Source organism: Acidovorax sp. FHTAMBA, from assembly GCF_038958875.1.
Taxonomy (GTDB): Bacteria; Pseudomonadota; Gammaproteobacteria; order Burkholderiales; family Burkholderiaceae_C; genus Acidovorax.
In genome coordinates, this window is record NZ_CP152407.1 from 4188353 (window position 1) to 4302501 (window position 114149).

The window sequence follows — 114149 nt, forward strand, 5'->3', positions numbered from 1 at the left end:
CTGTCACCATGGTCCAACCGTTTCATCCCCGGCAACAGGTAAAGGCACAGCACGGGCGTAACCGTCATTGAGACCAGCATCGATGCCAGCACCGACACGATGTAGGCGATGCCCAGGGGCGTGAACAGGCGACCCTCGATGCCCGGCAGCGCAAACAGCGGCACAAACACCAGCACCACGATGGCGGTGGCGTAGACGATGCCCGAGCGGACTTCCACGCTCGCCCGGCGCACGACCTCCAGCATGGACAGTGGATTGCCCTGGGCACGGTTTTGCTTCAGCCTGCGCAGGATGTTCTCCACATCCACCACCGCGTCGTCCACCAGCTCGCCGATAGCAATGGCCAGGCCGCCCAGGGTCATGACGTTGATGGACTGGTCCAGCAGCCGGAACACCATGGCTGTCACGGCCAGCGACAGGGGTATCGCCACGAGCGAGATCAAAGTGGTTCGCGCGGACAACAGGAAGGCGAACAACACGATGGCCACCATGATGGCACCGTCCCGCAAAGCCTCGGTCACGTTGCCGATGGACGCCTCGATGAAGTCCGCCTGACGAAACAACACCTTCGGAGCAGCCAAGCCCACGGGCAGCCCCTGTTTGAGATCCCCCAATGCCGCTTCGATGGCGTGGGTGAGCTTGACGGTATCGGCCGCAGGCTGCTTTTGCACACTGACGATGACGGCAGGCACGCCGCTGTATCCGGCGTCACCGCGCTTCATGGCGGCAGCGAACCGGACATTGGCCACCTGTTCCAGCAAGATGGCTCGGCCATCCTTCCAGGCCACCGCCACGCCCTGCAGGTCCTCGACACGGCTGGTACGGCCGATGTGGCGGATGAGGAATTCACGGCTGTTGAGGTCGATGAAGCCACCTCCCGCATTCCCCGCAAAGCCTCGAAGGGCCTGCTCGATCTGCGTCAATGTCACCCCGAACTGTGCCATGCGTGCCGTGTCCGGCTCCACCCGCAACTGGCGCACTTCGCCGCCGATGGGGATGACCTGTGAAACCCCTGGAATCGACAGCAGTCTTGGGCGCAGCACGAAGTCCGCGTACTCACGGGCCTGCATGGGTGTCGCTGCGGCGGCCTTACCATCGCCTGCTGCCAACGGCAGTGCGATGAGCATGACTTCGCCCATGATGGAAGACACTGGCCCCATGACGGGCGTGATGCCCCCGGGGAGTTGCTCCCGCACCAGTGCCAGGCGCTCCGCCACGAGCTGGCGGTTGCGGTAGATATCGGTCCCCCAATCGAACTCGGCATAGAGAATGGACAGGCCAACCCCAGATGTAGAGCGAACCCGCGTGACCCCCGGCATGCCGTTGAGCGCGGTCTCCAGAGGGAAGGTCACCAGCTGCTCGACTTCTTCGGGCGCCATACCTCCTGCTTCCGTCAAGACGGTGACCAGGGGTTTGTTGAGGTCGGGAAACACATCGACTGGCGTGCGCCATGCGGTGATGGCCCCGTAGACCATCAGCAGCGCCGCGACCGCCAGGACGAACAGGCGGTTGTGAAGGCTGTTCCTTACGATCCAATTGAACATTGCGTGGGCTCCGTTCAGCGGATCTGTGCGATGAGCGGTGCACCTTGCACCACGACGCGGTTGTCAGCGCCCAGGCCCTGCGTGACGACCACCGTGGCGGCGTCCAGGGACCGGTACTGCACCGGCTGGGGAATGTAGCGCTCTGCACCGGACTTGATCCAGACCACCGGTTCGTTGGCACTGTTGCGCACAACGGCCTGCGCAGGCAGGACGAAGCCCTTCACCTGCTCGTTCAGCGAGGCCACGACGGTGACGGGCTGTCCGACCGCCAGCGGCAAGGCTGTGCCCGATTGCTCCGGGACGGCCCTGAAAGTCATCGGGAGGACGCCATCACGCAGGCTGCGCGCAGCGCCGATCAGCTGCAGCTTGACGCCAAGCACCCCCTGCAAGTGGGCTGTACCCGTGCGTGCGGGCAAGCCAGGATCTGCCGTAGTGGCCTCCACCAACACTCGTGCAGGGTCAATCACCTCGAACAACACTTCGCGGGCCTCAACCACCTGGCCTTTGGTTGCGTCGGCTCTGGCAATCACGCCGGAGACGGGAGCCAGCAAGGCCTCTCGGGCAGCCAGGCTCGCTCCAATGCTTTTCTCGCGCGCGGTGAGGCTCTGTAGCTCAGCACGTGCGGCCTCGATCTCCTTGCGCGGCACCGTGCCTTCGAGGGACTGCAGCCGCTGCACCCGCTGTGCAGCCAGCTCCCGGCCGCTGCGCAACTCCGCCAGTTGGGCCTGTTGATTTGCCAGCGCATAGGGCTCTGCATGGTGGGCCACATAGGCCAGTACCTCCCCCTGGCGCACGGTCTGGCCGGCGATCGGTAGGCCGCGAGGGCCCGCTTCGATCCGGCCCCCATGGATTGCCTGAACGCGGCCGCTCGCATTAGGGTCCATCACCACCCGCGCTGACAATTCGATGGTGGCTGCAGCCTGGGTTTCCAGGGTCAGCTGCGTGAGGATGCCCAGGCGCCGTTGGGCGAGCATCGGAACGTTGACACTGCCGTCTGGCAACCGCATCAAACCGGATGCGCTGACCGCCGTGGGGGCATCTAGATGCTCACCGTTCGGCCCATGGGCACCTGGCGCTGCGACGGCAACAGGTGGGAACATCGCCGCGATGCACGTGATGACACTCAAGCCGAAAACATGAAACATGCTGGTTGCCTTGGTTTTTTTCATCGATGGGTTCACAGCGCACCTCCTCTGGAGGAGGTACCTGCAGCCTTGGGCGTGCGGCCAAAGAACCAACCGACCGCCGCCAGGACGACCAGGGCCAGAGCCAGCCAGACCGTTCGGGAGGGCCCATGGGCGTGCCCGTCGTCGTGGGAGTGGCCATGGTCGTCGAGCACGGCGCCCGCGACCGTGAGGGTGCCGTCCAGCAGGTCGGAGTCATTGCCCGCCAGTACGGTGACCACCATGGGATGGTCACCGGGTGCCGCCAGAGCCTTGAGCATGTTGGCATCGTCGATGGCGTAGTCGCCCATATCTGCATGGAACTTGGCAGGCGCCTTGAGGTCGCCAGTCTCCACTTCCACTGTGGCATTGAGCACAGGTTCATTGGTGGCAAAACGGTTGATCAGGATGGACAACTCTCCGCCCTGCAGTCGGCCCACCAACTCGAAGGCTTCCGAGCGCGCTTCAAAACTAGGCACGGGGCCGCTGTTGGCACCAGCTTGAGCGGGGGCATCCAAGTGCTCGCCATTAGGACCGTGCGCTCCTGGCGCGGCATAGCTGGGTGTTCCGGCAAGCACCAGCAAGGCCAAGCCTGCTCCCAGCAATGAGAGGCGGTAACGAGAGGGGAATAGATTCAAGAGATTCATGGAAGGATTCCGAGAGATTGCTGGAAGCGGGCGCGGGCCAGGCCCAGGGCCACTTGCTGGCGTGCGAAGCTGGTGTCGGCCTGGGTAGCTGCAGCGAGCGCGCGCAACAACTCCGGCAGCGGTGTTTCTCCAGCTTTGAAAGACCGATCAATGAGCGTGGCACGCTCCCGCAGGAGTGCCGAGCGCTGGCGCTCCGCTTCCAGTTGCTGCTCTGCCGTGTGCACCGCAGACTGCGCCATCGCGGCGTCAGCAGCCAGCCGCTCCTCGGTTCGCTGTTTCGCGGTCAGCGCTACATCCAGCTCACTCAGTGCGGCAGCTTGCAGAGGTTGGTTGCGGCTCGCTGTGCCCAGGGGAATGCGCACGCCGACGCCGATGCTGTTTTGAGCCGACTCACCCCGCCCGGGGGTGTCTTGTCGGATACGCAACAAGAGCTCTGGAGGGTCGCGCCGCGTGGCGGCCACCACGTCCAGCCGCTTGCGAGCGCGCTCAACCGTCAGCGCAGCGACACGCGCATCGGGGTGGGTTTCAACGGTGAAGTGCGCCCCGCCCGATGAAACTCCGGCCCCATCAACAACCGGGGCAGACGTGAGATCAGGCGCCAGGGCTTTGCCCGTCAGGGTCATCCATTGCGACTGGCTGGCGCTCAAGCGCTGGCGTGCAGCCAACTGTGCAGATTGCGCAGCGAGCGCTTCGGATTGAGCGGCAAGCGCATCCGCCTGGGCCAGATCACCCGCTTTGACGCGGCGACGCACGTCATCGGAGATCTCCTGCAAGGACCTCCACTGGGCGTCCGCCAGGTCGGACTCGGCCTTTTGCGCGGCAATGCCCCAGGCGGCTTCACGTACCAGCCCAGCAAAATGCAGGCGCCCCGCTTGAACGGCAGCATGGGACAGCTCTACGTCGGCATCCACAGCAGCGCCGCGTGCATTGCGCTGCCCAGGCAACCACAGCGGCCACGCCAGGCCGGCCTCGGCTTCCCGACGTCCAGCCGACGTTTGCCAGCGGTCGTCCCGGTAGGAAAACTCCACTGCGGGGGGGGCCGCCCACAGGCTGGAGATCGCCACCCGATCCGCAGCAGCCCGCTGTGTCTGACCTTCGGCTTCTCTCGCCTGTGTGGCGCGCTGCCACGCAGCCTCGACAGCTTGTGCCAGTGTTGGAGCCATGGGCGATGCCGTGGCATAAAGCGATGGGGCGGCATGGGACTGCGCAACCGCAGCGCCAACGAGGACGCAGCTCAAAGCACAGCCTGCGGCACAACGCACCGCAAGCCCGGAAATAACAAAACGCACGTGATTCCTGACCGATCAAAGGCGGTAAACCAGGATCGTTGACGCAGCAGCGCCTGATCAAAGCAGTACCGCACCGATGAACAACCCCGCTTTCGTGTGGAAAGCGCGGCGCTAAGGGTGGATCAGGAAATCAGTCGGGGAGGTCGTCTTAAACCGTCCAGATGAGGGGGCGGGCTGACGGATTCGGCGGTCACGGCCGGTGCGGGCGAGCGGTCGAGAGGAAGCGACAGCTGGGGGAAGTGTAAAAGTGCTGCGGTCCCTGGCCCTGCGTCCGCAAACATGTGCTGGAGGGACTCCAGAGAGTCGTCCAGGTGCATTACTCCGTGTTGGTCATGGAGAGACACCGTCCATATGCATCTCCGCATGAACCGCCTCAAACGCGCCTGCGTGGTCGAGTACCACTGTCTGGCGGGCCGTTGCGAGGGCCTGGCAGAAGAAGGAGAGCAACAGGATGACTGCGAGCAGTCGGCGCATGAAATTGGGAGCGTGCAATTGAGAACTGGTCGCAATCATAGCGATACTGGAATGCTCGCGCCCCAAATCCATGTCAACGGACAGGTTTCCCTTATTCGACTAATGTTTTGGACTTTTTAAACAATTTTTATGGACTTTTTTGGTGATTCCCTCAGAATGGACGCGTGCATTGGAAACCAGACCCCCTCCTCTACCCCAGCCATTTAAGAGCACGCGTCAAGAGGGGACGAGGCCTGCTCCAGGGCGCCGAGTACCTGCCTTGGCTTTACATACGCGACGTTCCTTCACGCGGCACTTCGTTGGGTGGGCATGGCATCGTTACGGGTCGCCCGCATCAAGGTCTTTCCGATCTGGAGGCCACCTATCTGTACCTTATGGAACGTCGTGAGAGTGTGGTGGACATTCGAGAGCAATGGCCTATCTTGGATTTGGATAGGACTCTAGAGCTCTGTACGGAACTTGAGGTTCGACACATATATAAGAGAGGGTTGCCGGAGCCCTTCACGATCGACTTTCTGATCACGGAACTGACGGCGGACGGAAAGAGCTACCGTGCAGCGAGCGTTAAGACTTCTGAAGATGCGGCCGATCCGTCAAAGAGATTGCGTTTAGAGGTGGAGCACAGATGGTGTCAAGAACGAGGCATACCTTGGACGTTGGTAGATACGTCGCGCTTCAATAAGACACTACTTGAAATCCTGCGCTTCATGCGTGGGTGGTTTCGCCATCGTTTCAATCCGGAAACACAACTTGATCCACGCTTCTTACTTGCTTTCGAGAGCTTCTACAAAAGCAACGAGTTGCTCAGTGAGTTAGTGGCAAGGCTCACCAAGACTCTTCGACTCCCCAATTCGCAGGTGCTGGACATGTTTCGGTACTGTGCTTGGTCAGGTCAAATAGATATCTCGCTTGGTCATCCGTTGGCGCTCAATCGACCACTGTTTTTGAATCAGAAGAAGCGATGACTGATTTTCGTGCGCTACCCAATCAGCCAACCCTTCATGTAGGCTTGGCACTGCATGACTCCGAACGACCAGGTCGGTATCTTCGCCTAACTCATATTTTTGAGGATGGGGTATATGCGATGTGGGTGGGCACACCCGAAGAAGCCAGGTATGCCAAACGACCGATTTTCTATTCTTGGAATCAACTTAGCGCGCTCACCTCACCTACATCGAAATGGGGTCGCATAGTACTTCCACAACAGCTCTCCGTGCCAGCCGAAAGCGGTAGTTCTCAGGCAGGAAAAATTCAATCAGCATGGGTCCAGATCGCGCCTGTAATACAAGCATTTGAAAATAGGACGAACCTATCGAGACATCACTTTACCGCCTTAATTCGAGAGAGAGCTTTAAGCATAGACGTTGCGGAAAAGACGCTGCACCGTCTCATCCTTCGTTACTACTACTTCGGCAGCACAAAAATAGCACTGGTTGCACTGCCTCGCGGCCCCAAGCGCACCACGAGGGGTCGTGAAGAGTCAGGTGAAAAAGACCATGCAAATGGCGAAATTCCGGATAAGGCCAATAATCGCCGCGGCCGGAAAACTATTCTGAGCGATGAACTAGGTCCTAATAATTTTGTTGTCACTCCGGATGATGTCGACGACATGCTCAGATGCTATAAGCAATTGCTCAGAAAGGGGCCAACAAATAAGACCACTGCGCACGAAACCTACTTAAGCACTTTTTTCCAGAAGAGCCACCCTGATACTTATCGCCAGTACATAAAAAAACAGATATCAGAGCCAGTAACCTATCGCCAGTTTTGCTACTACATAAATGGTGAGTTGCAGCTTACGGAAGACTTAGCACGAAATGAGCGCAGGCTTCGTCGTGACCCTGCCAACACCAACTCGCTAGTTTCGGCAGGTCCAGGTGAAATATATGAGATCGATTCTACCGGAGGGCGACTCTACCTAGTCTCCAGCGAAAAAAATCCTGTAGTGGTAGGCAAACCAACCATTTACTTCCTAATTGACCGGTGGAGTAGATTTGTCGTCTCAGCGTACATCTCTTTGCGCGCGCCTTCGTACGAGGAAGTTCGCAATACGCTCTTAATTGCATTTACCTCTCGCGAAAAACGCTTCTCGAGATTGGGCATAGAAGTTTCTGACAATCAATGGCCTATAGGCTGCATTCCAGCCGTTATCTGTCCTGATCGTGGATCCGACTTCATGAGTGGATCTATGTTGCAAAGCGTGGTCGATGATCTGCGCATCGACCTGACGCCACTCCCCCCTCTATGCCCAGACGGCAAAGCAATAGTAGAGAGGCTAATCCGCACTATCAAGCAGCGCATGGCGGCATCGGGGATGAAAGGTGTTTACGCAGACCGTCCCTTAGATCCTCAATCAAGAAGGGCCGCACGTAAGGCTGAAGCTGCTGCAGTGCACACACTTGCGGATGCGTACCGAGCGTTAATCGAAATTGTGAAGGACTACAACAACCGTCCCCATCAAGCCCTCAAGCGTCGAAAAATCCTTACACAACACGGCATCGAACCTACGCCGAAAAATGCGTATGTTTGGGGACTCGAAAACATAACGGGACTTCGGTCTGCACCGTACACGGAAGAAGACTATTACCGACTGTTACTCAGTTCAGATAAAGCGAGTATTTCAGGAGGTGTTCTTCGCTACAAGACTCGTGCATATCATCCCTCTAACGAGGCCGCAATCGACTACATCAGGCGATCGCCCAGAAACAGGCCTTCTCTGGACATCCGACTCGACAAGACGCAGCCAGCGGTAATCATGATAGCGAGCAGACACGGCGAATGGCCGTGTTTCGTGATGGGCGCTGGTGACGCAAGGGACAGCGAAGGAATTTCAATTGACGAGGAGGAGGCCTTCGCGGCTGTCAATGCACGCCTTTGGGCCCGCTCCGACCATGAAAGTCGACGCGTACGGGTTGCCGCAAAGGCGGCCAAGCCTGTCAACAACCGGCATAAGAGCGCCCCCGCCGAACGTTTACCTAATGTTGATATGCAACGAGCTAGGTATCAAGAAACCGCAAAACTCAAAAACAAGTTGCATGCCCAAACACACACAGAGTTCGAAGAGCACACGGCCAGTGCGTCCGTTGGGAAAAGCTGGAGTGAAGTGGAGCGAGAGGAGAAGGCTCGATTGGTAGAACTAGTGAAGCTAAACAGGAGCAAGCGATGAAGGATGTTGAGATATTCCCTGCGGTGTATCACGATACAGGAGTTTCTCGATTTGCAGGCAATCCGTTCATTGAGGCAATGCCGCCTCTGGAGCAAAGCAAAAGTGACTTTCTGACTAACCTCGCGCACTACCCAGCGAAGCCGTCGGCAACGCTTCGCAGGAGTAGCGAGGTCGTTCGACTGATGGAGCTGTCCACCATCAACGACATCGTCTACCCTTTCCCTGAATATCAAAAGGCTGGCTTCACCCTGGCCAAGATGGCCCGCGACACTTATGTAGCGCGCCACCCTTTGACTACGATGGACCGGCAGAGGAGGCACGCCATTGCCACCACCGGAACCAATGGTCTACCAATGCCCGCTGACTGGAAACCTTCGGCTAAAGGCTACTTCATGATGTCTGTTAGCGGGCAAGGCAAGACTACTTTCGCAGCTGCAGCTTTGCTGAGATACAAGCAGGTTATTTGCCACTCGAATTATCACGGAGCTGATCTGAAATGCCATCAGGTCGTATACGTTCTTCTCAGAGTGCCTCACGACGCAACACTCAAGTCGTTGTGCCTGCAATTCTTCAACGAGATCGACCGACTGCTAGGAACCGACTATTCGCGGAAGGCGGCAGCGCTACGCAATATTGCGCCCATGGTCGACTTGATGAACAAAGTCGCAACAGCTGTCTCCTTGGGCTTTATTGTCGTTGATGAAGTTCAGAATTTGCGCAGCGCGCGCGCCCAAAATGCGGAGCTTGTACTAAACCTATTCAGTGAAATCATTGAGCGGCTCGGCATTAGCTTGTTGGCGCTTGCAACACCAGCGGTCCAAGCTGTCGTAGAAGGAGCGGTACGAAACACCCGCAAACTCGCTTCCTTCGGGAGCTTGGTAATTGAGCCGATGGCAAGGAATAGCCCTCAGTGGGAAGAATTCTGCGATACGTATTGGGACTATACGTTTGTCAAGACAAAGACAAAGCTGACGAAAGAAATCCTTGATGCTTGGTACACGGCCTCAGCGGGAAATACGGCCTTCGCGGCGCTCGCGTTCACACTATCTCAGCACAATGAGATTGGCGGGCGCGAAATTATCGACGCTACTGCGTTTCAGCGAACCGCGGCGACTGACATGGCATTTCTTGGACCGGCAATTGCAGCCTTGCTCAGCAAGAACCCTGCAAAGCTTCGAATGTTTGACGATCTGCTGTTCAGTCCTAGGTACAAAGCTATGCGCGCCCTGCTTGGGGCAGAGGAGCCTGCTCGACCCAAAGGGGTAAAAAACGATGAGTTTGACGATGTACACGAAGAGAGCGTGCCCCCCAGTCCCGCTGCGACAAAGAACAAAAAAAGGGCCTCGCCTCGGCCGGTTGACCTCCCCTTAGAGGATCCGCTGGCCCGCTGAGACTACTTGCTGATTGACTGGAGTTAGCAAACGTGCACCGCGCTCGCCTCGCTTCAACAACTATCTGCTACACGCCTGAGCTGCTCCATGACGAACTGCTGTATTCATGGCTGTGCAGGTTAGCAATCTTGAATGCGTGGGGAACGGGCCGAGACGCAGTGAGGAAAATTTTTGGTGGCAGGACGGTTACACCCAGCCTTACCCTTCCCACTCACTTCGATGCCATGAACGAGCGATACGCGGGGGCGCTGCCACACGACTCTTTCGCCGCTCTTATGGAAGCCAGTACGCTGCTACCGTATCACAGGCCGTTCTTGGATCACGAGCGCTATGCACAACTAATGGAGGACTCGCGCTCAAGTAACTCCCTTGACTTGAAACTGCGGCTTGGTCTCGTTGCAAACCGGTTCGGAATCAACACGCCACACCGCTTTTGCCCCGCATGTGTAGCCGAAGATATTGAGATGAACGGCTGCCACTACTGGCATCGGCAGCACCATCTACCCGGAGTGAACTGCTGCGTCCGCCATTCTCTGCAGTTGCAACAACAAAGTGTCCCAAAGGAAGGCCTATTTGGCCAACCCCTAATGTATCCAGGCCTTCCTAGCGGCGAGGAATGCATAACCCCTGAATGTGGTTTTCAATTCCGATTTGCGCAACTATCAGCGGATCTCCTGCTGGCAGCACTACCGCCGATAAACAATGCCGATCGCTCCAACGTATATCGAAACCGCCTGTCGGCAAAAGGCTTTCAGTCGAGCCGTCGAAGCCTCGACTACCAATTAGTTGCAACTGAGGTGAGGCACTACTTTGCCGACTTCGCTAACTTTCAGCATCAATCACGACTGCTGCAGACCGCCAGAAGTCCTTTGCGCTGGATTGAAGATCTGGTTGAGCGTCCTGACCGCTCATTGCATCCGATATGCCACCTGCTGATGATTGATTTTTTATTTGGCTCCATAGCAGAGTTCAGCTTGGCAGTTGACGCAGAGCGGTCTTCACGCGAAGCGACACGAGGAAGTGCGCACGCGATTCCTCGTGGTGAGACAAAGAAATCCCTACAAGTACCAGGCCTTGAAATAGAACATCTCCTACGCAACCCGTCATTGTCCTGCCGTCAGATAGCTCAACAAACGGGCAAGAGTGTCGGCACCATCGTCAAGTATCGTAGACAGCGAAAAATCGAAGTGAAAGAGCGTCGTAAATTCGTCGGCGCCCAAACTCGAACTTCGATAGGGCACGACTTGTTGTCAGGTTTGGAATTGCAGTCTATTGCCCTTCGTAATGGGGTTTCCGTGCAAACTATATATCGGGAATTAGCGTACGAGAAGGGCACCAAACTGCACCGCCAACGTTCACTTTTCATGGCACAACGAACGTCTCGGCGTGACCGGTGGATGGGAGTGTTAAAAACGCCTGGCGTTGAGGGAATCTCCAAAGCAAGGTCTCTGGGCTTTTCTGACTATGCTTGGCTCTATCGACATGATCGCAGTTGGCTACTTACTTCCAATGCGCAATATCGCAAATCGGTGAGCACGCGTGGTACGGTGAATTGGCCGGCCCGAGATCAGGAGCTCTGCTCGAAAGTTCTCACTAGGATGATCTTGCTATTAAGGGCTGAACCACCCATGCGAATCTCAGTAGCTCGGCTTTGCTCAGGGCTGGGGCAATCCTCTCAATGGCGCCGCGACAAACTACCCCACTTTAAGGCGCTCTTATCACGTTTTTCGGAGACACCTGAGTCGTTCAGAATTCGGAGGGTTAACTTCGCAATCGATTTTTTAGTGCAACGAGAGTCCGACATTAAATTATGGAAAATTCAGCGTGCTGCAGGCCTTCGTATATGGCCTGCGGACCTTATCGCGTACGCTCAACGACGAATCAACGAGCACACCTAAAGGTCTTGGGCACCAACTAACTCTCTAAGCCCCTTCATGGTATTCCTGCCATACGTTCCCACCCCTTACCCAGACGAAGTTCTGTGCTCGGTTCTCACAAGATTTGTAGTTCACAATGGTGAGAGTGTTTTTCGAAAAATATCAAATTCTGTAGCCCACCTCAGTCCCAATCTTTCAATTTATCAGGCAAGCCCGCCTCATCCTGCAGTCGTAGCATTCATCACCGATCAAATGGGGCTACCAGGAAATGAAGTCACCGATAGGTTAACTACAAGTCAATTCTTTCGAGTATTCAACACGGCTCACAAGAGACCGCTGAACCTAGAGACAGCGGGGTATGGAACACGAAGTGGGAGACTTCGGTCCCTTGGATTCATTCCTTGCAATCACCAACCCGCTGTGCGTTTCTGTCCATCCTGTCTTGATGAGGACTTCAAAAAATACGGTGAGCCCTATCTTCATCGAATTCATCAGATGCAGCCCGCATTGACATGCACAGTTCATGAAGAATGGTTAAGAATTTCATGCCCCAAGTGCAAAATGCTTGTTGTGCCAATTAACAGAATGGTACTTCGACCTATGCCCATCGTCTGCGAATGCGGCGCGGATCTACGGTCATTGCCGGTCAGAAAATCGCCAGTAAGCAGTGCCTTCAAGCGATTGAGTAAATTTTGTGCGGATTCAATTTTTTCTAAAAATTCACTGTGGTCGCACGCTCAAGTCAAGTCCGCCGCCAGCGAAGCTCTTGGACTATCGCCGCATGACTTCTCCACAGGATATATCAAATCTCTTATCAAAGTTTACGGTAAGCCAATCAGCATTTCTCCTCACAAATTCGTTATCGCGCCGCCGAGCAGCGACTGCCATCTCAGACTCAATCTGGATTTGGGGAGGTTTAAAGCTGAGGACTTTGCATCCCTCTTCACTGCCGCTGGACTAACCTTCGACGAATCCGCACTATTAATTTCAAAAAATAGAACTGTCGGCATTCACATCAAGCAAAGGAGTCCGAAGTACGTCTACGGTTTGAAGCACGCCGAAGAAGTCCTCCTGAACTTTTCAAAAGCATACCCAGGCGAGGTGGCTACGAAATTCCAGAGATCTCACCCTCGACTCTACTGGCTCCTGAGGATCCATCATCCAGATTCGATTAAAAGATGGTGTCCAAAGTTGAAAACACTGCCGCCGATTGAGAGCGATAGAAAGAAGTTAGGTCGACTATTAAAAAAAAATGGAGATTTTAAAAAAATATTCGCCAGTGCATCGCGCCCCCTCTTTAGAGCAATTATAAGGGACCAGAACTGGCTGATAAGCACCGCAAAATTAAGCCCATCAGATTTTACAGCCCCCCCACTCAAACCGATCACCAAACTTACATCAGCAAAAATCCCTGCCTCCAAAAATTTGAGCACTCCCACCAACAGAAAAAAAGAACATAAAAATCCAAAAATAGATGACATTGAAAGAGACCTCGTATTCGCATTAATGAAGGCGATTCGCATAGAACGGCGCCCTCATAAGATCACCAGATCAAGACTTTCTCAACTATCATCAAGAGGAGTTTCTTCAATTACCAGAGCAACCCCACCCGGCAGTAGGCTGCACACGATGATAAGCAAAATCAACGCCGACAAAGATCGTAGATTGGCACTGTGGGCAGCACAAGCGTTAGCTCTTGCAGAGACAAATATGACGCCTACAACAGTTCTGCTAGCGGCAGGGCTCAACACGACTTCCCGTAACAGGGAACACGCGCGCTCTGCAATCGATTTGCTTTCAAGCGGATTAAGTCGTCAAGCAATTCGTGAATCTTTTAACACAGACCCAGAGCAGATAGCCCGATTACACCGCCTCAACCGAGTCGACTTAAAACCTCTGAATTAATACAAGCGACATCTTCTAGTCAAATATCGCGAATAATCATCTGACTAAAATCCTTCAACTGCTCTGCGGAGGCGGCTTGCCGCCGATGCTGATATTCCGCCCCCGACGAACCCGACCTCCTCAGCGCCTAGAACTTCGAGGGGGCCACGACGGCATTTACAGCACCATCAAACACATAAATTATGACGACAGGGCGTAATTCACTCGTCGGCTGAACCTAAAAAGTGAGACATCAATTAAGTGATGCAGCAAAAGTGACTAAATTGACGATTACCCACAGGACCAACCGTTTTAAAAGCAATTGTCTTAGTGGCCATACAGGAGGCATGTGACGGCAGAGGTATATTGCTGCGGAAGCTAGATGCACTTGACCACAAAGTACACTGCAAGGTGACCATGCGTTCCGTGTCTACTTGACCAGACCAGGGTATGGTGCCGGTTAAAGTTGCTGGGTATAAAAATGGTTCCTGTGCTCCGGCCAACATCAGATCTACCACGAGATGTGGCGTAAGCCTACTGGCGTTCGCTACGAGCATGCGGGAGATACTGGCGGACAATACGCCACGCAACTCGTGCCCACCCAATCACATGATTTCTAAGCCCCCAGAGTCCATGGAGCCTAAAACTAAGCTCAAGGCGCTCCTCCATAGGATTCATACCCAGGTTGACACAACGTTCTCTGGACTGGGGGTCATTGTGTGGGATGGCGTGTCTACGATACCAATCCTCCCTATGCGAAGTGAACAGCCAAGGGGCATCCATGACAAAACCACATTTGAAGTCTTGATGAATATCTCGCGGGAGGGGAGCCCTTTTCACGATGGATTTCACGTCGTTGACACAGCTCTTGCGCTCATCCAGGTGTCAGTCTATTTTTCACCCGCGATTTCCGCGCAAGTGGAGACTCCTGCGAACGGACTGAGGTTCGGTGGGCGCTACCTTGCAGCTGCCTTCGGGTCTTGCCTTGAGGGCGTGATTTGCACGGGAGTTGTGTCGAAGCAATATGGCCCGATAGTTTTTGAGCACGGAAAGGTGGCGTGATGTTTAGCCTTCTTCCGATGACAAAAGTGATTTCGATGCTAGCTGGACTGTATGCGCTGCTGGCTTTTCTTGTGGCGCTTGGAATGGAACGGCTAGGTATTGAGGTCAGCTTCCTTCGCGTGTTTAGCGGTGCGGTAGTGATCGATCTCGGACTACTGTTCTTCGTCTACGTTGGTTGGCGCTGGATATGGGAAAAAGTGCCCCGTCTCAATCAATGGCTCTATCCCGATCTCAACGGAACCTGGGCTGCATCCATTGACTGGGTAAAGGATGGAAAAACTGGTCTTGCACTGGGTACCGTGTCGATCAAACAGAATTTTTTCACGCTTTCTATTGAGATGGATGCCCCACGATCTGAGTCGCGCACCATAGCGCTTTCAGTCAAGAAAGATCCGGAATCCGCGCGGCCCTTGCTCCACTACATCTACGAGGTGAGGGAAAAGTATCAATCGCCCGGGCAGAACATGGTTTACCAGGGAGCCGCGTCTTTGGTCGTCGATGTCGCCACCTATGATCGCCTCAGCGGCAACTATTTCACCAGTCGTGAATCCGGCGGTCATTTCGAGTTCCGACGCACGCTGTAAAAACGATCACCAATATGGAGCCGTTTGGAGGGGGGCAATCTTTGATTGGTCGGCGATTTGAATTGAGGCCTACATGTCGGAGACGCATGTCAATTCTGCCCCCATACCGACTCCGCACCAGTTAGAAACTCGGCCGACGATCAAGAAGACCATCGGTTTAGAAACCCCCTGCGCGATGTCCTGCCAGTGCTTGAGGTCGACGCCTGATGGCAAGGGGGCGTCTTCAGGGTGCGTGTGCCATTCGCCGACGTAGTCTATTGTCTCGCCGCTTTCTTTCCAACGACGCCGCGACACCCGCTGGTGATGTGTGGCATGACGGAAGAATCCGAAACGCCGCTGAACATCTGCCGCCGTCGGGAAGGTAGCTTCTGTCACGTGGGTGTGGGGGCCGCGGCGGTAGCCCATCAGAATGCCGCCAGCCTCGGGTGCGGACGCCGTCAGCTGCCTGAGGCCCAATAGCCGCTCCAATAATTGCGGCTCAATGAGCAGCATCGCGCCATTACGGCCGAATGGCAGTGGCTTGAGCATCACGAGGCCCGCAAGCGGGGCAGGCAGCCAATCGAGAGACGTCCTGATTTTTGACGCCGTAGACGTTCGCATTGGCCATCGCGCTGGTTCGGAATCGCGGGCTTGCCCGTCCGTATTGAAGCCAGTCGACTACAACTTCCAAGCACAGCGCCGCCGCAGCCATCGGTGCGCTGACCGCGTACGGCGTGAAGCCATTGCAGCCCAGTTGTTTGCGCGTGGGCAGCTCTTTCAGGACCGGGAAGCGCTCCTGCCGATAGTGATTGTGCTCAGCCTGCAACAGGCATCGGAAGCATCCGAGGCGGCGCCCCTCTGCCCAGAAAGTCTGGACGCATTCCCCGTTCCCCCGGATCCGTACGTGGAGCACCGGTACTTCAGTGCCTTTGTCCAGGCGCATGGCGTTGATCATCTCGCTCACAATCTCCTCGCCAGTTGCATCAATCACCAGATCCGCATCGAAGAGGTCTGGGAGTCCCTTGACACTGCGGACGCGGGCCCGGATTTTTGCGAATGGGAACTGTCGCTTGAGCTCTTCGGCCAATGCTTCGGCTTTGCTCTTGAAGAGCGCAGGGTAGCCCAGCACATGCCGGCCAAGGTTCTCCGGCTTCATGTCATCGTAGTCCACAAGGTCCAGACATCCTGCACCCGTGCCGGCGCCCAGCCGCACGAGACCCGGTGCAACATGCGAGCCGATGGCACCGCAGCCGACTACGGTGATCTTCTTTCCTTTCAGGTCGGGGAACGTCAGATTGCGGCTGTGGACGAAGTCCGGGCCGAACTCGGTGATCGCCAGCCTACTGATCTTGCTCGTTCCCCCTCTCGTGTGGAGAAATTGGCGATAGAGCCTAGGCTTCCTGGCAGCGCCAAGCCGATGTAGCGGATCCAGATCAAAACCGAACCCTAGCCACCCCAGCGGTGTGTGGATGGCGAACGTTGCGATGGAGTACTTGAGATACTGTGTCTCGCGTTCGAGCACGCGTTGAAGTTGCTGGTACAGCCGGTGATCCCATGCCTGGAGCCACGCGAATAGCTCTTTGATGGTCGCCGGGATTGCTTTCGGTACCGCAGGCCGCGTCTGAGTTGCGAACAGCCAGCACGGACACTTCGTCTCTTTGGGAGGCTGGGCCCCTAACGCCAAGGCAAGCGCTTCGACTTCCTCCTTGTTGTCGGCGACAACGGCGTGCGAAGCACCTGCAATGTCCAAGAACCAGTAGTTCGACGACTGGGTCGTTCGGTCAACGTTCCCGATCAGCACCGAATAGACGGCGGAGGATTCGCCGTGCGACCAGTGCTGCAGGAATTCGTCCTGGATGTCGTCGTGCCTGAAATCAGGGTCATGCCGGATGCGATCCAGCACGAGTTGCGCCTGGTCCAGGCACTGCGCAATCGATTCTGCCGGATCGAACCGGTCCAACACCACTGCGCCAGAGGCAAAGTAGCACAGACCTCCCGATGCATACACGTGCGGCGATAGGGGCGGCAGGACATCGAGGTGATCGAGGATCCTGATCGAGGGGTAGGTCAGAAAGTCCCAGTCGGTGACGCTGAGCCTGACCTTGATCGGCCCGCCCTTACACGGAAGTGCTCCATCGAATGACCGCGTGCCTCGCCGATAGCCGCTGGGCGTGAAGCCGCGCGACCTCAGCAGCCGGAGCGCCTCGCCAAGGAGCGATGCCGCAGCCTCCGGCATTGCTCAGCCTGCGCTTGTCGAATTCACTACTGGGCGAGATACCCGATCTGCGCCGACCAGCCGGACGACGTCGTCGCCGCTGTCCGGCTCAACCAGGTCCGTCCGGTAGGGCACGCGGCTGCCCAACTGTGCTCGGAGGATATCGATCGCGTCACCGGCCAAGTGCGATGCTTTCATTCTGGCTGCCTGGATCTGGGAAGCCAGTGTTGCAGCAAGGGTCGATGCGTGTTGGCGGCCATTGGCATCCAGGCGCTTGTTGAAATCTTCCTTGCCTTCTGCGATAGCGGGCTCGTGCACGTTGCCCTTCAGCGCGATCGACAACGCCCGTGCGGATCTCTCAAGCGCCACGTCGTCGCGCCCACGCTTGGGTTCGAAGGCTTGCGCCACGGCGATCATGATGCACACTGAAGTGGGGCCGTCGCCGGCCTTCCAGTGCAGGTCACGCCAGGCCTTCAGGTAACGGCACACGCGCTGCAGTTGCTCGGTGTGCTCCTCGACACGGTCAAGGAACCACCGAGATACCTCTTCGGGGTCCGACGGTTTCCATTCGCCCGAGCGCGTCGCCATCATGATGTCGACCATGTCCTCCCACTGCTGCAGGGTGAAATCCTCTTCTGCAAATTCTGCGGCGAGCGCTTCACGTGCGTCCGATTTCGCGGCCGCATCGAACACGCGTTTCTCGACGATTTGCGCAAACTGTGCTTCCGGCGCCGCGTACAACGGGATATCGATATGCGCCCAGGCATTTATCTGCACCCGAATGCATGTGTCCTTGCCGCTGTACAGCTTCCAGCCCTTTTCTTTGCAAAGATCCTTCAAGAGGCCTTCGACCAGTTTGAAGTAGAGCTGGGCCATGGCGTGCGGAGGCCCACTTTCCTCCCACACAGACACTGGCAGGTAGACACCGAAGTCCCAGTCCATTTCCTGGGGCGGATGCCAGGCTGGCTGCACGCAGGTTTGGTACGACCACGAGCCTTGTGTCCGGAAACGCGGGGTGACGGCCTTGTCCATGCCCAGCGCCTTGATCGTCGCTTCTCGGATTCGTGGCCTCAAGTGATCGCGGATCTCGTTCTTGGCTTCAACCAGCACCCGGCGCTGGTCCTTGGTAGGTTCGATACTGTTGATGAACACTTCTTCGGCAGTAGCGAAGAGCAGGCGGTTGAGTTTGAGCATGTTTCTTGGGCCTCAGGTGCGTGCGTTCTCGCCGTGGAAGAAGATCGGTTTGGAGGGCGAATGCTCCAAAAAGGTTTGGAATTCCGGCTTGCTGATGCAAACTTTGGAGCGTTGGGTAGCTGCGCTCAGCAGAACTTCGCGGGCGTTTTTGTCTGCAATGTCCAATGCAACAGCACGGGCACGTTCGTCGTGAAGTTCGTCGTCTACATGGCAGTAGTGTTTTCCCAGGCGGTGCGTCAGCATGAAATCGCTCAAGACCTCCTGCGCCGAAATGGAGAGGCCGAAGAGACGCCGGGACATCTTGATCGGCCACCCGCCGCCCCAGTCTCGGACCCCACCTTGCCGGTCTTGTCTGGGGTCCACAGTGAAGCGCGACGACATCGTGCCGACCGCCATCAGGCGGACGTTGTCGATGTCCTGGCCGAAGAACTTGTGGGCCTCATGCAAACCAAGGAGCCCGGGGGCATTGGCGTATAAGCCGCCATCGACATACTGGCTGTTGTTGAAGCAGTGTCTTGGGAAGTACGCCGGGGCTGCGCTGGTGGCCATCGCGACGTCTACGATGGTGAAATGGCGATCCCGCTTGAAATCGACATGATGCGGCGTCTTGAAAACTACCGGTTCACCGGTAGAGTAATTCAGACTCGGGATGATGACAGGGTGTTTGCATGCACCCAAGAGCCGGTCGCCAAATAGCTTGGAGTCAGACAGTAGCTTCTTCAGCGGCTCCGGTGAATAAGGCGACCGCCAGAATCCGAAGAGTGACCAGCGCTTGTCGAAAATCTCCTCCCCGTGGTCGACAAACAGGTCTACGATATCTTGCGCCGGAATCTCAAGGGCAAGTGCCAACGCCAGGATCCCACCGATTGAAGTACCTGTGATCAGATCGAAACGCGATGCAAGCGGCGCTTCGATCTCTTTCTCGACATCCGCTATGACTTTTGCGGTGTACAGCCCTCGGAAGCCTCCACCAGAGAGGGCGAGAATCTGAAAGGGCTTGCGCACATTGTGGGGCATTGGGGATAACTGGTTGTTTCTAGCACTCCGCGATGGCGAGTGCTATGAAACACTATATATGGGTATCAACCAGTGTCAATACACTACCAGTAGCGCAGTATAAACATACAGCCTGCTTTTAAATACAGCTTAATTGCGCCTTGGCTGATCGCTTTCTGCCGCGCTGCGCCACTGGCGTCTACCCTCCCCAAGGTACACATCCAGCGCGCGGTATTTCATCGGCCCTCCTTCACTTCCGAATTCTGGTCACCCACGATTCCAATGGATGGCGCTCCCAGCTGCCGTTCCAGCGGACTCAGCAAGGTGCGCTCCCCCCCTTTGGATTCGAACGATGCAGCAGCCGTCTTGGGCATCAGAACCAGCTCAAGGCCCAGCTCGGACGCCAGCGCCATGGCATTGCTGATGCGCGGGGAGACTTTGCCATCGAGGATCTGCCGCACGGCCAGTGGCGTGAGCCCCGTGTTGGTTGCCAGCGCCGCCAGGGTCACCCCCTGCTCTTGCTTGGCGGCTGACAGTGCAGCAGCGAACTGACCAACGGTTTTCATAAGTAAACTAAAGAAAAAACAACGAATCTTTAGATAAGTATAGCCATCTATCGCTCGCGATGAATACTAGACTATAGAATGAGCCCTAAAAATTCAGTTAACTATAGATTCTGTAAAGCGATGCATTACGACGCCGTCCTCATCCCCATGGACAAGCCCCGTATCCAGCTCCTGGAGCCTTGTATTGCAACGCCCGAGCCTTGAATGGAATCCAGCCCAGGCTGTACTTGCTGGACTGAGGTTGCCCCTGAAAACTGGAGTTTTTACCTCAGCCCGATGCAGTACGAGCAGCGCTGGTACGAGGCACAGCGTAAAAAGGCCGCGTGAACCGTGGGTTATTGACCAGGCCTTTGTGCATTTGAAATTATCTGTACCGCCCTCAACTCAGATTCATGCAAGCAACCGACATGAGATCGCTGAGCCGCGAAGCGCGGCACGAGCGCCGCGTGCAGGTCATCCGACTGCGTAAAGCCGGTAATACCTACGACGAGATTGCAGCGCTCACGGGTCTGAGCCGCACGGGCGTCTTCAACATCTGCAGGCGCCATGCGGCACACGGCGCCAAGGCTCTGCACGACACCATTGGCGGACGCAAGTTCGGAGAAAACCGCTTGCTCGATGCCGACCAGGAGGCCCTGGTGCGAAAGCTCATTGCCGACAAGACGCCAGATCAGCTCAAGATGCCCTATGCGCTGTGGACCCGCGCGGCAGTGGCCCAACTCATTGAGCAGCGCTTTGGCATCCGGCTGCAAGTGCGCACCATGGGCAAGTACCTGGCCCGCTGGGGCTTCACACCACAAAAGCCTATGAAGAAGGCTTACGAGCAGTCGCCAGCGGCGGTCAAGAAATGGCTCGATGAGGACTACCCGGTCATCGCCGCACGCGCCAAGGCTGAAGGAGCCGAGATTCACTGGGGCGACGAGAGCGGGCTGCGCAGCGACGACGTGCGCGGCAGGAGCTTCGCGCCCAAGGGCCAGACACCGGTGGTGCGGGTCAACAACAAGCGCCATGGCCTGTCGGTGATCTCCACCGTGACCAACAAGGGCCAGATGCGCTGGAGCAGCTTTGACGGGGCGCTCAACACCACGATTCTGATCGACTTCCTGCGCCGACTGATCAAGGGCCAGAGCAGGAAGCTGTTCCTGATCCTGGACAACCTGCGGGTGCACCACGCCAAGCCGGTCAAGGCCAGGCTGGCAGAGCACGCTGACGCCATCGAGGTGTTCTACCTACCGAGCTACAGCCCGGAGTTGAACCCCGATGAGATGGCCAATGCAGACATCAAACAGGCGGTGACCAAGCTGGCCCCGGCGCGCACGAAGATGCAGTTGGTGAAGGCCACGGCCAAACACTTGCGCAGCGTGCAACGTCAGCCCGAGCGCATTCGAAAGTACTTCGACCACGCCCCGGTTCGCTACGCTGCTTGAGTCAAGTTCACAGGGGGCGGATCAATAAGAGCTACACGAAACAGGGGCAAGGTCAGTTCTGTCATGTGCGCCAGCCAGATCTCGCGAACAAGCGTCCAGGGAAGTAGTTGGATTCACCTGGTGACTGGTGCAGCCAGCTAGCAGTTGCTGATGGCCTTGATTTGGATCGCCGCAATCAGCCTGAAACTGAATAAGCAATTCTGGGTTAATTTTCACCGGCTATGGTTTGCGTGTAAATCAACAACTAGCCTGCCTGCTGGGTGCCAGCACCCCTTTTTCATCAAGCTTTGCACGCGCTGCCGATATCTCAATGAATCTGGCGCTTTCTCCTCACGTCCCCTGTGCCGACGGGAATTGCACCACCAGCAGGCGGCGACGATGTTGGGCGCTACATCGCGGCCTTGCTGTTGGCGCGCAGTGAGATGCTCTGCAGTGCACCGAAGGAACTTACGCCACCGTGTGGGCGCGCTTGATTGCGAAAGTTCAGGAAGCGTGGGCTCAATCATTTTTAGCCCGCAGTAAAAGCAGCAGCCCTGTTGGGCGATCGCGGACTGGATACGGAGTTTGGCCAGCTTGTTCATTTGGCAGCAGGGGTAGTGTTGAAGCTACTCCCGTTGCCGATATCCGGACAGGTCGGGCGCCGGGGCATCGCACCACTCGGCTATGCGCCAGGTAACCCGGACGCGGCCGGGTTCGCGTTAGCCCGGACAACCAATAATTTATATCGCTGCGTCCAGTCGGCGCAAGTACCGGCTGTTGCACGCATGCGTCATGCTGACTCAACAGGTAACTCGACTTGCTGCGCCGGATCCTTCGCCCTGTGCACAAACAGCTCCACCGGTGGCACCTTGATCAGCGACTCTGCCCGTTCGATGGTGCCGTGCAGCCAAGTGTCCCAGTCCCCCTTTTCCAGCGGAACCACCGTACGTTTGTCCTGCATGTCCGGCGCGCGCTTGGGGTCAGGCCTGTGCATCAGGTTGAGCACCGGCACTTCATCGCAGTTCTGCGAGATCATGGTTTCTCAACAGCAGTAACTGTTACCGGCACTTATCACCAGCGCGCTGCGACCACCAATTCGCAAACGCAAGAAGGTCGGCGTGATGCGAATCCGTGTGTACCAACAGGTCGCCCGCGTTGGGCGACCCGGTAATCCCACGCAAAATCAATGCGCGATGGATCGCGGCATCGACGCCCACGAAGTACGGCAAGTAGTCGTCGACGAAGGCGATCGGCTTTAGGGAGTTGAGCGTGTCGGCCTTAGGGCTCGCGGCCGTTGCCACGTTGTCGGTGGCGTGGACCAGGTGAATCGGGAATCCGTGCAGTCTCAGGTTGTGCTCGCGAGCTGCCCTGAATTCCGCAGGCAAGGCCGTGACGCATACCAGTTCGTAGCCCGCCGCGGCGAGCTTGTGGCACGCCTCAATCGCTCCTGGAACCGGCGGGATCGATGACCAGAACTCGTTGTCGAAGGCCCGCCGAAGCAGATCAAGCCTATCCCCTTCAACTCGCTCCACTTCCCATCTGTCGATGGGCCAGTAGGCGAGCGGATCGCGCTCGCCAGGGTACGTGCCGAACGCCTTCTGCCAAGCGCTGGCATAGGCCAAGCCGTAGTCCAGGAGGACTCCGTCAGCGTCAAGCGCGATGATTCCTTTGGTCATCAGGAAGTTTCGCACAGCAGAGCACGCCTGCACGCGCGGGTTGGGGGGCTCCCTTGTTGTCGGGACTGCTAAGCGGCAACAGTTACGTGTGCCTTCGAGAGGATGTGTTTGCCTCGCGGTGCCCCAGAACTGACGATGCAATGAGACCAACGGCGCCACCAACGATGGCCATGTTGGCGATGTTGAATGCCGGCCAGTGCCAGCCGTGCAGGTGGAAGTCCAGATAGTCAATCACGGACCCGCGCACAGCCCGGTCGAAGGCATTGCCCAGGGCGCCGCCCAGGATGAGGCTATAAGCCAAGCCCTCGAGGCTGCGCACCGGCTTGGCGAGCAGCCAAGCGAGCCAGGCCGACGCGCCCAGGGCGATGGCCAGGAAGAACCAGCGTTGCCATCCGCCGGTGCCGGCCAGGAAGCTGAAGGCCGCGCCGGGGTTCAGTACGTGGACCAGGCTGAAGAACGGTGCGACCTCGCGCGACCAGCCGAGCAGGGTGGTCAGATGAATCCAGGTCTTGGCAGTCTGGTCTGCGGCAAAGACTACAAGCGCAAGGCAATACCAGCGAGCTGGTCGGTTGACATACTTCATCGTTCTTGTTGGTTAGACCAGATCGCAGGGCCGTGGTTGGATTCAGCGCGTTGCCGCACCGTGCTCGGCCGTGAGTGCTATTGACGCGGACAGAATTTCAGCGAGTTCCGGTCTCACAGCATTGGCGCGAAGGCACTGACCGTGGCCCGGCCAGGGTTGCCAAGCGGCAGCCTGCCCGAGAGGTGGCCAAGCGGCACCAGCAGGATCCTAAACAGCTGGCCCGCGGCTTCCCGCACGTCACGCTCACGCGCGGCCAGGGCCAGCATGTACCAATGACTCCGCAGATGAAGCCAGAAGCGCTCTTGGCCAAGCACGTGCGCGGCCTCCAGGACCTTCCACCGGTCAGGTCCTCGGGATCTCGCCCGCTCCACGAGGTGAGCAAATGCTGCCCCGCGCTGCCGATCGTCTATGGCTGTCAGGTTCGTCATTTGAGACTCAGGATGCGCCGGGCACCGTTCAAGACGATCAGACCCACCACGGTGCCGATGACCAGATCAGGGTAGTTGGATCCGGTCATGGCCACCAGGAAGCCAGCCAGGATCACGCCCGCATTGGCGATCACGTCGTTGGCCGAGAAGATGTAGCTTGCCTTCATGTGCGCACCGGCATCCCGCTTCTTGGATATCAAGACCAGGCAGATGACGTTGGCGATCAGGGCCACCAGGCCCATCCCCATCATCAGGCCCGAGACAGGTTCGCTCCCGGCGATGAAGCGTCGAACGACCTCGCTGAGTGCCATGAGCGCAAGCGCCAGTTGCAACCAGCCCGCCGTGTGAGCCGCACGCGTCTTAAGGGCAGCTGCTCGGCCGACGGCAAACAGGGACAGCCCATACACCGCAGCGTCGGCGAACATGTCGAGCGAGTCGGCGATGAGCCCGGTCGATTGAGCGATGAAGCCCATCACGATCTCGATCACGAACATGGCCGCATTGATCGAGAGCAGTATCCATAGCAGCCTGGCCTCGGCCGCATTGTCAGGCGGGTCGATTTCATCGTCGTCACCCATGACCGCGTCCGATTCCAGCAGCTTGGCGCCCAGACCCAACGGCTCCAGGCGTTGCAGGACCTGCGCCACCGGAGCGCCATGCACTGCGGTCAGCTTGCGGTTGGCCAAGTCGAAGGACAGGGATTTCACCCCGGGAACGTCTTGCAGGGCCAACTTGATCATGTTCTCTTCCGATGGGCAATCCATCTTCGGGACATGGAAGGTGCTCTTGAAGCTGCCGGCGGCGCTATCGTCTACCGCGGCCGAATGCACCAGCTTCGCGCCCAAGCCCAGCGGTTCGAGACGCTGCAACACCTCGGCGACCGGCGCGCGATGCACGGCCACCAGCTTTCGGCCCGGCAGGTCGAAGGTGAGCGACTGCACGCCTTCGACGCTTTGCAAGGCCATCTTGATCATGTTCTCCTCGGACGGGCAATCCATCTTCGGAACGGCAAAGGTACTTTCGAATTTTGTGGTGGCGCTCATGGGTATTCCTCGGACTGCATAATTGGAAACCCTCTAGCAACTACAAAGTCAAGCCCGCTGCAAGGGCGGCTCATCCATGAAGATCGGCGACCTGGCCAAGGCCACCAATACGCTTCCCGAAACGGTCCGCTTCTACGAGCGCGAGGGACTGCTGCCGTCCCCCGCCCGGACCGAGGGGAACTACCGCAGCTACACGGCTGAGCACGCCCAGCGGCTCGCCTTCATTCGGCACTGCCGCAGCCTGGACATGACGCTGGCTGAGATCCGCACGCTGCTGCACTTCAAAGACGCTCCTTCCGAGAATTGCGGCGTCGTGGATGAGCTGATTGCAAGTCACATCGAGCAGGTCGTGGTCCGCATCCGGGAGCTGAAGGCGTTGGAAGCCGAATTGCGCTCACTGCACCGCAGCTGCTCGGTTGGCCGTGCCGCGGTCAACTGCGGCATCCTGGGTGGACTTGAGCGCGCGGCCAAGCAGAATTCAAAGAATGTGCGCTCGTTACCACTCGGTTCTTGACGCAGCGCGGCTGCGCGAATTCTTTCGAGCCATCCGCGACAGCGGCTTGGATGTTCTCGATCGAGATGTCTTTCCAGGACGCTTTGCGCCCATCGTGAGGCGCCCGCCCGAGCTCGAATCGGGCGACGAGGCGGTTCCTGAGCGCGAGGCCGTTGTCGCGCGGTTCGGCCTGATCCCTTTCTGGGCCACCGATATGCGCAAGGTGAAGCTGACGTACAACGCCCGCTCCGAAACAGTTGCCACCGCGAGGCCGTTCCAGGCCGCTTGGAAGAAGGCCCAGCACTGCATTGTCCCGGCTGAGGCCATCTACGAGCCAGACTGGCGCTCGAACGTGCACGTGCCCACACGTATCAGCGCGGCCGACGGCAGCCCCTTGGCGATCGCCGGGCTATGGAACACTTGGCATTCGCCTGCAGGAGAGCGCGTTCATACCTTCACGCTCATGACGGTCAACGCCGACTCCCATCCCGTCATGTGCAACTATCACCGCCCAGGCGAAGAGAAGCGTATGGTCGTCCTGCTGGACGAATCCCAGTACGACGCCTGGCTGGACGCGCCCGCCGAAGGCTCGATGGACTTCATGCAGGCTTGTCCGCCTGAGCGCCTGGCAGCCACCGGCGAGCCGGTCGAGCGAGCGCCGGCTAAGGCCGTTCCTCAAACAGCTTCCCTATTCGACTAGCGTGTCGGTGCCCCGGGCACGAAGCTCACGACCTTCGCGTGGCCGGTCGCATGCAGAATCCTGACCTCCTGCCGCAGCGCTTCGTTCACCGAGGCCATGGCCTGAAGCTGCTTGCGCAGGTCCAAGTTCTCGGCGCGCAAATCACGGGCAGTCTCCTGTTCGCGTTTGAGCGCCGCCTTGAGGCTGTCCTCGCTTGCGCCGGGCTCTCGGCCGCTCAGGCGGCGAACCTCCTTCGCGACATCCGGGTAGCGGTTGTGAATCAACGCTGGAGTGACGCCGACCTCGACCGCTAGGGCTGTGATCGTCGGAACGGCCTCGGCACGCTGCAGGCGTGCCAGAGCCTCCCACAGATCGGCGGTCGTTGTGTCTCGATTGCGCCCGCGAACCTCTTCGGGCGCCTGGCGTCGGTCCCATCTGGCTTTCATAGCGGTTCGATCCCCGGCCCCAGCTGCTTCAAGACGTCTTCGACCCGGTGGAGGTCTCGTTGCACGCGCTGGACCGCTGCCGGTCCCAACTCGCGGGCCTCCACTTGGAGCTCCAGTTGGTGGGCGTGTATTGCCTGCCACGCGATCCGCTGGGAACTGTCGATCACAGAGTCATTGCAGGCGCCGCACCGCCACGGCTCATACAGACCGGCCCCGCCACAGCCATCATCCTGGGCCAAGCAGTACGAATGGCCGGTGCTGCGGATATTGATCCAATCGGCCGTCTCCTCGATGAGAGTTTCGCGGCTAGGGAAGTCGTGGGCCCGCATGCTCACGATTCGCTGGCCGGCGCGCCCCGCCAGGGGCGTATCCGCGTGGAGCCAGCCTTCGATCAGCTCGACTTTTCGGGCACTGATCTCCGTGAACAGGTCTTCAAACAGCGCGTCATCTTGCATAGGGTTCGCCGCATACAGCTGCGTCATCTCGATGCTCGAGTGTTTGAACTGCTCCTTGAGGAAGAGGACATTTCCCAGGCGATGCCGCACGAAGGTCCAGGCGTACGCCCGGCGCAGTTGGTGAGGCGAGAGGCGCCAATCAACGCCGGCGTAGGCGGCAAAGCCTTTCATCCGGCCGGCCCAATGCAGGCCGGACACGGTCCGGATCTGCGGTGTCGGGCCTGAATTGCTCAGGAACGTTTGCCCAGTCGATGCGCTTGCTGCTGGGGGTCAGGTTCGACTGCTCGAAGTAGGGCCACAGCTCCCACACGTCGTCGCGGTAACGGCTCAGGACTTGGGTGGCGCCGGCCGGGCCCGGCGCAGAGCTGACGACCAGGTCAGCTGGCGCGCCGTCAGGGGCGGTTGCCGGGGCCATCGATGGTTGTGCGTGGCTAGGCAAGTGCGCCTCCCGAGATGCGGTACCGACTCCAGAATTTCAGAGGCTTGCTGCGGGCGGCCTCTCTGGACTGGGTCACCAGTTCCTCATCGAATTTGTCCATGGTGAACAGGTCAATTTGAGTGCGTATGAGCGTGAAGTATTCAGCCCATTCGCGGGACCTCGTGTTCCTGCTCTCGGCTTCCAGGAACCAGTAGAAGCTGAAGAGGCGGTGCAGGTCTTCACTGGTGCCGACCACGGTGTAGCTGCGACAGCTGAAGCAGCTCAAGAAATACGAGCAGCGCTGGTACGAGGCACAGCGTAAAAAGGCCGCGTGAATCGTGGGTTAAGAACTACACGAAACAGGGGCAAGGTCACTCGGGCCTGGACCGGTGCCTGCGCCGCCATGGGGCGGGCAACCTCAACGCCCTCAAGCCCCAGGAGCCACAGCCTGTGCACAAGGCGTTCAAGAGCTACGAGCCTGGCTATGTGCACATGGACGTGAAGTACCTGCCCCAGATGCAGGACGAATCGCAACGGCGCTACCTGTTTGTGGCCATCGACCGGGCCACGCGATGGGTGTTCGTACAACTCAAGGCCAACAAGACAGCCGCCAGTGCACGGGCCTTTCTGAGGGCATTGCACAAGGCCTGTCCGATCAGGATCACCAAGCTGCTGACCGACAACGGCAAGGAGTTCACGGACCGCCTGTTTGCCAGCAGGGAGCGCGAGCCCAGCGGCAACCATGAGTTCGACCAGTTGTGCCAAGAACTGAGTATCGAACACCGGTTGACCAAGCCCAGAACACCGAGAACCAATGGCATGGTCGAACGATTCAATGGCCGCATTGCCGATGTGCTCAAGACCCACCGGTTCAACAGCCGCGAGGACATGGAGCAGACCTTGCTGCGCTATGTGGTTTTGTACAACCACCAGCTGCCGCAGTCAGCACTCAAGAGCAAGACGCCGATGCAAGCCATGAAGGATTGGTATCAGGAGCACCCGCACCTGTTCCACAAGCGACCCTATGATCGTCCGGGATGCGACACATAGCAGTTTATGTTGGTTGCATCACAGCCCATTCATCCGATTCAAGATGGGTTGGCCGGACGCATACAGTTGATGGAGATGCGGTCTCCGAACTGAATGGTAAATCGGGTCAGGGCAGCTTTCCAATCCCGGATGGGCATGGTGAACCGCCCCGGGGCGGTTCACACCCACCGGGCTACTCATAACGGCGCACTGTGCATAACGACTCAAAACGGTCGCTCAAACGAATAAAAATTCAGGGGACTTCTCGGTCAGATTTCCGCAGATTGCCGCCGAAACACCGTTGCACCTGCCAATGGGCTTCGGTTCGAGGCTCGACGGCGTCTAGATCAACCGGGTCGATTCACCATAGAGCGTAGGGCGGCACTTCAATGTCAATATCTTGTTGAGTGCCACGCGACCCCGTTTTCGTCCATCGTGACTTCTATGGTGGCCTGTGCGATGAGAAAGTTTATGCAAGCAACTGCCTCACCTGTTGCCAGGCTCAGTTGCTGCGCATCCTGTTCTCCGATGGAGCGATGAAAGAGTGCAGCGAACGTATCGATGATCCGTTGAGGCCCGGTAGTCAATGTCTGACGTAACCGATTCAGTGCACTATTTTGGCCTGACCTGAGCGAGTCAAGGCGTTCATGCAGTCCATAAAAGGGCTCGTTGTGAGAGGGGAGTACCAACACATCGTTGGGAACATCCCTCATTAGTTTGTCGAGCCCTTCGTACCACTCCTTCAGCGGATTGGCCTGTGGCTCGCTGGCGAACACCGAAACATTCGACGAAATCTTCGGTAGCACCTGGTCGCCGGAGATCAGCAGTTTCAAGTCGGGGCAGTACAGAGAGGCATGTTCTGGTGAGTGGCCGCCGGTGGTGATGATCCGCCAGCCATATTTACCCAACTGGACGTGGTCGCCGTCCTGCAACCGTCGGTAGCTGTCAGGCAGAGCGTGGATATGTTTACCAAAGCTGCCGAAGCGACTGCGGTAGCTTTCAATGGCTGCCTCCGACCAGCCGGCGCATCTATTGAAGAGCACGCCGTCGGGCGGGGCTTCGCGGTTCGTGTCGGCATGCATCACGCGGCAGGTCAGGTACTCCAGCCGGCTCATGTGCAGCGGCACACCAAAGCGACGCGTGAACCAACCAGCCAAGCCGATGTGGTCTGGGTGCATGTGTGTGGCGAAAACGCCTTGGAGTGGCCGTGCCAGCGGCCCGTGCGCCATGAGGGCCAGCCAGTCGGCCACGGTGTCGGGGTTATTCAGGCCGGTATCTACCAGCACCCAGCCATCATGGGTATCTATGGCCCATACATTGATGTGGTCGAGTCGGAATGGCATCGACAGTCGGATCCAGCGTACGCCCGGGGCGATCTCGACCCAGTGTCGTGACGATGGTGGCTTGAATGGATAAATAAGTGGATTGGCTGCGAGTTCAATCATTGCTATCGTTTCATGAGGTAAGCGACGGTATAGCCACTAGGTGCATCAGACCAATGGCTTTTTAGAATTTCACTGCTTGTTGTCAACCAGCAAGGGTGCGTCAATGGGCATATCTTCTTGGATTACCCACTCGACTGAGTCGAGCCTCAGGCGGGTCAATTGCCTGAACACTTCGATCAAATCGCTTTGCGTGGCGTAGTGAGAAGCCCCTGGCGTTAGCACCGCGCGCAAGGTTGCAGTTTCCCGATGCTGCTTTTTTTCAACGATGATCTGGGCACGTTCTATAGCCGGGATCCGGATGATCAGCTCTTCCACGTTGCGTGGATAGATGAAAATTTCGCGTACTTTGACACCTTGGCCCACTCGGCCTTGCAACAAACTGATTCGTTCGACGAGACCATCCGGGGAATGGGCCAGCGCTTGCGCCACATCGCCTGTGCCAAAGCGGACCAGAGGCCAACCGCTGTCCAGCGTGGTGACCACTATCTGGCCGGGTTCGCCCGGCGGAAGGGGTGCGCCGGTGTGCGGGTCGCAGATCTGGACGAGCCGGTCAGGCTGGACCGTGTAGCCCAGTTGTCCTAGTTCCTCGTAAGCAATCAGCCCGAAGTCGCCGGTGGCATAAGCCGAGAACGTGCGGATTGCGTATTTCTGCTCCAATGCGCGGCGCTTGCCCATCCAGTCACCCAGTTCGCCGCCCAGCATTGCGGAGCGGACCTTCCATTGAGAAGGCAGGTCGTAGCCCATGCGCTCAAGCGTTTCGACCAAGGTCACGAAGAAGGAGGTGGAGGAGCAAATGCAGGTGATGCCCAGTTCCATGATGAGCTGCGCTTGTTGCTCGGCGCCGCCGGGCCCGCAGGGAATGAGCGTCGCCCCGGTGGCAGCAATGCCCGCATCTAGCAATAGGCCGGCTGGAACAAGATGGTAGGACCAGGTGTTGAGTACACGGTCACCGGGGCCGATTCCCGCCTGCCTGAACACATGCGAGAAGCCCTTGCCAGTGTCTTCGTCGAAAGAATGGGGTTCATAGACGGGGCCTGGGGAGACATAAATGCGGCGGATAGATGTGTCGTCGGCAGCGAGAAACCCACCGAATGGCGGTGACTGGCGCTGCTTATCAAGCAGTGAATCCTTACTTGTGACGGCGAGCCGTGCAAGGTCGGCAGGGCCTTGGAGATCCTGCGGCGTCATCATTGCAAGCTGATAGACCGCGCGGATGGCCGGGGCGCGGTCGTAGGCGAATTGCTGCGAAGCACGCAGTAGTCTGAATCGATCGGTGGTGGGTAACGTATGCATGGCGTTGCCGTCCTAGTGGCCCGTGAAGCGCGGGGTGCGTTTTTCGTTGAATGCGGCCAGGCCTTCGTGGAGATCGGCGCTGTGGGAATGCACTTCAGAGGCCAGAAGCTCCAATCGCAGGGCGGTGTCTAGAGGCTGTTGCAAACCATCGTCGACCAGCGTTTTCATGCGGCGCAGGCCAAGGGGGCTCTTCGTGGCAATTTTGTCGGCCACGGCTTGTGCAACGCTTTCGAGCTGGTCGTCGTCCACCACTTGGTTGACGAGGCCCGCTTCCACAAGATCTGCCGCGTCCACGAAGTCACCCGTGAAGAGAAGGTACTTGGCGCGTGTGGGGCCAATGACCCGCGGCAGGCGCACCGACCCCCCCCCTCCGGGGATCAGGCCGTAGTTGGCATGTGCGTCGCCAATTTTGGCGCTCCTTGCCGCCAGCACTAGATCACAGCACAGCACCAGTTCGAGCCCGCCCGCCAGAGTTATGCCGTTCAGGGCGGCGATCACGGGTTTTGGAAAGCGGTCAATCCGGTTCATGGTGGACAGTACGCTGTCCAGAAAGCCACTGGTGCCACTTTCGCCCGCTTGCGTCTTGACGTACTTGAGGTCGGCGCCCGCGCAGAAGGCCCGTCCAGTGCCCGTCAATACGACGGATATCACGTCTCCGCGGCTCTGTGCTTCGTTGAGTGCGTGGTCTATTCCCCGAAGCACCGCCGGGGTCAGCGAGTTCATTGCATCAGGTCGGTTCAGGCGAATCCACATGGTGCCTTTTCGTACGTCTGTAATCACAACCGGTGTCGACATCAGGGGTTCCTTGCTGGCTTGCGTGTTCATGGATCGATTCTGCTTTTGCCTCTGTTTTGAGGGACATGGGGTTTTCCATTACCCATAGGTTAAAAATTCTACCCTAAAGTAAAACAATTAAACAAATGGAGTTCTTCATGCGAAGTAAGAGCAGCCCGCTCATGTTCCCGCTATCGGGTATCAAGATCGTCGAGTTCGAGGGGATCGGCCCAGGGCCCTTAGCTGGGTTCATGTTGATGCAGATGGGCGCTGACGTTACTGTGGTCGGGCGGCCAGGTGCGAGCGCATTGCCTGATGAGCTCACTCCGAAGGACGGGGCGCTCTTGTCGCGCGGCAAACGACGCGTCACATTGAATCTCAAGAACGACGAGGACAAGGCGCGGGCGCTGGACATGGTCGCGCAAAGCGACGGGTTGATTGAGGGCAACCGCCCGGGTGTGATGGAGCGCCTGGGTTTGGGTCCCGATGTATGTGGTGAATACAACCCGCGGCTTGTGTATGGGCGCATGACGGGCTGGGGGCAGGATGGGCCGCTGGCTCAGGCCGCCGGGCACGACATGAACTATGTCGCTCTCACTGGGCTCATGTCGATCACCGAGCAACCGGGACACCCTCCCATGCTTCCACCCACAGTGGTTGGGGATGCTGCCGGCGCCCTCGGGTTTGCATTTGGCATGGTGTCGGCGTTGCTAGGCGCGCGGGATAAGGGCCAGGGCTGCGTGGTTGACGGCGCCATCATTGATGTGTTGGCAATGCTGTCGCCGCTCGTGCAACTGATTCGTCAAGGTGGCGGATTGGAAGGCAGCGAACCCAGTGTCTTCCATGACTCACCCTTCTACGACCGCTATCTGTGCAGCGATGGGCGATACATCACGGTCGGTGCAATCGAGCCACAGTTCTATGCATTGCTGTTGACGCAATTGCAGCTGACGGATGTCGACCCCGCACGGCAAATGGACAAGACTTTGTGGCCGTCTCTCAAGGCGCGGATTGCGCAGCGCTTTGCTTCCCAACCTAGTACGTACTGGAATGCACTGATGGAAGGCACTGACAGTTGCTTTGCGCCGGTGCTCACCATGGCCGAAGCCGCCGCTCATCCCCACAACGTGGCTCGTGGTTTGTACAGCGTGACTGAGCAGGGCGATATTGAGACTGCGCGGGGCATGCGATTCCTGCCGCTTTGCTGAGCCGCGAATGTGATACCAAGGGTAATCCCTGGCAAGCAGTTGAGAATTTTACTGTACAGTAAAAACATCTTACGCAAAGTAATTTATTTGACTTTCATGGATCAAGAAGATCCGCCACGGAGAAATGCGATGGAAGATATCTATGTGGTTGGTGTGGGGATGACGCCATTCGGACGGCATCTGGACAAAGACATCAAGGCGCTCACACGCGAGGCCACGGCGGCTGCTTTGGCGGACGCGGGATTGGAAAAAGAAGACTTGGAAGCGGCCTTTTTTGGGAACACTTCCCAGGGGCATATGGATGGCCAGCACATGATTCGTGGGCAAATTGCGCTGCGGGCCATGGGGATTGGGCGCATTCCGGTGGTGAACGTCGAAAACGCTTGTGCAAGCGGCTCGTCGGCGTTCGTTCTAGCCTGCAATCACCTCAAGTCGGGTGCTGGCGATGTCGCTTTGGCTGTTGGTGCAGAGAAGATGTTCTCATCCGACAAGCTCAAGATGTTCTCGGTGTTTGACAGTGCCTGGGATCTCTCGCGTGCAGAAGAGATTCGTGGGGAGTTGATGAAGATGGGGCGCGACGTGGCGGTGCCCGAGGGGAGTACCTCACCCAGGCCGTACAGCGTTTTCATGGACGTGTATGCGGCGTTTGCACGATCGCACATGCGCACTTTCGGGACGACGCAGCGCCAGTTAGCCGCCGTTTCATCCAAGAACCACGCGCACTCCATGCACAACCCGCTGTCGCAGTACCGGATGGCTTACAGCATCGAAGAGGTGCTCGCCGCGCCGCCGATCACCTACCCATTGACTCTGCCCATGTGCTCCCCGGTGTCTGATGGCGCAGCAGCAGCCATCATTTGCACACGCTCGGCGCTTATGCGCTTGAACATCGATGAAAAGCGTGCCATCAAGGTGTTGGCGGCAGTAGTGCAAAGCGGTTCCGACCGGAGCGAAGACGACTACACCAACCACTGCACAGCACTGGCTTCGCGCAGGGCATATGAACTGGCAGGTGTTGGCCCAGCAGATATCTCGGTGGCCGAGGTGCACGATGCCACGGCCATGGGTGAAATCATTCAGACAGAAAACCTCGGTTTCTGTGAGTTCGGCATGGGCGGTGTGATTGCCGAGCGGGGTGATACCCGGATTGGTGGCCGCATTCCCGTTAATCCGTCCGGCGGCCTGGAGTCTAAGGGGCACCCTGTTGGGGCCACCGGTATTGCCCAAGTCCATGAGTTGGTAACTCAGCTTCGCGGGGAAGCCGGACTGCGGCAGGTGACTGACGCAAGGATTGCGCTGGCAGAAAACGGTGGCGGTCTTGAGGGCATTGAAGAAGCTGTTGCCTGTATCACCATCTTGGCGCGCTGAGCGCTGCACTCAATAAGAGACAAGAGAAACAGTATGGATGTCAAAAATACCATTGCCTTCGTCACAGGAGCTGCTTCAGGCCTGGGGCTCGCCACTTGCAAGGCATTGCTTGCGGCCGGAGCGAGCGTCATGGCGGTTGATCTGGACGAAGAGCGCCTTGCGAGCGAGGTGCTGCCGATGGGCGAGCGCGTGCGAATCCAGAAGGTTGATGTTTCGGACGAGGCCAGTGTGAAGGCTGGCGTAGACGCGGCAGTGGCGGAATTTGGTGCGCTGCATGTGGCGGTAAATTGCGCGGGAATTCTGGGTCCCTGCAAGACGCTTTCAAAGGGCGAGTTATTCCCGATGGATCTTTGGAACCGGGTGATCGCCATCAACCTGACCGGGACATTCAACGTGGTGCGCTATGCGTCGTTGGCCATGTCGCAGAACGAGCCCAATGTCGACGGTGAACGGGGGGTCATCGTGAACACGTCATCTGGTGCTGCGTGGCAGGGTCAAGTGGGCCAGGCCGCATATAGCGCCAGCAAAGCGGCGGTCATTGGAATGACGCTTCCGGTGGCGCGGGATCTTGCGCAACACGGAATCCGAGTGGTGGCCGTGGCGCCTGGTCTGTTTGAGACCGCCATGTCTGCAGGCATGCCAACGAAGGTGTCGCAAAACATTATTGACAACGTCATCCTCTTTCCTCATCGCATGGGGCAGGCACAAGAGTTCGGTGGACTGGTTCGGCACGTTGTGGAAAACGCCTATTTGAATGCCACCACGATCAGCCTGGATGCGGGTGTCCGTTGTTAGTCGTGGTCCATTGATCGCTGCGAGCATTCCCGCAAATGGATGCGTAGACCCTGCAAAGGTCTTATGAAGGAAATTCGATGGACAAAGCCAAGAATTCAGAGTGGAGGTACCAATGAATGCAGCCATTCAAAGCCAGCGGGAAGGCGTGGTGCTGACAGCCCAGAATCTGCTGCTGCAGTTCGGTGGAGTTGTGGCGCTGAATGATGTTTCGATTGATGTGCGCAAGGACGAGCTGCTGGCAATCATCGGGCCGAACGGAGCGGGAAAGTCTTCTCTGATGAACTGCCTGAGCGGGTTCTACCGCCCCAAGAAAGGCGAGATATCCCTGGCCGGGCACAACGTGCGCGACATGGCGGTTCACGACGTGGCGGCACAGGGCCTAGCGCGCACCTTTCAAGGTACGCACATTTTTTCGGGCATGACCGTTATCGAGAACCTGATGGTGGGGCGCCACATGCACATGCGGGCCAATCTCGTGCAGTCATTTTTCCATTTCGGCCCGGCAAAACGGGAAGAAGTTTTGCATCGGGAGGTGGTGGAAGAAATCATTGAATTTCTTGAAATTGAATCCATCCGGCATGCGCCGGTGGGCAGCCTCGGTTATGGGCTTCGCAAGCGCGTGGACTTGGGGCGCGCACTGGCCCAAGACCCGAAGATTCTGTTGATGGATGAGCCTATGGCCGGTATGAATACTGAAGAGAAAGAAGACTTGGCACGTTTCATTCTGGATGTGCGCGAGGCAAAGCGCATTCCTATTGTTTTGGTGGAGCACGACATGGGTGTGGTGATGGACCTGGCTGACCGCATCGCTGTGCTGGACTTTGGACGCAAGATCGCCGATGGAACGCCCAAGGAGATCCAGGCTAATCCCGCAGTGCTTAAAGCCTATCTTGGGGAGGGCGTCCAATGAAACTCGAAATCGCGACCCTTCCCCAGTTGCTGCGCAAGCATGCGCATGCTAACCCCAACCGTCTTTCCCAGCGCCATAAGCAGCGCGGCATTTGGCGGGAGTACAGCTTTGCGGATGTGCAGCGCAACGTTCGAGAGATTGCGCTGGGCATGCACCAAGCAGGCGTCAAAGCGGGTGAGACCATTGCCATCATTGGTGAGAATGAGCCGCAGCATTACTGGGCCGAGTATGCCGCGCATGCACTGGGATGCAAAGTTGTATCCATGTACCCGGACCTCACTTCGGAGGAGGTGGCCTATCTTTTGGACGACAGCGAAGCAGTCATCTTGTTCGCGCAGGACCAAGAGCAGGTTGACAAGGGCCTGGATGTCCGGAACAAGACGTTGAAGATGCGCCACATTGTGTATTGGGATGAAACGGGTATGTGGTCGTATAACGACCCCATCCTGCAAACCTTCGATGGCATGCAGCGGCAAGGGCGTGAAATCCATCAACGTAACGGAAAGATGTACGACGCGCTAGTGGATGCGGGAGCCCCCGATGACATAGCGGTTCTTTCTTACACTTCCGGCACGACGGGGCAGCCCAAGGGCGTGATCCTCACGCATCGCTTTTTGATCGACAACGCCCAGCGCTTGATCGATTCCATGGATGTGAAGCCGGGTATGGAATACCTGAGTTACATCGCGCCATCCTGGGCCACTGAACAAATATATGGCATCACCATGGGATTGGGATTGCCCATGGTAGTGAACTTCCCCGAGGGCCCGGAGCAGGTGTTGTCCAACATTCGGGAATTGGCGGTGGAAGGTATGACATTTGCTCCGCGCCAGTGGGAAAGCATGGCGTCCTCTGTGCAGGCGCACATGCTCGACGCAGGACCCATTCGACGAGGTGTCTACGAGTGGGGCATGAAGATCGGTCACACCGTTAATGTGGGGCGCTTGGATGGAAAACCCGTTGGCCTGCTGGACCGGTTGCTGTTTCCTATCGCCAATGCACTGGTTCTGCGCCCGTTGCGAGATCTGCTCGGCCTGACCCGGCTGCGCTGTGCCAGCTGCGGTGGTGCCACCATGGCACCGGATGTGTTTCGCATGTTCCATGCCATGGGTATACCTCTGCGCAACATCTATGGCTCCACCGAAACCGGGTTGCTGACATGCCACCAGGGTGACCGATTTGATCTGGAGACCGTAGGGCACTGGATGAAGGCGCATCCAGAGGCGGGCCCACCATTGGAATGGCGCTTGAGTGCGGACGGAGAGCTGCAGATTCGTGGCGGAAGCCCGTTTCTGGGCTACTACCGCAGAGAGGGTTCCGTAGAGTCGAAGGTGAAAGATGGCTGGTTCTACACGGGCGATGCCGTAACGAAAACTGAGCTAGGCGAGCTCGTGTTCCTGGAGCGGTTGTCGGACCTCAAGCGTTTGCGCAGCGGAGAAACCTTCCCGCCGCAGTTCGTCGAGACCCGCCTTCGGTTCAGTCCCTTCATCAAGGACATCATGACGGTGGGAGACGAGACGAGGGACTTCGTGGCCGCTCTCATCAATATCGACATGGCTGTTCTGTCGCGGTGGGCAGAAGACAAGCGGATCGGATTTTCAACCTTTACCGATTTGTCACAGCGGCCAGAGGTCGCAGAGTTGATCAGTCAGGAAATTACCCGTGTGAATCAGTTTTTGCCGGCGCATGCGCGGGTCAAGCGATTCGCCAATTTTCCAAAAGAGCTTGATCCGGACGAGGGCGAACTAACACGTTCGAGAAAGCTGCGGCGCGAATTCCTGGAGGTGCGATACGCCACGCTGATCAACGGTTTATATGACGGCTTGCACGCCGTGCGTATCGATATTCCTGTGACCTACCAGGACGGTCGGCGCGGCAATTTCGAGGCTCTGGTGTCCATCCATGACACGGACGCCGCAGGGTCAGACCACCTGGGCGCAGCCCGAAGCAGAGGACGGAAATGATCGATTTTATTAACTACCTGATAAACGGTGCGCTGTCAGGGCTTCTGTATGCGTTGATCGCCATGGGTTTCGTCGTGATCTATCGCGCGTCAAAGGTGTTCAACTTTGCACAAGGTGAGTTGGTGGTCTTTGGCGGCTACATGGTGTGGTGGACGATTATTCAGATGGGTCTACCGCTGTGGGTCGGATTGCCCGTGGCATTCGTTAGTGCTGCAATTTTTGGTTTCATGATTGAGCGGATATTTTTTGCCCGTCTGGTTGGGGAATCCGTCTTCTCGATGGTCATGGTGACGATCGGTCTCTTGATTCTGATCCGAGGCGTTGTGTTGGTGCTTTTTGGTCCACAGGTGCGTGCTTTTCCGATCATCTTTCCTCTGGATCCGATCATCGTTGGCGATCTCATCGTCTCCCGTTCGATGCTCTACGGTGGAATTATGACCATCTTCATCGGCGTTGGCCTCTCCTGGTTTTTCAACCGGACAAGGGCTGGCTTGACCATGACGGCCGTGGCGGAAGACCACCAGGTGGCCATGTCCATGGGCATCTCGGTGCAGCGTTCCATTGCCTTTGCGTGGGTGCTGGGATCCGTGCTTTCCACACTGGGGGCGATAGTGCATTTGAGTGGCCGCTCCATCAACATGATGAGCTCCGACATCGGCCTGGCTGCCTTGCCGGTGGCCTTGCTGGCTGGGTTGGAGTCCCTCGCAGGTTTGCTGATCGCCGGTGTTTTGGTGGGTGTGATTCAGGGTTTGGCTTCGGCCTATCTCGATCCCCTGGTGGGGGGAGCGCTGGGCTCCGTCTTTCCTTTCATCATCATGCTGGTGGTGTTGTTAATTCGTCCCACCGGCATGTTCGGGTGGAAAACCATTGAGAGGGTATGAGCATGGATCCCGCAGGTGTATTCGCGACTTCTTTCGCCAAAGACCAAGCACTAATTCGCACGCGCAGCCAGGCGGTGGCATTGGGCCTGTTTGTTATAGCGTTGTTTGCGCTGCCCCTGATCAGCGAGGTCCGCTGGGTGGCGATCATGACCTCTATGCTGATTACTGCAGTGGTGGTCATGGGGCTGCAGATCAATACTGGTCTAGCGGGTCAGATCAATTTGGGTCAAGCTGCGTTCATGGGGGTTGGTGCGTATGCAACAGCGCTCCTAGCGACGAAAGGCCACCTGCCTTTCTGGCTGGCTTTGCCCATCGGCGGGCTGTGCGCGGCGCTTTTTGGGCTGGTGTTTGGATTAACCGCAATGCGCATAAAGGGTTTTTACCTTGCCTTGACCACGATTGCTGCGCAGATTTTGTTCCACTTCTTTGTGCTCAACCTGCCTGCCAAGTGGCTGGGGGGATCTAACGGCATCACTCTGGAACCAGCACAGCTCCTTGGTTTCGTTTTCAACACCGATACCCGCATTTACTACCTGTGTCTGGTAGTGGCCTTCATCATGATTGCGGGCGCCTACGGCGTCGCACGCAGCCGCCATGGTCGAATTTTTGCGGCAGTGCGCGATGACGACGTGGCCTCAGGAATGATGGGCATCAATGTCGTGCGCACCAAGGTACTTGCCTTCTTGCTGGGTGCGTTTTACGCGGGCATCGGTGGAGGGCTCTGGGCTTACTACGTCAGGTTCGTGGCGATTGACCAGTTCACCCTGATCCACTCGATATGGTTCATCGCGATGATCATTGTGGGTGGCATGGGGTCGGTGACGGGCGCGCTGATCGGCGTGTTTGTTATCCGTACTGCCCAGGAGACGATCACCATCGTGGGCCCTTCACTGGTCGAGAACTTTTCCTTCCTGAGCGGAGATGTTGTTTTCGCAGTGATGAATATTTTCCTGGGTGGAGTCATCGCGGCCTTTCTGATCTTTGAGCCACGCGGTCTGATGCACCGGTGGAACATCGTCAAGCGGTCTTATCGCATGTGGCCTTACCCATATTGACCGCAATCCTGTTTTCTGCAGCCACCTTAGGCGCTGGGAAGGGCTGCTCCAATGCAAAGCGCTACTACAAAAGGAGACTTTTTTTATGAAAACGAATCGAGCAAAGTTGTCGGCAATGGTCAAACTGGGGCAACGCGGCGCTTTACTGGCGTCAGCCTTGTGCCTTGGCGGCATGGCACAAGCTCAGACTACTTACAACGTGGCTGGCCTGGCTGACTTCACCGGACCTTTCGCAGACATCATGAAAGATATGACGGGATGCCGCCGTGCGGTGCTCGACTGGTGGAGCGAAGAGGTCGGTAAAGCGCAGGGCGTCGCATTGCGAATCAAGGATTTCGACACCCGCTATGACGTCGCCCAAGTGGCCAGCCTCTGGCCAGGCATCAAGTCCGAGCTCAACCCGGTGGCTGTTCTGGGTGTGGGCGGTGCAGATACCAATGCGCTGCAGCAGCGCTTGCCTAGTGACAAGGTGCCTCTTGTCCAGTCGACAGCAGGATATGGATTTGCTTGGAAGGGTGATAACTGGGTGTTCAATGCCCGTGCCACTTACCCGCACGAAGCGGCTGCGTTTTATGTGTGGATGCAGAAGAAGTCGGGTTCGTCTGCTCCTCTCAAGGTGGGGGTGATTTCATCGGAAGTATCGCCGGCCTACGTGGACATCCACAAAGGTGTCGAGAAGTTCGCTAAGGACAATCCGAAGATCATTGAAGTCGTTGAAACGATTTATACCGAAGCACAGCCGACCGACCTTACCCAGCAGGTCAGCCGCCTGGTCCGCAAGGGGGCCACGGTACTGCAGGTGTTCAACAATACAGCATCGGTAGTGGCGACACGGCGCGCCCTGCAAAGCCTTGGAAAAACCAATATTCCGATAGTGGTTAGCGCTCATAACGGGTTGCTTTCGTCGGGGAAAGCGCTGGGTGACCTGAGCCAAATGGATGGAAACTATGAGGTCTATGGCATGGCCATGGCCGCCGAAGGCGCAACACCGGCACGGGACTTCTTCGAGAAACTGCGCAGCCAATACAAGTTGCAAGCCGCCTATAACTCTGCCTGCATTATGGGCATGAGCCAAGCGATGTTGACGGTTCGTGCCGTTGAAAATGTTGTCAAGGTCAAAGGTGCTGGCGGTGTGACGGGCGAAGAGGTTCGCGCTGCACTGCTGTCCACCCCCATGCCTACCGAGCGCAGTTTTGGCTTGTTGCCCAATATCAAGTTCAACAATGATGCGCCGTTCCCGACCTCGGGCACAGCCGTCAACATCGGCACCGTCGAAAAGGGAAAGTACAAACTTCTCGAGCAGAACGTTCCGGTTCCTGTGTTGAACAAGTGGTAATTGCAAATCGGCCTGGGTCTCGGGCCACCGAGACCCAGGCCACATCATCTGGAGCTACCCGTGCTTGAACTGAACAACGTTGAAGTCCTCTACAGCGACGTCATTCTTGCTGTCAAAGGCATTACCGCCAAAGTCCCCGCTGGACAGTGCGTGACCTTGCTGGGCGCCAATGGCGCTGGCAAGAGCACCACGCTCAAGGCCATCTCCAACCTGGTCAGGACAGAGGATGGTCGTGTGACGGCGGGGAGTATTCAATTTGATGGTGCGGACATCACCGGTGCCAACCCCGTCGATGTCGTTCGCAAGGGGTTGGTACATGTCATGGAAGGGCGCAAGGTTCTCCGCCACATGACAGTGGAGCAGAACCTGGTGGTGGGCGGTCATATGGGCAGCGCTGGCGATGCCAAGGAAATGCTTGATGAGGTGTATAGCCGCATCAAGCGTCTGAAAGCCTTGCGTACTCGCACAGCAGGTTACCTGTCGGGCGGCGAGCAGCAATTGCTGGTAATTGGACGGGCCCTGATGGCCAAGCCTAAGTTGGTGATGATCGACGAGCCTTCGCTCGGCTTGGCTCCGCTGATGGTCGATGAGGTCTATGGTTTGCTGAGTGACCTCAAGACCAGCGGTCTGACTCTGCTGATCGTGGAGCAAAACACCCGCGTCGCTCTGGATTTAGCCGACTACGGCTATGTGATGGAGAGCGGACGGATCGTGTTAGAGGGCCCCTCCAACAGCTTAAAGACCAACGAGGACGTTCGAGAGTTCTACCTCGGCCTGACGGTCGATGGGGAGCGCAAGAGTTTCCGCGACATGAAACATTACCGCCGCCGCAAGCGCTGGCTGGGTTGACCGCATTGGGTCAGTCGTTTTCCAAGTTTTCAAGGATGGGTTTATGAGCATCGTTTCCAATGCATTGCTGAGCGAACAAGAAGTCATTATTCGGGAGTCTGCCCGGCGTGTCGCGACTGAAGTGGTGGGTAGCACGGCCGCCGAACGTGATCGCACGGGGGCTTGGCCACACGACGAAATCAAGGCAGTTGCCGACGTAGGCTTCATGGGCATGCTCGCCCCGCCAGCATACGGCGGTTCCGGGCTTTCATTCGTGGAGTATTGCCTGGCTATTGAAGAATTCGCAGCGGCCGATGGTGGCTTCGCCACCATGATGCACGTCCACAACTCAGCTGCGCACGTGTTACGTAGTTTTGGAACCGAACAACAGATGGCCCGCCATCTGCCGGATCTGGCCAGTGGCAAGCGCATTGGTGCCTTTTTATTGTCAGAGCCCCATGCAGGCTCGGATACCGCAGCCATCCGGACCACGGCTAAGCGGGACGGCGACGTTTATGTGATCAATGGCAGCAAACAATGGATTTCCAATGGCAGTGAAGCGGGCTTTGCGCTCGTCGTGGCAGCAACTGCGGAACCAGGTGCCCGTCACCGCTTCAGCCTGTTCATCGCGGACCCCGAAGATCCAGGCTACCAATGCTTGCGTATCGAAAGGAAGCTGGGCCAGCACACGGCCCACACGGCTCAGATTCAGCTGGACAACATGCGTGTTCCAGTTCAGAACATGATCGGTGAGGAAGGGCGCGGGTATGGCAAAGCACTATCGCTGTTGTCCGATGGGCGCATCGCAATCGCCGCCCTGGCCATCGGCATTGCCCGTGCAGCGCTGGAGGCAGCCATCCGCTACGCCAAAGAGCGCGAGGCCTATGGCAAGCCACTCACCGAACTGCAGGCCATTAGCTTTGATTTGGCGGAAATGGCCATGCAGGTTGAGGTGGCGCACCAGTACATGCTGTATGCAGCTCGTCTTACGGATGCGGGCCTGCCAACCAGTAAGGAGGCCTCCGTTGCTAAACTCTATGCCAGCGAAATGGCTGAAAAGGTTTGCTCTGCGGCGCTGCAAGTGCATGGTGGCTACGGGTATGTCAACGACTTCCCGGTCGAGCGCTATTATCGCGATGTGCGCGTTACAAAGATCTACGAAGGCACTAGTCACATTCAAAAGTTGATCATTGCGCGCAGTATCTTGGCTGGCTGATGAGCACGGCCTTTCTCCGCAGGCCTATCGGCGAAAGCAGTTCGATACACTTTGCCTCAGTTAGCGATACGAATGCCCTCAAGGAAAACAACACCAATGAGTACGCCAATTGAGGCAAAGCCCAAGTCACTGACACGCAATGCTGCCAAAAGATCGGGCAAGGGCGCAAAATGGAACAATGCGGTCAGCGGCGCGGATGAGCAGTACCAGCTCAAAAAGCAAGCTGTCATTGCGGAAGCTTCGCGCGCATTTGGCCGCCATGGGTACAAGAATGTGTCCTTGGACGAGATTGCAAAAACGCTCAACGTCACCAAGCCTGCCCTCTACTACTACTTCAAGAACAAGCAGGAACTTGTCTACGAATGCCACGAGCTCGCCATGCATTTGGGAGATCGCGTCTTGCAAGACGCGATCGCTTCGGAAAATACTGGTTTCGGTCGGATCTCGGTCTTCATTAAGAACTACATCTCGTTGCTAACGGATGAAATGGGCGCACCGGCGATCCTCCAGGATTTCTCCGGTATGACTGTGGCGGATCAGAAAAAAATCACTTTGCGTCGGCGAAAGTTTGATCAAGAGCTGCGCAAAGTGCTCGAGGGGGGTGTTCAGGATGGTTCCATTGCCCCGTGCAACGTGAAATTGGCGGTGTTCTGGTTCATGGGCGCTGTTAGCTCGATTACCCAATGGATGCATATCGATGGCAGCCTTGGAAGCGACGAAGTGGCCGATATTTTTATCGGTTTTCTTGCGCATGGTATTCGTCCCAGTCAAGCGTGAATCTGGCGCAACAGGCTTGGGCTTCCGGTTGTGTTCTTCGCAGTGAGGCAATTCTGGCGGACATCGTCGTGCATGGCGGAAACCGGTGCTGGAATCAGGTCTTCAGGCTTGATCAGGATGGCAAGGTGGTCGAGTTCTTCGAGGCAGCCAATGCGAGTCTTTCTGCTTCGACGATGGGATGCTGAGAAGCTGGTCGGCCCACACGGGAATCCAAGGCGGCTTTCAAGGCGTGTGCGATGGCCCAATGAATTAGTGGGCAGTGACGCATTCAATGAATGGAGAGCACCACAATTGCGCTCAGGAATAGGCCCCGGATTGCGCGCGCAGGAGGTGGCTACGCACCAAATCCAGCCCGCCGGGTCCGCTGAGAACATCCAGTGGACGACGATGACCAAATGTCGGTGCCAATTCCAACAGCCATTGGTCAAGCCAAGCCCGCGCGTCAAAACCTACTGGTGTTCCTGATTCATCAACCATACGCTGAACAAGTGCGGAGAGGGTAGCGATATCGTCTTCGAGGGCCATGGCCCATTCTGATCTGCACGCCAGATGAATGCAATGCACACGTCCGGGCAAGGTATCTTGAATTGAAGGGAGTTCCCCGCCCTACCACCGCCTGCATGACGAACATGGAGGCGATGAACTGCAGTGGGCGATTCAGCGAATTGCTCGCTTGCTTTGGGCGGACATATGAAAACTGCCTTGGTCTTCGGCTGGGGTGCAAGAGTGTGGGGGGTATTTTGGACGTGCGAGCACCGCGCGTGCTGCTGCAACTATCGCGGCTGAGTGTTGGCGCCGATTCAAAATTGAGCCACCGTGCCGATTGAATTTTGAGCCAGGGCTAATGGCCAACCTGTGAAGGTCGGCTGTGGATAAGTGTAGTGCCTTGGGTCGGTTTTGGTCTCCTTGGTGATCGAGCTCGGTGGTCGTCCGTTGAGGGTAAGCCGCGCAGGGCGAAGCCCGTAGCGGCTTGCCCTTGAGCCGCTCAGAACGGCTCAGCCTTCTTGGCCTGTTCGCGTGCCTTGATGCGTTTCTTGGCCACGGCTGTGCTGTGCATGAACCTGTGGGACTCGTTGCCCGTCTCGACGATGTGGCAGTGGTGCGTGAGTCGATCCAGCAGTGCCGTGGTCATCTTGGCATCGCCGAACACGCTGGACCATTCCTTGAAGTCCAGGTTGGTGGTGATCATCACGCTGGTCTGCTCGTAGAGCTTGCTCAGCAGGTGGAACAGCAAGGCGCCGCCTGCCTGGCTGAAGGGCAGGTAGCCCAGCTCATCAAGGATGACCAGGTCCATGCGCTGCAAGCTCGCTGCGATGCGGCCTGCCTTGCCTTGGGCCTTCTCCTGCTCCAGTGCGTTGACCAGGTCCACCGTGGAGTAAAACCGCACGCGTGAGCCATGGCGCGTGATGCCCGCCACGCCGATGGCCGTGGCCAGATGCGTCTTGCCCGTGCCGGGGCCACCCACCAGCACCACGTTGTGCGCCTGCTCGGTGAACGCCATGCTGGCCAACTGCTCGATGAGCTTTTTGTCCACGGGCGAGCATTCGAAGTCGAAGCCCGCCAGGTCGCGGTGCACGGGGAACTTCGCCGTGTGCATCTGGTAGCTCACTGAGCGCATGGCTCTGTCCGTGACTTCCGCTTGCAGCAGGTGCTCCAGCAGCCAGCGCGAGCTCTCCAGCGTGGCGTGGCCGCCTTGCTTGACCAGGTCCTCCCAGGCCCCGGCCATGCCGTACAGGCGCAGCTCTTTGAACTCCTTGTCCAGCTCACGCATGATCGGCCTCCTGCATGTCGCTGCCAGCGCGCAGGCTGTCATAGCGCGCCGTGTCGGCCAGGGGTGTCTGGCTCACTTGCAGGTTGGTCGCAACCGTCTCGGGCAGGGGCTGCGCTTGCAGGCGGCCGAGCACGTTGATGACGTGCTCGGTGCTCACCCGCCCCGATGGCGGCGCACTCTCCAGGGCCAACTCCACCGCCACCAGCACGGCGTCCAGCCCTTGCTTGGGCACCTCGGCCAGTACCTGCGCCATCACCCTGTCGCCCCCCTCCTGGTGCAGCAAGCCTTTGCGCATGCGCTGCAATGGCTCGGGCAGGTCTGCAAAGGGCGCGCCGTTGCGCAGCGCGCCCGGCTTGCGCTCGATCAGCGGCACGTAATGCTGCCAGTCGTAGCGGGTCTGGTTGCGATCGCTCAGGCGCTCGTGCGTGGCCACCATAGCATCGCCGGCCACCACCACGATCTGCGCCGGGTACAGGTGTGTGCTGACCATTTGCCCCGCCCATTCGCAGGGCACCGAGTAGCGGTTGCGCGCCACCGTCACCAGGCAGGTGCTGCTCACCTTGGCCGGGTTCTCAACATAGCCATCAAAGGCCACCGGCATCGGCATCAGGTGGCTTTGCTCCAGCTCCAGCATCTCGGCGATGCTGAACGCTTTGTGCTGCGGGTGGCGCAGCTCTCGCCACAGAGCCCGGCAGCGCTCGCCCAGCCACGCATTGAGCTCGGTAAAGCTGCCAAAGCGCCGTTGCCCCGCCTCCACCCAGATGCGACGGCGGCTGTCTTGCACATCCTTCTCCACGCGCCCCTTCTCCCAGCCGCTGGCACGGTTGCAAAAATCAGGGTCGAACAGATAGTGCGCGCACATGGCTGCAAAGCGCGCATTGACCACGCGGCCTTTGCCCTTCTTGACTTTGTCGACCGCCGTCTTCATGTTGTCGTAGATGCCACGGCGTGCCACGCCACCCAGCGCTGCAAAGCTGCGGGTGTGCGCATCGAACAGCATCTCGTGGCCTTGGCTGGGGTAGGCCACCAGCCAGAAGGCCCCACTGGCACACAGCTTCATGTGCGAGACCTGCATGCGGTAGTACACCCCGCCCACCAGCAAGCCGTCTTCGCTCCAGTCGAACTGGAAGGCCTCGCCAAGCTCGAAAGTCAATGGCACGAAGGCCTTGCAGGCCGCCTGTTGGCCTTCACCTTGGCGCCACTTGCGGATGAAGTCCGTCACCCGCGTGTAGCCACCTTCGTAGCCCGCTGCCTTGATCTGCGTGAACAAGGCCTTGGCCGTGCGCCGCTCCTTCTTGGGCCGCTTGGCATCGGCCTTCAAGGCTTGCTTGAGCTCCGCCTCGTGCGCCGACAGCTTGGTCGCCTTCGCCGCCTCCCGGCGGTACTTGGGCTCGACCGGCTGCGCCTCGTCCAGCCACTTGGCCACCGTGTTGCGCGACAGGCCCGTGGCCCTCGATATCTCCCGCTTCGTCTTCTTGTCCCGGCGGTGCATCCGCCGTATCTTGCCAATCATGTCCATGGTGATCACCCTCTTCATTCCCTTGCTGCACAAAACAGCAGGGTAGGTAAAACACCTGGCTCAGTTTTAGGTCGGCATCACACCAAAAAGTGGCTCAGTTTTCGGTCGGCGTCAACAGATCGGGGTGTCAAAGAGGGCTTCTTCCATCGCCAGATCCGACAAGGTAAACCACTGCTGCATGCAGTGGATGCGCAGCATGGTCTCCAGGGCAAAGGGTGGGCGGCCGTTCTTGCCCTCGGGGTAGTACGGGGCAATGACATCGATCAATGCAGCCCAGGGAACCACCCGATCCATCTGGACCAGCAGTTCCTGTTTGCGGGTCTTCTTGGTGCTCAGATTCAGGTCAAGGCTGCTTTGCTTCATGGCCTGTGAGGATGCCATTGCATGCTGACATGTACCAAACACTGCGGGGGGTTTTGCAGGATTTCCCTAGATGCTTGTTTACGACTTTAATTGCGTGTTTACGACTTTAATTACCCAGAATACCGACGATGGGCCGCTATCTCCTGCGCAGATATCGGTGCTTCAGGCAGTGGCCAATGAGGATCTGCCGAAGGGGGCAGTTGTTCGCATAAGCAGTCTTTTTGCTGGAGGATGACATGCCGAAAAAGCACACCACCAACCCTTTGCTGATAGCCCGCGTCGGCTGGAGCAATGGCTCCCAGACGGTAGTGTTGCCGCCCGGATTCAGGTTTGCCGATTCCGTCCGTGAGGTGTTCATCCGCCGCGATGGCGAGAGGCTGGTGTTGACCCCGCGTCCAACCGATTGGTCTGACTTCTTTGCTTCGGGGGTGAAGACCTCGGCCGACTTCATGGCGGTGCGCGAACGCTTGCCAAATTCAGGAACGTGTGGTTTGACGTCCAGCCTGTTGAGCCCGAGGTAGTGCGTGGATTCACGACTCCTTGTCGTTCATGCGTCCGTCCGAACCGCTTCCGGTGACAGGTACCCTTGGGGCTTTATCTACAGGCTGCAGAGCTATCTTTACGACCCACAGTGCATGAGTCAAATTTGTAGAAAATTCCCACAATCGAAAAATAATTGTTGAAATCTAATTTTTATACATGAAAAAGTCCATAACTTTAGTCAATTAAGGGTTTCGCAAGAACACCCCACCCACTCACTCCACCGTCACCGATTTCGCCAGGTTCCGGGGTTTGTCCACGTCGGTTCCGCGCGCGCACGCCGTGTGGTACGCCAGCAGCTGCAGCGGCACCACATGCAGCAGCGGGCTCAAGGGGCCGTAGTGCCCGGGCATGCGGATCACGTGGATGCCTTCGCTGCTTTCGATGCGGGTGTCGGCATCGGCCAGCACATACAGCACGCCGCCGCGGGCGCGCACTTCCTGCATGTTGCTCTTGAGCTTTTCCAGCAGCGCGTCGTTGGGCGCTACCGTCACCACCGGCATGGCGCTGGTCACCAAGGCCAGCGGGCCGTGCTTGAGCTCTCCGGCCGGGTAGGCCTCGGCGTGGATGTAGCTGATTTCCTTGAGTTTGAGCGCGCCTTCCAGTGCGATCGGGTAGTGCAGGCCCCGGCCCAGAAAGAGCGCGTTTTCCATGCGGGCAAAGTCTTCGGCCCAGCTGATGATTTGTGGCTCCAGCGCCAGCACGGCCTGCAGGGCCACGGGCAGGTGGCGCATGGCCTTGAGGTGGGCGGCTTCCTGCTCCTCGCTCAGGCGTCCCTTGCATTGCGCCAGCGCCAGCGTCAGCAAGAACAGGCCCGCCAGCTGCGTGGTGAAGGCCTTGGTGCTGGCCACGCCGATCTCCACGCCTGCGCGGGTGATGTAGGCCAGCTTGCATTCGCGCACCATGGCGCTGGTGGCCACGTTGCAGATGGTGAGCGTGTGCTGCATGCCCAACGATTGGGCGTGGCGCAGCGCGGCCAGGGTGTCAGCGGTCTCGCCAGACTGGCTGATGGTGACAACCAGGGTGCGTGGGTTGGGCACGCTGGTGCGGTAGCGGTATTCGCTGGCCACTTCGACCTGCGTGGGAATGCCCGCGATGTCTTCCAGCCAGTATTTGGCGGTGCAGCCGCTGTAGTAGCTGGTGCCGCAGGCCAGGATGAGCACGCTGTCGATTTCCTTGAACACCCGCCAGGCGGCGGCGCCAGGTTCGCCATGCTGGCCCGCGCCGTCAAACAGCTCGGGCACGATGCCGGCCACGCCTTCCAGCGTGTCGGCGATGGCGCGCGGTTGCTCGAAGATTTCCTTTTGCATGTAGTGGCGGTAGGGGCCCAGCTCGGCCGCGCCGCTGTGGGCCAGCACCGTGCGCACGGGGCGCTGTTCGGGCGTGAGTGCGGCACCGTCCTTGCGCACGATCCAGTAGCGGCCCAGCTGCAGGTCCACCAGGTCACCCTCTTCCAGATAAACGATCTGGTCGGTGACACCCGCCAGGGCCATGGCATCGCTGGCCAGAAAGTGCTCTGCGCCCCCGCTTCCCACCCCCAGGATCAGCGGCGAACCAGCGCGTGCACCCACCACGCGGTGCGGTTCGTCCTTGTGCATCACGGCGATGGCGTAGGCGCCATGCAGCTCGGCCACGGTGGCCTGCACGGCTTCAAACAGGTCGCCGCTGTAGTGGCTGTCCACCAGGTGGGCGATGACTTCGGTGTCGGTCTGGCTCACAAACACATAGCCGCGTGCCTGCAGCGCCCGGCGCAGTTCTTCGTGGTTTTCAATGATGCCGTTGTGCACCAAGGCTACTCGGCCTGCGCTTTGGGCCTGCGCGTCTGCGCCAGTGCCGTGGCTGAAGTGCGGGTGGGCGTTGTGCACGGCGGGCGCGCCATGGGTGGCCCAGCGGGTGTGGGCAATGCCGGTGGCACCGTCGATGTGTTCGGTGGTCACCTGCTCCAGCAGCTCAGCCACGCGGGCGGTGCTGCGGGCGCGCTGCAGGCCTGCCGGGCGCGCTGCATCGAGGCTGGAGGCATGTACCGCCACGCCGCAGGAGTCATAGCCCCGGTATTCAAGCCGCTGCAGGCCCTGGACGAGGATGGGAACGACGTTGCGCGTAGAGACCGCGCCGACGATGCCGCACATGGTGTTTGCCCTTGGGTTGGATTCGATGGGGCGGATCGTAAGCAGCATTGAGAAAAATTATCGATTGATATTTCAATGAAATTGAACTTAAATTTCACAAAACACAATGCATGAAATTTTTATTCAATTTATAGAAGATCATGGAATCCATATCACTCGACAGCACAGACTTGCAGCTGCTCAACCTGCTGCAAACCGACGCGGCGCAGAGCAACCAATCCCTGGCCGAACAGGTACATGTCTCCCCGCCCACCTGTCTGCGCCGCGTCAAGCGCCTGCACGATGCCGGTCTGATCGAGCGCCAGGTGGCCATCCTGCAGCCCGATCGGCTTGCGGCCATTCAGGGCCACGGGCTGGCCTGCATCGTCGAGGTGTCGCTGGACCGCCAAGGCGCCGAACAGCTTGACGCGTTCGAAGCCCGCGCCGTGGCCGACGACGCCGTGCAGCAATGCTGGCGCGTATCGCCCGGGCCGGACTTTGTGCTGGTGGTGCACACACGGGACATGCCGGGGTACCTGGCGCTGTCGCAGCGCCTGTTCACGGGCGATGCCAATGTGCGCAACGTGAAGGCCTTCTTTGCAACCCGCAGGGCAAAATTTGGTACAAAAGTGCCTCTAGCGCTTGATCATAAAGCGCAAGCAGCTATTTAATTCATAGCAAATGGTTGACAGCCCCTTTGCATGCCGTTGTCCCAGTCCTCTTGCCTTCCCGCCGCATCGGCATAGAGTGGTTGGACACACAGGAGCCACGCCGCATGGAGTTCAAGGACTACTACCAGACGCTGGGGGTCAGCCCCACCGCCACGGCCGACGAGATCAAGAAGGCCTACCGCAAGCTGGCGCGCAAATACCACCCCGACGTGAGCAAGGAGCCCGACGCCGTGGCGCGCATGACGGCGGTGAACGAGGCCAACGCCGTGCTCTCCGACCCGGAAAAACGCGCCGCCTACGACCGCCTTGCGCAAGAACCGCGCATGCAGCCGGGGCAGGACTTCCGCCCGCCCCCGCACTGGGATGCGGGGTTCGAGTTTTCGGACGGCGCGGGTGGTCCGGGTGGCGCTCCGGGCGACTACAGCGACTTCTTTGAACAGCTGTTTGGCCGTGCCGCCCGGGCGCGTGGCGCCGGGCGCAGCGAACACACCAGCGGAAGACCCCCCCCCACCCAGCGCGGCGCAGACCACCACGCCCGCATCGAGCTGGACCTGACCGACGCCTACCAGGGCGCCGAACGCACCCTCACGCTGCAAAGCGCGCACCAGGCCGATGACGGATCGCTGGTGCGCGACGAGCGCCATCTGGCCGTCAAGATCCCGCAGGGCGTGCGCGAAGGCCAGCTCATCCGCCTGGCTGGCCAGGGCAGCCCGGGCTGGGGTGGCGCACCGGCGGGCGATTTGTTTCTGGAGGTGCTGTTCAAGCCCGACCCGCGCTGGCGCGCGGAGGGCCGCGATGTCTACCAGCCGCTGGTGGTGGCCCCCTGGGAGGCAGCCCTGGGCGCCTCGGTCGAGGTGGGCACGCCGGGCGGCTCGGTCATCGAGGTGGCGGTGCCCGCAGGCTGGAAGGCGGGGCGCAAGCTGCGCCTCAAGGGCCGGGGCATCCCGGGCACACCACCGGGCGACCTCTATCTGGAACTGCACATGGCCCTGCCGCCGGCCACCACCGATGCCGAACGCGCTGCGTACGCCGCGCTGGCCCAGGCCTTTCCCCACTACAACCCGCGCGCTGCGCAAGGAGCCCAGCCATGAGCGCCCACTCCCCCACGCCCCCCGCAGAACTGCTCGACGATGGCAGCGCCGCCCTCACGCTGGACGCCCTGGCCCGCGCCTGCCGCATGGATGCCGACTGGGTGGCAGCGCGGCTGCAGGAGGGGTTGCTGCAGGCTGGCACCGAAGGCGACCGCTCGGCCTGGCGCTTCAGCGGGGCCACCGTGGTGCGCGCCCGGCGCATTGCCCACCTGGAACTCACCTTCGACGCCGATCCGCACCTGGCGGCGCTCACGGCCGACCTGATCGAAGAAGTCACGGCCCTGCGCCAGCAGCTGCGGCACCTGAAAGGCCGTTGAACGCAACTGGACACGGCGAACACGGCGAACACCGTGGAGCCGCGCGGCAGAACACATGGTCATTTCGTGCTGGCATCGCCCCACGGGGGCATGTAAGCTCCCCCCAGCCCTTCGCGAGCCCGCCCCCACCGGAGCGCAGCACCGGCGGCACCACCCCAACTCTCCATGCCCACACCCCGCCGCCAGATGCCCCGCCGTATCTACCCCCTGCGCATTCTGGGCATGGGGCTCGGTGGCATGGTGGTGGGCGTGGTGCTGTGGGAGCGCCACGCCAGCGCCGCCGCGTGGGCGGCCATGGTGCTGCCCGCGTTTGTGTGGCCGCACGTGGCCTACCTGATCACGCGGCGCAGCAAAGACCCGTACCGCGCCGAAACCCGCAACCTGCTTATCGACTCCGCCATGGCGGCGAGCTTTGTGCCGCTGATGCACTTCAACCTGCTGCCCAGCGTGCTGCTGGTCACGCTGACCCTGGTGGACAAGATCACCACCGGCATCCGCGGGCTCTGGGCACGCTCGATCCCGGCCATGCTGGGCGGAGGGCTGGTGGGCATGCTGCTGGCGGGCCTGCACTGGGCGCCCGACACCTCCATGCGCGTCATCGTGGCGTGCCTGCCCGTGATGGCACTGCACACGATCTCGGTCAGCGTCGTGAGCTACCAGCTCATCCGCAAGACGGCCCACCAGAACCAGCTGCTGGATGAGCTGCGGCGCGTGGACGCGCTCACCGGACTTTTCGTGCGTGGCCACTGGCAGGAACAGGCCGAGGCTGCACTGCGCCGCCACCACACCACCAACGAGCCCGCCTGCATGCTGATGCTGGACATTGACCATTTCAAGCAGATCAACGACCAGCATGGCCACACGGTGGGCGACGAGGTGATCCGCGCACTGGCCCATGTGGTGCGCGGCAACGTGCGCGCGGGCGACTGCGCGGGGCGCTATGGCGGCGATGAATTTGCCATCGTGCTGCCCGGCATGCAGGCCAGGGACGCACTGGCCCTTGCCCACCGCATCCGCGAGCAGACCGAGGGCGTGCGCCTGCGCAGCCTGCCTGACGTACGCATCACCAGCAGCATTGGCGTGGCCCCGGCCGACCACCGCCACAGCAACCTGCGCGCCTGGATCGACGCGGCCGACGCCGCACTGTATGTCGCCAAGAACGGCGGGCGCAACCGCGTGGCGGGCAGCATCGAACCCGCCCTGGCGCCTGCGGTGTAACACACCTGCCGAGGGGGCCGCGCCCCCGAAAAATATATAGAAAAAGTGGCTCTCTTCCGTTTCGGGTGGAACGCTACAGTTCAAATAAATCCCTTGACACCCGTTAAACAGGAGCCATCCCGATGCAAGAAGCACTGTTTTGTCAGGCATTGGGGCTGGCCGCCCCCTGGGCGGTAGAGCGTGTTGCACTGGACTTGGAGCGCAGCCGTATCGACCTGTACGTGGTCTGGCAATCAGGCCATGCAACCTGCCCCGTTTGCGAAGCTGCCCAGCAGAAGCTGCATGACCACCGCCAGCGCAGCTGGCGGCATCTGGATTTCTTTCAGTTTGAAGCCTACGTGCACTGCGCGCTGCCTCGGGTGTCGTGTAGCGCCTGCGGATCTACTGCCCAGCTGAACGTGCCCTGGGCGCGAGAGGGCAGCCGCTTTACGCTCATGTTCGAGGCCTTGGCCCTCACGCTGGCCCGCGAGATGCCGGTGGCCGCGTGTGGGCGCATTCTGCGCTGCGCGGACAACGCCTTGTGGCGCCAGATCGATGCCCATGTCAGCTTGGCACGGGCCAAGGAGAGCTATGCGGATGTGGCGGTCATTGGCATCGATGAGACCAGCTGCGCCAAAGGCCACAGCTACATCACCCTGGTGCACGACCTGCAGCGGGCGCGCCTGATCTACGCCACGCCCGGCAAGGATGCCAGCACGGTGCAAAGGTTTACCGAGGACTTCAAGAGCCACCAAGGTCAGACGCAGGCCATCCAGGTGGTGTGCATGGACATGTCCAAGGCCTTCATCGCAGGTGTTGGCCAGCACTTGCCCCAGGCGGCCATTGCCTTCGACGGATTCCATGTGGTGCAGATGGCCAACCGGGCAGTGGACGCTGTGCGGCGCGAAGAGGCCAGGGGCGAACGCTGGCTCAAGAAGACCCGCTGGTGCTGGCTCAAAGACAAAGCCAAGTGGACGGACAAAGAGCAGGCCAACATGGATTGGCTGCCCCACACCCGATTGAAGACCGCCAGGGCGTGGCGGATGAAGGAAGGGCTGCGCGATATCTACAGGGATTCACACGCAGATGCAGCTCGCAGTGCGCAGGCCCTCAAGAAATGGCTGCACTGGGCGCAACGCAGCCGCCTGCAGCCATTCAAGGAATTGGCCAAGACAATCAAGCAACACTGGGCAGGAATACTCAAAGCGTTTGATGCCTCCCATCTGCATACTGGCTATGTGGAGGCGGTGAACTCGCTACTGCAAGCGAGCAAGGCCAAGGCGCGTGGCTATGCAACCACCGAGCACTTCGTAGCCATGGCGTTCCTGATCGCTGGCAAGCTCACTCACTTGCCGGGCAATCCTTTGCAAAAGGCAAGGGCCTGACCATGGTCCCGGTGGGGGATGTGGGGTTCCACCCGAAACGGAAGAGAGCCGAAAAAGTGCCTGTAGCGCTTATCCAGCAAGCGCGAACAGCTATATTTTTAGCAGCAACTTGAAGCGCTGTTCAAGCCGGCCAGCCCACCCGCACCGTACAGCCCCCGCCCGGCACCGCGGTGGCACGGATCTGCGCCCCATGGCGCTGCGCAATCGCGCGGCACAGCGCCAGGCCGGTGCCCACACCGTCAAACTCGGTCTCTCGGTGCAGGCGCTGGAACACGCCGAACAGGCTACCCGCGCGCGCCGGGTCAAAACCCACGCCGTTGTCCTGCACGGTAAAGGCGATCTGCCCCGCAGGTGCCGCATCGGCCTGCACCGTGATGCACGCCTGCGCCACCGGCCGGGTGAACTTGAGGGCATTGCCCAGCAGTTGCACCAGCAGCTCCTGCAGCAGTGTGGGGTCGGCCTGCAGCGTGGGCAGGTCTGACGCAATGCGCCACTCCACGCCCCGCCCGGCCTCGGCAGCGGCCAGCGCGGCGCGCGCCTGCACAACGGCGTCGGCCAGCGGCACGGCCTGCAGATGCAGCGGCGTGCGGCTGGCGCGCACCAGGGCCTGCAGGCCGTCGATCATGAGCCCCATGCGCCGGGCCGACTGGTCCATGGTGGCCAGAAAACCCAGCGCCTCCTGCACCTCGGCGCCCTGCGCCACCTCGGGCGGCAAGTCGCCCAGCACCTCGCGCACCAGCGTGCCGTACGACGTGACGTGCCGCAGCGGCGCGCGCAGGTCGTGCGACACGGCGCGCAAGAACTCCTCCTGCGCAGCGGCCATGTCGGCCACCTGCTGCTGGCTGCGGGCCAGCTCGGCGCGCAGTTGCTCGACCTCGGCAGGGCTTGCGGGCTGCGTCATGGCTGCATCACGCCTTGGGCAACTTGGCAGGGCGGTGCCAGTTTTCTTTGGTGATCTGCTTGCCCCGCGCCACGCTGAGCGCACCGGGCGGCGTGCTCTTGCTGATGGTGCTGCCACCACCCACCGTGCCGCCTGCACCAATGGTCACGGGCGCCACCAGCACGCAGTTGCTGCCGATGTGCACGTCGGCCTCGATCACGGTGCGGTGCTTGTTGGCGCCGTCGTAGTTGGCGGTGATGCTGCCTGCGCCGTAGTTCACGCGCTCGCCCACCGTGGCATCGCCCAGGTAGGCCAGGTGGTTGGCCTTGGCGCCGTCAGCCAGGGTGGAATTTTTCACTTCCACAAAGTTGCCGATGTGCACCTCGCGGCCCAGTTGCGCGCCGGGGCGCAGGCGGGCAAAGGGGCCGATCAGCGCGCCCTCGCCCACGGTGGCTCCCGCCTTTTCGCCGTCGATGTGCGTGAAGGGGTGGATCACGGCGCCGGGCGCGATGCGCGCGTTGGCAATGCAGCAGTTGGCGCCGATGGTGACGCCCTCGCCCAGCTCCACGCGGCCAGTGAAAACGCAGTTCACGTCGATCTCCACGTCCTGCCCGCACACCAGTTCGCCGCGCACGCCGGTGCGGGTGTCGTCGCGCACATCAAAGCGCGCCGGGTCGGCCAGGCGCACGCCCTGCTCCATCAGGCTGCGCGCTGTGCGCAGCTGGTGCGCGCGCTCCAGCTCGGCCAGCTGCAGCGGGCTGTTGACGCCCGCCACCTGCAGCGCATCGGTGATGCGGTGGGCCACCACGGGCACGCCGCCCTGCACGGCCATGGCGACGATGTCGGTCAGGTAGTACTCGCCCTGGGCGTTGTGGTTGGTCAGCCGCGCCAGCCAGGGCGTGAGCAGGCGCGCGGGCACGGCCATGATGCCGCTGTAGACCTCGGTGATGGCGCGCTGGGCGTCGGTGGCGTCCTTGTGTTCGACGATGCCTTGCACGGCGCCGTCGGCATTGCGCACGATGCGGCCGTAGCCGGTGGGGTCGGGCAGGGTCACCGTCAGCAGGGCCAGCTTGCCACCTTCGCCGGCAGCCACCAGGGCGCGCAGCGTGTCGGCCTGGGTCAGCGGCACATCGCCCGACAGCACCACCACCGTGCCATCTTCGCGCAGGTGCGGCACAGCCTGCTGCACGGCGTGGCCGGTGCCCAGTTGCGGCTCCTGCCGGGCAAATTTCAGGTCAAAACCGGCTCCAGCGCTTGCTGCACCTGCGCAAGCAGCTTCTACTTCTGTAGCACCGTGGCCCGTGATGACGATGGCGCTGCGCGCCTGCAGGTGCGCCGCCTGGTCCAGCACATGGTGCAGCAGCGGGCGCCCGGCCAGGCGCTGCAGCACTTTGGGGATGCGGCTTTTCATGCGCGTGCCCTTGCCGGCCGCCATGATGAGGATGTCGAGTGAGGTCATGAAAATGAGGGTTGGGGTGCGCAACAAAGCCCGGCGCGCGGGCATGGAGAGGATTATGGGCTTGCGCCCGCAGGGTGCAAGACGCTATTCAAACCATAGCTGCTAGCGCTTGATCCATAAGCGCTGGGGCTCAGTTAGCCCATATTTCTACCGCCACCGCGCGGCTACAGCAGCGGCATGAGCCGGGGCGGTGTGTCGTAGTACTCGGCAATGCGCGCCAGCGCGCGCGTGTTCAGCAGGCGCAGGCGCCCGTTCTTGAGCTCGTGCAGACCCAGCAGGGCCAGGCGCCGCAGCGTCTTGTTGGTGTGCACCAGCGACAACCCCAGCGCATCGGCAATGTGCTGCTGGTTGAGCGGGAACGCCACCGCGCCGTCCTCCACCAGCCCGATGCGGTCGAGCCGGCGGTACAGGTGCATGAGCAGCATGGCCACGCGCTCGGTGGCGTTGCGGCGGCCGGTGGTGAGCAGGTTTTCGTCCAGGTGGCCTTCCTCGTGCGCCGCCAGCCAGGTGATGTCGTAGCCCAGGCGCGGGTGCTCGCGAAACAGCGCCCACAGGCTGTCGTTTTCAAACACGCACAGCGAGCAGTCCGTCAGCGCCTCGATGCCGTGGGTGGACACCTCGCCAAACTCCTGCTGCAGCCCCACCAGATCGCCGGGCAGCAGAAAATTCAGGATCTGGCGGCGCCCGTCGCTCAGCGTCTTGTAACGGAATGCCCAGCCTGAATACAGGGTGAAGAGTTTGGCGTTGGGCTCGCTCTCGCGCACCAGCGCACCCCCGGCCTGCACGGCCATCGTGTCTTTGCGAAAACCCTCGATGAACGCCAGAACCTCGGGCTTCACGGGCGTGAAGGCGCCGGTTTTTCTGAGCCTGCACGCATCGCAGGATGGCGGGCAGGTGTGGGGCGGCAAAGTGGCGTTCATGGTGCGCGATTCTAGGCACGCAAGCGCCTTGCTCACATCTGGTAACAACATTGCAGCGCCAGTGCGGGCACGATGGCGGGCCGTATGTCTTTTGACATTGCGCAACCCCTGTGGGCCCCCTACATTGGGCCGCACCTATGAAAATTTGCACTGCCCTGTATGAGGTTCTCTATGTGAGCACCCTCGCGCCCGACCAGCCCCTGAGCGTGGTGGCCGAGATTGCCGGGCGCGCGCGCCAGGTGAACGCGGAGCTGGATGTGACAGGACTGCTGATTTTCGACGGCCAGCGCTTTTGCCAGCAACTCGAAGGCCCGCAAAAGGCCGTGCTCAAGCTCATTGAGCGCATCCGCAACGACCCGCGCCATATCAACGTCGAAGTCATCCACCACGGCCCGCTGGCGGGGCGGCGGTTTCAACAGTTCAGCCTGGCCTTCAGCACCGTGGAAGACGTGGATGCGCTGGCGCGCATGGAGCAGTTGGACGGCGATGCGGCCATTGCCGCGTTCGAGACCGTGCGGGGCGAGCTGATGCTCTGACCTGGCTGATCGGGGTGCTGTGCGAGGACTCACGCCAGCCACCTGGCGCACCCGTCCACTCACTATCAAAAAAATAGCTGCTCGCGCTTGATGGTAGAGCGCTAGCAGCCATTTTGACTAAAAATACTGTCCCCATCGGGGTGGCCGGGCCGGCCCCCCGCCCGCCCAGGTCAGGCGCAGCAGGCGTCGCCCCAGGCGGGTGCGCCGTTGCCCACGGACGCGCGGCGCCACCACGATGCAGGGCGGGCACCGGCGGCATCGCCGTCCACCCAGCGGTATTGCAGGCGGCGGCCGCCCAGGGGCTCGACCACCACCGATTGGCCTGCAGCCACCGGCACCGACTGACCGGCGCACAGGATGAGGTCATCGCGCTCGCCGTTGCCCAGCGTGACCCAGGCCTGGCCCTCGGCCACACGCAGCACCATGGCCGCCTTGGGCACCAGGGTCGCCGCAGCGCCTGCCGCGACGGTGCCGGTGGCGCTGGAAGATGCACCCAAAGCGCGGGAAGGCGCGAAGGAAAACAGTGGGAAAGTGTGAGTGGTTGTCATGGTGAACTCCGGGTAAACCCTAATAAGACCGTATGGTGCGCGGGTTGCAGAACAACGTCCAATGAAAAGCACGGCACCCATTGATGCCTTTTCTGCATGACAGCCTCAAACAGGCCTGCGATGCAGGGGTGCTGCTATCCGATAGAGAGCAAAACGCACGGCACCGGCCGCCAGTCGCCCGCCCGCGCCGGCCACATCCAGCGCTGCCGATCCCACGGCCCGCCCGCCCAGGCCCAGCGCCCGGAGCAGGTCCCGCAGAGGCTGTACCACGCCGCATTCCCAGTCGCAGGCCGCAGTGCGGGTGACGCAGGTGGCGGGCAGGCTGGCCGGCGGCACATCCCAGCGGAACGCCATGGCGTCGGCACGCCCGGGCGGGCTCCAGGCCTCCAGCACCACATGCTGCCCGGGCGCAATGGCCAGCTCGTCGCCAGCGCGCAGCACGTGGTCCACCCCGGTGCCCGGGCATCCCGCACCGGGGCCTTGCACCGTCACCCAGGCCCGCCCGCAGGCAATGGCGAGCACGCCCGACGCGGCCGGGTGCAGCGACAGGGCACGGCCCGCGCCCAGCGTCCAGCTGCCGGCCGCAGATCGGCCAGCGCTGGAGGCGGGCACGGATTGTTGCGATTCCAGAACGGGGCGGTGCGACATGACGGGCTCCTTGGCGTGGTTGAAAGCGAGTACGGTGAATGAATGGTGCCGTTTGCGCCACACACAGTCCAATGAAAACGCGCTACGCTATTCATTCCGTCAACGCATGAATCACGCTCAGCAGGAATGCCGCCATGACCTCTGCCGAATACTCCCCCGCCGTCTTGCGCACCCGGCCCGTGGCCACCGGCCACTGGCGTGCCTTTCTGGCCGTGGCCAAGCACCTGAACTTTCGCGCCGCCGCCGATGAGCTGGCGCTGACGCAATCTGCCGTGAGCCGCCAGATCCAGGCGCTGGAAGAAGAAGTGGGCGTGCCCCTGTTTTTGCGCCACACCCGCGCGGTGGAGCTGACGAGCGCGGGCGCGCAGTTGCAGCGCGCCGTGGGTCCGGCGCTGGAGCGCATGGACGCCGCCGTGCGCCTGGTGCGCCAGACGGCCGGGCGCCGCAGCGTGGCCATTACCACCTGGGCCAGTTTTGCGTCGATGTGGCTGATCCCGCGCATGGAGGAGTTCCAGCGCGACAACCCGGGCATCGACATCCGCATTGATGCAAGCGACGCGCAGGTCGATCTGGACACCTCGGACGTGGACCTGGCCCTGCGCTACGCCATGCCGGGCGGCGCCACCCAGGGGGGCGTGCGCCTGTTTGGCGAGCAACTGGCCGTGGTGGCCAGCCCCTGGCTGCTCAAGAGCGGCAAGCCGCTGCGCACCCCGGCCGATGTGGCGCAGTTCACCCTGATCGAGGCCGGCGACGCCCACCGCACGCACTATCTGGAGTACCTGAGCTGGCGCCGCTGGTTCGACAGCCGCGACCTGGCCAAGCTGCAGCCCCAGCGCTGGCTGTACTTCAACTACGCCCACCAGATCGTGCAGGCCGCGCTGGCCGGCCAGGGCCTGGCACTGGCGCGCATGCCACTGATTGCCGATGCCCTGGCGGCAGGCGACCTGGTGGAGGTGCTGCCCGGCCACCGCATCGACTCGCCCCTGGCCTACTGGCTCATGGTGGGGCCGCGCAGCGCGCAACGGCCGGAGATCAAGGCGTTTTGCGCCTGGTTGCAGGTGCAGGCCGAGGCCACCCGCCAGGCGATTGGCGATGTGCCCGATCCGGATTTGAACGACAACCTGGACGGCGCATGAAAAAAGCGCTGGACCCCAAGGCCTCAGCGCTTTCAAATTGATAGCTGCCAGCGCTTATCCATCAAGCGGTAGCGGCCAATTTCATATCAAAATCATGACAGGGTGACCCGCGCAAACTTGCGCTTGCCCACCTGCACCACGTAGGTACCCGCTTCGAGCTTCAGGCCCTTGTCGCTGACCACGCTGCCCTCCACGCGCACGCCGCCGCCGTCGATCAGGCGATTGGCCTCGCTGCCGGACGGCGCCAGGTTGGCCTGCTTGAGCAGCGCACCAATGCCCAGCGGCGCGCCCGACAGGGACAGTTCCGGGATCTCATCCGGCACCCCGCCCTTGCTGCGGTTGATGAAGTCCTGCTCGGCCGCATCGGCCGCGGCGGCACTGTGGAACCGTGTGGTGATCTCCTTGGCCAGCATCACCTTGGCGTCCTTGGGGTTGCGCCCGCTGGCGATCTCGGCCTTGAGCGCGGCGATGTCGGCCAGGCTCTTGAACGACAGCAGCGTGTACCAGTCCCACATCAGGGTGTCGCTGATCGACAGCACCTTGGCAAACATGGTGTTGGCGTCTTCGGTGATGCCGATGTAGTTGTTCTTGGACTTGGACATCTTGTCCACGCCGTCCAGGCCCACCAGCAGCGGCATGGTGAGCACACACTGCGGCTCCTGGCCGTATTCCTGCTGCAGGTGGCGGCCCATGAGCAGGTTGAACTTCTGGTCGGTGCCGCCCAGCTCCAGATCGCTCTTGAGCGCCACCGAGTCGTAACCCTGCATCAGCGGGTACAGAAACTCGTGTACCGAGATCGACTGGCCGGTGGTGAAGCGCTTGTGAAAGTCATCGCGCTCCATCATGCGCGCCACGGTGTAGCGGGAAGCCAGTTGAATCATGCCGCTCGCACCCAGGGGCTCGCTCCACTCGCTGTTGTAGCGGATCTCGGTCCTGGCCGGGTCCAGCACCATGCTGGCCTGCTTGTAATAAGTCTCGGCATTCACCTTGATCTGCTCGGGCGTGAGCGGCGGGCGCGTGCTGTTGCGGCCGGACGGGTCGCCGATCAGGCTGGTGAAGTCGCCGATCAGGAAGATCACCTGGTGGCCCAGATCTTGCAACTGCCGCATCTTGTTCAACACCACCGTGTGGCCGATGTGGATGTCCGGCGCGGTAGGGTCGAGCCCCAGCTTGATGCGCAGCGGCTGCCCCGTGGCCTCAGAGCGCACCAGCTTCTTGACCCATTCGTCCTGTGGCAGCAGCTCCTGCACACCGCGCAGAGAAATTTCAAGGGCCCGTCCTACACCATCAGAGACCGGGGTTGTTGTAACAGCAGATTGATTCATAAGGGTTTTTTTGGATGTCTAGACAGCATGCACCGCTATACTTCAGCCCACATTGCGTAAGGCGGATTCTAGTAGGCCCGCTGTTTCGACCTGTTTTTCACCATTCTGTCGAATGCTTGCAGCCTGACAGTCTGTGCTCCAGGCCCCTTCCCGTACCTGTGACGGGTGCGCGTCCTGGAACCACACTCACCCTGGGGATAGACCTTTGATTCACGGCTTGACCACCGCCAGCTCGGCTTTGCTTGACCGGCTGTCCCGCACGATCCAACAACATCCCAAACGCATCACCGCCGCCGTCGCAGCCATCCTGCTGACGGGTGGTGGGGGCGCATTCGCTGTGGCGTCTTTTGCGCCCGACCCGGCCGAGCTGCCGGTGCGCATGGTGACCTACCCCGTTGAATCGCTGGCAGAAAACCTCGTGCTGGGGGAACTGGAAGCGCCGGGTTTTTCGCTGTTCCGCTCCGAGCAGGTGCGCAGCAGCGACACCCCTGAATCGCTGCTTCAGCGCCTGGGCGTGGCCGACCCGGCCGCTGCCGCCTTCATGCGCAGTGACACTCCTGTCCGACAAAATGTGCTCGGCCGCACGGGCCGCATCGTTTCGGCAGAAACCACCGATGACCACCGCCTGACCCGCCTGACCGTGCGCTGGGTGCCCGATGACAGCGGCGACTTCCGGCGTCTCGTGGTGGAGCGTGTGGGCGACAAGTTCAGTTCGCGCATCGAAACCGCCAAGCTGACCACCAGCAGCCGTCTGGCCGGCGGCATCATCCACAGCTCGCTGTTTGCTGCGACCGACGCGTCCAACATCCCCGACGCCGTAGCCGTCCAGATGGCCGAACTTTTCTCCGGCAACATCGATTTCCGTCGCGCCCTGCGCAAGGGTGACCGTTTCTCGGTGGTGTATGAAACCCGCGAGGCAGATGGCGAGCCCTTGTCCAGCGGCCGGGTGCTGAGTGCCGAGTTCCTGAACAACGGCAAGAAGCACGAAGCCATCTGGTTCCAGGAACCCGGTGCCGCCAAGGGTGCCTACTACACCCTCGACGGCGAGAGCATGCGCCGCGCCTATCTGACATCGCCCGTGGAGTTCTCGCGCGTGACCAGCGGCTTCAAGATGCGGATGCACCCCATCCTGAAAACATGGCGCGCCCACCTGGGCACCGATTTCGCGGCCCCCACCGGCACGCCCGTACGTACCGTGGGCGATGGCGTGGTGGAGTTCGCAGGCGTGCAGAACGGCTTCGGCAATGTGGTCTTCGTCAAGCACCGCAACCAGCACGTGACTGTGTACGCCCACCTCAGCCGCATCGATGTGCGCCAGGGCCAATCGGTGGAACAGGGCGAGACACTGGGCGCCGTGGGTGCCACCGGCTGGGCCACAGGGCCCCACCTGCACTTCGAGTTCCGGGTGAACGGCGTCCACCAGGACCCGCAGACCATCGTGGCCCAGAGTGAGGCAGCAGCCCCCGTCTCGGCCGCTGCGCGCCCGGCATTCGACCGTCTGGCCTCCAGCATGCGCATCCAGCTCTCGGCAGCTGCGCTGATCGAGCAAGCCAGCGCGGAGTGAAGTGAAGCCCCCCCTGAGCCGCTTCGCGCCTTCCCCCCACGGGCGGACGCCGCCAGCGCACGCAAGCGAAGCGCCGCCTACGCGGCGCGGCGGCCCTTGCGCGGCAGCCACTGGCCTCGGCCGCGCCGCTTGCCTGGGCTTCAGGGCCCCTGGACCTAAGGCTCTTCCGTCCACGCCTTCACAGTCCACACGGCTCCTGTGAGCGCATCCGAGCTGTACATCGGCCTGATGTCGGGCACCTCGCTCGATGGCATCGACGGTGTGCTGGCCGATTTTTCTGGCTCGCACTGCGTCGTCACCCACCATGCCAGCGCGCCCTTCGCGCCCGAACTGCGGGCCGAACTGATGGCCCTCAACACTTCGGGCACTGACGAATTGCACCGCGCCGCGCTGGCAGGCAACGCCCTGTCGCGGGCCTACGCGCAGATTGTGCAAACGCTACTCAAGCGTAGCGGGCAGCCAGCATCCTCCATCCGCGCCATCGGCGCCCATGGGCAGACGGTGCGCCACCGCCCCCAGGAATTTGACGGCACGGGCTATACCCTGCAGCTGGGCAACCCAGCCCTGCTGGCTGAGCGCACCGGCATCACCGTGGTGGCCGATTTCCGCAGCCGTGACGTGGCGGCAGGTGGACAGGGTGCACCCTTGGTGCCAGCGTTTCACCAAGGGGTTTTTGGCCGCGCGGGTGAAACCGTGCTGGTGCTCAACATCGGCGGCATCTCCAATCTCAGCGTGCTGGGCGCCGACGGCAGCGTGCTGGGCTTTGACTGCGGCCCCGGCAACGCGCTGATGGACTACTGGTGCCAACGGCATACCGGCCAGGCCTTCGATGCGGGGGGGGCATGGGCCGCCACGGGTCAGGTACTGCCAGCCTTGCTGGCATCGTTGCTGGATGAGCCGTTTTTGCACAAGCCACCCCCCAAGAGCACGGGGCGCGATCTGTTCAACCCTGCGTGGCTTGCCCGCCACCTGCAGCGTTTTGGTGCAGCAAACCCGGCGGACGTGCAAGCCACATTGACGGAATATACCGCCAGCGCTTGCTCCATAAGCGCCAAAAGCTACAAAATACATAGCAACTACATGGCAGTGTGCGGCGGAGGTGCCCTCAACACCCATCTCATGGCAAGGTTGCAGGCCGCCTGCCCCGGCATCCGGGTGGTTCCCACTGATGCGCTGGGCCTGCCCGCACTGCAGGTGGAGGCGGCAGCTTTTGCCTGGCTGGCCCACCGGACGGTGCATGGGCTTTCCGGAAATCTGGCCAGCGTGACCGGCGCCGCAGGCGCCCGGGTGCTGGGCGCCGTTTACCCGGCCTGAAAAACAAAAGCCGCCCCTGGGGGCGGCAAATGCAATGCACTGGCACGGCGAGCGGCTTAAACCGCCCGGCTCAGCGAAGACCCATCTCAGGCAGAAAAGCTGGAACCACAACCGCAGGTGGTCGTGGCGTTCGGGTTCTTGATGACGAACTGGGCGCCCTGCAGGTCTTCCTTGTAGTCGATCTCTGCACCCACCAGGTACTGATAACTCATGGCATCGATCAACAGCGACACACCATTCTTGGTCATGGTGGTGTCGTCTTCGTTGGTGATTTCATCAAACGTGAAACCATACTGAAAACCCGAGCAACCGCCGCCTTGCACAAAAACGCGCAGCTTCAGGTCTGGGTTGCCCTCTTCGGCAATCAGGTCCGCCACCTTGGCCGCCGCACTGTCCGTGAACAGGATGGGGGCAGGCATTTCGGTCTGGATGTTTTCAGCAACAGCGCTCATGAGGTACTCCGGGTTCAATGTTTGCAGTGAATAGTACTGCACACCGCTCGGGAATTCAGATCACTGGCCGTTTGACGCTAACTTCAGTGGGGGCTTTTCCTCCACCAGCACCGCCACAGGACACATCTGCCCAGCGATCGTCGCGCCCTGGTGCATCTCCAGCGCCTTGTAATGCACGTTGCCGGTGATCTTCGCCTTGGGTTGCAGCTCCAGCAACTCGGCGGCATGCACAGGCCCCATGACCTGGCCGTTGATGATCACGTGGTCCGCATGCACCGCCCCCTCCACCCGCGCCGTCTCGGAGATCACGAGGATGCTGGGCTGCTCCGAACCCGCACGGATGTCCCCTACCACCTCGCCATCAATGCGCATGCCCTCGGCAAAGTGCACATCGCCCTCGATCCGGGTGCCCTGGGCGATCAGGCTTTTGATCGGTGGCTGCTTTTTTCGGGAAAACATGGGATGAGAACTCCTCAAAGTGCGCGGTTTGGTACCGGGCACACGAATACAGAATGGCGCGGAAGGCTGCAGTTGCCTCAGGCACCGTTGAGAGGGCTGCTGGCGCCCGAATTGCAGCGCCCTCGATTTCCCCCGCACCCGCGTTCACAGGTCAATCGAGGGGCATGGCCTGAACGGCTCGAACCGTCGTACCTTCCAGCACGCGGGCCGTCACGGTTTTTACCACGACGCCGGGTGGCAAATCGAGAACGCCATCAATACGCCGGTACTGGCGCACTTGCAGCGGCTGTCCCTGCGCGGGGCGGGTCTGGGTCCAGGGCGACCCGTCCTGTGTGCCCGTGAGCACCAACTCCAGCCGTCCATTGAACTCCGGGGCATTGCGGGCGGCCTGGATCACCAGCACCTGCCAGCGCAGTTGCATTCCTCCCAGCACCTCGGCCTGCAAGCTGCGAATGGACAAGCCTTCCGCCCTGGCGGCCGGGATCAGCTTCTCAAAGAATCCAAGATCCTCCCGCAACGCCCGGTTGTCCGCCTCGAGCTGGCGGACCTGCGCCATCAGACTCTCCTTGACGGCACGTTCGGCCACCAGCAAGCTCTCCGCCGTGTGTGCCACCGTCTGCTGCTCCTGGCCTTCCGCGCGCAAACGTTCCAGCTCCGAGCGCAACTGGAGCATCTCGTCACGGGACACCGTGTCCAGCCCGGCAATGGACCTCCCGAACTCGAAAGCCCACAGTGCGACGGCAGCACAGAAGCCGAAAACCACTGCCAGCGCCAGCCAGCGCAATGGCCAGGGCAGCGCACTGCGTATGGCCACGCGCGGGGCGCTGATGGTCAGCCGGCGGCGGAGCAGGCGAAAGCGCATAGGGTCAACTGGCGATTCATCGGGCAAACCATCTCTGTAAAAACCGCACCATAAACGAAAAAACCGCCCGGAGGCGGTTTTTCCCGGCAAAGCACGCTGTACAGAGCAGGGTGCTTTGCAGCGGATGCTGCCCGGGGGCAACATCCTGCAGTGCCACGCTTTAACGCTTGGAGAACTGCTTGGCGCGGCGTGCAGAGTGCAGACCGACCTTCTTACGCTCGACTTCACGGGCATCACGCGTCACGAAGCCAGCTTGGCTCAGGACGGGCTTCAACGATGCGTCGTAGTCGATCAGAGCGCGGGTGATACCGTGGCGCGCAGCGCCGGCCTGGCCGGACTCACCACCACCGTGCACGTTGATCTGGATGTCGAAGGTTTCGACATGGTTGGTCAACGCCAGGGGTTGCTTGGCAATCATGATCGAGGTTTCGCGGCCGAAGTAGGACTGGATGTCCTTGCCGTTCACCGTGATCTTGCCGGAGCCTTTTTTCAGAAACACGCGGGCGACGCTGGACTTGCGACGGCCGGTGCCATTGTTCCATTCACCAATCATCTCAAGGCTCCTTAGATTTCCAGCACTTTGGGCTGCTGGGCGGTGTGGGGATGCTCGGCACCGCCATACACCTTGAGTTTCTTGATCATCGCGTAGCCAAGGGGGCCCTTGGGCAGCATGCCCTTGACAGCCTTTTCCAGCGCGCGGCCGGGGTGCTTAGCTTGCATGTCGCGGAAGTTCGTGGCCGTGATACCGCCGGGGTAACCCGAGTGGCGGTAGTACACCTTGTCCAAGGACTTGGTGCCGGTGACCTTGAGCTGGGCGGCGTTGATGATGACGATGAAGTCACCGGTATCGACGTGAGGCGTGTAAATGGCCTTGTGTTTGCCGCGCAAACGGAGAGCAACTTCGCTGGCTACTCGTCCGAGGACCTTGTCGGTCGCGTCAATCACAAACCACTCGTGCACAACCTCAGCGGGCTTTGCGCTGAAAGTAGTAGTCATGAGTTTTCTCTTGGAAAGAGGGTTTGGCGGGTCCTTTTCCACGGTCGGTGCTTCTCTGAAGGAAGCCTCTTAGGTGGCGTGAAAGCCTTCGCCGCGGGACCACAAAAGCGCTGCGAAGCCCGCGATTATACGAATTTGGCTGCCCACTGTGCAAGTTCAGGAACAGAAGGTGCCACACAAAGCATTTCAAAAGCCCTTTCAGTTGGTCGCCTGGCGACGTTTTTGTTCTTCAGCTTCGTAACGGCGGCGGTTTTCCACACAGATCGGCTGGCTGGCCTGGGATGGCTTCTGACATTCCTGGTGAATGCACATGGGGCGCGCCAGAAAACTTGCATCCGCACAGACTTGCTGAGGGCTGGGTGCACGCGGTGGCGCGGGGCGCGGTTTTGGCTCGGGCACAACAACCGGCGGGGGTGGGGGAGCCGGCTCGTCCTGCACCACCACCACGGGCGCCGCACGGCGGGCCGTGCGGGGGGCCGCACGGGGAGCGGACGCCACTACCGATGCCTGCGCCGGGACAGAGGCCGCAGCCGCAGGCTCGCTCGCCACGGTGTCGGCCACCAAGGCGGCAGACGCACTCACCACCGGATCTGCGGGGGGCACAACAGTTGCCACCTCTGCAGAGGCCGGTGCAGCGGGCGATTCTGCGATCTCCGTGATGATGTCGTCCCGGGGAGCCTTGGTGCTTTGGGCCCAGCGCAGTCCGGCCGCGGAGGCCACAACGGCAAAAACCGCAACGCCCAGCCACACCAGCAGGGGCGTCCGCCGCCCCGCTTTCACAGCCTTGCTGGACGGCCGACCACTCTCACGCTCCGGTTTGCGCGCCCGATGAACAGACGCCTTGCCTGCAGATGGCCCGTCTTTGCCATCCCCGGCAGGGTCGTCAAAGCGCGAGTCATCGATCGCAACCGTGTCGCCAGCGTCAATGAAGACCGTATCCCCCGCTTCCATGTTGACGGTGTCTGGCCCTTCCATCATCACCGTGTCGGCACCGAGATCTGCTGCCTCCGGAGCCCGCAGCCTGTGAGCACCCTCACGCAGAGAGTCATCTCCCGACACCCTCTGAACGGGCACATGGATCCCCGACACCGCACTGGCGGCAGATGTCACGTCCACTGTGGGAGTCACCAGCCCAGGGCCAGGCTGATCAGCAGGCTCCACCCAGATATCCCCCAGCTCGCTGCGAAAATCGAAGGTCTCTGTGCCCTCCGGCGCTGAGCTCATGTCCATGAGCTGCAAGAACGCGTCGATGCTTTGCGGCCGGTCTTCGGGTTTGAGCGACAGCGACTGGGCGATCGCTGCCACAAAAGCAGCGGAATACTCCACCCCAAACTGGCGCTTGACGGTTCTTGCCACGCGCGAAAACGACACCATGCGGTCCCGGATGGAGCGCAACGTGGCAGGCAGCGGCGTGTCGTTGCACAGGCAGCCGTGCACTACTGCGGCCAGGGAATAGAGGTCGCTCCATGGGCCCTGCCGCAGATCTTCATCGCCATCGGAGTACTGCTCGATGGGCGCATAGTTGACCTTGAGGACGGCGGTGTGTTTTCGGTCCTGATCGTTGATGGCATGGCGGGCAGCGCCCAGATCCAGCAGCACCGGGGGACCGTTGTCCTGCAGAAAAATGTTGTCGGGCGAGATGTCCCGGTGCAGCGTTTTGCCATCATGCAACACACGCAGCGCGCTCAGGACCGACCACAGCACCTTGCGCAGCCAGATTTCCGGTGGGGGCGTGCGCATCTGGGCACGGGCCTGCTTGAAGGTCATTCCGCTGTAAAGCGGCATGACCATGTAAGCGGTGTTGTTTGCCTCCCAGAAGCGGAACACCTTCACCAGCGAGGGGTGGTCAAACTGCGCCAGCAGGCGCGCCTCGCCCACAAACGAGGCCAATCCGGCTTGAAAGGTGTGCTGGTCCGACGACGATCGGACCCACAGCGACTGCCCCTGTGCCCGACCCGCCAGTGCCGAAGGCATGTATTCCTTGATCGCCACCGCCCTGTGCAACGAATGGTCGAACGCCTTGTAGACCATGCCAAACCCGCCCACTCCGAGGAGGGCCAGGATCTCGAATTCAGCAAGGCGAGTGCCCGGTGGCAGCGCATCGACATGGCTGACACCGTTGGCAGGGGCTGGACTGAGACTTGCGTTCATGGTGAAAAGGCCGTGGCGTACGTGCTTGCTTCGACGGAGGGCTGTGTGCATTCAGGCGCCAAGGCCCGGCAGTCGCGATCATGATGCATGCCAGACGGTGTAACAGATACAAAAGGCTTCCTGTCTGCCAAAAACATCACGCGCCCTGGTCAGAGAAGCCCCGATTGTGCCGCGCCCAAGGTACTGGCACCACCCGGGGCGGCCATGCCCCAGAGCGCAGTCGTTACCATAGGGCCATGTTCAGTTATCGCCACGCCTTCCACGCAGGCAACCATGCCGATGTGCTCAAGCACACCGTTTTGATCGCCGCCCTGCAACACCTCACCGAGAAAGACGCGGCCCTTACCGTGCTGGACACCCATGCGGGCGCGGGTCTCTACCGGCTCGACGGCGACTATGCGAGCACCAGCGGCGAAGCCGCAGACGGCATCGCGCGCCTGTTGGCACCGACGACACCAGCCCTCACGCCGGCGCTGCAGGCGTATGTGGACATGGTGCGTGACTTCAACCAGGGCAGCGCGCTACGGGTTTACCCGGGCTCCCCGTTCATCATCCAGCGCCTGTTGCGCGACCACGACAAGCTCAAGCTGTTTGAACTGCACCCTACCGACCTGCGTGCCCTGGCAGGCAACGTGGCCCAGCTCGAAGCGGGCCGCCAGGTGGCCGTGCTGCACGAAGACGGATTCGAGGGAATCAAGAAGTTTTTACCTCCACCGGCCCGCCGCGCTTTGGTGCTGTGCGATCCCAGCTATGAAATCAAGAGCGACTACGCCAAGGTGCTGGACATGGCGGCCGATTCGCTCAAGCGCTTTGCCACGGGCACCTATGCATTCTGGTACCCCATCATCCCCCGCCCCGAAGCCCACGACCTCCCCCGGCGCCTGAAGACCCTGGCCACCAAGGCGGGCAAAGGCTGGCTGCACGCCACGCTCACTGTCAAATCCAGCAAGATCACAGAAACGGCTGCGGGCGACGTCAAGCGGCCCGGCCTGCCCGCCAGTGGCATGTTCCTGATCAACCCGCCCTTCACTCTGAAGGCGGCACTGAAAACCGCTCTGCCCCAAATGGCGGAGATGCTGGCGCAGGACAAACACGCCACACACACGCTGGAATCTGGCGGCTGAACCGCCACAAAAGCCTGGTTTACGGCACCGGGCAGTCACGCTCTCCCTCGGCCAGGGCAAACAGTTCGACGGGCTTGAGCCCCAGTCCGATCATGCCCAGCTCTTGGGCTGCAGCACGGCTCAGGTCAATGATGCGGCTGCGCGTGTGGGGGCCCCGGTCATTGATACGCACGATCACAGAGCGTCCGTTGACCGTGCTGCGGACGCAGACCAAGGAGCCAAACGGCAGCGTGGGGTGGGCCGCAGTCAGTGCCCGCATGTCGAACAGTTCGCCGCTGGCAGTGCGACGCCGATGGAACTTGCCGCCGTACCAGGACGCCAGCCCCACCTGGTCGGCCGTGGCAGGCAGTGGCGAAGTGGATGGGGCTGGAGTCGCCGGGGCACCCGGGTCTGCCTCGTCGACTTCGGCGACCTTGGCACTTGCCGGTTCGGCGGGTGGCGACTTCGCAGGCGCACCCAACCGCTGCGAGCGTGCTGCCACTTTGGGTTCCGTCGCTGTAGCTTGTGCGACTCCACTCGTCGGGAGGTCTACCGGGGTGCGCTCGCCAGTCGCGCAGCCCGCCACGATCACACAGGTGGCAACGGCCGCCGCGAGCCAGCCGGGGCAACCTGCGGGGCAACCTGCTACCCGCTTCGTCGTAACCGGGTGAGCTGCAGTCACGCCGACCCGCCTCGACATCAAACCCCCAGCCGACGGCAAATTTCGAGCGTCGCCGCGCTCTGGTTCATGGTGTAGAAGTGCAGCGCGGGCACCCCGGCGCTGCGCAACTGGTCGCACAGGTCGGTCACCACGTCCAGCCCGAAGGCCTTGATGCTGGCCGTGTCGTCGCCGAACGCCTGCAGCCGCAGCCGGATCCAGCGCGGAATTTCAGCGCCGCAGGCGTCCGAAAAACGCATCAGCTGGGTGGAGCTGCCGATGGGCATGATGCCGGGTACCACGGGCACGCTGGCCCCCAGCCGCTGCGTATCCTCCAGAAAGCGGAAATACGCGTCGCTGTTGTAGAAATACTGGGTGATGGCGGAGTCTGCACCCGCCTGCACCTTGGCGATGTAGGCCTTGATATCCGCCTCGGGCGACCTTGCCTGGGGATGCACCTCGGGGTACGCGGCCACTTCGATGTGGAAATCCCGGCCCGTCTCCGCGCGGATGAAGGCCACCAGGTCGCTGGCGTAGTGGAACTCCCCGCCCGCGCCATAGCCGCTGGGCAGATCGCCCCGCAGCGCCACCAGCCGCTTGACGCCCATGCCCTTGAGCGTGGCCAGCTGCTCGCGCACAGACTGGCGCGTAGCACCAATGCACGAGAAGTGCGAAGCGGCACTCACGCCTTCGGCCAGGATCTCGCGCACGGTGCCGAATGTGCCCTCCTGCGTGGAGCCGCCGGCACCGTAAGTCACCGAACAAAAATCCGGCCGCAGTGCATAGAGCTGCTGACGGGCCGCGCGCAGCTTGTCGGCGCCCTCGGGCGTCTTGGGTGGAAAAAATTCGAAACTGACCGGGAACCCGGTCCGCTGGTTGCTCGCCACGGTCATGCGGCTCTCCTTGCAAAAACAAAAAACTCCCGGTTTCCATCACCCCCCTGGATGGGGCTGTCCAGCCAGGCCAGAACGGTGAAACCCAGGTCTGCGCAGCAGTCGCGGATGCGTTTTTCGACCACGGCATAGAGCGCCGCATCCCGCACCACGCCCCCCTTTCCCACCTGGCCCGGCTGCAGTTCGAACTGCGGCTTGACCAGCATCAGCAGACGCCCTTCGGGCTTGAGCAGCGAAACGATGGCGGGCAACACCAGGGTCAGGGAGATGAAGGAAAGGTCGCCGGTGATCACATCGAACACCGGGGTGGTTTCCACCTGGGCGCATTCCGGGCGGCGCCTGCGCTGCACGGGCAATGTGCCCAGCTTGCGGGCCTCCGCACGCTGGGCGCGTTCGGACTTGAAGGCTTCGATGTCCTGTTCCTTGGCGTCGCCGCTGTCGTCGTAGGCGTCGTCCACCACGCCGCCGTTGCGCATCCAGCTGTAGGGTGCTTCGGGCTGGGTTTCGTTGTCTTCGTCTGCCTCGACCACTTCCGAGAGCGCATCCTCACACGCCTGCTGAAGGGTCTCGGCAGTCACCGACCGTGCGTTCACCCCTTCCACGCAGACGACCCGCAGATCATTGCGCAGGCGGTCGTGCAGCTGGCCATGGCCCACATCCATGCCTATGACCTGCGCGGCGCCATGCTGCAGCAAGCAGTCGGTGAAGCCGCCAGTGCTCTGCCCCACGTCCAGGCAGCGCAGCCCGGCCACAGACAACCCTGTGGCCTGCAAGGCGCCTTCAAGCTTGAGGCCGCCGCGCGAGATGTACTTGGCCTCGGCATCGTCCAGCAACTTCACCTCGGCCACCGCCGGGATGTCATCGCCGTTCTTCGCCACCTTCTGCCAGGGCGCCAGGGGCGACAGGCGCCACTCGACCCCGGCGGCAATCAGCCGCTGCGCCTGCGAGCGCGTGGCCGCATGGCCCGCTTCCACCAGAAAAACATCGGCACGCATGGCGCTCATCCTTTAGGGTTCAAATCAGCCGCTAACGCTTATGTATAAAGCGCCATCAGCTATAGTAAAAATAGCAAACAGAATCCCGCTACCCAAGGGGCCGCACACCCGGCATGGCCGGGCACCCGAGAAAAGGCGCGCAGCGCCCCGGGGAGGAAATCAATACCGGTAGGTATCGGGCTTGTAGGGGCCCTGCTTGGGCACGCCAATGTAGGCGGCCTGCTCATCCGTCAGCTCCGAAAGCATGGCACCCACCTTCTTGAGGTGAAGGCGTGCTACCTTTTCGTCCAGGTGCTTGGGCAGCACATAGACCTTGCCATTCTCGTAGTAGTCGCTGTGTGTGAACAGCTCGATCTGGGCGATGGTCTGGTTGGCGAAGCTCGAAGACATCACAAAGCTCGGGTGGCCGGTGCCGCAGCCCAGGTTCACCAGGCGGCCCTTGGCCAGCAGGATGATGCGCTTGCCGTCGGCAAAGATCACATGGTCCACCTGGGGCTTGATCTCTTCCCACTGGCAGTGCTCTTCAAGCTTGGCTACCTGGATTTCGTTGTCGAAGTGGCCGATGTTGCAGACGATGGCCTGGTCTTTCATGGCCTGCATGTGCTCGAAGGTGATCACGTCGCGGTTGCCGGTGGTGGTCACAAAGATATCGGCCTTGTCTGCCGCATATTCCATCGTGACGACGCGGTAGCCTTCCATCGCGGCCTGCAGGGCGTTGATGGGGTCGATCTCGGTCACCCACACCTGGGCGCTCAGGGCGCGCAGCGCCTGGGCGCTGCCCTTGCCCACGTCGCCGTACCCCGCCACCACAGCCACCTTGCCGGCAATCATCACATCGGTGGCGCGCTTGATGCCATCCACCAGCGACTCGCGGCAGCCATACAGGTTGTCGAACTTGCTCTTGGTCACCGAGTCGTTCACGTTGATGGCGCGGAACATCAGGTTGCCCTTGGCCGACATCTCCTTGAGGCGGTGCACGCCGGTGGTGGTTTCTTCGGTCACGCCGATGATCTGGGCGCTCTTGCGGCTGTACCAGGTGGCGTCCTCGGCCAGCTTGGCCTTGATGGCGGCAAACAGGATGCGCTCTTCTTCGCTGCCGGGGTTAGCGAGCACGCCGGGGTTCTTCTCGGCCTGCTTGCCCAGGTGCATCAGCAGCGTGGCATCGCCACCGTCGTCCAGAATCAGGTTGGGGCCTTCGCCTTCGGTGCCTGCGGGGCCGAAATCAAAGATGCGGTGGGTGTAGTCCCAGTAATCCACCAGGGTCTCGCCCTTGATGGCAAACACCGGCGTGCCCGCAGCAGCGATGGCTGCCGCAGCGTGGTCCTGTGTGGAGAAGATGTTGCACGAGGCCCAGCGCACCTCGGCGCCCAGCGCTTGCAGGGTTTCGATCAGCACTGCAGTCTGGATCGTCATGTGCAGCGAGCCCGTGATGCGCGCGCCCTTGAGCGACTGCTTGGGCGCGAATTCCTCGCGGATGGCCATCAGGCCGGGCATCTCGGTTTCGGCGATGCGGATTTCCTTGCGGCCCCATTCGGCCAGACCGATGTCGGCAATGATGCAGTCGGTATTGACGGGGGCGTTGACACGTGCGTTCATGGTGTGCTCCAAAGCATGTTTGAAAAGCCACTGGACGCGGGGAGACAGGTAGCGCTCACCACACGATCAGTGGATGAGCGTCGTTGCTTGATGACTCCGAGCCTCACGCCCCGCCTGTGCTGGGGACGCTGCAACGCTCCTCGGAAGCCGCGCATTTTACACGCACATGCTCAATCACGTTGCATTCCCCCTTGCAGCGTGGGCGTCCTGCCGACCGCGCAAATGCCGCGCTTCCTACAGGCTGCAAACACAAGACGCCGTGAAATCCATACCGTGCTTCCGCGTTCGCCGAACCGGACCGCCATCATCAACCCATAGAGAAAGTGACACCCATCATGAACAAGCTGATCGCTATTGGTATCGTTTCTGTCGGCCTCGCAACCCTTGCCGCCTGCGACGTGCGTAAAACCCAGGAAGGCAACGTGACGCTGCCCAAATACGAGGTGGAAAAAACCCAATCGGGCGACGTGACACTACCCAAGTACGACGTCAAGACACCGGACGTGAACGTCACCACGGAAGAAAAGGTCATCGAGGTGCCCAAGATCGAAGTCACACCTGCGAAGTAACCCCTGTGGGATGCACTGCATGCATTGATCGGGTGCATCCCGCACATTCCGCAGGCCACTCTTCCTGCAATAGGGATAATCGCGCGGTTCCCATTTTTTCCCAGCGCCGCGCACCCCCCGTGCGGCCACCGCCCGAATGTCCGCACCGTTCCTTGCCGAAACCCGGCGCCGCCGAACCTTTGCCATCATCTCCCACCCCGACGCCGGTAAGACGACGTTGACGGAAAAGCTGCTGCTGTTCTCGGGCGCGATCCAGATCGCCGGCGCCGTCAAGGGACGCAAGGCCAGCCGCCATGCCACGTCGGACTGGATGGAGATCGAAAAACAGCGTGGTATTTCGGTGGCCTCGTCGGTGATGCAGATGCTCTACCGCGAGCATGTGATCAACCTGCTCGACACCCCCGGCCACAAGGACTTCTCGGAAGACACCTACCGTGTGCTGACAGCAGTGGATTCGGCCCTGATGGTGATCGATGCCGCCAACGGGGTGGAGTCGCAGACACGCCGCCTGATCGAGGTCTGCCGTCAGCGCGACACCCCCATCATCACTTTCGTGAACAAGATGGACCGCGAAGTGCGCGACCCGCTGGACATCCTTGACGAGGTGGAGCGCGAGCTGGGCATGCCCTGCTGCCCCATCACCTGGCCCGTAGGCCAGGGCAAAAGTTTTGGCGGCATCATCAACCTGCGTACGCAGGCCATGACGGTCTTCACACCCGGCAGCGACCGCGGCCCCAAGGATTTTGAAGTGATCCCGCTGACCGAGGCGGACCGACTTCGCCAGCGGTTCGGCAAGGCGTTTGATGATGCGCTGGAGAGCATGGAGCTCGCGGTGGGTGCCTCGGCCCCGTGGAGCCACGAAGACTTTCTGGCCGGCAAACTGACACCGGTGTTCTTCGGCTCGGGCGTGAACAATTTCGGGGTCATGGAAGTGCTCGACGCCGTGGTCGACATGTCTCCACCTCCCGGGCCGCGTACCAGTACCCTGCAGGTCAACAAGCAACCCGTGGTCAAGACCATTCAGCCTGAGGACGAGGGCTTTTCCGGCGTGGTGTTCAAGGTGCAAGCCAACATGGACGCCAACCACCGCGACCGCATCGCCTTCGTGCGCGTGGCCTCGGGCAAGTACACACCCGGCATGAAACTCAAGGTGCAACGCACCGCCAAGGAACTGCGGCCCACTAGCGTGGTGACTTTCATGTCCCAGCGCCGCGAGGCTGTGGAAGAAGCCTACGCGGGCGACATCATTGGCTTTACCACGCACGGCGGCGTGCAGCTGGGCGACACCATCACGGATGGCTCCAGTCTGCAGTTCACCGGCCTGCCCTTCTTCGCGCCCGAGATGTTCATGACCGTAGTACTCAAGAACCCCCTGCGCACCAAGCAGCTGCAACAAGGCCTGGCCCAGCTGGGCGAGGAAGGCGCCATCCAGGTCTTCAAGCCCGACGCCGGCGGCAACATGCTTCTGGGTGCCGTGGGCCAGCTGCAGTTTGAAGTGGTGCAGCACCGCCTGAAGGCCGAATACGACGCCGATGTGCGGCTGGAAGGCTGCCAGTACACGGGGGCGCGGTGGATCACCGCCGACAACACCGCCGACCTGCGCGCCTTCACCGACGCGTATCCGCTGAGATTGGCGCACGATGCGGCGGACACGCTGGCATATCTTTGCACGTCACCGTATGACGTACGGCTGGCGCAGGAGCGGTTTCCGAAGATTCACTTTCATCCGCTGCGGGAGCATGCGGGGTTGGCGCTGCAGCAATGCCCACTGATCCCGCTGCTGCACCATCACGCGGCCCACGCGCCCGCCAGACATTTGTAGGGTTCTTTAGTGCTCTGACGCTCGTGTATGGAGTGTGGCTATTGGTTTTTTGGCCGGGCGTTCTGGGGCAAGATAGCTTGGCAGTCCTGCTGGAAATCGAAGCTCCTGACAAGTTCCATTCCGGCAAGACTGACTTGTGGTACGAGTTCGTCCGAATTTTGTATGCACACACCGGACATGTGGAGGTACCGATCGCGGTCTTGATGATGGCAACCGTGGCGGTTTTTTCACGCATATTGACCTGGCAATGGTGTTCAGGTTTCTACCGAACTACATTGGCGCTGATGGTGTTCATATGCGCGGCACCTCACATGATTTATTTTGCAGGCACGCTTTATCCTGACGGCATATTCGCTGTGGCCATCACCGGTTTGCTCTTTGAGCTGTGGCGTGCTCTCAAGGTGGGCCGCGTCGGGGGCGTGGGCCTAATGTTCATTGCGCTGACCTTGCCTTTCGCCGCCTTTGCGCGCCCGAACGGTTTGATCTTTCTAGTTCCCGTCGTTGTGGCAGCGTGGTGGTTTAACGGCCGGGAGCGCGCGCTTTTGTTGCTAATTACATTAGCTTCAATAGGGCTGAATCTGGCGGCAGGCTCTAGCAGATTGCCCGCTGGCTCCCATGGCGTTCTGTTTCCACTAGCGATATTCGAGACAGCCAATTTCCTGCAACCCCGTCCGATGAACCTACAGCCCCATTCGCCTCGGCTGACCCCAGAAACGATTGAGCTGCTGCAACGGAACGACATGCTGGAAAAACTCGTTAGTCACTATGATCCCGACTATTGGGATCCACTGGTATTTAAGCCCAGTGGACCTCAGGTGATGAGCTTGCCGCAACAGGATCGCAATGTAATTGTGAAACAGTTTTTCACGTATAACCTATGGCACAACCTGCCCAAATTTGCGGGAAGCAGACTCAATGTGTTTCTAGTTGCAGCGTTTGCGCAAGGTGGTCTGCCGGGTCATGGCTATGCTAGGAACGTTCTCGAACAGACGAACTCCAAATCGAAGTTCCGTGTCATGGGGTGGGTGACCGCAGAGACGCGGCTGTTCTCTTTATACGAGTTATCCGCCCGATGGCGCTGGCTTCTATGGACGCCTTTTTTCGGCATTGGACTCACAATTTGGGCAGTCACTGCAGGATGGGCAAGGCGTGACCATGCCCTGCTGATCATAAGCGTTCCTATGGTGGTGCAACTTGGGGCAATTGTGACATTCTCTATCGCTGGAGAATATCGCTACTTGCTACCCTTCTTTATCCTTCCCGTGGCGCTAGTACCAGCATTTTTGAATCCTCCGACATCGCACGCTCCACATCCACACTGAATCTCCCAGGCGGCAACGACCTTCTACTAAATGTCCCCGACTACTTTCGCTGCCACTATCGCCTGTGTCTTTGGCATATCGCTGGGCCAAGTACTCTTCAGAAAAGCGGCCCTCAGCCTGTCTGTGACGCCGAGTGCCAGTGAATGGTTGTTCAATACATGGCTGATTGCAGCTTTGGTTCTCTATGCGATCACGACAGTAGGGTGGGTCTGGGTCTTGCGGCACGCCCCCTTGTCGATGGCTTACCCTGTTATGGGTTTGGCATTCTTGATCGTCCCTTGCCTTAGTTGGTTGTTCTTGGGAGAGCCTATTCGCGTCCCGACGTTGATTGGTGGCGCACTCATACTGGCGGGGATTGCTTTAACAGCTCAAGGCCAATGACATCTCTTTTGAACTCCCGTATGAAGATCGCAGTCGCAATCCCTTGCTTTCAAGTTACTCGACATGTTCTTGACGTGATCGCAGCTATCGGGCCCGAGGTTGCCGCAATCTACGCAGTAGACGATGCGTGCCCCGACAACAGTGGTCAGTACGTTCTTGACAACCAGTGCGATCCCCGGGTGCGGGTTCTGTTTCATCCCAAAAATTTGGGTGTAGGAGGAGCAGTTGTTACAGCGTATCGGGCCGCGATGAGGGATGGTATGGATATCGTCGTCAAGATCGATGGCGATGGACAGATGCCCCCACACCTCCTACCTCTCTTTGTGCGACCGTTGGTGCGAGGGGAGGCGGACTACACGAAAGGCAACCGGTTCTTCCGCCCGGAATCGGTACGAGGCATGCCTCCACTAAGGCTGCTTGGCAACGCAACGCTCTCGTTTATGACCAAGCTAAGCTGCGGTTATTGGAACATCATGGACCCGACCAACGGCTACACAGCAGCACGCACATGTGTGCTGGCTGAACTGCCCCTGGATAAGCTTGAACCGCGTTATTTCTTCGAGACAGACATGTTGTTTCGTCTAAATACGCTACGTGCAGTTGTGCGGGACATTCCGATGGACGCGGTTTATGCTGACGAGCAATCTCATCTGCGCATAGGTAAGATTCTTCCAGAGTTTCTGCGAAAACATGCCTCGCGCCTTTGGCGCCGTTACGTATACAACTATTTGGTACGAGACTTCAACATTGGTACTTTGTATAGCGTCTTCGGGCTCATCTTGGTCTTGGCAGGTACTGTATTTGGTGCGGCTCACTGGCTCGACAGTACCCGATCACATAACCCTGCAACGAGTGGAACCGTGATGCTTGCTGCACTGCCGATACTGATCGGCATTCAGTGTCTGATTGCATTCCTGCACTACGACGTGCAGAACGTACCGGTCCTCCCCATCAGCGATGCCCTAGACAGTGCACCTCGAGATTCGGGGGCAGCAATTTGCCAGCATCCCGCGAAATAAAGCCAGATGCTTGAGGCCCCAAAGGCGCACAAATTGCCCATTTCAAATTGGGTCATCACGCAACTACGTGGCCGACCCCACCTGCTTCGTAGCGCAGCGATCCTCACACTACTGATTTGCGTATACGGCATTTGGCTGTTCACCTTCTGGCCCGGGGTTCTCGGCGAAGACAGTGTCGCCATTCTCAGGGAGGTACACAACCCCGAACAATTTCGGTCCGGCAAAACAGTGGTTTGGTACTTCTTTGTCAAGTTGCTATACGGCACGTCTGGACGGGTAGAGATCTCGATTGCGACATCGATGTTGTTATGTGCAATTTTCCTCTCGAGAATGCTCGCTTGGTATTGGGCTCAGGGGATGCACAGGGCGTTCGCACTGGGTGTTCTATTTGTAGCGCTCGCGCCGCATATGATCTATTTCATAGGAACCCTATACCCCGATGGCCTCTTCGCGATCTCCTCAGTCGCCCTACTTTTCGAAATCTGGTTGTGCACAAAAAGACGCCAGGTCACGAATGTATCCTTGGTCATTCTGATCTTGACCTTGCCTTTTGCAGTGTTTTTGAGGCCAAATGGCATAGTATTGCTTGCACCGGCCCTCATGTGCTCGATCTGGCTCGATGCGCGCTCTCGCAAACGGTGGTTGGCAGCGGTTGGAGCATGGTGCGCTATTGTCTTATTGGCACAGCAGGCACATCGCACTACAACACAGGAGACACAATTTCCTCTGGCAATTTTTGAAACGGCAGGATTCCTACAAAAGCGGGCCATGAACGACCTCTGGTCGCTTTATCCCCATATGAATGACCCTTGGGTGTTACAAAAGCCGAAGGTTACTCAAGCGACACTGGATGCACTACAGCGGAACCAAGTTATCGACAAGTTACAGCAATACCGGGATCCTGCGTATTGGGACATGCTTGTATTCCACCCCGAGGGTCCGCAGGTGGGCAGCATGTCGCCTGAAGACAAGCAAACGATTGTCCGTGAATTCTGGGGGTGGAATCTTTGGCGTAACCTCCCAGATTTTTTGGGTAGTCGGATCAACGTTTTTTTTAGTGCTGCTCTCGCACAAGGTGGATTTCCCGCCTTGACGTATGCGTCCAACGTTTTGCCCCGTGTTACTACCGCGTCTCAGTTTCGACATTGGGGTTGGGACCAAGCAGAGAGTGTATGGCGATGGATGCACGTTTTTAGCTATGAATGGCGGTGGATCCTGTGGACTCCTTGGCTGGGGCTTGTACTACTGATCCGGGCAAGCGTTACCGGGCTCCGCAATCGGGATTGGCCCATACTGCTCGTGTCAATACCCATGCTAGTGCAGTTGGTAGGAATTTTCATGTTCTCAATTGCCGGCGAATACCGCTACCTGCTCCCATTTTTTGTCTTACCTATGGCACTGTGGCCGGCACTATCGGCGCAGCCAGAGCGAAAACCTCACAAATAGCGCAACCCTCTGCAGCGTGCGCTGTACGGTCCTCAGGATATGTCAATTAGATTTAATGCGTCCATTGCCGCGTGCGCGGCAATTGCATTTGGTTCGCTCCCCGGGTATTTAGCCTCGGCCCAAAATAATGCCTCGCCTGAGGAAGAGGCTCGGCGTCCTCCGTTCATAGTTGCTCCGGTCATCGAGGGCCAGCACCTCTGCGACGAGGCTGCACTGGACCTGAAGGTGTTGGATGTTTACGCGGCGGAGAATCAGTGCAGACGTATGAAGATCAGCGGGGCCGCTGCACTGAATCGGTTACTGGATGCACTCGAACCAGGTGGCCCAAAGGGTCAGGTTCAGATTGGGTTTACTGCAACGCTGCCCTTGCTTGGTCTATACCATGGCACTCGCGCAGGCTGGAGAATTAACGAGGCGCAACTTGACAATTTCCTGCGACTCATCCAGCAAGTTAAACGACCGGTTGTGTTGTATTTGGCGGCAGACCACTTCGACTCTTTTGGACCATTGGCGCGAGAGCTGCAAAGGGACCCAAGAAATCTAATGCAATTGCGTGACGGAAAGCCGCTTGATTTGAGCTACTTCGGCTATCACGTTATCCCTTACACGCTCCAAACCGACGCACGCATTCCCGTCAACCGATATCGATATGCAGCATTGAACCACGTGGCGAGAAAGCTTCGGGAACTGCCTGCTGATGTTCAGGCGCGCATCATCGCCATCACATTTCTCGGTGAACTCCATCACATGTTTCCAGATTTCGAAAACGGAATGGGGGCTTTCACCGACATAAGGACTACAGATTACAGTCCCGCGTCAGTGGACGGATTCAGATCTTGGCTACGGCGCAAATTTGGCACTATTGGTCAGCTTAACGCTGAGACTGGGCAACAGTACGCGTCATTTTCAAAGATCAACGCTCCTGCAAAGGACATTCGCAAAGAGTCGGTCACCCATATCGGGGAGCACTTTGACGCCTACGCTGGCGGGATATTGCCCTTCGCAGGCTGGCTCTGGGATCCTAGACACTTGGTCGAACGCCTAGATCTTTATGTCAACGGCAAGATGGTGGGCCCCATGGAACGCGACCTGAACAGGCTCGACGTATACCGGGCGGTCGACTCTGTCACCAGCCCTAACGTGGGCTTCCGGTTTAACTACGATTTTTCATATCTTCCTCCCGGTCGCCACCACGCCCAAGTGATTGCAACTTCAAAAAACCGCCAGTACCTGGTTGGTGAAACCACCTTCTCGGTCGTAGTTCAAGACCAAGTACCGCGAAAGGTGAACTCCGTGCAAATGCCGGAATTTCTCCCCTCGGCGACTAAGCACCTGCCCGAACTAAAAGCCTGGATGGACCTGCCGGGTAAGCAGATAGATGTGTACTTCAACCCCGTGGCAAGACTGTGGAACGAGTACCGGGAGTGGCAGGTGCAACAACTCATGCGCGAGTTTCACTCTCGAGCAGTGAAGGCCGGCTTACCTGCGGCAAAGCTTTTCTCACACCAGATCATGCCCCGCGTAAATTCCTCTTGGAACAGCCAGCTCTTGGCGGCCGATTCAACGCTCACCGGGGCCATGCCGTGGAACCAAGGAATCAACCTCTACGGCGGTGCTACCAACAGCCCTTGGATACGGAATTATCTCGCCACAGAACGGATTTCAACCTACGGTGTGCCCGAGTTTCATCCGCAGCAATGGAAAATCCCAGCAGCGCACGCCGATGCACTGCAGTCCCACTATCGCCAAGGCGCTCGCTTTGTAAGTCCTTACTACTTTTCACTCATACCTGGACGATTCAAAGGTAAGGAAAACGATGTCAACCGACTGGAAATAAGTCCTGACAACCACCAGGACGGATCGAGCCAACTATACCGAGCCGTGGTTGATTTCGCGAAAAGATAGGCCTGCGACCACCCTAACGACCATTTGCTTTCCCTATGCCCGACACCGCGTGCGCCAAAAAACAATGGCTGAACCCAATTGCCACATGGCCTGCCCCCTCTAACATCTTGGGGCTACTCACTGACATCGACGACACCCTGACTACAGACGGCGCCATCACCGCCGATGCGCTAACGTCCTTGGCAGAGCTGCAGTCCGCCGGGCTGCATATCGTACCCATCACTGGCCGCCCGGTGGGGTGGAGTGAACCCTTCGCGTTGGCCTGGCCAGTGAATGCCATCGTGGCGGAGAACGGGGCCGTGGCTTTGATCCGGCAGTCCGATGGAACCCTTCTCAAGCGGTATCAGCAGGATGGGGCCACCCGCGCGTCCAACTTCGCTCGCATGCAGGAAGTTCTTGCACATATCGAGCGTGAAGTGCCTGGCGCACGGCGCGCTACCGACTCTCCCGGGCGCGAGACAGACATCGCGATTGACCACAGCGAATTCACCCATCTGCCGCAGGAGTCGATCGACCATGCAGTGCGCATCATGCGAGCGGCGGGGATGAACGCCACGGTGAGCAGCATTCACATTAACGGCTGGTACGGCGCACACAACAAGCTGGAAGGTGCGCGGTGGATTGTGCGGGAGCTGTTCAAACGAGACCTGGACACCGAGATCGAGCGATGGGTTTACGTGGGGGATTCCACCAATGACCAGCTCATGTTTGAACACTTCCCACACAGCGTGGGCGTTGCCAACATCGCGCGCTTTGTGCCGCATCTTACGCACCTGCCGCGCTATGTGACGGCGGGTGAGCGCGGCGCGGGGTTTGCGGAACTGGCACGGTTGATTTTGAGCAGAAACAGCCGCTAGCGCTTGCTGACAAAGCGCCATCAGCTATTATTCAGATAGCAATCATCGCTGATGGCCGTGCGGGTTGCCCGGCAACGCTTACCCGGCGGATTTGGCAGCCGGTTTGCGAGGCCGGCTGCGCGGGCGTGCGGGTGCGGATGCCGGGGTGGAGGCTCCGGCATCGACCTCAGCGGCTGAGGCCTCCGACGGAGTGATGGGCAGCTCTACGCCAGCATTTGCAGCATCTCCCGCGTCCACCGCGGCAAGCGTGCTGCTCGCACGGGGCGCGGCTGTCTTGCGCACTGCGGGCTTACGTGGCCTGGATCCTGCCTCGGAGTCACCTCCACTGCGGGCGCGGCTGCGGCGGGGGGCTGCGGGCTCGATGCCTTCGATGTCGCCGAGCGCCCCGCGTTCCGGCGTGTCCGTGTTGTCCTGGCGGGGCATGGCATCGATCCCACCCTCGGGCGACGCGACCTGGGGCTCTGAGGGCTGGCTGAAATAGCGGCTGGCCGGGCGCTCGGCAGGCGCATCGGCCTGCCCGGGGTCGGGCTGTTCGCTGCGCAATGCCGGGCGAAGTTCGGTGCGGTCCGCCTCTTCGCTGCGGCGGCCTCTTTGACGCCCGGAGGTGCCGGGTGCGTCCGCGTTGTCCGAGCGTGCGTCGGGCGCTATCGCGACCGCATGGAAATCATGGCGCGACACACCGCCATGGCTGCCGCGTTCTGCGGCTCCATCAGGCAGTGCGAGTGCCGCAGCCCCGCCGGGCGCACCCAGGCTGCGGTACACATACGCACCCGATTTTTCATCGCGCCCAAACTCCAGCAGCCCGCGCGCCTGCGCTTCTTCGAGCAGGTTGCCAAACGTGCGGAAGCCATAGCGGCCTTCGCTGAAATCGGGCTTGCGGCGCTTGATGGCCTCCTTGAGCACCGAGGCCCAGATCTTGCCCGAATCGCCGCGCTCCAGCAGCAGGGCCTCGAAGGTCTCGGCGGCCAGTTCCACGCCCTGGGTGCGGCGTGCGTCCTGGCTTTCCTTGCGATTGCGTTCCTCTTCGGGGCTGCGGCGGGGGGCGGCTGACGGAGTGCTGCCCGGGCTCTGGCGCCGGGCCTGCGCGCGCTGGTTCTCCCGCACCAGGTCGTCATAAAAGATGAACTCGTCGCAGTTCGCGATCAAGAGGTCAGAAGTGGACTGCTTCACGCCCACACCGATCACCTGCTTGTTGTTCTCGCGTAACTTGGACACCAGCGGCGAAAAGTCCGAGTCCCCGCTGATGATGACGAAGGTGTTGACGTGCGACTTGGTGTAGCAGAGGTCCAGCGCGTCCACCACCAGGCGGATGTCGGCCGAATTTTTGCCCGACTGGCGCACATGGGGGATTTCGATCAGCTCGAAATTCGCCTCGTGCATGGTGGCCTTGAAGCCCTTGTAGCGCTCCCAGTCGCAATAGGCCTTTTTGACCACGATGGAGCCCTTGAGCAGCAGGCGCTCCAGGATGGGCTTGATGTCGAATTTTTCGTACTGCGCATCGCGCACGCCCAGGGCGACGTTTTCAAAGTCGCAGAACAGGGCCATGCTGATGCTGTCGGAGGAGGATGCCATATCGTGTGCGAGTTCCGTTCAATGCTGCGGATCATCACACGGAACGGGCATGCCCCCTGCCGGATCCCCGCCTTACACCGGTTTGGCCAACCCCAGCTTTTCCACCAGCGCCTTCTCACGCGCAAAGGTGTCTTCGGCAAATTTCTTGTACTCGCTGGTGCTCATGTACATCGGCACCATGTCGTACCGCGCCAATGCGGTCCGATAGCTCTCCTGCTCCATGGCCTGCTTGAACGCGTCGTGCAGGCGCTTGACCACCGCATCGGGTGTGCCCTTGGGCGCACCGATGCCAAACGGCGAGTTCTGCACCAGGTTGAGACCCAGTTCCTTGAGCGTGGGCGCGTCGGGGAACTTGGCCAGGCGCTCGGCGCCCCAGGTGTTGAGCACGCGCAGCTTGCCGGCCTCCACCTGCGGAGCAAAACCGGTGGAGTCAGCCGCCGCCATGATCTGCCCGCCCAGGATGGACTGCATCAGGTCGGCACTGCCCTTGTAGGGTACGTGCAGCAGCTCCAGGCCCAGCTGCTGGGCGATGAGTTCCATGGTGAGGTGCGGGCTGGTCATGGTGCCGGTGGAGCCGTAGCTCAGCTTGCCGGGGTTGGCCTTGGCCCAGGCCACGAAGTGCGTCCAGGTTTTCAGCGGGGAATCTGCGGGAACCACCAGCCCAAACGCGTACCCGGTGACGTTGAGCACGTAGCTGATGTCCTTGATCGGATCCCAGTTGATTTTGGTGGTGTAGGGCAGCCGGAACACTCCCAGCGGAATCTGCGCAACGGTGTAGCCGTCGGCCGGGGAGGTCTGCAGCGTCTGGGCGGGCAATGTGCCGCCAGCGCCGGGCTTGTTCTCAACGATGACCGTCTGGCCCAGGATCTTGCTGGCGTTGTCGGCCAGAGCGCGCATGGTGATGTCGGTGGGGCCACCTGCGGGGAAGGCGATCACGAGCTTGATGGGCTTGCTGGGAAAGCTCTGGGCCTGCGCCATGAATGCTGGGGCGGCGAGGCTGGCGGCTCCCCATTGAATGATGCGGCGACGTTGCATGGCGGGCTCCTTGTCATAAAAAACGCAATTTGACTGCGCCTGTGCCGCTGCAGCATCAATACAAGCCCTTACCTGCTGTCGCGCAGGTGGCAGTGAAAGAGCAGCACAAGCCCCGCTGCGCCGCAGCGCAGCGCACCTCTGGAAAACCCGCAGCACGGTAGCCGCCCTCGCTCGGGTGCTGTACCCTGCCCTGGCCGCACAGCCCTTTTCAACCCATGGAGAACGCCCCGATTCCTCCCATATCGCTCTGGCGCGCGGAGTTCACGGACCCTGCCACGGAGCGCGCGTACCGGGCTGACATCCAGCACCGCATGGCCCGGCAGTTGCGCCTGGCGCTGTACGTGTGGGCCGCATTGCTGCTGTTGTTTGGCCTGCCGGACTACCAGGCCTTGGGCGGCAGCACCGTGTTCTGGACCTTGATGGGCTACCGGATGGGCACTGCGGCGCTGCTGCTGGTCGCTGCGACGGCCCTGCGGTCACGGCCGCACCTGGCGCCCGAAGGCCGCCTGGTGTTGTGGCTTCAGCTGGCGGGTTTCCCATTTTTCTTCCTGTTTCTGCTTTTGCGACCGGAGATGCGCGCATGGACGATCGGCATGGTCATGATCGTCAACCTGAGCCTCTTCATCTTCATTCCCGGGCGCGTGGCCCTTTGCGCGTGGGTGGCGCTGGTGGGTACCGCCGGCACCGTGGCCACGCTGGTCACCACGGGCACCGCGCCCACACTGGCCCCGGGGCTTGCCTTGCTGTTGACCCTGCCCGCAGTGGTGGGCTTTATCTCGGCCAACCGCCTCCAGCGGGTGCAGCGGCAGGAGTTCATCGTGCGCACCCGCCTGCTACAGGCCAACGCAGACCTGACGGCCGAAATCGCCCGCCGCACCGAACTGCAGGCCGAGCTGCAGCGCCAGGCCACCACCGACCCTTTGACAGGCCTGCTCAACCGGCGGGAGTTTGCGCAGCGCTTTGCGCTGGATCTGGCCCGTGCCGAGCGGGACCGCAGCCCGCTCTCTGTGGTGCTGCTCGATCTGGACCACTTCAAGAAGATCAACGACCAGTTCGGCCATGCCGCTGGCGACGAGGTTCTGCGCCAGGTGGCCCGGCTGTGCCAGCAGTGCTTTCGCAGCATCGACAGCATCGGGCGCCTGGGTGGGGAGGAGTTCGCGGTGCTGCTGCCCGGCGCCAGCCTTGACGGCGCGGCCGCCGTGGCGCAGCGGCTGGGGCAGCAGCTTGCGGCAACCCCAGTGGAGTTCGGCGCGCACACCATCCCGCTGAGTGCCACCATGGGCGTGGCCGAACGCCTGCCCCACGAAAAAACGCTGGATGCCGTCTTGCAGCGCGCTGACCTGGGCCTGTACGCCGGAAAGCAGGCGGGCCGCGGCCGGGTGATGGTGTCCCGGCCTGACGGGCAGATCGTGCAACATGCGGACGCAGTCGCGCCACCGGTATCGTCGCCCGCCCCCGGCGCGAGCGGGGCTCAGACCTTGTAGGTTGACAGCAGGATACTGGTCTCGGTATTGGCAATGCCGGGCGTGAGCCGGATGCGGCCAAGCGCGGCATCAAAGGCCTCCAGGCTCTCGGCGCGCACCTCGGCCACGATATCCCAGCGGCCATTGGTGGTATGCAGCGTGCCCACGGTGGGCTCGCCGCGCAGGGTGCGGATGACGGCCGGGGCGGCATTGCCCTCGACCGCAATGCTCATCCAAGCACGGATGCGCTGGGGCTCCGAGTCAGGTCGCAGGCGCACGGTGTAGCCGGTGATGACGCCACTTTCCTCCATCTTGTGCAGCCGGTTCTGCACCGTGCCGCGCGAGACGCGCAGCTTTTGCGCCAGAGTGGCCACCGGCGTGCGGGCGTCTGCACGCAGGATGCTGATAATTTCGCGGTCAGTGTCGTCAAGTTTGGTCATAGCGTTCAGAGTATCTGTCTATTCGCCAATTTTCCATTCAATTTGTACATATTGAGAACTATGGGGTAACTGTGACTGTGCAGAGAATTCTCCGCACCCTCCACCCACACCAATCCTCGCCATGTTCACCCCTTCCGTCCAAGCCCCCAACGCCGTGGTGATGGTGCGCCCCCACCGGTTCCACCCCAACCCCCAGACCGCCGCCGACAACGCCTTTCAGGCGCGCACGGCGCAGCATGCTCCCGACGAGACTGCGCTTCGCGCCTATGCCGAGGTCACGGCCGCCGCCGCCTGCCTGCAGGATGCCGGCGTGCGCGTGCACTTGTTTGAAGACACCGGCGAGCGCAACACCCCCGATGCGGTGTTCCCCAACAACTGGTTCTCCACCCACCCCGGGGGCCATGTGGCGATCTATCCGATGTACGCCGAAAACCGGCGGCGCGAGCGGCGCAGCGACGTAATCGAGATGTTCAAATCCGAGTACCGCGTGCAGGACGTGATCGACTACTCCGGGCTCGAGGCCGACGGCATGTTTCTGGAAGGCACGGGCGCCATGGTGCTCGACCACCTGGGCCGCATCGCCTACACCGCGCAATCGAACCGCGCCGACCCGGTAGCCCTGGAGCGCTTTTGCACGCATTTCAACTACGAACCCATGGCGTTTGCCACGGCCGATGCACAAGGCCGCCCTTGCTACCACACCAACGTGATGCTGTGCGTGGGCACCGCGTTCGCCCTGGGTGGCTTCCACATGATCACCGACCCGAAACGGCGCAGCGCCGTGCGGGAACGCCTGCTTGAAACGGGCCGTGAGGTGATCGAGCTGAGCGCCTGGCAGCTCGGCGAGTACGCGGGCAACGCGCTCGAACTCACGGGCACCCAGGGCCGGGTGCTGGCACTGTCGGCCCGCGCAGCCGCCAGCCTCACCGCCGAGCAGCGCGCCGCCATTGAACGCAGCGCACGCCTGTTGCCGCTGTCGGTCCCCACCATCGAGCAGGCCGGCGGATCCGTGCGCTGCATGCTGGCGGGGGTACACCTGGCGCGGCGGGGCGCCCCGGAACCAAAAATACAACACTACTGTCCGGTAAATTTTCTTGATGCATCAGAATAGCTCCGTCTGATGCTGTCCTTACTCAATCTCATCTCCGGTGAGTGCGTTGGTCACCATCTGTGCCAGGGTGACCTTCTCGAACATGTTGACCTCCGCCAGATGCAGGAAGTTGCGCAATGAAATCCGCGCATGAAACGGCTTGTGGGCGATCAAGGCCATGAGATAGGTACATACCGCAATCCAGATTTGCGAGCGCACCGCGTTCAGTGAGTTGCCGAAGAAGTGTTTGACGTTCAAGTTCTGCTTAAGCCACTTGAAGAACAACTCAACCTGCCAACGCTGCTTGTAGATCGTGGCGATGGTCAGGGCCGATAAGTCCAGGCGATTGCTCAGAAACACCAACTCCAGGCAGCTCACGGCGTCATAAAAGCGTACCCGACGCAAAGGCTGTGGGTAGCCCTTCTTGGAGCGCTCGCCGGTCAGCACAATCGTCTGGTCTGACCAGACTCCTGCCTTGGCGTCGGTGGGGTGCGCTTCAGTGCAATGAAAACTCAAGTTGCCTTTGGCGCGCACCACAAAACTGCATTCCTGCTGCACCAGCAGGTACAGCCGGGCAAAGTCCACATAGCCCCGATCCAGCACTACGATGGAGCCCTTTGGCAGAGCCAAATTGTCCAGCAGGCTCACATCACTGACCTTGCCCGTGGTGATGGTAAGCATGACCGGAATCGCGCCACGCAAGTCGATTACGGTGTGGGCTTTGATGCCTGCTTTAGTAGATCGAAAGTCAGCCCAAGGAAACAGGCTCAGGCACAAATCAATGGTGGTGGAGTCCATGGCATACAACGGCTCCTTAAGGCCCAATCCAATGTCATGGTCTTGGTACAAAGCCAGCGCCATCTCTGTCAGACGATGCCCCAGTGCTTCAAACAATGCCGAGTCGCGCCGCTCGTTGGCATCGGCCAAGGTGGAGCGTGACACCCGCTGGCGCAGGCCCAGGTGATAGAGCTTGCTGCTCTGAGAATTCAAGCACGCGATCAGGTCACGCAAACCCTCTCTGCGGGTGAACTGCGCGTAGGCCATGCAGATGAAGTGACTCCATGCGGTGAAGTCGCGCGTCCATCGGTTGGCTTGGTATTTGTCAACAAGGTGTTCAAAGTGGCTAAACGGCACGACCCCCAGCAGTTGTGCGAAAACCGTGCGCCCAGTGTTCATGGTGTAGACCCCAAAAATGAGGCCACGGTACGCCACGGGCGTGGATCGCGTTTCAAATCGCCGGAATCGAGAATCCTCTGGGAACCCGCGCCCGGCCTATGTCTGAGCTAATTTGCCGGGAGATTTACCGGACAGTAGTGAAAATACAAGCAAAAATGGCCTCCAGCGCTTTATCAGCAAGCGCCAACAGCTATATTTTTAATAGCAAATGATTCACAGGCCACCGTCGGGGTCCTGCCCCTGCAGTGGATGAATCTCCAGCGGAGCATCGCAGCCCACCCCCGAGGCAATCCACCGCCGGGCCAGCGCAGCAAGCACGGGCTGGGCCCAAGGATGAGTGAGCCCGGTCACACCGCCCGGGTCTGCCACCATGCCACACCAGTACCGCTGGTCCGCTTCGCTCCAGCGCAGGGCTGCGCAGGCGCCCGTGCGGCGGCGCGATACCAGCATCCCCAGCGGGCAGGGCTCGGCCAGGCAGCACACGCCACACCCATTGCATGGCGCGCCCAGGGCAGGCTGCATGGGGGCCTCGGGGTGCCGCCACACCACGACTTGGTGCTCAGGGGGTTTTACGGGCATGGAAGCAGAGGCGCCCCGCAACGGGGGCACAAGGTCGCATTGTGGCCCCGTGCCACGCGTCGTGTACGGGGCCCGCAGCCAGCGGCCGAAAAAAACCCCGCGGCGAACCAGCGGGGTCAAACCGGCCGAAGGACCGGGAGGGAGACAATGCAATCGGTGCGGCGAGCGCGTGTCTGTAACGGCGGCCGGTCAGCAACCCGAAGGGCGATTCGGCCGCATGGGCACCACGCCCGACACGCGCAAGGTATTGGCAGAGCCATCGGTGGCGGTGAGGGTCGTGCGGTTGAAACGCACCTGGTCGCTTTCACGCACCACGGCGGTGTCCGTGGGTTGATCGCTGCCGTATTCCTTGCCGTCAAACGTCAGGAACACCTTGTAGAGCTCTCCTGCATCCGGGCGGTAACGAATGTCGCCAAACGCAGTGGCGGGCGAGCCCACCTTGTTGGCCCCGTCGAAGTTGAATGCACACACCTCGGGTGCCGAGCCGATGGGGTTGTTCTTCTCCACATCGGTCAGGTTGATCGCGCCGTTGCCGTACACGCCATTGAGGTCCGACAAACTGGCGCTGGTCACGGTCAGCACACCGGGCTCGTTGCTGGGCGTGGGGTCGTCATCATTGCCGCCGCCGCCACAGGCGACCAGCAACACCGAAGAAGCCGCAATGGCAGACCAGGTCTTGAGAAGATGGAAAGCGTTCATGGTCAGGGGATCCTGAAGGGTTTGGGTAGGGTGAAAAGGCGGGGAAGGTCATCCCCTGCAAACCCATCGTAGGAAACCCTGACGGCGCCACACGTGCTCCAATTTCCGCGCCGCGCGTAGGACAGCGCCCGGCGCACTCACGCGCGTGGCGCGCCAATACGCCCGCCCCCGATCCAACTCAGCGCGCCAGCACCGGCGCCAGCGCCTTGCCCGTGTGCGTACCTGCCGCCACCACGTCCTCGGGCGTCGCGGCTGCCACGATGCGCCCGCCTGCGTTGCCGCCCTCGGGCCCCAGGTCCAGGATCCAGTCGGCCTCGGCGATCACATCCAGGTCATGCTCGATCACGATCACGCTGTGGCCGCCGTCCACCAGGCGGTGCAGCACGCGGATGAGCTTGTCGACATCGGCCATGTGCAGCCCCACCGTGGGCTCGTCCAGCACGTACAGCGTGTGCGGCGCCTTCTGGCCCCGGCGGCCGACCTCGTCGCGCACCTTGGTCAGCTCGGTCACGAGCTTGATGCGCTGCGCCTCGCCGCCGCTCAATGTGGGCGAGGGCTGGCCCAGCGTCAGGTAACCCAGGCCCACGTCCTGCAGCAGTTGCAGCGGGTGCGCAATGCTGGGCATGGTGGCAAAGAAGCCCACGGCCTCATCCACCTCCATCTGCAGCACATCGCCAATGCTCTTGCCGCGCCACGTCACGGCCAGCGTTTCGGGGTTGAAGCGCGCGCCGTGGCAGGTTTCGCAGGGCACTTTCACATCGGGCAAGAAGCTCATCTCGATGGTGCGCACGCCCGCGCCTTCGCAGCCGGGGCAGCGGCCTTCGCCGGTGTTGAAGCTGAAGCGCCCGGCAGCGTAGCCCCGGGCCTTGGCTTCCAGCGTCTCCGCAAACAGCTTGCGGATGGTGTCCCAAAAGCCGATGTAAGTGGCGGGGCAGCTGCGCGGCGTTTTGCCAATCGGCGTCTGGTCCACTTCGAGCACGCGATCGATGCTCTCGAAGCCTGACAGCCCCGAGCAGCCCACCAGTGGCGGCGACTTGCCCGCGTCCATGGCATCGCGCCCGGCCTTGGTACTGCGCTGCTGCACCCAGGCCTGCACATTGGCCAGCAGCACGTCGCGCGCCAGGGTGGACTTGCCTGAACCGCTCACGCCCGTCACGGCCACCAGGCGGTGCAGCGGTACGGTAGCGGTCACGTTCTGCAGGTTGTGCAGCTGCGCACCATGCACCGTGAGCCAGCGCATGGCGGCACGTTCCTTGGCCTCGGTCAGCGCGTCTGCTGCCAGCGATGCGGCCTGGGCCGCACGCTTCTTGACGGTGGCGCTCTGTCGGCCGGTGGGCGCTGCGGCTTCGGCCCGCGCAAAGGCGGCTGTGGCCTCGGCGCTGACCTCGGTGGCCGCCATGCTGCGGCGCAGCTGCAGCGGGTGCTTCATGGCGTGCAGCAGGTAGCGGCCAGTTTGCGAGTCGGCCGCGCCGGTGATGTCATCCACCGTGCCCTGCGCCACCAGGCGCCCGCCACGCTTGCCCGCGCTGGGGCCGATGTCGATGATGTGGTCGGCACGGCGAATGGTGTCTTCGTCGTGCTCCACCACCACCAGCGTGTTGCCCTTGTCGCCCAGCTTGTGCAGGGCGTTGAGCAAAATCTGGTTGTCGCGCGCATGCAGGCCGATGGTGGGCTCGTCGAGCACGTAGCACACGCCCTGCAGGTTGCTGCCCAGCTGCGCGGCCAGGCGGATGCGCTGGGCCTCACCACCGCTGAGCGTGGGCGCACCCCGGTCCAGCGTGAGGTAGCCCAGGCCCACTTCTTCGAGGAATTCGAGGCGGCCCTGGATCTCGGGCACCAGGTCGCGGGCGATGTCGCCTTCGCGCTGGGTCATGCCGCCCTCAATGCGCAGGGTTTCGATCCAGCGGCGCACATCCGTCACCGACAGCGCGGCGATTTCGGTGATGCCCACGCCAGCAAACTTCACAGCGCGGGCCGTGGCGTTCAGACGCGTGCCGTGGCATGTGGGGCAAGCGGTGTCCTGCAAATCTTCCACCTCGGGCTCGGCAAAGGTCTGCTCGCGGCCCTTTTCCTTGTCGTCCTGCACCGAGTCGTCAAACACCTTGCGCTGGTCCCTGGTGAGCTTGACGCCGGTGCCCACGCAGTCGGGGCACCAGCCATGCTTGCTGTTGTACGAGAACAGGCGCGGGTCCAGCTCGGCATAGCTGGTGGCGCACACCGGGCAGGCGCGCTTGGTCGAAAAGGCTTGCAGATGGCCAATACCGGCCGTGGGCAAGCCGCCCTCCATGGCCGCAGCCAGCGTGTCGATGCTGCTCAGCACATGCACCACGCCCTTGCCGTGCGTGAGCGCGTCGGCCAGCGCCTTGCGGAGCTGGCCTTCGTTCTCGGGCGACACATCCAGGCTGGCAACAGGCAGCTCAATGGTGTGCTCCTTGAAGCGGTCGATGCGCGGGAAGTTGGTAGTGGGCAGGAAGTTGCCATCCACGCGCAGATGCGTAAAGCCGCGCGGGCGCGCCCAGTCCGCCAGCTCGGTGTACACGCCCTTGCGGTTCATCACCAGCGGCGCAAGCAGGCCAATGTGCTGGCCGCGAAACTGCGTGAGCAATTGCGCGGCGATGCTCTCGGGCGTTTGCGGCTGCACGGCGGCACCGTCCTTCACGCAGTGCTGGGTGCCCAGCTTGACGTACAGCAGACGCAAGAAGTGCCATACCTCGGTGGTGGTGCCCACGGTGGACTTGCGGCCCCCGCGCGACAGGCGCTGCTCAATGGCGACGGTGGGCGGGATGCCGTACACCGCATCCACCTCGGGCCGACCAGCGGGCTGCACGATGGACCGCGCGTAGGCATTGAGCGATTCGAGATAGCGGCGCTGGCCTTCGTTGAACAGGATGTCGAACGCCAGCGTGGACTTGCCCGAGCCGCTGACGCCAGTGACCACATTGAACTTGCCACGTGGAATGTCCACGCTCAGGTTCTTGAGGTTGTGTTCCTTCGCGTTGACGATTTGTATGACGTTTTTGGCCTCTAGCGCTTTACCAGAAAGCGCTACAAGCTCTCTTTTTCGTAGCACTGCAGCTTTCTCGTGCACCGAATGGCCGCCGATGCCCAGCGTGAGTTCGTAGTCGCGCAGCGCCTGGCCGGTGTGCGAAGTGGCGTGCTGGCGAACGTCCTCGGGCGTGCCCTCCGCCACGATGAGGCCGCCGGCGTAGCCGCCTTCGGGGCCCAGGTCAATGAGCCAGTCGCTGGCGCGGATCACGTCCAGGTTGTGCTCGATGACGATGAGCGAGTGCCCCGCGTCGATGAGCTTGCGCAGCGCGCGCATGAGCTTGGCAATGTCGTCAAAGTGCAGGCCGGTGGTGGGCTCGTCGAACAGGAACAGCGTGCCCTTGCGTGCCACCGTCTGGCGCGATTTGCTTTGCACGCGAGCCGCTTCCGCAAGGAAGCCTGCCAATTTCAGGCGCTGCGCCTCGCCGCCCGACAGTGTGGGCACCGGCTGACCCAGCGCCACGTATTCGAGCCCCACATCCACGATGGGCTGCAGCGCGCGGATCACATCGCGGTCATTGGCAAACAGGTCTGCGGCCTCGGCCACCGTGAGGGCCAACACGTCGGCCACATTCAACGTCCGACCACCACGCTCGATGGTGATTTCCAGAATCTCGGGGCGATAGCGTTTGCCGTCGCAGTCTGGGCAGCGCAGGTACACGTCGCTCAGAAATTGCATCTCCACATGCTCAAAGCCCGAGCCGCCACAGGTCGGGCAGCGCCCATCGCCGCTGTTGAAGCTGAACTTGCTGGCGGTGTAGCTGCGCTGCTTCGACAGCGGCGCCACGGCAAACAGTTCGCGGATGCTGTCCCACGCGCCCACGTAGCTCACGGGGTTGGATCGGGCGGTTTTTCCGATGGGGGATTGATCGACAAACACAACATCCGACAAATGGTCGGCGCCCAGCATGCGGTCGTGCGCGCCCGGCGTGTCGGTGGCCTTGCCAAAGTGGCGCAGCAGCGCGGGGGCCAGCACGTCCTGGATCAGGCTCGACTTGCCCGAGCCACTGACACCGGTCACGGTGACCAGGCGCTGTAGCGGGAACTCCACCGACACGTTCTGCAGGTTGTGCTCGCGTGCGCCCTCCAGAATGAGGCGAGGCGTCGATTCCGTCACCATGCGCTTGAACCCAAAACCCACGTGCTTGCGCCCACCCAGGTAGGCGCCGGTCAGCGTGTCGGCGTTGCGCAAATCGGCCGTGGTGCCGTCAAACACGATCTGACCGCCCAGGCGGCCGGGGCCGGGGCCCATGTCGATCATGCGGTCAGCCGCCAGCATCACGGCCGGGTCGTGCTCCACCACCACCAGCGTGTTGCCCGCGTCGCGCAGGCGCAGCATGGCCTCGGTGATGCGGTGCATGTCGCGCGGGTGCAGGCCGATACTGGGCTCGTCGAGCACGAACAGCGTGTTGACGAGGCTGGTGCCCAGCGCGGTGGTGAGGTTGATGCGCTGCACCTCGCCACCGCTGAGCGTACGGCTTTGCCGGTCTAGGGTGAGGTAGCCGATGCCCACGTCGCACAGGTAGCGAAGGCGCGTGGTGATTTCTTCGTGCAGCAGCTTGAGCGCTTGCGCATCGCCGCCCTTGGCGTCGTCGCCCACCGGTAGCTGCATGCGGTCAAAGAACTGGCGCAGTCGGTCAATGGGCAGCAGCATCAGATCGTGCAGGCACAGGCCGGGCAGCGCCTCCAGCTGCTCGCGCGACCATTGCACAGCCTCGGGCATGAAGCGTTTGCCGGGCTCCAGCACCGCGTCAGCATCCTCCTTGCGGCCAATGCGCCAGAGCAGGCTTTCGGTCTTAAGCCGCGCACCCGCGCAGGTGGGGCATGGCGTGTAGCTGCGGTACTTGGACAAGAGCACGCGGATGTGCATCTTGTAGGCCTTGCTTTCGAGGTACTCAAAAAAGCGCTTGATGCCGTACCACTGCTTGCTCCATTGCCCGTCCTTGTAGCCGGGGGCGCCGCCGATCACCCATTTCTTCTGATCGTCCGTGAGCTTGTTCCAGGGCGTGTCGCGCGGGATGCCTGCCGCCTCTGCGTGGCGCATGAGGTCGTCCTGCGCTTCCTTCCATGCAGGCGTCTGGATGGTCTTGATGGCACCGGCGCGCAGGGTGAGCTTGTCGTTGGGGATGACCAGGCCGTAGTCCACGCCGATCACGCGGCCAAAGCCCCGGCAGCTGTCGCATGCGCCCACGGCGGAGTTGAACGAGAAGGCCGAGGGGATGGGGTCGCTGTAGCGCAGGTCGCTATCGGGGCAGTGCAGGCCGGTGGAGAAGCGCCAGAGTTCTGGCGCTACCGTGACTGACTCCGTTCGCGTTGAGCCTGTCGAAACGCTTTCCCGGCCTTCGACAGGCTCAGGCTGAACGGGCTGGGGGATGACATAGACGTTCAAACGACCCGTGCCACGTTTCAGCGCCACTTCAATCGCCTCAATGACCCGCGCTTTTTCGGCATTGCCCAGGCGGAAGCGGTCTGCCACTACATCCAGCACCTTGCGCGGGCCGGTGGGCGTGGCCACCTCGCGCTCGGCCTGCACTTTGGTGAAGCCACTGGCGGACAGCCATTGCTCGACCTGCTCGGCCGATGTATTGGCGGGCAGTTCGACCGGGAAGGTCAACACGATGCGTGGATCACCCGATGCAGCGCAGCGCGCAGCCAGCTCGGCATAGATGGTCTCCGGCGTGTCATGCCGCACCGACTGCCCCGTCTGCTTGTCAAACAACTGACCTGCACGCGCAAACAAGAGCTTCAGGTGGTCGTTCAGCTCCGTCATCGTGCCCACGGTGGAGCGGCTGGAGCGCACGGGGTTGGTCTGGTCGATGGCAATGGCGGGCGGCACGCCCTCGACCTTGTCCACGGCGGGCTTGTCCATGCGGTCGAGGAACTGGCGGGCGTAGGCGCTGAAGGTCTCCACGTAGCGGCGCTGGCCCTCGGCATAGAGCGTGTCAAACACCAGGCTGGATTTGCCCGAGCCGCTGGGCCCCGTGACCACCGTGAGTTCGCCGGTGCGGATGTCCAGATCCAGGTTCTTGAGGTTGTGCTGGCGTGCGCCGCGGATACGGATCAGTCCCTGGGTCATGAAGGCGGTCTTTCAGGTGTGAGGCCGAATATTCTAGGGATGCAGGGGTCGGTCTGCGCCGCGTCGGGCCATTACCCCTCCCGGTTGCGCTGAGGCGCAGCCAGATGCTGCAGACGCGGGCTGCGTCCACCCCGGGGCAGAGGTTACACATGCTTACAGCGCATGGTTTTAGACTGCATTTTTTACAAGAGAGGAGTCGGCCGTGAAGCAGTGGCAAAAAGCAGGGGTAGGCATCGCACTCTGGATCTCGGCGCTTTCAATGGCGCAGGCGCAGATTCTGGTCGGCCAGACAGCCGGGTTTTCCGGGCAGGTGGCTGCGGGCGTGAAGGAGACTACCGACGGCGCGCTGCTGTACATCGACGCCGTCAACGCCAAGGGCGGCGTGAATGGCCAGAAGATCGAACTGACGTCGCTGGACGACAAGTTCGACCCCAAACTCGCTGCCGAGAACGCGCGCCAGCTGATCGAGGAGCAGAACGTTGCCGCCATGTTCCTCACGCGCGGCACCCCCCACACCGAGGCCATCATTCCGCTGCTTGAAAAGCACGGCGTGGCACTGGTAGGGCCGTCCACGGGGGCCATGGTGCTCCACCAGCCGGTGCGCAAATACATCTTCAACGTGCGCGCCACTTACCAGCGCGAAGCCGAAAAGGCCATGACCCACCTGGCATCGATGGGCATCACCCGCATCGCGCTGATGTATGCGGATGACAGCTTTGGCGCCGACGGCGTGGCGGGCGCGCAAAAGGGGCTGGCAGCAGCCAAGCTCACTCCCGTCGTCCTGGAGAAGTTTGACCGGGCCAAGCCCGATTTCGCCCCCATCGTCGCCAAGATCGCCAAGGCGGATGCCCAGGCCGTGCTGATGGTGGCATCCGGATCGGCGGTGGTGGACGCGGGGGCGGCCCTGCGTGCAGCGGGGTCTGGGGCACAGATCGTGACGCTGTCCAACAATGCGTCGGGCGGGTTCATCAAGAGCCTGGGGCCCAACGCGCGCGGCGTGATCGTGACCCAGGTGTATCCCAACGAGCGCGCGGTGACCTATGCCATGGTGAAAGAGGCGCAGGAGCTGGCGAAAGCCAAGGGCCTTTCCGAAATCACCCCCGCCATGCTCGAAGGTTTCGCCGCAGCGAAGGTGCTGGTCGAGGGGCTCAAGCGCGCAGGCCCCAAGCCCAGCCGCGACAAAATCCATGCCGCACTGGAAAGCATCCGCAAGTTCGACCTCGGTGGACTGGAGGTGTCCTACGCCGCTGACGACCACACCGGCCTGGACTTCGCCGACCTGTCCATCATTGGCACCGACGGCAAGTTCCGCCGCTGAGCCCCGCACCACCCCGGGCGGGGTTGCTCCCCCTTCCACCAAATTCGTAGACCCGGTTTAGCCGGGTCTACGCGTTTTTACGGATTCCCCGTCACATATCTTCACTATATTTGCGCCTCCACACTTCTAGCATCAAGGCACACGCATGAGATTCACACCCTGGCTCCGACGAGCCGCAGCCCTGGCAGCTTTCAGTACCCTCAGCTGGGCGCATGCGCAAATCCTCATCGGCCAGACAGTGGGCATCACGGGCTCGGCAGCAGCCACCGTGGCCGAATCCATGAAGGGCGCTGCGCTCTACATCGATCACATCAACGCACGCGGAGGGGTGGGCGGCCAGAAGGTGGAAATTGTGTCCCTCGACGACAAATTCGACCCCAAACTCACCCTCGACAACACCCGCATCCTGATCGAGGAAAAAGGGGTCATCGGCCTCTTCATGACGCGCGGCACCCCGCACACCCAGGGCATCATGCCGCTGCTGGACCAGCATGGCGTGCCCCTCGTAGGCCCTTCCACCGGCGCCATTGCACTGCACAAGCCGGTGCACAAATACATCTTCAACGTGCGTGCGCCGTACCAGCGCGAGGTGGAGAAAGCCATCACGCACCTCAACACCCTGGGCGTCAAACGCATTGGCGTCGTGCATGTGGACGACACCTTTGGCGCCGACGGCCTGGCGGGCGCACAGCTGGGCTTCAAGGCGAACAGCCTGGAGGCGCTGTTTGTCGAAAAGTTTGACCGGGCCAAGCCCGACTTCAGCGCCATCGCTCCGCGGGTGGCCACCAAGGAACCGCAGGCCGTCATCTTCATCGGCACCGGCGCCGCGGTGGTGGACGGCATCAAGGCGCTGCGCGGCGCCGGTGTCACCGGGCAGATCGTCACGCTGTCCAACAACGCCTCGGGCGGGTTCGTGAAGGCACTGGGCGATCAGGCCCGTGGGGTGGTGGTGACACAGGTTTTCCCGTCAGAGAGATCGCTGAACCACGCCGTCATCAAAGAGGCCATGGATCTGGCGCGCGCCCGGAATGCGGGTGAACTGACACCTGCCATGGTGGAAGGCTTCGTGAGCGCCAAGGTGTTGGTCGAAGGCCTCAAACGCGCGGGCGCCAAGCCCGATCGGGCCAAGCTGCATGCCGGGCTGGAGAGCATCAAGAACTGGGATCTGGGCGGGATGGAGCTGAGCTACAGCGCCACGGACCACAGTGGCCTCACGTTTTCCGACCTTGCCATCATTGGCCCGGACGGCCGGTTCCGGCGATAACCGCGCAGCGGGGCACGGCCCCTGACTTCAGCAACTACAGCACGGCGAACAGCTTTTCGCGCAGCTCGGGAAGCCGCTTCTTGCCTGCGGCGTTGCCTTCCATGGCCTGCGCCCACGATACATACACACGGCGCAGATCTTCGCTGGTCTGGCAGGCATGGATCGCCTCGATCAGCGAAATGCGGTTGTGGTGCCCGAAGATGGTGTTGACCGTGTTGGTCATGAAGTTGCGGGCCATCTCCACATCCTTGGCGGACCTGGTTTGCGCAGGCGGCAGGTTGGCCAGCTCCGCGTTGGCCACAGCGGGTTGCGCGGGTGCGGCCGCAGGCGGGGCTGCAGCGGAAGACACCGGGGCAATGCATTCACGGGAGAGCAATTCCTCCAGCAGATTCAGGATGTCGCTCCCCGCGACAAAGGCCCCGAGGTCTTTGCCTGTCCTGTGGCCATCCACCAGAATCAGCACGCGCCGGGCCAACACGCTCAAGCCCAGCGACCGGGTTTGAACCTCCAGCATTCCCTGCGGGGTCTTGGCGAATGGTGTGAGCAGGTAGGTCAATTCGTCGGCCATGGTGTGATGAGGATCGAGGTGGTGATGTGTGTGAGACAACGCATCAGAAAACTGAACTGCAATGCTGCATCAGGTGATGGCACGGAGCGATGGGTTTGATCGACCAGGGGCTTGGTGTTTTCCCTGAAGCCAGCCGACCCCAGCGTGTCTGTAACGCCATGTGACTGCTGGAGTTTTGATGGGCAGCGGCCGCGTGCCAATGGTGTTTTCACCAACACCCCGAGATGACAACGGCACGACACAACGCATCCCCTCAGTGTTTTCCCTTGAGTCGTAAAACTCGCGTCAGCTTCGTCAATTTCATCAGTTCGCTGTAAGGAAGCGTCGCCACAGTCACCCTCGCAATCCCGTGGCCTGCCCGCGGAATGTGCAGGGGCAGCGGGGGTTCCTCGCTGCGTTTCTGTTCTCAAACATGAGGGGACTTCATGAAGCAAGACACCAGCAGTCATGCCTACTGGAAAGCCACGCTCGCGCTACTCACCAAGATTCTGATCATCTGGTTTTTAGTGTCGTTCGGCGCGGGGATCCTGTTCGTTGACTTGTTCAACAAGATCAGTCTCGGCGGTTATCCGCTCGGGTTCTGGTTTGCCCAGCAGGGCTCCATCTACATCTTCATTGCGCTGATTTTTTATTACGCCAAGAAGATGGGCGACATCGACCGTCAGTTCGACGTGCATGAAGACTGAGGGCTGACATCATGGATCTTCAAACCACCATCTACCTCTTTGTCGGTCTGAGTTTTGCGCTCTACATCGGCATTGCTGTGTGGGCCCGCGCGGGTTCCACCAGCGAGTTCTACGCTGCGGGCGGCAGCGTCCACCCCATTACCAACGGCATGGCCACCGCGGCCGACTGGATGAGCGCTGCCTCGTTCATCTCCATGGCCGGCCTGATCTCCACCATGGGCTACGGCGGTGCGCTGTTCCTCATGGGCTGGACAGGCGGGTATGTGCTGCTGGCCATGCTGCTGGCACCCTACCTGCGCAAGTTCGGCAAGTTCACGGTGCCCCAGTTCATTGGTGACCGCTTCTACTCCAAGAGCGCAAGCACCATCGCCGTGATCTGCCTGCTGGTCGCATCGATCACCTACATCATTGGTCAGATGACCGGTGTGGGCATTGCGTTCTCGCGCTTCCTCGGTGTGTCCAGTGACACGGGCATCTATGTGGGCATGGCCATCGTGTTTGCCTACGCCGTGTTTGGCGGCATGAAGGGCATCACCTACACCCAGGTGGCGCAGTACATCGTGCTGATCCTGGCTTACACCGTGCCTGCCGTGTTCATCTCGCTGCAGCTCACGGGCAACCCGCTACCTCAACTGGGCCTGGGTGGTACCTATGTGGGCACCGACATGTCCCTGCTCGCCAAGCTGGACCAGGTGATCACCGAGCTGGGCTTTGGCAAGTACACCACGCAACTGCCGGGCAGCACGCTGAACATGTTCATGTACACGCTGTCGCTGATGATCGGTACCGCCGGTCTGCCCCACGTCATCATGCGATTCTTTACCGTGCCCTCGGTGAAGGATGCCCGCAGCTCGGCGGGCTGGGCACTGGTGTTCATCGCCATCCTGTACACCACGGCACCTGCCGTGGCGGCCATGGCCAAGCTGAACCTGCACTCCACGGTGAATTCCGCGGTCAAGACGGGTGGCGATCTGTATGCGCCTGAAGCCAGCCTGGTGAACGAACAGCGTCCCGACTGGATGAAGCGCTGGGAAAAGACGGGCCTGCTGAAGTGGACCGACAAGAACGGTGACGGCCGCATCCAGTACTACAACGACAAGACCACCAATGCCGACGCCAAGGCCAAGGCAGAGGCTGCCGGCTGGAAGGGCAGCGAACTGGACGTGAACGTGGACATCATCGTGATGGCCAATCCCGAAATCGCGCTGCTGCCCAACTGGGTGATCGCGCTGGTGGCGGCGGGTGGTCTGGCTGCGGCGCTGTCCACGGCGGCCGGTCTGCTGATGGCCATTTCGTCGGCTGTGTCGCATGACCTGGTCAAGGGCGTGTTCAACCCCAACATCAGCGAGAAGAACGAACTGCTGGCGGGCAAAGTGTCCATGGCCGTGGCGATCGTGGTGGCGGGCTATCTGGGGCTGAACCCGCCGGGCTTCGCGGCCGGTACGGTGGCGCTGGCCTTCGGTATTGCCGCCAGCTCGCTGTTCCCCGCCATCATGATGGGTATTTTCAGCAAGAAGATGAACAAGGAAGGCGCCATGGCCGGCATGCTGGCAGGCCTGTTCTTCACGCTGTTCTATGTGTTCGCACACAAGGGCATCTTCTTCATCAAGGGCACGGAATACCTGGGCCTGATCGGCGGCGCCAACAGCTTCTTCGGTATCACGCCAGAAGCCATCGGTGCAGTCGGTGCCATGGTGAACTTCCTGGTTGCCTTCCTGGTGGACAAGGTCACCAAGGAGCCGCCAGCGCACATCCAGGCCATGGTGGAAGCAGTGCGTGTTCCACGCGGCTCCAAGCTGGTGGATGGTGCACACTGATGAGTAAGGTGCCAGGTACAAGCCCTGTCACCGTATAAACCCACTGTTCGCTGCAACGCAGCACGGTGACAATGTAGGCCCTGCCGGCTGCGCTGGCAGGGCCTTTTTACTGAATGATGGGGTCGGTGCTGCGCCACGCGCACCGCCCACGAGGGGAGCCTTGCATGGTTTTCGATGTCAGCGTCGCTTTGACGTGGATTCTGTATCTGGCGCTGTTCCCGATGGCGTTTTTCTGGTTCCGCCGCGCCTGGCGCATTGTGGTCAAGCGCGATTTTTCCGAGGTGGCCTTGAAGCGCGGCCTGCCGCCGCCGAACCCCGAAAAGTTTGCGCCGTTCGAAATGATCATCAACCTGATCGCAGGCACTGTGGCCACGGTGGTCATCGTCAGCGTGGCGCTGGGCCAGCTCGACTACAACACCTGGACAGCCATTGCAGGCAGCACCATCTGGTGCAAGTTCTTCCTCAGCTTTGCACTGTCTCGCCAGGCCCATGCCAGCGTGCCCCGGGCCAAGCCCGAACCCAAAGCCTGACTGCGCCAGTCAATAAGTAAGACCGAGGTAAGTGCCAAGCGCACAATGCAGGGCAGAGAGGCGTGGAGACCTCTCGCCAGGAGACCGCTGTGCACAAAGGACTCGGCTCCCAACGCCTGGTTGCGCTGTTTGCCGGCGGCTGGGTGTTGTTCAATTTCCCCCTGCTGGGGCTTTGGGACCGTGATGCCACGGTATGGGGCGTACCCGCGTTCCCCGCCGCACTGTTTCTGCTGTGGCTGGCGCTGATTGTTGCGCTGGCCTGGCTGGTAGACCGGCCCTCGGTACGGGATGACGACGTAACGCCCTCCAGCGCGCCTGCGGCGTCTTCGGTGCCCGCTCAGACGCCCCCCGCCACTGCGCAGCCCCCTGGGGGGCCCTTGCCCCCACAGGCCTGACCCACCATGCTGTCGCCTGCACTGGTCATCTCGGCCTCCCTGGGTTACCTGCTGATCCTGTTCGCCGTGGCTTACTGGGCCGACTGGCGCGGTCGGCAGGGCCGCTCGGTGATTGCCAACCCCTGGGTCTATGCACTGTCGCTGGCGGTGTACTGCACGGCCTGGACCTACTTTGGCAGCGTGGGGCGTGCCGCAACCGGCGGGGTGTGGTTTCTGCCCATCTACCTGGGGCCCACGCTGGCCATGGTGCTGGGCTGGCTGGTGGTGCGCAAGATGATCCGCATCGCCAAGGCCTACCGCATCACCTCGATTGCCGACTTCATTGCCAGCCGCTATGGCAAAAGCCCGCTGCTGGCGGGGCTGGTGACGCTGATTGCGGTGGTGGGCATCGTTCCGTACATCGCGCTGCAACTCAAGGCCGTATCGGCAGGCTATGCACTGCTGACCGCACAGGCCGGAGATGTGGCGCACGCGCCCGTGCACTGGAGCCAGGACAGCGCGTTCTACGTGGCGCTGGTGCTGGCCGGATTCACCATGGTGTTTGGCGCCCGGCACCTCGATACCACCGAGCGGCACGAGGGCATGGTGGCTGCCATTGCGTTCGAGTCGGTGGTCAAGCTGGTGGCGTTCCTGTCGGTGGGCCTGTTTGTGGTCTACAGCCTGTTCGACGGCCTGCCGGACCTGTTTGCCAGGGCGCAGGCCGTGCCCGCACTGCAGCAGTTGCTGCGGCTGGAACAGGGGGGGCAATTTGCCTGGGCACAGTGGTTTGCACTCACGCTGCTATCGATGCTTTCGGTGGTTTTTCTGCCCCGGCAGTTCCAGGTGATGGTGGTGGAGAACGTGCGCGAGTCGCACCTGCGCCGCGCGGTGTGGGTGTTTCCGCTGTACCTGCTGCTCATCAACCTGCTGGTGCTGCCCATTGCGCTGGGGGGGCTGCTGTACTTTGGCGGTGGCGCGGCCATGAACGCCGAGAACTTTGTGTTGTCGCTGCCCCTGGCAGCAGGCCAGAATGCGCTGGCGCTGTTTGTGTTCATTGGCGGGCTGTCGGCCGCCACGGGCATGGTGATTGTGGAGACCATTGCGGTGTCCACCATGGTGAGCAACGAACTGGTGCTTCCCCTGCTGCTGCGCTGGCGGCATCTGCGTAGCGGTGCGGGGCAGGATCTGTCGCGCCTGCTGCTGGGCATTCGCCGCGCCGCCATTCTGGGCGTGCTGGTGCTGGGCTATGTGTACTTTCACCTTGCGGGGGAAGCGTATGCCCTGGTCAGCATCGGGCTCATCAGCTTTGCCGCCGTGGCCCAGTTTGCCCCGGTGATGCTGGGCGGCATGTACTGGAAGGGCGGCACCCGGCGCGGCGCGCTGGCAGGCCTGTTGCTCGGCTTTGCCATGTGGGCCTACACGCTCATGCTGCCCTCCATTGCCAAGTCGGGCTGGCTCGATGCGGGCTTTCTGGCCCACGGGCCCTGGGGCATCGGCTGGCTGCGGCCCGAGCAGTTGCTGGGGCTCAGCGGTTTTGATGGGCTGACCCATTCGCTGTTCTGGAGCCTGTTGGCCAACATCGTTGCCTACGTGGGGGTCTCGCTGTGGCGCGCGCCGTCGGGCCGCGAAGCCAGCCAAGCGCTGCTGTTTGTGGATGTTTTCGAGCGCACGGCGATCTCCAGCCCGGTGTTCTGGCGCGGGCGGGCCCGCACGGCCGACCTGCTGCAGCTGTGCGAACGCTTTCTGGGCGCTGCCAAGGCAGAGGCGCTGTTTGCCCAGTACGCCCGGCAAATGGGGTTGCGGCAGGCCGACGCCATCCGGCCCGACGCACGATTTGTGCAGTTTGTGGAAACGCAGCTGGCCGGGGCCGTGGGCAGTGCATCGGCCCGGGTGCTGGTGGCGTCGGTGGCCGACGAAGAAACCCTCAGCCCCGACGATGTGCTGCGCATCCTCGATGAAACCTCGCAGATACGCGCGTATTCGCGGGCGCTGGAAGACAAGTCGCGGTCACTGGAGCAGGCCACCGCCGAACTGCGCGAGGCCAACAACCAGCTGCAAAGCCTGGACCGCCTGAAGGACGACTTCATGTCGTCGGTCACGCACGAGCTGCGCACACCCCTTACCTCCATCCGCGCGCTGGCCGAGCTGATGCGGGACAACGCGGACATGCCTGCAGCCCAGCGCCAGCAGTTCATCGGCATCATCGTGGCCGAGACCGAGCGCCTGACGCGCCTCGTGAACCAGGTGCTGGACATGGCCAAGATCGAAGCCGGCCATGCCGACTGGCACGTGGCGGCTGTCGACCTGCGCGCACTGGTCGAACAGGCCGTGGCGACCACCGCCGAGGTGTTCCGCGAACGCGCAGCCAAGGTGTCTGTGCGCATGCCCGCCAGCCTGCCCGTGCTGCAGGCCGACCCCGACCGGCTGATGCAGGTGCTGCTCAACCTGCTGTCCAACGCCGCCAAGTTCGTGCCGCAGACCGGCGGCCAGGTGGTGGTGGACGTACAGTCTGACAACGACGGCATCACCGTCTCGGTGCAGGACAACGGGCCGGGCGTAGACCCGGCCCAGGCGCAGCTGGTGTTCGACCGCTTTCACCAGGCCAGCGACGCCGGGCAACGCCCCCAGGGCACTGGCCTGGGCCTGCCCATCAGCCGCCACATCATTGAACATTTCGGCGGGCGCCTGTGGCTGGAGCCACCGCCGCCGCCCCCTGCAACCGGCGCATGCTTTCGCTTCTGGCTGCCGCTGCGCCCCCACTCTGACAACACCTCTGCACTGCCATGACCGCCAAGATCCTGATCGCCGACGACGAGCCCAACATCGTGATCTCGCTCGAATACCTGCTGCAGCGCGAAGGCTACGCTGTAGTGATTGCCCGTGATGGCAATGAGGCCCTGGAGAGCATCGCCCGTGAACGCCCCGACCTGGTGCTGCTGGACGTGATGATGCCGCACAAGACGGGCTTCGAGGTGTGCCAGGCGGTGCGCGCCGACACCGCACTGCAGGCGACCAAGATCCTCATGCTCACCGCCAAAGGCCGGGAAACGGATGTCGCCAAGGGCCTGGCGCTGGGCGCCAATGCCTACATGACCAAACCCTTCTCCACCCGCGAGCTGGTGCAAAAAGTGGCCGACCTGCTGGGGCGCCCCTCCGAAGGCGCGGCATGAAAAAGGTCGACCCGCGCCTGCTGCTGGCGGTGGCCCTTGCCGGGCTGGTCATGGCAGCCTGGCTGTTGCTGATGGGCATTGTGGTGTGGTCCACCCTGGAGCCCGGCGAACGCGACGCGGTGGGCGATGTACTGGCCCCGCGCATGGCCCTGGTGGCGCTGGGATGGCTGGCAGGCCTGGCCGTGGTGGGCGGTGCGCTGCACATGCTGTACCGGCGCTACGTGGGCGCACCCGCCCGGTTGCTGGAAGAGACACGCGTCGTGCTGACGGCCGCCACACCGCAGCGGCTCAAGCCCCGCGGCACCACAGAAATGCAGAACCTCGCCGCTGCCGTGAACGAACTGGCCGCGCAGCGCGACGGCCTGCGCGCGGACATGGACGCGCAGGTGGCCCGTGCCAGCCACAACGTGCAGCAGGAGAAAAACCGCCTGGCCGCGCTGATGGCCGAGCTGAACCAGAGCGTGGTGGTGTGCAACCGCGACGGCCGCATCCTGCTGTACAACCAGCGCGCGCGCCAGCTGTTTCGCACGCTCACCCAGGGGCACAGCGGCCCCGCAGCCGCAGGGGCCGAGCTGATCGGCATCGGGCGCTCGGTGTATGCCGTGTTCGACCGGCAGGTGTTTGCCCATGCGCTGGAACGCATCCACCAGGCCATGGCCCGCGGGGCGGCCAGCCCGTCGGCCCAGTTTGTGACCACGGCGCAAGGCGGGCAGCTGCTGCGCGTGCAGGTGGCGCCTGTGCGCATGGCCCAGGAAGCTGCGGACGCCCCCGGGGCTGGCGCTGCGGCAGGGGTGCAAATCAGCGGCTTTGTGCTGATGCTTGAAAACGTCACCCAGAGCGTGGAGGAAGAGTCCGAGCGGGACCAGCTGCTGCATGGACTGACCGAAGGCAGCCGCGCATCGCTGGCCAACATCCAGGCCGCCGTGGACATGCTGGGCTACGCCGACCTGGAACCCGCCATGCGCGAAAAATTCCTCGCCGTGGTGCGCGACGAGGTGGGTGCCATGGGGCGGCGCGTCAACGACCTGGCGCAGCGTGCCACCCAGCGGCTCAAAACCCGCTGGCCGCTCGAAAACATGCTGGGCGCAGATCTGGCCAACGCTGCGCAGCGGCAGATCACGTCCGTGTGCGAGCGCCCCGTCACCCTGGACGAGGTGGACACCAGCCTCTGGCTCAAGGTGGACAGCTACACCCTGCTGCAGGCGCTGAGCTACCTGGCCCACCGCCTGGTTGACGAATTCGAGGTGCGCTTCCTGCAGCTGCGCCTGCAGCCCGTGGGCGCCCATGCCCAGCTCGACCTGGTCTGGGCCGGCCAGGCCATGAGCAACGAAACCGTGATGAGCTGGGAGATGGATGGCATGCGCTTCGGGGCCGAGCGCACGCCCCTTTCGGTGCGCGATGTGGTCGAACGCCACGGCGGCGAGATGTGGTTTGAACGCGATCGCGTGCGCCACCAGGCGTTCTTCCGCTTTTTGCTGCCACTGGCCAGCGTGCAGGGCCCGGTGGAGATCGCCGTGGGCGACAGCAGCGGCTACAGCCGCCCCGAGTACTACGACTTTGACCTGTTCCAAATGGACGAGCAGGGCAGCGCACTCGACGACCGGCCGCTGGCCGAACTGGCCTACACCGTGTTCGACACGGAGACCACGGGGCTGAACCCCGCCGGAGGCGACGCCATCATCCAGCTGGGGGCTGCCCGCATCGTCAACGGCAAGCTGCTGCGCCAGGAAACCTTCGAACAGCTGGTGGACCCTGGCCGGCCCATCCCGCAGGCATCGATCCCGATCCACGGCATTTCGCAGGACATGGTGGCGGGCAAACCCCGCATTGCCGACGTGCTGCCCGTGTTCCATGCCTACGCGCAGGACACGGTGCTGGTGGCGCACAACGCGGCGTTCGACATGCGCTTCCTGCAGCTCCAGGAAGCGGCCACGGGCATCGCCTTCCATCAGCCGGTACTGGACACCTTGCTGCTGTCGGCGGTGGTGCACCCGCACCAGGAGTCGCACCGGCTCGAAGCCATTGCCGAGCGCTTCAACATCACCGTGCTCGGCCGGCACACCGCACTGGGCGATGCGCTGGTGACGGCCGAGATCTGGCTGCGGCTGATTCCGCTGTTGCAGGAGCAGGGCATCCACACCCTGCGCCAGGCGCGCGAGGCGGCGCAAAAGACGTATTACGCGCGGCTGAAGTATTGAGGTGGGGCGATGGTGCTGTGGTTCAGGATGTGGCGGCCCAGTTTTTGGTTTTTTTGGGCTCTGGCGCTTATTGACAGAGCGCTTATAGCTATTATTTTCATAGCTTCAAACCCCCCCCAGTTCGGGCTGAGCTGTCGAAGCAAGGGCTTGTGCGCTGGTTTGATGGCGTGCCTGTTTTAAGCGCGGAGGCCGGGGTGTGCGCCCGGCGGCGCAGTAACTTTCTCTTGCGTCGCCAAGAGAAAGTCACCAAAGAGAAGGCGACCCTACACGCTGCGTCCCTTCGCTTCGCTGCGGGCAACCTGCGGTGCTCGCGTCCAGCGGGGTCTCGCTCCAACTCGCTCCACTGCGTTGCGCTCAAACAATCGCGAGCCCTGATCCGCTGGCCGCTGCGCTCCTCGGCGCATCCTGAAGGGAACCCGGGGTGCGGACATCCACACGGGCCATTGCTTCGCTGCGCTGCGCTCGGCCCAGCCTGCGCAGCGCAGCGAAGCAAAGGCCCGTGCGGCTGCTCGGCTGTTTGGCTCCCCACCCCTGCTGGCTGCGCCTGCGGCGGGGCGGTTGCGGGGTGAGCATGGGCGTCGGAGCGCCCATGCCTCGTGCTCTGACTCGCCGTGGTTGTCCGAGCGGCGATGCGCAGCAGCAAAGCGAGTTCCACGGCGCACCCCGCACCCGCCCCGTCGCAGGTTTGCCCCCACGCACCGCGTGGGGGTCGCAGACTGGGGGTCGCCTTTTCTTTGGTGACTTTCTTTTGGCGACCCAAAAGAAAGTTACTCGCACGCCGGGCGACTCCCGGCCTCCGCCCTCAACCCCAGCACACCTCTCAAACCAGCACGCCCCGGCCTGGACAGCTCAGTCCGAACGGATGTTGGTGGCGCGAAGGCCAGGAGGTTGCGCGCCGCGTGGCGCTTGTCTCAGTAACGCCCCGTCTGGTACCGCTGCCCCAGCACGCCCTGCAGCGTCTGCACCACCGAGAACGCTTCCTTGAGGTGGCTGCGCTCGAAGTTGGACAGCTCTTCGAGCGCCAAGAAGTTGTCCGGCGCCTCCCCCCGCCCCATCTGCCGCGCCTGGTGCGCGATGCGCAGCTTGGAGAGGAATTCCAGCGCATCACGCAGGTCGCGCGCGCTTTGGGCACTGACCTCGCCGGCCATCGATGCCACCTCCAGCCGGTCGTGTGTGTTGACCGCAGCAATGCCACCGGCCAGCGCGTACACCCGTGCCAGATCGACGATGGGCACGATGCCGCTGTGCTTGAGGTCGATGGTGCCTGCGTTCTCGCCACCGCGGATGCGGGCGATGGAGCCAAACAGCCCGAGCGGCGGCCGGTGCTTGAGTGCATTGCCCACCATGTGCGCCAGAAACAGGCTGTTGCCGCGCGTGCGCTGCAGCACCTGGGTGCGCAGGGATTCAAGCAGCTCGGCCTTGCCATGGATGGCACGCAGATCGAAAAACACGCAGGTCAGCATCAGCGCCATGGGCTCGGGCTTGTCCACCCACTGGCGGAAGTACGCGGCCCAGCGGCTGTGGGGCTGGCGCCACTTGTCGGTCATGGCCATGATGCCGCCGGGGCAGTGGATGTAGCCGCAGGCGGCGAGCCCGTCGCACACCAGGCGTGACAGGGCGCCAAAGTACTCGCCGTGCAGCGCCTCGTCATAGCGGTCGTCCAGCACCAGGCAGTTGTCCTGGTCGGACTTGGCCGTCTGCTCGCTGCGCGCCTGCGAACCGGCGGCCACCCACACGTAGTCCACCGGGGGCGGGCCCAGCTGCGCCTCGGCCAGCTGGATGAGCCGCACGGTAAGCGCGTCGGTGATGGTGGTGACGATGTGCCCGGTGCTGTAGGCGCTGGCGTCGGCCGCCGCCAGGTGCTGCTGCAAGAGCTTGACCTTGGCGCTGGCGCGCACCAGCCCGTCCAGCGCCGTCTGCTTGTACACATCGCCGGCCAGGTAGACGGCCGAGGAGCTGTGCTGCTCGGTCAGGTCGGTGGCGGTGATCATGCCGATGACCCTGTCGCCGTCCATCACCGGCACATGGTGCACGTTGTGGCGGGCCATCAGCAGCAGGGCGTCAAACGCCGGGCTCTGCGCCTGCAGCGTCATGGGGGCCAGCGTGGCAATGTCGGACATCGGGCGGTCGATGTCGAGGCCCTGGGCCACCACGCGGTTGCGCAGATCCCGGTCGGTCACCAGCCCGAACAGATGGCCCTGCTCCACCAGCAGCACCGACGACACCCGCAGCTCACGCATCTGCTGCGCCCCCGCGCGGATGCTGGTGTGCGGCGGCAACGCGATGGGGTCGCGCTTGATCAGCGTGCGCACGGGAGAGTTCAGCAGCGTCAGCACGCCCTGGGAATCGCGTTCGGTCGTGACGAGCGATGCCGGGGCGGGCAGCGACGGAAAGTGGTACGTCAGCGCGGCGTGGTCGCGGCACACCGCCACCACGGCCGCCGTGTCCAGCCAGGCCACGACGCCATCGGCCGCCACGGTGGCCTGCAGGGTGTTCAGGTGCTGCGAGGGTGTGGCCCCAAAGCCGAACATGTCGGACGGGTGCAGGTGCACGAGGATGTCCAGGTCGGGGTCGGACAAATCCACCCCGCCCTCCACCACCAGGCCCAGCCGGCTGTGCAGGCGCCCCTGGGACAGCAGGCGCTCGCCCTGCCGCATGGGCTCGACGCGCCACTGCGCCGCCAGGGACTGCAGCGCGCCCGTGTCCAGCTGGCCCCAGATGCGATGGCCGGCCA

The 114149-nt window shown here is 61.2% G+C and carries 100 protein-coding genes, 3 pseudogenes and 1 riboswitch (2 of these 104 running past the window's edge); of the genes and pseudogenes, 53 read left to right on the forward strand and 50 right to left on the reverse strand.

All coding sequences use genetic code 11. The features are described from left to right. The 4 genes in view from AAFF19_RS19535 to AAFF19_RS19550 are tightly spaced (at most 32 nt apart) and all read right to left on the reverse strand, a layout consistent with a single transcriptional unit that may run on beyond the window. On the reverse strand, positions 1-1544 hold the 5' end (the start) of the coding sequence (locus AAFF19_RS19535; RefSeq protein WP_342720841.1) for an efflux RND transporter permease subunit. 1603 nt of this gene lie to the left of the window's left edge; only the first 1544 of its 3147 coding nucleotides appear in the window; it begins with the start codon at positions 1542-1544; its stop codon lies beyond the left edge, outside the window. A gap of 14 nt (positions 1545-1558) precedes the next feature. After that, positions 1559-2689 (reverse strand): HlyD family efflux transporter periplasmic adaptor subunit, encoded by a 1131-nt coding sequence (locus tag AAFF19_RS19540; RefSeq protein ID WP_050813826.1) that lies wholly within the window; start codon positions 2687-2689, stop codon positions 1559-1561. Between the two features lie 32 nt (positions 2690-2721). Then, complete coding sequence (locus tag AAFF19_RS19545) at positions 2722-3354, reverse strand: hypothetical protein (RefSeq protein ID WP_050813825.1); 633 nt, start codon at positions 3352-3354, stop codon at positions 2722-2724. Further along, positions 3351-4517, reverse strand: a complete 1167-nt coding sequence (locus AAFF19_RS19550) for a TolC family protein (protein WP_342720842.1) — start codon at positions 4515-4517, stop codon at positions 3351-3353. Before AAFF19_RS19550 ends, AAFF19_RS19545 begins: the two co-directional genes overlap by 4 nt. 489 nt (positions 4518-5006) lie before the next feature. Here AAFF19_RS19550 and AAFF19_RS19555 point away from each other — a divergent pair, with 489 nt between their 5' ends. The 7 genes from AAFF19_RS19555 (at position 5007) to AAFF19_RS19585 (ending at position 15081) form a co-directional block, all read left to right on the forward strand. After that, complete coding sequence (locus tag AAFF19_RS19555) at positions 5007-5237, forward strand: hypothetical protein (protein WP_342720843.1); 231 nt, start codon at positions 5007-5009, stop codon at positions 5235-5237. A gap of 254 nt (positions 5238-5491) precedes the next feature. Then, positions 5492-6082: a TnsA endonuclease N-terminal domain-containing protein gene (locus tag AAFF19_RS19560; protein ID WP_082564904.1), complete on the forward strand. Its 591-nt coding sequence runs from the start codon at positions 5492-5494 to the stop codon at positions 6080-6082. Beyond that, a complete protein-coding gene (locus AAFF19_RS19565; protein ID WP_082564903.1) occupies positions 6079-8283 on the forward strand; it encodes a DDE-type integrase/transposase/recombinase in 2205 nt (734 codons plus the stop codon). The genes AAFF19_RS19560 and AAFF19_RS19565 overlap by 4 nt, the downstream gene beginning before the upstream one ends. Then, positions 8280-9674 carry an ATP-binding protein gene (locus tag AAFF19_RS19570; protein WP_056642864.1) on the forward strand — a complete coding sequence of 465 codons (1395 nt, stop codon included), beginning with the start codon at positions 8280-8282 and terminating at the stop codon, positions 9672-9674. Before AAFF19_RS19565 ends, AAFF19_RS19570 begins: the two co-directional genes overlap by 4 nt. Before the next feature lie 32 nt (positions 9675-9706). Next, positions 9707-11572: a TnsD family Tn7-like transposition protein gene (locus AAFF19_RS19575; protein ID WP_082564902.1), complete on the forward strand. Its 1866-nt coding sequence runs from the start codon at positions 9707-9709 to the stop codon at positions 11570-11572. Between the two features lie 579 nt (positions 11573-12151). Further along, on the forward strand, positions 12152-13456 hold the full coding sequence (locus AAFF19_RS19580; protein WP_233250702.1) for a hypothetical protein: 1305 nt from the start codon (positions 12152-12154) through the stop codon (positions 13454-13456). A 1040-nt stretch (positions 13457-14496) separates the two neighbouring features. After that, a complete protein-coding gene (locus AAFF19_RS19585; RefSeq protein ID WP_056642858.1) occupies positions 14497-15081 on the forward strand; it encodes a hypothetical protein in 585 nt (194 codons plus the stop codon). Between the two features lie 69 nt (positions 15082-15150). Here AAFF19_RS19585 and AAFF19_RS19590 read toward each other — a convergent pair whose 3' ends face one another. The 5 genes from AAFF19_RS19590 to AAFF19_RS19610 form a co-directional block, all read right to left on the reverse strand. Further along, entirely contained in the window at positions 15151-15609 is a 459-nt protein-coding gene (locus AAFF19_RS19590) for a Mov34/MPN/PAD-1 family protein (protein ID WP_158276489.1), read from the reverse strand. Continuing rightward, on the reverse strand, positions 15581-17296 hold the full coding sequence (locus AAFF19_RS19595; protein WP_056642852.1) for a ThiF family adenylyltransferase: 1716 nt from the start codon (positions 17294-17296) through the stop codon (positions 15581-15583). The genes AAFF19_RS19590 and AAFF19_RS19595 overlap by 29 nt, the downstream gene beginning before the upstream one ends. A 3-nt stretch (positions 17297-17299) precedes the next feature. After that, on the reverse strand, positions 17300-18469 hold the full coding sequence (locus AAFF19_RS19600; protein WP_056642848.1) for a cyclic GMP-AMP synthase DncV-like nucleotidyltransferase: 1170 nt from the start codon (positions 18467-18469) through the stop codon (positions 17300-17302). 12 nt (positions 18470-18481) lie between these two features. Beyond that, a complete protein-coding gene (locus AAFF19_RS19605) occupies positions 18482-19486 on the reverse strand; it encodes a CBASS cGAMP-activated phospholipase (RefSeq protein ID WP_056642845.1) in 1005 nt (334 codons plus the stop codon). A 215-nt stretch (positions 19487-19701) separates the two neighbouring features. Continuing rightward, positions 19702-20031 (reverse strand): helix-turn-helix transcriptional regulator, encoded by a 330-nt coding sequence (locus tag AAFF19_RS19610; protein ID WP_056642842.1) that lies wholly within the window; start codon positions 20029-20031, stop codon positions 19702-19704. A 392-nt stretch (positions 20032-20423) separates the two neighbouring features. Between AAFF19_RS19610 and AAFF19_RS19615 the strand changes: the two genes are divergently transcribed. Beyond that, positions 20424-21458: an IS630 family transposase gene (locus tag AAFF19_RS19615; protein ID WP_056642839.1), complete on the forward strand. Its 1035-nt coding sequence runs from the start codon at positions 20424-20426 to the stop codon at positions 21456-21458. A 769-nt stretch (positions 21459-22227) separates the two neighbouring features. On the opposite strand, the gene AAFF19_RS19620 is transcribed toward AAFF19_RS19615, so the two are convergent. From AAFF19_RS19620 to AAFF19_RS19640, 5 genes are all read right to left on the reverse strand, one after another. After that, entirely contained in the window at positions 22228-22473 is a 246-nt protein-coding gene (locus AAFF19_RS19620) for a hypothetical protein (protein WP_199227788.1), read from the reverse strand. Positions 22474-22495: 22 nt separating this feature from the next. Continuing rightward, positions 22496-23113 (reverse strand): hypothetical protein, encoded by a 618-nt coding sequence (locus AAFF19_RS19625; protein WP_020228492.1) that lies wholly within the window; start codon positions 23111-23113, stop codon positions 22496-22498. Between the two features lie 82 nt (positions 23114-23195). After that, the gene (gene lspA, locus AAFF19_RS19630) at positions 23196-23696 is read right to left on the reverse strand and encodes a signal peptidase II (RefSeq protein WP_137747719.1); all 501 of its coding nucleotides are present in this window, start codon (positions 23694-23696) and stop codon (positions 23196-23198) included. A 113-nt stretch (positions 23697-23809) separates the two neighbouring features. Continuing rightward, on the reverse strand, positions 23810-24124 hold the full coding sequence (locus AAFF19_RS19635) for a DUF3703 domain-containing protein (protein WP_020228494.1): 315 nt from the start codon (positions 24122-24124) through the stop codon (positions 23810-23812). Continuing rightward, the gene (locus tag AAFF19_RS19640) at positions 24121-25167 is read right to left on the reverse strand and encodes a cation transporter (RefSeq protein ID WP_056642836.1); all 1047 of its coding nucleotides are present in this window, start codon (positions 25165-25167) and stop codon (positions 24121-24123) included. Before AAFF19_RS19640 ends, AAFF19_RS19635 begins: the two co-directional genes overlap by 4 nt. Before the next feature lie 76 nt (positions 25168-25243). Here AAFF19_RS19640 and cadR point away from each other — a divergent pair, with 76 nt between their 5' ends. Next, positions 25244-25681, forward strand: a complete 438-nt coding sequence (gene cadR / locus AAFF19_RS19645) for a Cd(II)/Pb(II)-responsive transcriptional regulator (protein WP_020228496.1) — start codon at positions 25244-25246, stop codon at positions 25679-25681. Further along, positions 25653-26360, forward strand: coding sequence for an SOS response-associated peptidase family protein (locus tag AAFF19_RS19650; protein WP_082564899.1), 708 nt, complete (start codon positions 25653-25655; stop codon positions 26358-26360). The genes cadR and AAFF19_RS19650 overlap by 29 nt, the downstream gene beginning before the upstream one ends. On the opposite strand, the gene AAFF19_RS19655 is transcribed toward AAFF19_RS19650, so the two are convergent. From AAFF19_RS19655 to AAFF19_RS19665, 3 genes are all read right to left on the reverse strand, one after another. Continuing rightward, positions 26357-26785 carry a hypothetical protein gene (locus AAFF19_RS19655; protein ID WP_020228498.1) on the reverse strand — a complete coding sequence of 143 codons (429 nt, stop codon included), beginning with the start codon at positions 26783-26785 and terminating at the stop codon, positions 26357-26359. The genes AAFF19_RS19650 and AAFF19_RS19655 overlap by 4 nt on opposite strands. After that, complete coding sequence (locus AAFF19_RS19660) at positions 26782-27438, reverse strand: tyrosine-type recombinase/integrase (protein ID WP_108499779.1); 657 nt, start codon at positions 27436-27438, stop codon at positions 26782-26784. Before AAFF19_RS19660 ends, AAFF19_RS19655 begins: the two co-directional genes overlap by 4 nt. 233 nt (positions 27439-27671) lie before the next feature. Beyond that, entirely contained in the window at positions 27672-27914 is a 243-nt protein-coding gene (locus AAFF19_RS19665) for a hypothetical protein (RefSeq protein WP_056642833.1), read from the reverse strand. A gap of 119 nt (positions 27915-28033) precedes the next feature. On the opposite strand from AAFF19_RS19665, the pseudogene AAFF19_RS19670 reads away from it, so the two are divergent. Next, a pseudogene (locus AAFF19_RS19670) lies at positions 28034-28708 on the forward strand (IS481 family transposase); the annotation flags it as partial. Positions 28709-29079: 371 nt separating this feature from the next. Here the strand turns inward: AAFF19_RS19670 and AAFF19_RS19675 are convergent. The 3 genes from AAFF19_RS19675 to AAFF19_RS19685 all read right to left on the reverse strand — a co-directional run bounded on the left by AAFF19_RS19675 (position 29080) and on the right by AAFF19_RS19685 (position 32250). Then, positions 29080-30132 carry an MBL fold metallo-hydrolase gene (locus tag AAFF19_RS19675; protein WP_056642830.1) on the reverse strand — a complete coding sequence of 351 codons (1053 nt, stop codon included), beginning with the start codon at positions 30130-30132 and terminating at the stop codon, positions 29080-29082. 69 nt (positions 30133-30201) lie between these two features. After that, positions 30202-31425 (reverse strand): AMP-binding protein, encoded by a 1224-nt coding sequence (locus tag AAFF19_RS19680; RefSeq protein ID WP_056642827.1) that lies wholly within the window; start codon positions 31423-31425, stop codon positions 30202-30204. 12 nt (positions 31426-31437) lie between these two features. Then, complete coding sequence (locus AAFF19_RS19685) at positions 31438-32250, reverse strand: enoyl-CoA hydratase-related protein (protein WP_231940633.1); 813 nt, start codon at positions 32248-32250, stop codon at positions 31438-31440. Between the two features lie 95 nt (positions 32251-32345). Between AAFF19_RS19685 and AAFF19_RS19690 the strand changes: the two genes are divergently transcribed. The 12 genes from AAFF19_RS19690 to AAFF19_RS19745 all read left to right on the forward strand — a co-directional run bounded on the left by AAFF19_RS19690 (position 32346) and on the right by AAFF19_RS19745 (position 44722). Continuing rightward, positions 32346-33407, forward strand: a complete 1062-nt coding sequence (locus AAFF19_RS19690) for a CaiB/BaiF CoA-transferase family protein (RefSeq protein ID WP_231940634.1) — start codon at positions 32346-32348, stop codon at positions 33405-33407. A 129-nt stretch (positions 33408-33536) separates the two neighbouring features. Then, positions 33537-34775 (forward strand): thiolase family protein, encoded by a 1239-nt coding sequence (locus AAFF19_RS19695; protein WP_056642825.1) that lies wholly within the window; start codon positions 33537-33539, stop codon positions 34773-34775. 33 nt (positions 34776-34808) lie between these two features. Continuing rightward, a complete protein-coding gene (locus tag AAFF19_RS19700; protein WP_056642823.1) occupies positions 34809-35570 on the forward strand; it encodes an SDR family NAD(P)-dependent oxidoreductase in 762 nt (253 codons plus the stop codon). Positions 35571-35682: 112 nt separating this feature from the next. Beyond that, positions 35683-36480: an ABC transporter ATP-binding protein gene (locus tag AAFF19_RS19705; RefSeq protein ID WP_056642819.1), complete on the forward strand. Its 798-nt coding sequence runs from the start codon at positions 35683-35685 to the stop codon at positions 36478-36480. After that, complete coding sequence (locus tag AAFF19_RS19710) at positions 36477-38444, forward strand: AMP-binding protein (RefSeq protein ID WP_056743885.1); 1968 nt, start codon at positions 36477-36479, stop codon at positions 38442-38444. The genes AAFF19_RS19705 and AAFF19_RS19710 overlap by 4 nt, the downstream gene beginning before the upstream one ends. Next, positions 38441-39325, forward strand: a complete 885-nt coding sequence (locus tag AAFF19_RS19715; protein ID WP_056743883.1) for a branched-chain amino acid ABC transporter permease — start codon at positions 38441-38443, stop codon at positions 39323-39325. Before AAFF19_RS19710 ends, AAFF19_RS19715 begins: the two co-directional genes overlap by 4 nt. Positions 39326-39327: 2 nt before the next feature. After that, positions 39328-40380, forward strand: a complete 1053-nt coding sequence (locus AAFF19_RS19720) for a branched-chain amino acid ABC transporter permease (RefSeq protein WP_056743917.1) — start codon at positions 39328-39330, stop codon at positions 40378-40380. Positions 40381-40465: 85 nt separating this feature from the next. Continuing rightward, the gene (locus tag AAFF19_RS19725; RefSeq protein ID WP_083235468.1) at positions 40466-41716 is read left to right on the forward strand and encodes an ABC transporter substrate-binding protein; all 1251 of its coding nucleotides are present in this window, start codon (positions 40466-40468) and stop codon (positions 41714-41716) included. 60 nt (positions 41717-41776) lie between these two features. Beyond that, positions 41777-42565, forward strand: a complete 789-nt coding sequence (locus AAFF19_RS19730; protein ID WP_056743881.1) for an ABC transporter ATP-binding protein — start codon at positions 41777-41779, stop codon at positions 42563-42565. 43 nt (positions 42566-42608) lie between these two features. Further along, on the forward strand, positions 42609-43760 hold the full coding sequence (locus AAFF19_RS19735) for an acyl-CoA dehydrogenase family protein (RefSeq protein WP_056743879.1): 1152 nt from the start codon (positions 42609-42611) through the stop codon (positions 43758-43760). Positions 43761-43856: 96 nt separating this feature from the next. Continuing rightward, the gene (locus AAFF19_RS19740) at positions 43857-44537 is read left to right on the forward strand and encodes a TetR/AcrR family transcriptional regulator (protein ID WP_056743877.1); all 681 of its coding nucleotides are present in this window, start codon (positions 43857-43859) and stop codon (positions 44535-44537) included. Next, positions 44534-44722 (forward strand): hypothetical protein, encoded by a 189-nt coding sequence (locus AAFF19_RS19745; protein WP_146191287.1) that lies wholly within the window; start codon positions 44534-44536, stop codon positions 44720-44722. Before AAFF19_RS19740 ends, AAFF19_RS19745 begins: the two co-directional genes overlap by 4 nt. A 112-nt stretch (positions 44723-44834) precedes the next feature. On the opposite strand, the gene AAFF19_RS19750 is transcribed toward AAFF19_RS19745, so the two are convergent. From AAFF19_RS19750 to AAFF19_RS19765, 4 genes and pseudogenes are all read right to left on the reverse strand, one after another. Then, on the reverse strand, positions 44835-45062 hold the full coding sequence (locus tag AAFF19_RS19750) for an antitoxin Xre/MbcA/ParS toxin-binding domain-containing protein (RefSeq protein WP_082564895.1): 228 nt from the start codon (positions 45060-45062) through the stop codon (positions 44835-44837). A 460-nt stretch (positions 45063-45522) separates the two neighbouring features. Next, positions 45523-46308 (reverse strand): IS21-like element helper ATPase IstB, encoded by a 786-nt coding sequence (gene istB, locus AAFF19_RS19755; protein ID WP_024815605.1) that lies wholly within the window; start codon positions 46306-46308, stop codon positions 45523-45525. Continuing rightward, positions 46301-47827, reverse strand: coding sequence for an IS21 family transposase (istA, locus tag AAFF19_RS19760; RefSeq protein ID WP_056637686.1), 1527 nt, complete (start codon positions 47825-47827; stop codon positions 46301-46303). Before istA ends, istB begins: the two co-directional genes overlap by 8 nt. Positions 47828-47944: 117 nt before the next feature. Then, positions 47945-48190, reverse strand: a pseudogene (locus AAFF19_RS19765) (transposase); the annotation flags it as partial. Between the two features lie 236 nt (positions 48191-48426). Between AAFF19_RS19765 and AAFF19_RS19770 the strand changes: the two are divergent. After that, entirely contained in the window at positions 48427-48711 is a 285-nt protein-coding gene (locus AAFF19_RS19770) for a hypothetical protein (protein WP_056638830.1), read from the forward strand. Positions 48712-48945: 234 nt separating this feature from the next. Here AAFF19_RS19770 and glmS read toward each other — a convergent pair whose 3' ends face one another. Then, positions 48946-50859, reverse strand: a complete 1914-nt coding sequence (gene glmS / locus AAFF19_RS19775; protein WP_342720844.1) for a glutamine--fructose-6-phosphate transaminase (isomerizing) — start codon at positions 50857-50859, stop codon at positions 48946-48948. A 140-nt stretch (positions 50860-50999) separates the two neighbouring features. Here glmS and AAFF19_RS19780 point away from each other — a divergent pair, with 140 nt between their 5' ends. The 5 genes from AAFF19_RS19780 (at position 51000) to AAFF19_RS19800 (ending at position 55499) form a co-directional block, all read left to right on the forward strand. After that, positions 51000-51509 (forward strand): Lrp/AsnC family transcriptional regulator, encoded by a 510-nt coding sequence (locus tag AAFF19_RS19780; protein ID WP_121508515.1) that lies wholly within the window; start codon positions 51000-51002, stop codon positions 51507-51509. A gap of 104 nt (positions 51510-51613) precedes the next feature. Further along, positions 51614-52600, forward strand: coding sequence for a DnaJ C-terminal domain-containing protein (locus tag AAFF19_RS19785; protein WP_342720845.1), 987 nt, complete (start codon positions 51614-51616; stop codon positions 52598-52600). After that, entirely contained in the window at positions 52597-52917 is a 321-nt protein-coding gene (locus tag AAFF19_RS19790) for a MerR family transcriptional regulator (RefSeq protein WP_342720846.1), read from the forward strand. Before AAFF19_RS19785 ends, AAFF19_RS19790 begins: the two co-directional genes overlap by 4 nt. A 165-nt stretch (positions 52918-53082) precedes the next feature. Beyond that, the gene (locus tag AAFF19_RS19795; protein ID WP_008907222.1) at positions 53083-54135 is read left to right on the forward strand and encodes a diguanylate cyclase AdrA; all 1053 of its coding nucleotides are present in this window, start codon (positions 53083-53085) and stop codon (positions 54133-54135) included. A gap of 122 nt (positions 54136-54257) precedes the next feature. Next, positions 54258-55499: an ISL3 family transposase gene (locus tag AAFF19_RS19800; protein WP_342720847.1), complete on the forward strand. Its 1242-nt coding sequence runs from the start codon at positions 54258-54260 to the stop codon at positions 55497-55499. Between the two features lie 121 nt (positions 55500-55620). Here AAFF19_RS19800 and AAFF19_RS19805 read toward each other — a convergent pair whose 3' ends face one another. The 3 genes from AAFF19_RS19805 to AAFF19_RS19815 all read right to left on the reverse strand — a co-directional run bounded on the left by AAFF19_RS19805 (position 55621) and on the right by AAFF19_RS19815 (position 58758). Next, entirely contained in the window at positions 55621-56400 is a 780-nt protein-coding gene (locus AAFF19_RS19805) for an ATP-binding protein (protein ID WP_342720848.1), read from the reverse strand. 7 nt (positions 56401-56407) lie between these two features. After that, complete coding sequence (gene glmU / locus AAFF19_RS19810) at positions 56408-57838, reverse strand: bifunctional UDP-N-acetylglucosamine diphosphorylase/glucosamine-1-phosphate N-acetyltransferase GlmU (RefSeq protein ID WP_342720849.1); 1431 nt, start codon at positions 57836-57838, stop codon at positions 56408-56410. Between the two features lie 164 nt (positions 57839-58002). Then, the gene (locus tag AAFF19_RS19815) at positions 58003-58758 is read right to left on the reverse strand and encodes a Crp/Fnr family transcriptional regulator (RefSeq protein WP_342720850.1); all 756 of its coding nucleotides are present in this window, start codon (positions 58756-58758) and stop codon (positions 58003-58005) included. Between the two features lie 137 nt (positions 58759-58895). Between AAFF19_RS19815 and AAFF19_RS19820 the strand changes: the two genes are divergently transcribed. Then, entirely contained in the window at positions 58896-59294 is a 399-nt protein-coding gene (locus AAFF19_RS19820; protein ID WP_008907226.1) for a BLUF domain-containing protein, read from the forward strand. A gap of 170 nt (positions 59295-59464) precedes the next feature. On the opposite strand, the gene AAFF19_RS19825 is transcribed toward AAFF19_RS19820, so the two are convergent. Both AAFF19_RS19825 and AAFF19_RS19830 read right to left on the reverse strand, forming a co-directional pair. Beyond that, entirely contained in the window at positions 59465-59842 is a 378-nt protein-coding gene (locus AAFF19_RS19825; protein WP_182120428.1) for a DUF2917 domain-containing protein, read from the reverse strand. Positions 59843-59947: 105 nt separating this feature from the next. Beyond that, the gene (locus AAFF19_RS19830; RefSeq protein ID WP_342720851.1) at positions 59948-60490 is read right to left on the reverse strand and encodes a DUF2917 domain-containing protein; all 543 of its coding nucleotides are present in this window, start codon (positions 60488-60490) and stop codon (positions 59948-59950) included. Between the two features lie 134 nt (positions 60491-60624). On the opposite strand from AAFF19_RS19830, the gene AAFF19_RS19835 reads away from it, so the two are divergent. Next, complete coding sequence (locus AAFF19_RS19835) at positions 60625-61626, forward strand: LysR substrate-binding domain-containing protein (RefSeq protein ID WP_342720852.1); 1002 nt, start codon at positions 60625-60627, stop codon at positions 61624-61626. Between the two features lie 92 nt (positions 61627-61718). Here AAFF19_RS19835 and tyrS read toward each other — a convergent pair whose 3' ends face one another. Beyond that, positions 61719-62951 (reverse strand): tyrosine--tRNA ligase, encoded by a 1233-nt coding sequence (gene tyrS, locus AAFF19_RS19840; protein WP_342720853.1) that lies wholly within the window; start codon positions 62949-62951, stop codon positions 61719-61721. Positions 62952-63156: 205 nt separating this feature from the next. Here tyrS and AAFF19_RS19845 point away from each other — a divergent pair, with 205 nt between their 5' ends. Further along, positions 63157-64515 carry a M23 family metallopeptidase gene (locus tag AAFF19_RS19845; RefSeq protein ID WP_034695914.1) on the forward strand — a complete coding sequence of 453 codons (1359 nt, stop codon included), beginning with the start codon at positions 63157-63159 and terminating at the stop codon, positions 64513-64515. A 198-nt stretch (positions 64516-64713) separates the two neighbouring features. Further along, entirely contained in the window at positions 64714-65829 is a 1116-nt protein-coding gene (locus AAFF19_RS19850; protein ID WP_342720854.1) for an anhydro-N-acetylmuramic acid kinase, read from the forward strand. 86 nt (positions 65830-65915) lie between these two features. Here AAFF19_RS19850 and erpA read toward each other — a convergent pair whose 3' ends face one another. From erpA to AAFF19_RS19880, 6 genes are all read right to left on the reverse strand, one after another. Next, complete coding sequence (gene erpA, locus AAFF19_RS19855; RefSeq protein WP_008907234.1) at positions 65916-66281, reverse strand: iron-sulfur cluster insertion protein ErpA; 366 nt, start codon at positions 66279-66281, stop codon at positions 65916-65918. Between the two features lie 60 nt (positions 66282-66341). Further along, positions 66342-66740: a polymer-forming cytoskeletal protein gene (locus AAFF19_RS19860; RefSeq protein ID WP_008907235.1), complete on the reverse strand. Its 399-nt coding sequence runs from the start codon at positions 66738-66740 to the stop codon at positions 66342-66344. A 151-nt stretch (positions 66741-66891) separates the two neighbouring features. Further along, on the reverse strand, positions 66892-67602 hold the full coding sequence (locus AAFF19_RS19865; RefSeq protein ID WP_008907236.1) for a DUF6776 family protein: 711 nt from the start codon (positions 67600-67602) through the stop codon (positions 66892-66894). 160 nt (positions 67603-67762) lie between these two features. Beyond that, on the reverse strand, positions 67763-68155 hold the full coding sequence (gene rpsI / locus AAFF19_RS19870; protein WP_005798582.1) for a 30S ribosomal protein S9: 393 nt from the start codon (positions 68153-68155) through the stop codon (positions 67763-67765). A gap of 11 nt (positions 68156-68166) precedes the next feature. Beyond that, the gene (gene rplM / locus AAFF19_RS19875) at positions 68167-68598 is read right to left on the reverse strand and encodes a 50S ribosomal protein L13 (RefSeq protein ID WP_008907237.1); all 432 of its coding nucleotides are present in this window, start codon (positions 68596-68598) and stop codon (positions 68167-68169) included. 198 nt (positions 68599-68796) lie between these two features. After that, the gene (locus tag AAFF19_RS19880; protein WP_342720855.1) at positions 68797-70749 is read right to left on the reverse strand and encodes a serine/threonine-protein kinase; all 1953 of its coding nucleotides are present in this window, start codon (positions 70747-70749) and stop codon (positions 68797-68799) included. Between the two features lie 236 nt (positions 70750-70985). Here AAFF19_RS19880 and rlmJ point away from each other — a divergent pair, with 236 nt between their 5' ends. Beyond that, the gene (gene rlmJ, locus AAFF19_RS19885; protein ID WP_342720856.1) at positions 70986-71873 is read left to right on the forward strand and encodes a 23S rRNA (adenine(2030)-N(6))-methyltransferase RlmJ; all 888 of its coding nucleotides are present in this window, start codon (positions 70986-70988) and stop codon (positions 71871-71873) included. Between the two features lie 19 nt (positions 71874-71892). On the opposite strand, the pseudogene AAFF19_RS19890 reads toward rlmJ, so the two are convergent. The 4 genes and pseudogenes from AAFF19_RS19890 to ahcY form a co-directional block, all read right to left on the reverse strand. After that, positions 71893-72210, reverse strand: a pseudogene (locus tag AAFF19_RS19890) (septal ring lytic transglycosylase RlpA family protein); the annotation flags it as partial. 341 nt (positions 72211-72551) lie between these two features. After that, positions 72552-73403, reverse strand: coding sequence for a methylenetetrahydrofolate reductase [NAD(P)H] (gene metF, locus AAFF19_RS19895; protein WP_008907241.1), 852 nt, complete (start codon positions 73401-73403; stop codon positions 72552-72554). Beyond that, positions 73400-74398, reverse strand: coding sequence for a TlyA family RNA methyltransferase (locus AAFF19_RS19900; protein ID WP_342720857.1), 999 nt, complete (start codon positions 74396-74398; stop codon positions 73400-73402). The genes metF and AAFF19_RS19900 overlap by 4 nt, the downstream gene beginning before the upstream one ends. Positions 74399-74557: 159 nt before the next feature. Beyond that, the gene (gene ahcY / locus AAFF19_RS19905) at positions 74558-75994 is read right to left on the reverse strand and encodes an adenosylhomocysteinase (protein WP_342720858.1); all 1437 of its coding nucleotides are present in this window, start codon (positions 75992-75994) and stop codon (positions 74558-74560) included. A 68-nt stretch (positions 75995-76062) separates the two neighbouring features. Beyond that, positions 76063-76141: riboswitch (S-adenosyl-L-homocysteine riboswitch) on the reverse strand. Between the two features lie 188 nt (positions 76142-76329). Here ahcY and AAFF19_RS19910 point away from each other — a divergent pair. From AAFF19_RS19910 to AAFF19_RS19945, 8 genes are all read left to right on the forward strand, one after another. After that, complete coding sequence (locus AAFF19_RS19910; RefSeq protein ID WP_008907244.1) at positions 76330-76563, forward strand: hypothetical protein; 234 nt, start codon at positions 76330-76332, stop codon at positions 76561-76563. 136 nt (positions 76564-76699) lie between these two features. Then, on the forward strand, positions 76700-78385 hold the full coding sequence (locus tag AAFF19_RS19915; protein WP_342720859.1) for a peptide chain release factor 3: 1686 nt from the start codon (positions 76700-76702) through the stop codon (positions 78383-78385). Next, the gene (locus AAFF19_RS19920; protein ID WP_182120435.1) at positions 78325-79707 is read left to right on the forward strand and encodes a hypothetical protein; all 1383 of its coding nucleotides are present in this window, start codon (positions 78325-78327) and stop codon (positions 79705-79707) included. Before AAFF19_RS19915 ends, AAFF19_RS19920 begins: the two co-directional genes overlap by 61 nt. 30 nt (positions 79708-79737) lie before the next feature. Further along, on the forward strand, positions 79738-80088 hold the full coding sequence (locus tag AAFF19_RS19925; protein ID WP_182120436.1) for an EamA family transporter: 351 nt from the start codon (positions 79738-79740) through the stop codon (positions 80086-80088). Positions 80089-80108: 20 nt separating this feature from the next. Continuing rightward, the gene (locus tag AAFF19_RS19930; RefSeq protein ID WP_182120437.1) at positions 80109-81107 is read left to right on the forward strand and encodes a glycosyltransferase family 2 protein; all 999 of its coding nucleotides are present in this window, start codon (positions 80109-80111) and stop codon (positions 81105-81107) included. A 522-nt stretch (positions 81108-81629) separates the two neighbouring features. Continuing rightward, positions 81630-82553: a hypothetical protein gene (locus AAFF19_RS19935; RefSeq protein WP_220459085.1), complete on the forward strand. Its 924-nt coding sequence runs from the start codon at positions 81630-81632 to the stop codon at positions 82551-82553. A gap of 39 nt (positions 82554-82592) precedes the next feature. Continuing rightward, positions 82593-84458 (forward strand): hypothetical protein, encoded by a 1866-nt coding sequence (locus AAFF19_RS19940; protein ID WP_342720860.1) that lies wholly within the window; start codon positions 82593-82595, stop codon positions 84456-84458. Between the two features lie 35 nt (positions 84459-84493). Further along, entirely contained in the window at positions 84494-85315 is an 822-nt protein-coding gene (locus tag AAFF19_RS19945; protein WP_342720861.1) for an HAD-IIB family hydrolase, read from the forward strand. 78 nt (positions 85316-85393) lie between these two features. On the opposite strand, the gene AAFF19_RS19950 is transcribed toward AAFF19_RS19945, so the two are convergent. Together AAFF19_RS19950 and AAFF19_RS19955 are read right to left on the reverse strand one after the other, a co-directional pair. Beyond that, entirely contained in the window at positions 85394-86887 is a 1494-nt protein-coding gene (locus tag AAFF19_RS19950; protein WP_342720862.1) for an NYN domain-containing protein, read from the reverse strand. Between the two features lie 72 nt (positions 86888-86959). After that, positions 86960-87922, reverse strand: a complete 963-nt coding sequence (locus tag AAFF19_RS19955) for a tripartite tricarboxylate transporter substrate binding protein (protein ID WP_182120441.1) — start codon at positions 87920-87922, stop codon at positions 86960-86962. 215 nt (positions 87923-88137) lie between these two features. Between AAFF19_RS19955 and AAFF19_RS19960 the strand changes: the two genes are divergently transcribed. Next, positions 88138-89406 (forward strand): GGDEF domain-containing protein, encoded by a 1269-nt coding sequence (locus tag AAFF19_RS19960; RefSeq protein ID WP_342720863.1) that lies wholly within the window; start codon positions 88138-88140, stop codon positions 89404-89406. Here AAFF19_RS19960 and AAFF19_RS19965 read toward each other — a convergent pair. Next, positions 89394-89825: an Lrp/AsnC family transcriptional regulator gene (locus AAFF19_RS19965; protein WP_008907329.1), complete on the reverse strand. Its 432-nt coding sequence runs from the start codon at positions 89823-89825 to the stop codon at positions 89394-89396. The two genes, AAFF19_RS19960 and AAFF19_RS19965, sit on opposite strands and share 13 nt — an antisense overlap. 121 nt (positions 89826-89946) lie before the next feature. Between AAFF19_RS19965 and AAFF19_RS19970 the strand changes: the two genes are divergently transcribed. Beyond that, positions 89947-90936, forward strand: coding sequence for an arginine deiminase-related protein (locus AAFF19_RS19970; protein ID WP_342720864.1), 990 nt, complete (start codon positions 89947-89949; stop codon positions 90934-90936). 18 nt (positions 90937-90954) lie between these two features. Here AAFF19_RS19970 and AAFF19_RS19975 read toward each other — a convergent pair whose 3' ends face one another. The 4 genes from AAFF19_RS19975 to uvrA all read right to left on the reverse strand — a co-directional run bounded on the left by AAFF19_RS19975 (position 90955) and on the right by uvrA (position 99490). Further along, positions 90955-92091 (reverse strand): IS4 family transposase, encoded by a 1137-nt coding sequence (locus AAFF19_RS19975; protein WP_342720865.1) that lies wholly within the window; start codon positions 92089-92091, stop codon positions 90955-90957. Between the two features lie 213 nt (positions 92092-92304). Then, positions 92305-92613 carry a hypothetical protein gene (locus AAFF19_RS19980; RefSeq protein ID WP_085942659.1) on the reverse strand — a complete coding sequence of 103 codons (309 nt, stop codon included), beginning with the start codon at positions 92611-92613 and terminating at the stop codon, positions 92305-92307. 246 nt (positions 92614-92859) lie between these two features. Beyond that, positions 92860-93369, reverse strand: a complete 510-nt coding sequence (locus tag AAFF19_RS19985) for a hypothetical protein (protein WP_008907332.1) — start codon at positions 93367-93369, stop codon at positions 92860-92862. Between the two features lie 178 nt (positions 93370-93547). Then, complete coding sequence (gene uvrA / locus AAFF19_RS19990) at positions 93548-99490, reverse strand: excinuclease ABC subunit UvrA (protein WP_182120757.1); 5943 nt, start codon at positions 99488-99490, stop codon at positions 93548-93550. A gap of 259 nt (positions 99491-99749) precedes the next feature. Here uvrA and AAFF19_RS19995 point away from each other — a divergent pair, with 259 nt between their 5' ends. Then, positions 99750-100808, forward strand: a complete 1059-nt coding sequence (locus tag AAFF19_RS19995; RefSeq protein ID WP_237707318.1) for an ABC transporter substrate-binding protein — start codon at positions 99750-99752, stop codon at positions 100806-100808. Positions 100809-100953: 145 nt separating this feature from the next. Continuing rightward, the gene (locus tag AAFF19_RS20000; protein WP_342720866.1) at positions 100954-102072 is read left to right on the forward strand and encodes an ABC transporter substrate-binding protein; all 1119 of its coding nucleotides are present in this window, start codon (positions 100954-100956) and stop codon (positions 102070-102072) included. A 34-nt stretch (positions 102073-102106) separates the two neighbouring features. Here the strand turns inward: AAFF19_RS20000 and AAFF19_RS20005 are convergent, their stop codons facing one another. Next, positions 102107-102640: a hypothetical protein gene (locus tag AAFF19_RS20005; protein WP_342720867.1), complete on the reverse strand. Its 534-nt coding sequence runs from the start codon at positions 102638-102640 to the stop codon at positions 102107-102109. Between the two features lie 425 nt (positions 102641-103065). On the opposite strand from AAFF19_RS20005, the gene AAFF19_RS20010 reads away from it, so the two are divergent. The 7 genes from AAFF19_RS20010 to AAFF19_RS20040 all read left to right on the forward strand — a co-directional run bounded on the left by AAFF19_RS20010 (position 103066) and on the right by AAFF19_RS20040 (position 111415). Continuing rightward, the gene (locus tag AAFF19_RS20010; RefSeq protein WP_008907337.1) at positions 103066-103326 is read left to right on the forward strand and encodes a DUF4212 domain-containing protein; all 261 of its coding nucleotides are present in this window, start codon (positions 103066-103068) and stop codon (positions 103324-103326) included. An 11-nt stretch (positions 103327-103337) separates the two neighbouring features. Further along, positions 103338-105143, forward strand: a complete 1806-nt coding sequence (locus tag AAFF19_RS20015; protein WP_342720868.1) for a sodium:solute symporter family protein — start codon at positions 103338-103340, stop codon at positions 105141-105143. 164 nt (positions 105144-105307) lie between these two features. Continuing rightward, the gene (locus AAFF19_RS20020; protein WP_008907339.1) at positions 105308-105673 is read left to right on the forward strand and encodes a hypothetical protein; all 366 of its coding nucleotides are present in this window, start codon (positions 105308-105310) and stop codon (positions 105671-105673) included. A gap of 89 nt (positions 105674-105762) precedes the next feature. Further along, complete coding sequence (locus tag AAFF19_RS20025) at positions 105763-106068, forward strand: hypothetical protein (RefSeq protein WP_246331085.1); 306 nt, start codon at positions 105763-105765, stop codon at positions 106066-106068. A gap of 6 nt (positions 106069-106074) precedes the next feature. Continuing rightward, entirely contained in the window at positions 106075-108834 is a 2760-nt protein-coding gene (locus AAFF19_RS20030; RefSeq protein WP_342720869.1) for a sensor histidine kinase, read from the forward strand. Continuing rightward, entirely contained in the window at positions 108831-109217 is a 387-nt protein-coding gene (locus AAFF19_RS20035) for a response regulator (protein ID WP_008907342.1), read from the forward strand. Before AAFF19_RS20030 ends, AAFF19_RS20035 begins: the two co-directional genes overlap by 4 nt. Continuing rightward, complete coding sequence (locus tag AAFF19_RS20040) at positions 109214-111415, forward strand: exonuclease domain-containing protein (protein WP_342720870.1); 2202 nt, start codon at positions 109214-109216, stop codon at positions 111413-111415. The genes AAFF19_RS20035 and AAFF19_RS20040 overlap by 4 nt, the downstream gene beginning before the upstream one ends. Positions 111416-112326: 911 nt before the next feature. Here the strand turns inward: AAFF19_RS20040 and AAFF19_RS20045 are convergent. Next, positions 112327-114149, reverse strand: partial view of a putative nucleotidyltransferase substrate binding domain-containing protein gene (locus AAFF19_RS20045; RefSeq protein ID WP_342720871.1) — the 3' portion only. The gene runs 43 nt beyond the window's last position; the window shows 1823 of its 1866 coding nt (coding positions 44-1866); its start codon lies off the right edge, out of view; its stop codon occupies positions 112327-112329.

Bases quoted from the DNA above. Each gene is read 5' to 3' on its own strand.
- AAFF19_RS19540 (WP_050813826.1), bottom strand. From the start codon at position 2,689: ATGTTTCATGTTTTCGGCTTGAGTGTCATCACGTGCATCGCGGCGATG.
- AAFF19_RS19545 (WP_050813825.1), bottom strand. From the start codon at position 3,354: ATGAATCTCTTGAATCTATTCCCCTCTCGTTACCGCCTCTCATTGCTG.
- AAFF19_RS19550 (WP_342720842.1), bottom strand. From the start codon at position 4,517: ATGGCTCCAACACTGGCACAAGCTGTCGAGGCTGCGTGGCAGCGCGCC.
- AAFF19_RS19555 (WP_342720843.1), top strand. From the start codon at position 5,007: ATGAACCGCCTCAAACGCGCCTGCGTGGTCGAGTACCACTGTCTGGCG.
- AAFF19_RS19560 (WP_082564904.1), top strand. From the start codon at position 5,492: ATGGAACGTCGTGAGAGTGTGGTGGACATTCGAGAGCAATGGCCTATC.
- AAFF19_RS19565 (WP_082564903.1), top strand. From the start codon at position 6,079: ATGACTGATTTTCGTGCGCTACCCAATCAGCCAACCCTTCATGTAGGC.
- AAFF19_RS19570 (WP_056642864.1), top strand. From the start codon at position 8,280: ATGAAGGATGTTGAGATATTCCCTGCGGTGTATCACGATACAGGAGTT.
- AAFF19_RS19580 (WP_233250702.1), top strand. From the start codon at position 12,152: ATGCCCATCGTCTGCGAATGCGGCGCGGATCTACGGTCATTGCCGGTC.
- AAFF19_RS19585 (WP_056642858.1), top strand. From the start codon at position 14,497: ATGTTTAGCCTTCTTCCGATGACAAAAGTGATTTCGATGCTAGCTGGA.
- AAFF19_RS19590 (WP_158276489.1), bottom strand. From the start codon at position 15,609: ATGCTCAAGCCACTGCCATTCGGCCGTAATGGCGCGATGCTGCTCATT.
- AAFF19_RS19595 (WP_056642852.1), bottom strand. From the start codon at position 17,296: ATGCCGGAGGCTGCGGCATCGCTCCTTGGCGAGGCGCTCCGGCTGCTG.
- AAFF19_RS19600 (WP_056642848.1), bottom strand. From the start codon at position 18,469: ATGCTCAAACTCAACCGCCTGCTCTTCGCTACTGCCGAAGAAGTGTTC.
- AAFF19_RS19605 (WP_056642845.1), bottom strand. From the start codon at position 19,486: ATGCCCCACAATGTGCGCAAGCCCTTTCAGATTCTCGCCCTCTCTGGT.
- AAFF19_RS19610 (WP_056642842.1), bottom strand. From the start codon at position 20,031: ATGAAAACCGTTGGTCAGTTCGCTGCTGCACTGTCAGCCGCCAAGCAA.
- AAFF19_RS19615 (WP_056642839.1), top strand. From the start codon at position 20,424: ATGCAAGCAACCGACATGAGATCGCTGAGCCGCGAAGCGCGGCACGAG.
- AAFF19_RS19620 (WP_199227788.1), bottom strand. From the start codon at position 22,473: ATGATCTCGCAGAACTGCGATGAAGTGCCGGTGCTCAACCTGATGCAC.
- AAFF19_RS19625 (WP_020228492.1), bottom strand. From the start codon at position 23,113: ATGACCAAAGGAATCATCGCGCTTGACGCTGACGGAGTCCTCCTGGAC.
- lspA (WP_137747719.1), bottom strand. From the start codon at position 23,696: ATGAAGTATGTCAACCGACCAGCTCGCTGGTATTGCCTTGCGCTTGTA.
- AAFF19_RS19635 (WP_020228494.1), bottom strand. From the start codon at position 24,124: ATGACGAACCTGACAGCCATAGACGATCGGCAGCGCGGGGCAGCATTT.
- AAFF19_RS19640 (WP_056642836.1), bottom strand. From the start codon at position 25,167: ATGAGCGCCACCACAAAATTCGAAAGTACCTTTGCCGTTCCGAAGATG.
- cadR (WP_020228496.1), top strand. From the start codon at position 25,244: ATGAAGATCGGCGACCTGGCCAAGGCCACCAATACGCTTCCCGAAACG.
- AAFF19_RS19650 (WP_082564899.1), top strand. From the start codon at position 25,653: ATGTGCGCTCGTTACCACTCGGTTCTTGACGCAGCGCGGCTGCGCGAA.
- AAFF19_RS19655 (WP_020228498.1), bottom strand. From the start codon at position 26,785: ATGAAAGCCAGATGGGACCGACGCCAGGCGCCCGAAGAGGTTCGCGGG.
- AAFF19_RS19675 (WP_056642830.1), bottom strand. From the start codon at position 30,132: ATGATTGAACTCGCAGCCAATCCACTTATTTATCCATTCAAGCCACCA.
- AAFF19_RS19680 (WP_056642827.1), bottom strand. From the start codon at position 31,425: ATGCATACGTTACCCACCACCGATCGATTCAGACTACTGCGTGCTTCG.
- AAFF19_RS19685 (WP_231940633.1), bottom strand. From the start codon at position 32,250: ATGAACACGCAAGCCAGCAAGGAACCCCTGATGTCGACACCGGTTGTG.
- AAFF19_RS19690 (WP_231940634.1), top strand. From the start codon at position 32,346: ATGGAGTTCTTCATGCGAAGTAAGAGCAGCCCGCTCATGTTCCCGCTA.
- AAFF19_RS19695 (WP_056642825.1), top strand. From the start codon at position 33,537: ATGGAAGATATCTATGTGGTTGGTGTGGGGATGACGCCATTCGGACGG.
- AAFF19_RS19700 (WP_056642823.1), top strand. From the start codon at position 34,809: ATGGATGTCAAAAATACCATTGCCTTCGTCACAGGAGCTGCTTCAGGC.
- AAFF19_RS19705 (WP_056642819.1), top strand. From the start codon at position 35,683: ATGAATGCAGCCATTCAAAGCCAGCGGGAAGGCGTGGTGCTGACAGCC.
- AAFF19_RS19710 (WP_056743885.1), top strand. From the start codon at position 36,477: ATGAAACTCGAAATCGCGACCCTTCCCCAGTTGCTGCGCAAGCATGCG.
- AAFF19_RS19715 (WP_056743883.1), top strand. From the start codon at position 38,441: ATGATCGATTTTATTAACTACCTGATAAACGGTGCGCTGTCAGGGCTT.
- AAFF19_RS19720 (WP_056743917.1), top strand. From the start codon at position 39,328: ATGGATCCCGCAGGTGTATTCGCGACTTCTTTCGCCAAAGACCAAGCA.
- AAFF19_RS19725 (WP_083235468.1), top strand. From the start codon at position 40,466: ATGAAAACGAATCGAGCAAAGTTGTCGGCAATGGTCAAACTGGGGCAA.
- AAFF19_RS19735 (WP_056743879.1), top strand. From the start codon at position 42,609: ATGAGCATCGTTTCCAATGCATTGCTGAGCGAACAAGAAGTCATTATT.
- AAFF19_RS19740 (WP_056743877.1), top strand. From the start codon at position 43,857: ATGAGTACGCCAATTGAGGCAAAGCCCAAGTCACTGACACGCAATGCT.
- AAFF19_RS19750 (WP_082564895.1), bottom strand. From the start codon at position 45,062: ATGGCCCTCGAAGACGATATCGCTACCCTCTCCGCACTTGTTCAGCGT.
- istB (WP_024815605.1), bottom strand. From the start codon at position 46,308: ATGCGTGAGCTGGACAAGGAGTTCAAAGAGCTGCGCCTGTACGGCATG.
- istA (WP_056637686.1), bottom strand. From the start codon at position 47,827: ATGGACATGATTGGCAAGATACGGCGGATGCACCGCCGGGACAAGAAG.
- AAFF19_RS19770 (WP_056638830.1), top strand. From the start codon at position 48,427: ATGCCGAAAAAGCACACCACCAACCCTTTGCTGATAGCCCGCGTCGGC.
- glmS (WP_342720844.1), bottom strand. From the start codon at position 50,859: ATGTGCGGCATCGTCGGCGCGGTCTCTACGCGCAACGTCGTTCCCATC.
- AAFF19_RS19780 (WP_121508515.1), top strand. From the start codon at position 51,000: ATGGAATCCATATCACTCGACAGCACAGACTTGCAGCTGCTCAACCTG.
- AAFF19_RS19785 (WP_342720845.1), top strand. From the start codon at position 51,614: ATGGAGTTCAAGGACTACTACCAGACGCTGGGGGTCAGCCCCACCGCC.
- AAFF19_RS19790 (WP_342720846.1), top strand. From the start codon at position 52,597: ATGAGCGCCCACTCCCCCACGCCCCCCGCAGAACTGCTCGACGATGGC.
- AAFF19_RS19795 (WP_008907222.1), top strand. From the start codon at position 53,083: ATGCCCACACCCCGCCGCCAGATGCCCCGCCGTATCTACCCCCTGCGC.
- AAFF19_RS19800 (WP_342720847.1), top strand. From the start codon at position 54,258: ATGCAAGAAGCACTGTTTTGTCAGGCATTGGGGCTGGCCGCCCCCTGG.
- AAFF19_RS19805 (WP_342720848.1), bottom strand. From the start codon at position 56,400: ATGACGCAGCCCGCAAGCCCTGCCGAGGTCGAGCAACTGCGCGCCGAG.
- glmU (WP_342720849.1), bottom strand. From the start codon at position 57,838: ATGACCTCACTCGACATCCTCATCATGGCGGCCGGCAAGGGCACGCGC.
- AAFF19_RS19815 (WP_342720850.1), bottom strand. From the start codon at position 58,758: ATGAACGCCACTTTGCCGCCCCACACCTGCCCGCCATCCTGCGATGCG.
- AAFF19_RS19820 (WP_008907226.1), top strand. From the start codon at position 58,896: ATGAAAATTTGCACTGCCCTGTATGAGGTTCTCTATGTGAGCACCCTC.
- AAFF19_RS19825 (WP_182120428.1), bottom strand. From the start codon at position 59,842: ATGACAACCACTCACACTTTCCCACTGTTTTCCTTCGCGCCTTCCCGC.
- AAFF19_RS19830 (WP_342720851.1), bottom strand. From the start codon at position 60,490: ATGTCGCACCGCCCCGTTCTGGAATCGCAACAATCCGTGCCCGCCTCC.
- AAFF19_RS19835 (WP_342720852.1), top strand. From the start codon at position 60,625: ATGACCTCTGCCGAATACTCCCCCGCCGTCTTGCGCACCCGGCCCGTG.
- tyrS (WP_342720853.1), bottom strand. From the start codon at position 62,951: ATGAATCAATCTGCTGTTACAACAACCCCGGTCTCTGATGGTGTAGGA.
- erpA (WP_008907234.1), bottom strand. From the start codon at position 66,281: ATGAGCGCTGTTGCTGAAAACATCCAGACCGAAATGCCTGCCCCCATC.
- AAFF19_RS19860 (WP_008907235.1), bottom strand. From the start codon at position 66,740: ATGTTTTCCCGAAAAAAGCAGCCACCGATCAAAAGCCTGATCGCCCAG.
- AAFF19_RS19865 (WP_008907236.1), bottom strand. From the start codon at position 67,602: ATGCGCTTTCGCCTGCTCCGCCGCCGGCTGACCATCAGCGCCCCGCGC.
- rpsI (WP_005798582.1), bottom strand. From the start codon at position 68,155: ATGATTGGTGAATGGAACAATGGCACCGGCCGTCGCAAGTCCAGCGTC.
- rplM (WP_008907237.1), bottom strand. From the start codon at position 68,598: ATGACTACTACTTTCAGCGCAAAGCCCGCTGAGGTTGTGCACGAGTGG.
- AAFF19_RS19880 (WP_342720855.1), bottom strand. From the start codon at position 70,749: ATGAACGCAAGTCTCAGTCCAGCCCCTGCCAACGGTGTCAGCCATGTC.
- rlmJ (WP_342720856.1), top strand. From the start codon at position 70,986: ATGTTCAGTTATCGCCACGCCTTCCACGCAGGCAACCATGCCGATGTG.
- metF (WP_008907241.1), bottom strand. From the start codon at position 73,403: ATGACCGTGGCGAGCAACCAGCGGACCGGGTTCCCGGTCAGTTTCGAA.
- AAFF19_RS19900 (WP_342720857.1), bottom strand. From the start codon at position 74,398: ATGCGTGCCGATGTTTTTCTGGTGGAAGCGGGCCATGCGGCCACGCGC.
- ahcY (WP_342720858.1), bottom strand. From the start codon at position 75,994: ATGAACGCACGTGTCAACGCCCCCGTCAATACCGACTGCATCATTGCC.
- AAFF19_RS19910 (WP_008907244.1), top strand. From the start codon at position 76,330: ATGAACAAGCTGATCGCTATTGGTATCGTTTCTGTCGGCCTCGCAACC.
- AAFF19_RS19915 (WP_342720859.1), top strand. From the start codon at position 76,700: ATGTCCGCACCGTTCCTTGCCGAAACCCGGCGCCGCCGAACCTTTGCC.
- AAFF19_RS19920 (WP_182120435.1), top strand. From the start codon at position 78,325: ATGCCCACTGATCCCGCTGCTGCACCATCACGCGGCCCACGCGCCCGC.
- AAFF19_RS19925 (WP_182120436.1), top strand. From the start codon at position 79,738: ATGTCCCCGACTACTTTCGCTGCCACTATCGCCTGTGTCTTTGGCATA.
- AAFF19_RS19930 (WP_182120437.1), top strand. From the start codon at position 80,109: ATGAAGATCGCAGTCGCAATCCCTTGCTTTCAAGTTACTCGACATGTT.
- AAFF19_RS19940 (WP_342720860.1), top strand. From the start codon at position 82,593: ATGTCAATTAGATTTAATGCGTCCATTGCCGCGTGCGCGGCAATTGCA.
- AAFF19_RS19945 (WP_342720861.1), top strand. From the start codon at position 84,494: ATGCCCGACACCGCGTGCGCCAAAAAACAATGGCTGAACCCAATTGCC.
- AAFF19_RS19950 (WP_342720862.1), bottom strand. From the start codon at position 86,887: ATGGCATCCTCCTCCGACAGCATCAGCATGGCCCTGTTCTGCGACTTT.
- AAFF19_RS19955 (WP_182120441.1), bottom strand. From the start codon at position 87,922: ATGCAACGTCGCCGCATCATTCAATGGGGAGCCGCCAGCCTCGCCGCC.
- AAFF19_RS19960 (WP_342720863.1), top strand. From the start codon at position 88,138: ATGGAGAACGCCCCGATTCCTCCCATATCGCTCTGGCGCGCGGAGTTC.
- AAFF19_RS19965 (WP_008907329.1), bottom strand. From the start codon at position 89,825: ATGACCAAACTTGACGACACTGACCGCGAAATTATCAGCATCCTGCGT.
- AAFF19_RS19970 (WP_342720864.1), top strand. From the start codon at position 89,947: ATGTTCACCCCTTCCGTCCAAGCCCCCAACGCCGTGGTGATGGTGCGC.
- AAFF19_RS19975 (WP_342720865.1), bottom strand. From the start codon at position 92,091: ATGAACACTGGGCGCACGGTTTTCGCACAACTGCTGGGGGTCGTGCCG.
- AAFF19_RS19980 (WP_085942659.1), bottom strand. From the start codon at position 92,613: ATGCAGCCTGCCCTGGGCGCGCCATGCAATGGGTGTGGCGTGTGCTGC.
- AAFF19_RS19985 (WP_008907332.1), bottom strand. From the start codon at position 93,369: ATGAACGCTTTCCATCTTCTCAAGACCTGGTCTGCCATTGCGGCTTCT.
- uvrA (WP_182120757.1), bottom strand. From the start codon at position 99,490: ATGACCCAGGGACTGATCCGTATCCGCGGCGCACGCCAGCACAACCTC.
- AAFF19_RS19995 (WP_237707318.1), top strand. From the start codon at position 99,750: ATGGCGCAGGCGCAGATTCTGGTCGGCCAGACAGCCGGGTTTTCCGGG.
- AAFF19_RS20000 (WP_342720866.1), top strand. From the start codon at position 100,954: ATGAGATTCACACCCTGGCTCCGACGAGCCGCAGCCCTGGCAGCTTTC.
- AAFF19_RS20005 (WP_342720867.1), bottom strand. From the start codon at position 102,640: ATGGCCGACGAATTGACCTACCTGCTCACACCATTCGCCAAGACCCCG.
- AAFF19_RS20010 (WP_008907337.1), top strand. From the start codon at position 103,066: ATGAAGCAAGACACCAGCAGTCATGCCTACTGGAAAGCCACGCTCGCG.
- AAFF19_RS20015 (WP_342720868.1), top strand. From the start codon at position 103,338: ATGGATCTTCAAACCACCATCTACCTCTTTGTCGGTCTGAGTTTTGCG.
- AAFF19_RS20020 (WP_008907339.1), top strand. From the start codon at position 105,308: ATGGTTTTCGATGTCAGCGTCGCTTTGACGTGGATTCTGTATCTGGCG.
- AAFF19_RS20030 (WP_342720869.1), top strand. From the start codon at position 106,075: ATGCTGTCGCCTGCACTGGTCATCTCGGCCTCCCTGGGTTACCTGCTG.
- AAFF19_RS20035 (WP_008907342.1), top strand. From the start codon at position 108,831: ATGACCGCCAAGATCCTGATCGCCGACGACGAGCCCAACATCGTGATC.
- AAFF19_RS20040 (WP_342720870.1), top strand. From the start codon at position 109,214: ATGAAAAAGGTCGACCCGCGCCTGCTGCTGGCGGTGGCCCTTGCCGGG.